This is a genomic window from Sphingomonas carotinifaciens (assembly GCF_009789535.1).
Taxonomy (GTDB): domain Bacteria; phylum Pseudomonadota; class Alphaproteobacteria; order Sphingomonadales; family Sphingomonadaceae; genus Sphingomonas; species Sphingomonas carotinifaciens.
Genome location: NZ_WSUT01000007.1, coordinates 1 through 115,343, shown reverse-complemented (window position 1 = coordinate 115,343; position 115,343 = coordinate 1). Strand labels below are relative to the sequence as shown.

Here is a 115,343-nt window from a genome sequence, read left to right as displayed (position 1 = left end):
GATCAGGGTAGCCTCTCAGCCGCGAAGCCGCCGCTGTACGTCGTAAATGACACCAGCCCGTGGGCGAACGGCATCTACGCTCGCGCTGCTCTTGCTGCGGGCGGACGATCACTGGATGTGCTGCCAGGCGGCAAGCTCAAGCTCGCTCGCATTCGCTCAACTACCATCGCCGGAGTGAGCGTCACCGTCTATCGGCTAGACGGGGTCGATCTAAGACCCAGCTACGTGATGCTGGACAAGACCGGGCGATTGTTCGCGGCTTTCGGAGACGCAAGTGTCACCATCCGCGCCGGGCTGGAGACGCGCGCTGCGGACCTCATGAAGCTCGCCGCCTCACTTGAAAGCGATCGCGTGCGGGCGATCAGTGCCAAAGTAGCGCACCGTTATGACGGCCCAATCCGCATCCGCAACGTCCACATCTTCGATCCAGTCACAGGCAGACGCGGCCCGCTTTCGACGATCGTCGTTATGCGCGACGCGATCAGCGCGGTCCTTCCTGGCGACGGTGGGCCTGTGCCCGACGGAGAGACGGCTATCGAGGGCGATGGCGGCACGGTCTATCCGGGACTGCACGACATGCACTCCCATACCACGATCGACTCCGGGCTATTCTACCTCGCGGCCGGTGTCACGACGACCCGCGACATGGGTAATAACAACGCATTTCTGCAAGCGTTGCTGCCTGCGGTTGAGGACGGGGCAATATCCAGCCCGCGCATCGTTCCCACCGGCTTCATCGAAGGACGGAGCCCCTATTCGGCGCGTAACGGCTTTGTCGTGGCTACGCTGGACGAAGGTCTGAAGGCCGTCCGCTGGTATGCCGATCGCAACTACTTTCAAATAAAACTCTACAATTCGATGAACCCCGATCTTGTGAAGCCGCTGGCGGAGGAAGCGAAGCGGCTGGGAATGGGCGTAACCGGTCATGTTCCCGCGTTCGATTCACCTGATCGGGTAATTCGCGACGGATACAACACGATCGCACATATCAACCAATTGATGCTCGGTTGGGTGCTCGACGAGAGCAAAGAGGACACTCGCACCCCCCTGCGGCTTACTGCGATGACGCGAACGCCCGCCTTAGACCTGTCGAGCGGGCCGGTGCGAAATACCATAGCGCTGATGAAGGCGAACACCGTTTCGCTTGATACCACCGCCGTCACCTTGGAACGACTGATGCTCAGTCGTGCCAGACAGGTCGAGACTGCCGACATCGACAATCTTGATCATTTGCCGATTGGCTATCAGCGCTATCGTAAACGCACGTTCGTGCCACTAAGAAATGCCGGCGACGACCAAGCCTATCACGCAGCGTTCGATAAGATGCTCGACGTGATGCGGCTGCTGCACCGCAACGGCATCCAGCTCCTGCCCGGAACGGATGATACGACGGGGTTCACGCTTCAACGTGAGGTCGAGCTTTACACGATGGCGGGCATGACGCCCGCGGAGGCACTCAAGGCAGCCACGCTGGACTGCGAAACCTATCTGGGTCGCGCGGACAGGGGCGGCACGATCGCGAGGGGCAAACTGGCCGACTTGGTGCTGGTCGCGGGCGACCCGAGCAGCAATATCAACGCGATCAAGCGACCCAAGATGGTGATGCGGGGCGGCACCGTCTACCTGCCGTCTGAAATCTATGAATCCCTTGGCATTCGGCCATTCGCCTCACCGCCCACGATCGTGCCGGCACGTCCCGATCTTACAAATGGCGGGGTCGGCGGGTCAACCGGCGCCCTCTTCGGTTGGCCAAGGGATGACCATGACGATTGAGTAGGCGCGCAGACAATCCTGAATTCGACATTTTGGTGAGGACAGACATGGCAACGGGTGAGGCCACGCTGAAACGAGACGTAGGCGTGATCGGAGTAGTGACCTTCGGCGCCGGAACTGCCATCGGTGTCTCAATCTTCTCTGTCCTTCAGCCTGCCGCTCAGGTTGCTGGATCAGGATTGCTGGTAGCAATGGTTTTTGCCGCGCTACCTATGCTCCTCTTCGCAATCGCCTATTCTTATCTTGCTTCTGCAGTGCCGGTATCCGGTGCCTCATACGAATGGCCCAGGCGTTTTCTCCATCCGTTCGCCGGCTTTGCAATCGTGTGGATGCGTATCCTAGCGAACGTCAGCGCCTTGGTCGTTCTGGGCCAAGTTCTGGCAAACTATTTGTCGATGGTCGTGCAGGTACCAGCCAAGCCGATGATGTTTGTCGCGTTGACGGGCATCTTTTCGCTAAACCTGTTTGGGGTTGGTGTAAGCGCGAAGCTCCAGTCGCTGCTGATGGTTTTGCTGCTTGCGGTTCTTGCCCTCTTCGTAGCGAGCGGCGCGACCGTGGCCAGCGCTTCGATGATCGGGCCCGTCACAGCAAGCGGCGGGGCAGCTATCGCCGCCTGTGTCCCTCTGATGATCAGCCTTTTCCTTGGTATCGAGGCAGCGGTCGAGATAGGCGATGAAGTCCGAAATCCCCGTCGCACAATCCCGCTTGGTATCGCTGGCGCCATCGCGCTCACTGTCTTGGTTTATGGCTCGGTAGCTGCCACCGCGCTCGGCGTGGTGGGGCCGGAAGAGCTGGCAGCAAGCAAAGCACCCCTGCTCGATGCAGCCGCGGTACCGCTCGGACACCTCGCCGTGCCGCTCATTGTAGGAGCGGCGGCGATATCAATCCTCAAGACGATGAACGCCATCGCGCTCGTTTTCTCTCGCAGCCTGTTCGCAATGGCGCGGACCGACATATTGCCTGCGCGCCTAGCGGCAGTGCACGCACGCTTTCACACTCCTTATCTAGCGGTCGTGCTGGCCTACGGCCTGGCCGTTTTGGGCCTGCTGCTGCCGTCGAGCTTGGTGTTTCTCCTGCTCGCGGTGAATATTCCGACCATGCTGAAATATGCGGCCTGCTCTCTGTCCGCCGTCCGCGTTGCGAGCCGTCATCCTGAGCTTCACAGCGACACGCCGACCTTCACTCCCCGCACCATCCGCATCGTCGGCACGTCGGGGACGATCGCGGCGCTCATCATCATGGTCGCGGGCGTCGGTGCCGACGTGCGTCCCTACGGTCTGGTTGCTGCGTGGCTGGGAGTCGGTGTCCTTTACTGGCTGGTGAGGAACGCAGCTCTCAATAAGCGGGCCTCTCGCCGCGACGGAAGATAGTCCCGAGGCAGGCGTACCACAACCGTGATCGCATAAACTTTTCGCCCCGGTCACGATCTTCGCAATACTCTTCTTGCGCCAAGGTCGTACTCAATCCGTCATCAACGGAGATGGGCGAACTCCCGGTAACGCCAGGGGTTCGCAAATTCACCGATAGAACAACTGATCATATTCGTGGCCGAGCGCGGCAGGAAGGGGATTATGATGAGGACCTTGTACATACTTGCACTCTCGACTGCTCTTTCGACCGCAATCGTCCAAGAGTCCAAGGCACAATCCACCTCTGATCTGCCAGCGACGGATCAACAGACCGGAGTCGATGGGACGGAAGGCGTAGCCGATATCATCGTCACCGCCCAGAAGCGTAACGAACGATTGATCGATGTTCCGCTCTCGGTAACCCAGATCGACTCCGACGTTCTCGTAAGTCAGAACCTGACAACTATCCGCGAGTTTTTCACGCGGATCCCCGGCCTTCAATATACTGGCGGCGCTGGTCAGACTACGCTGGCGATCCGCGGGGTCAGCGCGGACGTCGGCGGTAATCCGACGGTTGGCATCACCATCGATGACGTTCCATTCCCTGTCGGCGGCCAGATCGCGCCCGACCTCGATCCTGCCATCCTCAAGAACGTCGCCGTTCTGCGTGGTCCGCAAGGGACACTCTACGGAGCGAGCAGCCTCGGCGGTCTGCTGAAGTTCGAAACCGTGACGCCAGATCCGAATAAATTCTCCGGTCGTATCGAGGCTGGTTCAGAGGTCGTTCTGGATGGCGGATCGGGTTATTCAACGCGCGGTGCATTGAACATCCCCGTCATCGAAGATCGTGTTGGCATCAGTCTGAGCGGTTTCTATCGCAGGGCACCCGGCTATCTGGATTATACCGCCCTTCAGTCGGGTCCGCAGAATGCCGCGAACACGAACCGAAGCTACGGCGGGCGAGCGGCGCTGTTCATCAAGCCGGTCGACGGTCTATCGATCAATCTATCGTTTCTTGATCAGGAACTTCGCGGTCAGGGCGGCACTACAATCGGGCTGAACGGAGACTTCCGGCCGTTAGTTGGGTCCGCTACAAACAACTTCAGTCGGACGCTTCCAATCTACAGTACTCGCGTGCGCCTCTACACCGGGCGCATCGATGCGGACCTCGGTTTCGGTACATTGTCATCGATCACCGGCTATACACAAAGCCGCTACTCGTTGAACAACGACCTCACCTTCATATTTGCGCCCGTGCTTGGCGTCATTCAGCGCGTTTTCGGCTTGCCCATTGCCGGTGATCGAGCGGATCTCACCCAGTTTTCGAACACGAATCGATTTTCACAGGAGGTTCGACTGGCTTCAAACCCCGGCCAGAAGCTGGAGTGGCTCGTCGGCGCCTTCTACAACTACGACAAGGCTCTCTCGAACCAAACGCTTCTCGCCATCAACCCTACGACGAACGCCGTTGACGCCACTGTTTTCGACACGCCGTCACCATATCGGTTCCGCGAGATCGCGGGCTTCGCCGACGCTACTTACAATTTCACGGACAAACTGAGCCTTCAAGGCGGACTACGCTACGCTGACAATCGGCAGCGTTCGATCCAGACAGCCACGGGTCCTCTTGCCCTCCTGCAGGGCGCCGAGGATTCCGATGTCCGATCGAGCGACAGCAGTTGGACGTGGTTGTTGTCGCCGCAATACAAAATCAACGCCAATCTCAATCTCTATGGGCGTGTGGCGACCGGGTATCGCCCCGGAGGCCCAAACTCAGGGCTGACCCCGAACAATCTGACCTATGAGCCCGACAGAACGACGAATTATGAAATCGGCCTGAAAGGGAGCGTACTCGACCGAAAGCTCGTGTTTTCAGCTTCCGGCTTCTGGATCGACTGGCGAAACATCCAGCTGCTCTCGATCGATGCCGATACGCAGGTCGCATTCACCGACAATGGCGGGAGGGCGCGTAGCCGAGGCGCAGAAGTCGAGGTCAGCTACAACGCTTGGAAGGGCGGAGTGCTTGCCGCAAATGGTGCATACATCGACGCGGCGCTGCGCGATGCCCTTGTTGGTCAGACCATCGGCCTGGCAGGCGACCGCCTCCCTCTATCCTCAAGGTGGTCGGGCAACCTTTCGTTCGACCAATCCTTCGTACTCACTCCGGAGTTGAACGCGAACCTAGGGACGACGTTGAGTTACGTCGGGCCGCATTTCGCTGAGTTCCCAGCAGAAGGAGACCCGCGTGGCTACTCGCGGGGCTATGCGACGCTCGATCTCCGCGCCGGAATCGAGTCGCACGGCATCTCCTTCTCCCTGTATGCGAGGAATATCACGGACTCGAAGGGCATCATCTCGGTTTCGACAAGCGGGAACCCCTATACTGGCAGCATCGTGCAGCCGAGGTCGGTCGGCGGGTTGATATCGTTCAACTTCTGACCCCGGCCATATCGACGGCTTGACCCTCGATCTAAGCGATCGGTCAGCCAAACCCCTCGGGCACGGAGACGTCGCTCGAGGGGATCGTCGCCCGCCTATTCAAGGTCGCGGGCGACCCCTGACTGTTACGCAGAAGCAGGAAGAACCAGGCGCCGTGATTGACGAGCAGGTCCCGATGAATGAGACTTACGCGCAATGGGTGCGTGGCGTGATCGGGCGGAAGCGCAGCCACGCTCGAACGATTCCACTTTTCGACAGCTCCGTTCCAGAGCCTGCCAATCTGCTACAGCAGACCATCGAGGACGGCTTTCGTCGCCCGGTGACGTCGCGATATACGAGCGCGTTCAACGGCGGCAATCCGTTCGTCCTTGAACTATTGGCCACACGCTACGAGTTGCCGCGCGAGCAAATTATTTGCACCACGGGCGCCACGGGTGCCCTCTCCCTCATCTGTCGAGGATTGCTGTCGAAGGCCGATCACGTAATAGTCGAAACGCCGGGCTTCGACTTGTTCAGCGAGTTGGCACGCTCGGCCGGTGCCCATGTGTCCTACTTTCGTCGAGCTGCTGAGCAAGGTTTCGCTGCCAACGTCGAGGCAATCGCACAACAAATCACGCCAGATACGAAGCTGATCATGCTATCGAATCTGCATAACCCGTCAGGTGCGACATTAAGTACCGAAGAGCTGAATGCGCTTGTCGAACTGGCAGAGCGACACGGCATCCTGGTTGCTGTCGACGAAGTCTATAGCGACTATGCGGCTCCACTGGTTTCGTCAAAAGCCGCGGTCGGCTATTCGCCCAACTTCATCAGCATCAACAGCCTTACTAAAATTTTCGGCTTGAGCACGCTGCGATGCGGTTGGCTGGTCGCAGCGCCCGCAGTGATCGAGCCGCTTCGCGATCTTAGCGAGCGGCAGGATTTCGGAATTTCCAACCTTGCGCATGCCGTGGCCGCGCTCGTCCTGGAGCGAGCGGCGCAATTTCGGGCGGTGGGTGACGCGATATTGAGGCCTGCGCGCGAAGAGATGGTTCGCCGCTTCGACACATGGCGCTCGCGGGGATTGATTGCTGGCGAACTCCCCGAGTTCGGGTGCATCTGTTTTCCCAAACTAATCGGGGTGCGCAACACCCGCGCGTTCTCAGAAGCGCTGCTCGCCAAGTCGAATGTTATCGTCGCCCCTGGAGAATTCTTCGGCGAGGCAGGTCACGTGCGGCTCGGCTTCGGACGCCCCCTGCCGGAGTTGGTAGCGGGTTTGGACGCGCTCGAGGAGGCATTGGTCGAGCAAGGCCACCGTCGTCCCTTGGGAATCGTTGGATAGGATGGCGACTGCTCGGCCAAGCGTCGGCCGCTCCAGTCCAATTGGCGGTAGGGCTCAGCGCAACGATGAAGGCAGATAGCTGGCTTGCATGGCGACATGATAGCGACGTCAGTCTCGCCAATATGATCTGACGATCCGGGGCAATTGCGGCCTTACGTTGGCAACGCGGTCGTATATTTGGTCATGTCCAGAGCAAAATGAGAGGAGCCGCCAGCAACTGATGGATGGCCGAGAAGTGTTTGCATGAGAAAGGTATTGTAGGCCGCAACGTCGGCCACGACGACACGAAGCAGATAGTCCCAGTCTCCCGACATCGAAAAACACTCGACTACCTCTGGCTGCGACAGCACGAACCGTTCAAAACTCTGTCTAGAATCGGCGGCGTGGCTGCGCATTCGGATGTTACAGAGGACGTTTACACCTCTCCCGACTGCGGTCGGATCGACGAGTCTAACCGTGCGCGTGAAGACCCCCGCGGCCTCGAGCGCCTTCACACGGCGCCAGCACGACGCTGACGACGCGCCGACTCGCTCTGCGAGGTCAGCGTGGCTTAGCGTAGCATCGTTTTGAAGTAAGGCGACGATCCGCCGGTCAATCGCATCCATATGAAACCACCAGTTCGGCTTTGCGCGTCTATGCGAAATTCCAATTCGCTAACTAAGGTTTTTGGGCTGAAAAAGATAGGCATTCACCGAAACTTTCCGCGATCCTGCGCTGCATGGCTGAAGACAATCTTACCCGCCCCGACCACGCCGCTGCCGACTGGACGATCCCACAGGCTTGGAATCGTTACACGTCCGAAGAACATGCGACGTGGGACACATTGTTCGACCGGCAGGTACGACTTCTGCCCGGGCGAGTGACGCACGAGTTCATGGAGGGGCTCGACGTCCTGCGCATGTCCCGGTCCGGAATTCCAAACTTTGAGGAACTGTCCGAGCGGCTGATGCGTCGAACCGGTTGGCAGGTGGTTGCGGTGCCCGGGCTGGTACCCGACGATGTCTTCTTCGATCATCTCGCCAATCGGCGTTTCGTGGCAGGCAACTTTATCCGTAGACCGGAGCAGCTCGATTATCTTCAGGAGCCGGATGTCTTCCACGACGTTTTTGGGCACGTACCCTTGCTCGCCCATCCGGTGTTTGCCGACTACATGCAAGCCTACGGGCAAGGTGGTCAGCGTGCGGCGGCGTTGGGCGCGATCGACAAGCTCGCCCGCCTTTACTGGTATACGGTCGAATTCGGGCTGATCCGGTCGGGCGAAGGTCTGAAACTCTACGGAGCCGGCATCGTGTCGTCTTTCACGGAGTCGGCCTTCGCGACGGACGATCCGTCGCCCAATCGTCTCGGCTTCGACCTCAGGCGTCTGATGCGGACGAAATACCGGATCGACGACTTTCAACAGAACTACTTCGTGATCGACAGCTTCGAGCAGCTGCTCGACCAGACGCTCAACACCGATTTCGGTCCGCTTTACGCCGAACTGGCAGAAGAACCAGATATCGAGATCGAGGCGATCCTGCCGAGTGACGTCGTCTTCACGCGAGGTACGCAGGCCTATGCCCGCGAGAAGGTGGTAGCGTGAGCGAGCTTCTCGCCCCATCGCGGGCGCTATTCTGCAGTCTCGACCGACAGCCGCCTGACCTTCTGCTGGCGGTAATCGGTATGCACCGGGCCGATCCACGCCCGCACAAGATCGACGTTGGGGTCGGCGTCTACCGTGACGAAACCGGTGAAACGCCGGTCATGCGTGCGGTCAAGGCTGCCGAGACGCGTTTGCTCGCCGAGCAGCGTACCAAGAGCTATCTCGGGGCTGAGGGCGACCAAGGGTTCACGGACAGGCTGGCTGACGTCGCGCTCGGGCAGCCCTTGGCGACGGATACCCGTATTACCGGTGTCCAGACGCCTGGCGGTACGGGGGCGCTGCGTCTCGCTGCCGAACTCCTCGCGCGTGCTGGCGCAACCTTCGTCTGGGTCGGTGCCCCGACCTGGCCGAACCACGGGCCAATCTTTCGCGAAGCGGGATTGGTCGTTCGGACACATGCCTACTTCGACACGGCGCAGTCGCGGATCGACTTCGCGGCGTTCGTCGACAGCCTCGCCGAGGCTCGGTTTGGAGACGTCGTCCTGCTGCATGGCTGTTGTCACAATCCCACTGGCACCGCTTTCTCTCCTGGCGAGTGGGATGAGCTAACGCAGTTGTTCTTAGCGCGCGGCCTTATCCCGCTGATCGACCTTGCCTATCAGGGGCTTGGCCTGGGGCTCGACGAAGATGCAGCAGGCATGCGAGCGATGCTCGCGGCCGTGCCCGAAGCGCTGGTCGCCTATAGCTGTGATAAGAACTTCGCGTTGTATCGCGAGCGTGTCGGCGCTTTGTGGGTGCAGGCGGCAACGCCGGCCGCGGCGGTGCCGATCCGTGAGACGCTCCTCGTGCTTGCCCGGAGCTTGTGGTCGATGCCTCCCGATCACGGTGCGGCGACGGTTCGCCTCATTCTGGACGATCCCGCCTTGAAGGCGGAATGGCGTGCGGAGCTCACATCTATGTGCGCTCGCATTAATGGTCTGCGCTCCGCACTCGGTGCCTCTCACCCCGCGCTCGCGCCAATAGCGGATCAGCAGGGCCTGTTCGCTCTGCTACCGATTGACGAAAATGCGGTCAGCCAGCTTCGCGAACGTCACGCCATCTACATGCCGGCATCAGGCCGGATCAACATCGCCGGGCTGCAACTGGAGACGATTGAATCGTTCGCCGCGGCGCTCTCCCCCTATCTTCCCCGCTACTGAAAGGCCCTTCCATGACTGCTTCCGCCAATCCACTGGGTCTCGACGGCTTCGAGTTTTGTGAATTCACTTCACCAGATCCCGCGGCGCTTGCTCGTCAATTCGAACAGATGGGCTTCGTTGCTACGCACATCCATCCGGTTCGAGACGTGATCCGCTACAAGCAGGGACGCATCAATCTTCTGCTGAATCGGGACGCAGAGGGACAGGCCGCAGAGTTTCGTGCCGCGCACGGTCCGTCGGCCAGCGGCATGGCGTTTCGCGTAAACGATCCAGCCAGCGCGTACGCGCACGCCCTCTCCGAAGGCGCGAAGGCAGTCGATGCGTCAGTTGGTACGCTTGGCGAAGGCAGCTATGCAATCGAAGGGATTGGCGGGAGCTATCTCTACCTCGTTAAGGCCGGCGAGGACCTATACGGCGACTGGGAAGAGATCGAGGGTTGGCGCGAGGAGGAGGCCGAAAATAACGTTGGGCTCGACTTGCTCGATCACCTCACTCATAACGTCAAGCGCGGCGAAATGCGCACTTGGTCAAGCTTCTACGCAAATTTGTTCGGCTTCCAGGAACAAAAGTACTTCGACATCAAGGGTAAGGCTACCGGGCTGTTCAGCCAGGCTATGATTGCACCCGATGGCGCCATCCGGATCCCGCTGAACGAGAGCCAGGATGAAAACAGTCAGATCGAAGAGTTCATCCGCGAGTATCAGGGCGAGGGTATTCAGCACCTCGCGCTGACAACCGAAGACATCTACACAACTGTCGAAATGTTGCGCGCGCGGGGCGTGCGTCTGCAAGACACGATCGAGACGTATTACGAACTGGTCGACAAGCGTGTGCCGGGGCATGGCGAGGATCTGGCGCGGCTGAAGCAGAACCGTATTCTTATCGACGGCGATGTGAAGGACGAAGGCATTCTTCTTCAAATCTTCACCGAAAACATGGTCGGTCCGATCTTCTTCGAGATCATTCAGCGCAAGGGCAACCAAGGATTCGGGAACGGCAACTTTCAAGCACTATTCGAGTCGATCGAACTCGACCAGATCCGCCGTGGTGTGATCTCGGTGGATGCCTGAAACACGCGGTTCGCATGTTGATAAGGTTGCAAAATGAGGATTCGATGAGGGCACAGCATCCGGACCACGTCGAGGAAGCGGGCGGCCACACGGGCGCCCGCTATATACCCGGCTTCGGCAACCACGTATCGACCGAGGCTGTAAGGGACGCGCTTCCGGTGGGCCGCAACTCGCCCCAGCGCGTGCCTTTCGGCCTGTACGCGGAACAGCTCTCGGGCAGCGCGTTCACCGCGCCGCGCGCTGAGAACCGACGTTCGTGGTTGTATCGGCTGCGTCCAACGGCGCAGCACCCGGCATTTACCCGCTATTATGGCGCACCACGTCTTGCGAGCGCGCCATTCGCTGCGGCACCCGATCCCAATCGCCTGCGCTGGGATCCCTTGCCTTGGCCGGACACACCGACCGACTGGATTGATAGCCTCGTTTCTTACGGCGGCACCGGCAACGTGGCCGACCAAGTCGGCGTTGGCATTCACTGCTACGCCGCCAATATGGACATGCAGCGCGCATTCTTCTCGGCAGACGGCGAACTTCTGATCGTGCCGCAGGAAGGCGCGCTTCTGATTGATACGGAACTCGGTCGCCTCGAGGTCGCACCGCTCCAGATTGCATTGATCCCGCGCGGCGTGCGCTTTCGCGTGATGCTGCAGGACGGTCGTGCGCGCGGCTATGTCTGCGAGAACTACGGCGCGCTTTTTCGCTTGCCTGATCTCGGCCCCATCGGCGCCAACGGTCTGGCAAATTCGCGCGATTTCGAGGCGCCAGTCGCGTGGTTCGAGGATGATGCCGAACCCTGCACGGTGATCCAAAAGTTTCAGGGCGGGCTATGGGAAACCACGCTCGATCATTCCCCGTTCGATGTGGTCGCATGGCACGGCAATCTGGCACCTTATCGCTACGACCTGAAGCGCTTCAACACCATCAACACGGTCAGCTTTGATCATCCGGACCCGTCGATCTTCACAGTGCTGACATCACCGAGTGACACGCCTGGCACCGCAAACTGCGATTTCGTTATTTTTCCTCCGCGCTGGATGGTCGCGGAACAGACCTTTCGGCCGCCTTGGTTTCATCGCAACGTGATGAGCGAATTCATGGGCCTCATCGCCGGTCAGTATGATGCCAAGGAGGGGGGCGGCTTTGTCCCCGGAGGAGCTTCGCTTCACAACCAGATGAACGGTCACGGACCCGACAAGGCCACTTACGATCGCGCGGTCGCGGCCGACCTGGTTCCGCACAGGATCGACGACACGATGGCGTTCATGTTCGAAACGCGGCACGTCATTCGTTTGGCCGAATGCGGAGTGGAGGGGCCGGCGCGACAGCTCGACTACGACGACGTGTGGAGCGACTTCGCCAAGGCGGAGATCGCTAGGTGATACCCACAGTCGACGAGACGCACGATCCAGCGCGCACTTGCTGGGTCCCGGGAGCCAACGGCCATTCGGACTTCCCCATCCAGAACCTCCCGCTTGGCATCTTCTCGACGGCCGGCACCGACCCACATGGCGGCATTGCGATCGGCGATCATGTGCTGGATCTTTGCGCGCTTGCTGATGCTGGACTACTGAATGGGCCGGGACTGGACGCCGCAAAGGCCGCCGCAGCGCCTACGCTGAATGCCCTGTTGGCGCTTGGGTGTGGTCCACGAGCAGCCCTGCGGACCCAGGTTTCGGCGCTGCTATCGGATGCTGTCAACCAGCCGGTAGTGAGCCCGCTGCTTCGACGCATTTCCGATTGTACGATGCACGTACCCACGCGCATTGGTGACTACACGGACTTCTATGTCGGCATTCATCATGCGACGAACGTGGGTAAGGTTTTCCGGCCGGATAACCCGTTGCTGCCCAATTATAAGTATGTTCCAATTGGCTACCACGGACGGGCGTCCTCCGTCCGTCCGTCTGGTGCCCAAGTCGTTCGCCCCGCGGCTCAAATCAAATCGACCGATATGCCGGCGCCCGTCCTCGCACCAACGCGGCGACTCGATTATGAGTTGGAACTGGGCGTGTGGATCGGGTCGGGCAACACGCTGGGAACGCCTATACCGATCGACCGCGCTGCGGAGCATATCGCGGGCCTTTCGTTGTTGAACGACTGGTCTGCCCGCGACGTGCAAGCTTGGGAATATCAACCGCTAGGGCCGTTCCTGGCCAAGAATTTCTTGACCACCATTTCGCCTTGGATCGTGACTGCCGAAGCGCTCGCACCCTTCCGAACACGGCAATCATCTCGTCCGGATGGTGATCCTTCTCCCTTGCCCTATCTCTTTGATCCGGCAGATCAGGAACGGGGCGCGCTGTCGCTCACCTTGGAGGTGGCGCTCGCTTCCGCACGAATGAAAGCCGACGGGGTCCCACCATTCCGCCTCAGCCGCGGTCCGGCCTCAAGCATGTACTGGACGATCGCGCAGATGGTTGCACACCACACGGTGGGTGGGTGCGACCTCAATCCCGGTGACCTTCTTGGTACTGGTACCATTTCGGCTGCCACACCCGACGGGTTCGGTAGCCTTCTCGAACTCACCCGCAATGGCACCCTCCCGATCGAACTGCCAAACGGTGAGCAGCGCACGTTCCTTGAGGACGGCGACACACTGTCGCTTTCGGGTCGTCTTGAAGCCGATGGTTTCGTGGCCATTGGCTTCGGATCGTGCGTCGGTACCGTCGTCCCAGCTAGAGCGGTATGACCCGGTTGCATGATTATTGGCGATCGGGCGCGTCTTACCGCGTCCGCATTGCGCTTAATGTTAAGGAAGTGCGCTACGAGCAGGTGCCGCACGATTTGCGCACCGGGGAGCAGCGTCGGCTCGACTATGCGGCGGCAAATCCCCAGAAGCTAGTGCCCGCCCTCCAGATCGACGACGGGTCAACCCTCACTCAAAGTCTCGCCATTCTGGAGTGGCTGGAGGAGCGCCACCCCTATCCGGCGTTGCTTCCATCGACGTCGGTGGATCGGGCGATCGTCCGTGCCATGGCCGGGCTGATCGTGAGCGACATCCATCCGCTAAATAATCTACGCGTTCTCGATGCATTGCGCGGCGACCTGAATGTCTCCGACGAACAGGTAGGACGTTGGATCGCGCGCTGGATGACAGAAGGGTTCGAGGCTCTGGAGGCACTGGTCTCACATCATGGAGGAGCCTTTGCGTTCGGCGATACCGTGACCTTTGCCGATTGTTGTATCGTGCCACAGCTCTATTCGGCGGAGCGGTTTGGAGTACCGCTGTCGGCTTTCCCGCGCTTGGTCGCCGTCGGCACGGCTGCTCGCGCGTTGCCATCGTTTGACGCAGCGCACCCGGATCGCCAGCCGGATGCGGATCGTCTGTGAGCAACGACGAACGCCTCGTAGCTACCCCCGCGAACATCTCGCTCGGGCCGCTGGACGTGATTGAGGATGGGAAGGCTCGAAACTTCGTTATTCAGATGAACGCCGGACGCTTCCACGGCTTCGTGGTGCGAAGGGGCGATTGCGCGTACGGTTATGTCGATCGGTGCCCGCACGCGGGGCTCCCGCTCGCTCAGAAGCTGGACGACTATATGACAGGCGATGGAGCTTTCGTCGCATGTAGCTGGCACGGTGCGTTGTTCCGGCCAGAAGACGGCTTGTGCGTGGGTGGCCCCTGCGCAGGCCAGCGACTTACAAGCTGGCCTGTCGCGGTCATCGCTGGCCAAATACTGACAATCTGAAGATGCTGAATCCGATGCATATCATCGTTACAGGGGCGGACGGGGCACTTGGCGCGGCCGTCATACATGGTCTTAACGAGGCGGGTCACCGTGTCGCCGCTTTGTGTGGTCGACTGCCGCTGTCGCCTGGCCTCGGATTCTTTGCTGCTGGTGATCTGGCCGACGAGGCCAATGCCCGGGTCGTGATCACCGCGGCTGCTGAATGGTTGGGACATGTCGACGGTTTCATCCACCTGGCCGGCGGCTTCCTTTGGTCGGAAACGGGTTCCGCCACGCTCGCCGATTGGCGCGCTATGTTCGATGCGAACGTTGCAACCGCAGTCGCTAGTGCGACGGTTGCGCTGCACCATCTCCAGGACGGTGGAGCGATCATCTTCGTTGGGGCGCATTCCTCCCAGCCAGCGAATGTCGGCTTTGGTCCTTACGGCGCTGCCAAGTCGGGTGTGGCGAGATTAACCGAGGCCTTGGCGGCAGAATCGCGGCCTCGCCGAATCCGCGTGAACGCCATTCTTCCAGCGATCATCGATACTCCGCGGAACCGTGCGGATATGCCGGACGCCGACCCTTCGACCTGGACAAAACCCGAAGCGATCGCCGATGTGGTCGCATTCCTGATCTCGCCAGCCGCACGTGCGATCACTGGGGCACTGCTCCCCGTCACCAACGCTGCGTAGAGGATGCCTGTGATGACCGCGCTTAACGACCGGGAGCTGACCGCTCACCTGAATTCGCTCCCGGCGTGGCGCCATGATGCTGAGCGCAAGGCGCTGCATCGTCGCCTGTCCTTCGCAACATTCGCCGACGCCTTGGCTGCGATGGTTCGGATCGGGATTGAAGCTGATAAGGCCGATCACCATCCAGAATGGACCAACGTCTACGACCGTCTCGACATCTGGCTCACCACCCACGATGTGAATGGCGTCACCGTGCGGGACATCGCCCTTGCGCGCGCAATCGACGCGATGTTTCCGGCCTAAAATCATCGCCACGGTTAGATGACACCGGTGCTGACAGGCGGCGGCCTCGGCTCGTTCGAAAGACACGGATTCAAGCCCAAGGGCCGTCGAACCCTCAAGGTATTGAGCGGCCCTAATCGATGTTCCAAACAAGGATCATCAAACTTCTGGTAGCGAATCACTCCGCCTTGCAGTGTCCATCCATGGAAGCGTCACTTTCCGCATCGACCCGGTCGCGCCGCAACGAACCCAATCCGAGCCTCGAGGAAGATGTACAGCCGCTGCATCGGGTCGCTTTGTTGAGCGAGCGCCAGCTCTGCTATCTCCGCCATGTCTATCAGCACCGAAGCTCGAAGGAGATCGCAGCGCTCACCGGCGTGAGCCCTCGCGCTGTCGATAAGCAACTGTTAAAGGCCAACAATCTTCTTGGCGCTGCAACTCGCGTTGATGCCGCTCGCATGGTTGCGGCCGTCGACGCGGGGGTAGAGCCTTTACCCCCTGCAACTATCCTACCTTCCGCCGATCAGGTCTTGCCGCTTCCACTGCCGATGCCGACGGCAGCGACGGCAGCGAACATGCTCACCTGGAAGCAGGCCGCGATCTGGACCGTGATCATCGCGATCGTGACCCCGATCGGCGTGACCGTCGCCGGCATGGTGATCCTGACGCTGTCGTTCCTGCTCGGTCTGAGAACAGGGTAGCGGCGCTGCGGCGCTCAAGGAGACAAAATGCAGGCACTCGAGAACACCAGCCGGATCGTCGCGGACGATCTGCGCAAGGCTGAACGGTCGATCAATCTCGCGGCGCGCGACACCACGCAGCTTCTTCTCACGATGCTCGATGCGACTGAGACGCACCAGATTTCGCCCGCATTTGCGCAGCGGAGTGTGAAGGCGACGGTTGCCGCGCTGTCGGCTCTGGTGGAAGGGCAGGATCAGATGGCGATGCGTGCTCACCCACTGGCAGTTAAAGTCGGACGTCAGCTCGGTCTGACAGAAACGAGTTGGGGTGAGAACGTGCCCAAGCCACCGATGGCGTCGATCGACGAGCGAGCGCCAGAGCCGGTGATTCGCTGACCGAGAATGGGGATGAGAGTCGAGATTTTGTTAGCCCTCGCATTCAATGCGGTCATGGCGGCTGTCTTAATCTTAGCTCTCATTCGCGGCGGCCGTCCCGAACGACTGGGCGTGCTGGTGAACATTGCCGGTTTCGCTCTCACCTCGGCCATGCGGCTGCTCTCGTCTGCCGTCGTATGGGCGCCAGGCCATGGTCAGACGTTACTCGTCGATCTTGGTGTTACCATAGGCTTCTTCTGGCTTGGAATTACGACGACCCGGTTTTGGCCGATCTGGGCGGCCGGCTTCGCGCTCGGCGATTTGTTTATGAGCCTTTTCGGAGCTTTGCTGCCGAAGGTGTCGATCTTTGCCTATCACACCGGAATGGGGATTTACGCCTATCTCGCCCTTGGTGCGCTGGCGCTCGGCACGCTGCGCCTCCCTCGCGACGCAGAGCCCTATCTGCGGAATGGATCGAGACAATCATGGATCCAGCACCATCGGACGACGACCTGATCGACGTCGTCGTTCGCCTTCCTCGCAAGGCCGTCGAGAACACCTTGCTTTCCGCGGCCGCCGCCACCGGAACGTTAGCCGACCAGCGCCTTGCGGAAGCGAAGACGCTGCTTGCCGGCCGACGCCGCCGCGGGAGCTGCTTCAAAGGAGTTCGCTTCTCGGATCCGAGCTGGGACATGATCCTCGAGCTCTATGTCGCTGAGCAGGAAGGAAGCACGATCGCGGTGTCACAGCTGTGCACACTGAGCGGCGGGTCGATGACCACCGCGTTGCGGCATATCGAGGACCTCGAAGCGCTCGGCCTCATCAATCGTGCGCCGGACCCGACGGACCGCCGCAAGGCGATCGTCACGATGCTGCCGCGTCTCCGATCCGCGATCGAGCAATGGCTCGATCTGCAGATCGCCGCCCTGCCCCCGCATCGGTAAGAGCCGGCGCGGGCGGGCGGTCTCGCCTATGGCGCGGCGAACGGACGTGCCCTGGTATGACGGGCATTATCAGCGGCTGGGATATGTGGCGCTGACCTGATAAACATCGAGCCATGATTCCGAGCTTTTCCTACTCGTCCCTCACCGAACGCGCGGCGCGCTGCACCTCGCGCTGGGTAGGTCCGCAAAAGCACGAACATCGCTCCAAGTTTGGCTCGAACTCGGCCGTCGCCCTCACGGAGGCGCCCTCCTTTCGTGCTTTCGAGGACCTCGCCGAGCGCACCTTCGTGCTTTCGCGGACCACGGGGTATGCCTCGTGACCGGCCCTACGCCGAGCCAGGGCGATCTGTTCGTCCTCGATAGCCCGCTGCTGACCGAAGTTCGCGGCGAGCATTCGCTAATGGCGTATCCGTTTTTCGCACTCGCTAAAAGCGGATGGAAGAAGTCGCTGATGTATAAGACCGATACCGTCTCGATCGAGATCGGTCCCGGACCACGCGGCGTCGCCACGATCTACGACAAGGAAATCCTACTCTATATCGCGAGCTTACTCGTCTCGAAGATGGATGCAGGCGAGCGGGTCGCCCAGGACTTCTACTTCACCGCGCATGACCTTTTCCGCGTTACCGGCGTAAACGGCTCGGCGAGGTCCTACACGCGACTGGCGGACGCTTTGGAGCGTCTGCAAGGTACGCAGATCAAGACAAATATCGAAGCAGGCGGCGAAGGGCAGACTGGTTTCTTTTCTTGGCTTTCTGAGGCGACGATCAAGTACACCAAGACGCGTGTTGGCGAGCCGCGCATGAAGGGGGTCCAGGTCCGGCTTTGCGACTGGCTGTACCGCGCTATTTTGAAGGACCGTCGCGTCCTCGAATACTCACCGGACTATTTCCAGCTCGGACCAGTTGAGCGACGGCTGTATGAAGTCGCTCGCTCCACCTGCATCGACGGTCCAGTCCAGGTCGACCTCGACGATCTACGCCTGCAGCTCGGTTATCAGAACTCGCTCAAGCATTTTCGGCACGTTCTTCGTGGAATTGCGGAAGCCGACTCGATCCCGGACTATAGCATCCTGCTCAATGAGCCGGATGTACCCGCCGCATCGGGGCCAAAGCGCCGGGTTGCGGCGCCGACACTTGTCACGCTTGTTCCCAAAAGCGCCAAGGCAATAGCTGAATAGGGCTTCGCGAATCGGGCTTGGCCCGATTCGGTAGGGTCCGGCAAAGCACGAAGAATTCGCGGCAGGACGTCATCTCGGCGTCCGTCAAAGCACGAATCAGCGTCCGTCAAAGCACGAATGCCTCGCGCGAAGGTCCGTCAAAGCACGAAATTTTTGCGGCTCCGGTCCGCCAAAGCACGAGTCATGACCGCTTCCGAGCAGTGCAGTGTGCTGGCATCGTCCCCTTGTGTTCTCCGCGATCGGCATCTGGTCCGTGCGGAGCGAGCAGAAAGGGTGGCCGTGAGCACATAAACGAATGCCCGGCACGAAGGCCGGGCACCCAGAAATCGCAACGTGGCAGCGTCGCCAAACGCTGACCGGTCACTCGTAGATCATCTGCGTAGCGATTTTCGAACCTCGGTTCAAGGGAGCGCGCTTCGCGCCACGCCTCTGTTTTGCCTGCTGACGGCCCTTCATCCGAGGGGACGAACGATGACCTATACCCAAACGGTATTCACCGGGGGCACGGGTGCCCGGCCGATTACGGCCTTCTCACGTCAGATCGCCCGCGCCCTCGAGGCCGGGCTCGCCGACGCGCCGGCCGAAGTCGAGCGGAAAGCGGTCTTCGCCATTATGAAGCGTGCAGCGCCGGCGCTCGGCATCGGCATTGGCGCTCTACAGACGCTCGAACACCTCATCAGCTTCACGCATGCGGACGACTGGAAGGCCGGTCGCACGCCGATCGCGTGGCCGAGCAATGTCACGCTCGCTGAAGCGGCCGGAAAGACGGTCAGCGCAATCAAGGCGCGTCTGCGTCAGCTCCGAGGCTTGGGGCTCATTCTCGCCCGTGATAGCGGGCATGGCCGGCGCACCGGTCGTCGGGACGAAACTGGCGCGATCTCGGTCGCCTTCGGCGTCGACCTCTCCCCCTTGCGCATCCGATACGAGGAATTCCGCGCGCTGGCGGACGCGTACACGGCTCAATCGCGCCTTTTCAAGGAAGGTCGGCAGGAAATCGCTCGCGTTCGCCGGATGGTCAGCCAGGCGCTTGCCCAAGCTGCCCATATGCGATTGACCGGACCGCACTGGTTCGCGCTGCAGGAGTTCCTCGACAGGGTCGCGGCGGCAGCTGGTCAGGCGCGAGCAAATCGCGATAGCGACGGCTTTATGGCTGCGATCGCCCAACTCAAACAGGTCGAGGAACAGGTCGGCAGCACAATCGACCAGTTCATGTTTCCAGAAGAAAATGAAGGGTCGGGGTCAAAAAATGAGCCCTTCATACATATGCAAACCAGCCCTCACCCCATCGAAGATGTACAGGCTGAGCGAGCTTGTAGTTCTGACCCGACAGGGCATGCCCTATCCTCGGCCGATCTCCCAGCGTCGCCGTCCAATAGCCAGTTCAAGGCCCGCCCCGCGGAGCTGATGGAGATGTTTCCGACGACCGCGATGTATGTCGGCGCTCGCAAACCGGCCTGGTCGGACATCCATCGTGCTGCGTCACGCCTGAGGCATGATCTTGGCATTCGCACCGGCACCTATGTCGATGCGCTCGAGAAACTCGGTCCCGATGCAGCCGCGATCGCAATGATGATCACCGCAGAGCGCCACTCGCGCTCTGAGATCCGGCTGACCCCGGGGGCGTACTTCGCCGGCATGGTCGGGAAGGCCAAGCGGGATGAGCTGGACCTCGCCAAGAGCCTGTGGGGCTTCCGGACCGAGCGCATGACGGCGCATTGAATTATCGCTTCTTTGTGTCCAATATCGTTCTGTGGTAAAGCCGGACTATGAAGTCTGATCGCTGGGCCTTGCGAGACGTCGCCACCCGCACCTGTGTGGGCAGTCGTTGAGGAGCCTCGCACTTCTGGGTGGCGCCGCGATAGTCTCGGCTGTTGTTATCTGGCACCGCCCCCTCGCTGGCGACGCGGGGCTCGAATGCAAGCAAGCGCCAGCCAGTCCGCTCTGCGCTGCGGTCGGGGGGCTGGCCAAGGCCGTTCATAGCCCGCCAGCGATCAGCGGCGCCGGGCGGCTGCCGCCACCCGAGGTTCCCGGCGCCATCGATCCCGCTGTCACTCAGGTCGACATTGATGCGACGATATGCCGCCCGGGTTATTCGCGTTCGAAGCGTCCAACTTACAGCATCACCGGGCCATTGAAGCGCCGGATGATGGCAGATCAGCATCCCGGCGAGCCGATGGCGGCCTATGAGCTCGACCATCTTGTTCCGATTTCGCTAGGCGGCGCGCCCCTGGATCACCGCAACCTCTGGCTTCAGCCGCGCGCTGGCCAGGCGAACGCCGCAGACAAGAACGTCCTGGCCTATGTGCTGTGGCGTCTTGTCTGCGAGCGTCGCGTGAAGCTCGACGATGCTCAAAGCGCCATCCGTCGCAACTGGATCGCTGCCTACCAGATCTACGCGACGCCCGAGAACGTCGCCCAATACCACTTTCGATCAAACCGAGAGCCATATCGCACACGGCCGTCGAGCGCGGATTTTGATTTAGACCTCAATCGGAGGAAATGACCATGCCGCAGAACATCGCCGAATTCCGAATTATCGGGCGCGTTGGAAAGGTCACTAAGCGCGAGAAGGTGAGTTATGTCAGTATCGCGGCAAACTACAATCGTCGCGATGGCGACGAGTGGAAACAGGAGACGCTTTGGAACAACGTGATCTGCTTCTCCAACCTCACCGGCCTTCTGGAAGCTGCTGGCAAAGGCGACCTGGTCCATGTCACCGGTCGTGTACGCGAGAGCCAGCATAACGAGGGCAATGAGCCGACGTACCGAACCGAGCTGATCGCCGACACCTTCTCCGTCCTCGCCAAGGGTAACGGCGCGGAGGCATGAGCGACGCGGACGACATCCAAGGTCGGTCTTGCACTCCGACGACGCGGCATCCAGCTCCGCGCGCGATGTTGAACCGGTTGATTGTCGCTCCCTACACAGCAGCACTCTCCCCTGCCGCCGCTCTTTATCCACCGCAGCATTCGAGTTGCGCCGGGAGGGGGACTGCAGGTTTATTTTCTCCTTTCGTTCCGATGCCGAATGACTCAGAATCGCCTCATGCCGATCCGACCCGAACATCGCTGGCTCTATCCAATCGACTGGCCGGAAATCAGCCGGATCGTTCGCTTTCAGCGTGCGGGAGGCCGATGCGAACATTGCAAGCGCCCCCACGGTCGCAAGGCTGTGCAACTCGCTGGTTCGGATGGCACATGGTGGGACCGGGATGCACAGCTTTGGCGCGACGGTCGTGGGCGCCGTTTGCGTCGCCAGCCCATGTTCGTAGCGCTCGACGCTGTTCGCGTTACGCGCAAACCCGTTTACCTAGCGACAGCCCATCTCAACCACGATCCGAGCTTCAGCGGGCCTCGCTGGCGCAATCTTGCTGCGCTTTGTCCTCGATGCCACATGATCCACGATGCGGCGGAACACCGTCGGCGCAGGTGGTGGAACGCATTCCGGCGACGCGCTCTCGGCGACCTGTTCACCGGTCGGTATTAGAACGACATCGGCCCGCGCCCGGTTGGGCCCGCCTGACGAGGCGCGGTCTCATCCGTTCTCCCCTTCACCAGCGCGGGTTGCTCGTCTCGGAGGCGAGGATGCCGTTGCGCCTTCGGTTTCAATCTACCGGAGCGTCTGGGCATGATCGGGTTTCAGCCAACATCCAGGATAGCTTCGATGCCGAGACTTCCCCTCGACGCTGAAATGCGCGCCAAGACGATCGTCGAGAAACTCGGTGGGGTCTGGCGAGGCTCTCGTGGGGAATGTCGCTGCCCCGCGCATGATGATGGTTCTCCAAGCCTGTCGGTCCGGCTCGGCGATACCGCTATTCTCTTCCACTGCTTTGCCGGCTGCAGCACGATCGAGGTCATGAAGGCTCTTCAGCGGCAGCGTCTTCACGATCGTGCATCTCTGGCGATGCCGCAAGGAAAGCCGAAGCGCGACATGAGCGCACTCGCCCTGCGCCTCTGGAAGGCCAGCGTACCGGTCGTCGGCACCTTGGCCGAAGACTATCTCCGAGCGCGCGGTATTTTCGGCCCCTACCCCCGCTCGCTGCGCTTCAATCCAGCAACGATCCTGGGGTCAGGCTCAAGCAAGCAAATCATGCCTGCGATGATCGCTGCAGTCGAAAGCGACGCGGGTGTGATCGCAGTTCAGCGCACGTTCCTTGATCCCGCGGATGTGTTGCGCAAGCCAATACTCAAGCCGAAAGTCTCGCTCGGCCTGCTTGGCACCGCCGCGATCCGCCTCGCGCCTGCTACGCATGAACTGGGCCTCGCCGAGGGTGTCGAGGATGCGATGTCAGCGATGGCGTGGTTCGGAACACCGACCTGGGCGCTGGGCGGTGTCGAGCGGCTCGCCTTCGTGGCGATCCCGGAGAAAGTGCGGCGGATCATCGTCTTCGCCGACCGCGGTCGTGCCGCCGAACGGCTCTTCGAGAAGGCGCGCGAGCATCTGAGCGCTGGCGGTCGTGAGCTTGTGCCACATGTGCCCGACGTGCACAAAGATTGGAACGATGCGTGGCGGGCACGGCTCGCAGCGTCATTATAGTTTTTCGCAAAGCCATCTTCGATCATCGGCATCACAGGGGGGCAACCTCATCGTAGCGCCCCGCCTTGCGTAGCTGGCGGACGATCCCGTTGAATGCAGCGGTCACTCCTTGGGCTCGGCCGATCTCATTCTCCTGGCCCGCTGCGTCCCAGTACAGCTCCAGCGGCCAGCGCTCCGGACAGTGGGGCAGCAGACACCTCAGCGCCAAGCGCACCTCGATCCCATCGATGCGCGTCTCCGCACAACGAGCCACGCCGGCGCGCAATATATGTACCGATAGCGCGATGACGACGCGCTGATGTCTGGGGAGCGCCGACACGGATCAATGGAAGTCATGCGATTTGAAGCGCATGACCTGCTCGGGATCCATTCCGTCCGCATGGGGCGGCCAGTAACAATCGCGACGCTCAGGCTTCCAACCGCCGCCCTTGTAGCCGTCGTCGCCGCGGTCCGGAGAGCCTGGATGCTGCGCCGCGTCGCCTCGACCGGTTCGATGCGGAAAGGACATGTCGCCGACGGTCGTTAACAGGTCGCCATGATCGATGATCCGGTCGCAGATGATGTGAATCACCTCGCCCTCTTTCTGCACACGACCCTTCAGGCCGACCATAGACGCGGACATCACGGTGCGACGTTGCGCTTCGAAACGATCGGGCCATAAAATACCATTCGCGATCCCGGTTTCGTCCTCGATGGTGATGAACAGCACGCCCTTTGCCGATCCCGGTTTCTGTCGAACCAGGATGATGCCGGCCACTTCGACGTGGCGGCCGTCACGGATCCCGGCGAGGTCGGCACAGCGTCGCACGCCCCGGCGCGTCAGTTCGTCACGGACGAACGAGAGCGGATGTGCGCGCAGCGATAGCTGAAGGTTGCGGTAGTCCTCGATCACCTCGCGGCCATCGGTGAGCGGCCGCAGCGCGACGTCCGGTTCGTTGCCTTCCGCGCTATGGGTGAGAGCCATTCGATCGGCCGCGGCGAAGAGCGGCAAAGGCGCTTCGCCCAATCCCCTTACCTTCCACAAGCCCTGGCGTCGATCGGCACCGAAGCCGTGAAAGGCGTCGCCGTCGGCCAGTTTCTCAATCGCGGCGCGTTGCGCGCCAGATCGACGCCACACGTCCTCGACGCTTTCATAGGGTGCGGTCGTGCGCGCTCCGACGATCTTTGCACCGTCAGCGTTCGACAGACCACGAATGACGCGCAAGCCGAGGCGGACGGCAAGGTAGCGTCCGCCCGTCGTCTCCAACGTGCAGTCCCAGCGGCTCGCGTTGACGCAGGGTGGCCGAACGTCGACGCCATGTTCCCTGGCATCGCGGACGATCTGGGCCGGCGCATAAAATCCCATCGGCTGCGCGTTCATGAGCGCCGCGCAGAACACGTCCGGGTGGTGGTGCTTGATCCACGATGAGGCATAGGAGATTTTGGCGAAGCTGGCGGCGTGGCTTTCCGGAAAGCCGTAGGAGCCGAACCCTTCGAGCTGCCTGAACGTGCGTTCGGCGAATTCGCGCGGATACCCCCTCGCGACCATTCCCTCGATCAGTTTCTCCGAAAAGTGCGAGACGCCTCCGGTAAACTTGAAGGTCGCCATCGCCCGCCGCAATGCATCGGCCTCTGCGGGCGTAAAGCCCGCGCCGACGATCGCCACCTTCATCGCCTGCTCCTGGAACAGGGGCACGCCAAGCGTCTTTTCGAGAACGGCGCGCAACTCCGGCCGCGGATATTCGGGGCGCTCAAGGCCTTCTCGTCGCCGCAGATACGGGTGGACCATGTCGCCCTGGATTGGTCCGGGCCGCACGATCGCGACCTGGATGACGAGATCGTAGAAGCGACGCGGCTTCATCCGCGGCAGCATCGACATCTGGGCGCGGCTCTCGATCTGGAATGTACCGAGGGTGTCGGCCTTCTGGATCATAGCATAGACGGCCGGGTCGTCGTCCTGCAGGTCGGCCAAGCCGATCCTGATCCCTTTGTCCTCTTCGAGCATGTTGAAGGCGCGGTTCATGCAACCGAGCATCCCCAAGCCCAGGACGTCGACCTTCATGAACTTCAGTGCATCGATGTCATCCTTGTCCCATTCGATGATCTGCCGGTCCGCCATCGCGGCCGGCTCGATCGGGACGAGGTCGTCGAGTCGATCGTGGGTGAGGACAAAGCCGCCGGGATGCTGGCTCATGTGGCGTGGTACCCCGATCAGCTTGCGGGCCAGCTCCAGCGTCAGGCGCAAGCGGCGATCACCGATGTCGAGGTTGAGTTCGTCGACCTGCTTCTCGCCCACGCCTTCCGCCGACCAGCCCCAGACGAGGCCCGCCAGCGACGCCGTCAGATCCTCGGGCAATCCAAGCGCCTTGCCGACATCACGCACCGCACCGCGCGCGCGGTAGCGCGTGACGACGGCGGTCAGCGCCGAGCGATCACGACCATAGGTCTCGTAAATCCACTGGATGATCTCTTCACGGCGCTCATGCTCGAAGTCGACGTCGATGTCGGGCGGCTCGCGGCGCTCGCCAGAGACGAAGCGTTCGAAGAGCAGCTCGTGCTTCACCGGGTCGATCGAAGTGACCCCCAGCACGAAGCAGACGCAGGAATTGGCGGCCGAGCCGCGGCCCTGGCACAGAATGCCACGCCGGCGAGCTTCGCGCACAATCGCATGAACCGTCAGGAAGTACGGCGCGTAGCCGAGGTCCGCGATAAGCCGCAACTCGTGCGCGATCTGATTTCGATATGCGTCCGGCACTTTGCCATCGAACATTCGATCGACCGCCTCGCCGGCAAGCTTCTCGAGCGCCTCCTGCGCCGACAAGCCTTCGATGACACGCTCATGCGGATACTGGTACGCCAGTTCACCGAGATCGAAGGTACACGCCCGGGCGATGTCGACGCTGGCTTGTAACGCGTCCGGATAGGCACGAAAGCGCCGTACCATCTCCTCGGGGGGCTTCAGCGCTCGATCGGCATTGACCTCACGCCGATAACCAAGCTCGTCGACAGTGCACTTCTCGCGCACCGCGGTAACGACATCCTGCAAAAGGCGAGCCTCGGGTGCGTGGTAGAGCACGTCGCCGGTCACGACGGCACGCACACCCATGCCACCCGCCTGCCGAGCCAGCGCTTCGATGCGAACCGCATCGCACGGACGGCGTTGCTGAAAGAGCGCCATGTAGCCGCGCCGCCCATAGACCGCTTTCAAATCGCGAAGCGCTGCCAGATTATCTTCGTTCGCCTCGTGCGACAGCAGAATGGCGACGACACCTTCCGACCATGGTTCGAGGTCGTTCCAATGGAGGAGACATGCCCCCTTCCCCGCCCGCCTCTTGCCGATGGTCAGCAGCCGCGTGATCCGCGACCATGCCGCCCGGTCGGTCGGATAGAGGAGCAGGCGCCGACCGCAGGACAGGTCAATGCGCGTGCCTGCGATCGAGCGTACGTTCGTCGCCTTCTGCGCCTCCCAGGCACGCACCACGCCCGCGACCGTACCGAGATCGCTGATCCCGAGCGCCGGATAGCCGAGCAACGCCGCTGCCGCGAACAGCTCCTCGGGTGACGATGCGCCCCGGAGCAGCGAGAAGTGCGTGAGAACCTGAAGCTCGACATAATGGGTCATGCAAAGACCCCGTGCAGCCACCAGCTGAGATCACCCGTGTCTTCCGCAAACCCGTCGCCACGGCGGAAAACCCAGTATCGGCCCCCTTCCTCATCCTCGACGCGATAATAGTCCCGAACGGCCCACATCTCTGCGTCACGCCGCCACCATTCGCCATGCACGCGCTCCGGGCCGTCGCCGGCGACGATCCGATGCACGCGTCCGCGCCACTCGAATCGCCGCGGAGGCTGGTCCGGCATGAGCGCTATGACGCGGTTCAAGGGCTCGGGCCGAGCAAACAGCCGAACGGGACGCGTCCACGCCGGCCAGCGGCCGGGAAGCACCATCGGGTCGGATCTGGTAACGGCCCGCTCAGGCACATGGCTCTCCAGCGGCCTCGCGCGAAAGACGGCGCGAGGGCCGATCCGCCCGGCGATAACGTCGACCAGACGCGCAGGATCGCGCATCAGCGCATCGCCAGCGAGCACCGCGCCGAGATCGACCGCGTCGAGCGGTTCTGTGTGAGGAGCTGCGAGCCAGAATTGCTCCACGCCCAAGCCGGGATCGATCCGCTCGATCCTGAGCTTTAACAATCTCAGCAGGTGAGGCACGTCGCGCGTGGGTCGAGCCGTGCCGATGCCTATGATTTGGTTGATCCCGTCAACCCGGAGCCCGGTGAGACGCAGCGACCGGGCGCCGACACCGCGTTCGCGTAGAAGGTTCGCGAGGTCGCGCAGCAGGTCGCTCATTACCTGTTCGATCGCCTCGGCCGTCCCAATCGGCTCAAGGAGTCGACGTTCGACCCTCGGCACCTCGTCATCTTCACGCGGGGTGATTGGCTCCGCGATCGCACCGAGTGCCTGATCGAGCCGCGTGATCGCGGGCAGACCAAGCCGACGCGCGAGTGGTCCGCGTGCCACCGGCAGTAGGTCCGCCACGGTTTCCAAACCGAAGCGGCGACAGGCGCTGATCGCACCAGGTGCGAGCCGCAGGGAAACGATCGGCAAGGGTGCAATCGCATTCGCGGTCGCGCCAGGCTCCGCGCGGCTCAGCGGATCGCGACCGAAGCGTGCGAGCGCATGCGCGGCTCCGGCAGTGTCCGCGACCGCGACCCGCGCTGTGAAACCTGCACGGCGACAAAAGGCGAGCAGGCGACGACAGAATATCTCCTCGCCGCCATGCAAGTGGGCGCAGCCCGTGAGGTCGATCCAGATACCATCCGACGGTGTCACCGCAGCGATCGGCGACCAACGCCGAAGCGCCAGCAGGGCCAAACGATCAAGCAGCGCCATATCGGCTGCAGGCTCGGCCGGACGGAAGTCGAGATCGGATACGAGCGCGCGGGCATGTGTCGCCGCCATGCCGCAATGGATGCCGAGGGCGCGCGCGCCATCACAGGCTGCGACAACCTCCTCCCGCCGTCCCGACTTGCCGATCAGCGCGAGGGGAGCATGCGCGGATGTCGCCTGCGGCGGAACACTTCGCCGGACAGCAGGCGCGGCTGCCGTATAGGGGTGGCGCGCCGCCTCCGATCGCCTGCCAAGCTCGCGCATCGGCGGCTGCGCATGGGTTGGCAACGCCGCGACCTGCGCTTCCACCGTCGCCCGGGACGGCAAGCCCTCCCGCGCCCAGCGCGCACCTGGACGCCATCCGCCGCCCCGAGGCACCGAACATGCTCCAGGATCGTCGTCGACAGGCAGTTCGAGGAGAGGCCGGTCAGGCCGCAGCGGAGCGGACCGTTCCAACCGCCTCAGCCGCTCGACGGCCAGGTGCGGCAGGAACAGCGAGACAACCCGTCTCATCGCTGCCCTCCACGATAAGGGAGAAGCTCTCGCCCCCACGCTGACGGACGCACTCCGCCGACCACCGCGGCCGTCCAACACCGGCAACAGCGAGACGCTCGGACGGCACGGCACCGATGCGCCACCGCGTCCAAGCGGCGGATGGCTCGGCGAACACCTCCTGGTTCAGGCTGCGCGCCCGCCGAAGGAGCAGGACCGGCATGTCGGCTTCAGCCGCTGCGAGCTGCAGCCGTCGTGTCGCGACCATCGACACCTTGCTTGCCTCCGCAACGATCGCACAGGGCGTTCCGTCGCGGACCGCATCCTCGACGACGGCGAGCAGCGCAGCGTCGTCGCGCGGTTGCGCGTAGATGACGCTCGCGGACGGCAAGCCGGCTTGCTCCAGCGCAGGCGCATAGAGATCGGTTCGACAGCTCGCCCAGAGAACGAGCCCGCCGGCTACGGATGCCTCACGCGCAGCAATGCCGACAAGGAAAAGGGTAGCTGCAGCATCATCGACCAGTGACGCGGCGCGCGGGCTCGCTTCATGCAGCGCCCCAGCGCGCAGCCCTCCCGCCCCCAGCCTGCCGTCGATCGCCCTGACGCCGAACGGCATGACGCGGAAATCCGTCATGGGCGCCGCGATGGTGCGCAGGTGTTCGATATCGGGTGTGGCGATGGTGAGGGCGGTGGACATACAGGCAAGACTCTACTCGTTCCCCTTATGTTCCGTAAAGATCGATCGTCGGTCAAGGTGATTCCGCAGCCCACTCAGAACCTTCCAGGCCGGCCCGACCGCTAGCTTGAGACACCGGAGCCTGCCGGTCAGGCAGAGGAGAGGGCGCCTTCGGCGGGCTGATCCGGTGATGAGCACCGGTCGAAAAAGGAGCCCTCCTCGATGTCTACCTCAGCCGCAGCCGCGAATCTCGACAGCCCCGAACTCGACTTTACCGAGCCCTCGATCACCGCCGCACGGGCGGTGGCCGCGACGATCGCCCGGAACGGCTCGCTTCAGCGTGATACGCTGCTGTGGGTCATGGAGCAGGCGTATGGTGGGTCGTCGGCCGATGGTCGCTGGTCGCTCCGCAATGCCTACGACATGCTCGAGCTCGCCGAGGTCCTGCACCTGCTGAAGGCCGACCTTCCCAAGGCGCCTGACGATTGCCTTGAGGCCTTGAACGAGCTGATCTCGAACCTGCCAACGCATACCGTCAGGAGCGAGGAACAGATCGAGCTCCAACAATTCTCGACCCCTGCCCCCATTGCCTATCTCGCCGTTCTTGCAGCGCGAATCGCGAGGACGGATTTGGTTCTCGAACCGTCCGCGGGCACAGGCCTTCTTGCCACCTTCGCCTTTCGCGCTGGCGCGAGGCTCGTCCTGAACGAGATCGATCCTCGACGTGCGGACCTGCTGACCGCTGCCTTCCCAGGCGTTGCCGTTACGCGGCACGATGCCGAACTGATCCACGACCTTTTGCCGCCCGCCGTTCGCCCGACGGCCGTCCTCATCAATCCGCCGTTCTCGCGCAGCATCGGCCGTCACGCCGACCCGCTTGCCGCGCTCCGCCATCTGCGCTCCGCCCTCCTGCGGATGGGCGCCGGTGGACGATGCGCCGCCATCCTGCCCGACCGGGTCGATACGTCGAGCCGCGCTTGGGCGAAAGCAACCGAGGGATGCACGCTGACCCTTCATCTCGAGCTACCGGCGAATGCCTATGCCAAGCATGGCACCAGCCAACCTGTGAAGCTCATGGTGCTGGAGAAGGTGCGTGGCGACCACGCCGAACTGGTCCGTTGCGCTTCTCTCGGCGACGCTCTCACCGCAATCGTCGTCCAAACGCAGCCGGCTGCTGCACCGGTCGTACCCGCTCCGACACTCCCGGTCCGTGCCGCCCCGCGCAACTCGCTACTTGGGGGGCTCGCCCTCAAGCCGCGCCTCAGCGCTCCTCTATCGAACGCCGCGGCATCGCAGGCAGCGCTAGACATCGGCTATACTGTCTTCGCCGATCCCTTACCGACCGGTGAAGCGGTGGGCGTTTATCTGCCTTATCGACCAAGCCGCATTGCGATTGCCTGCGCCGGTGCCCATCCGACCGCGCTCGTGGAGTCGATCGCAATGGGATCAATCACGGCGCCGCGGCCCTCCTACGTTCCCACCCTTTCGCAGGCGGTAGTCGAGACCAAGCTGCTGTCCGATGCGCAGCTCGAAACGCTCGTCTATTCCGGGGACGCCTTCGAGCGCGACCTGCCCGGTCGCTTCCGTCCCGCCGAGGAGGGCCTATCGCTCGCACCCGACCCGGAGGGTCGACCCTATCGGACCGGCTTCTTCCTGGGCGACGGGACCGGCGTCGGCAAAGGCCGCCAGATCGCCAGCATCATCCTCGATCAATGGCTGCGCGGTCGCCGCAAGCATATCTGGATTTCCAAAACGGAGACGCTTCTGGAGGATGCGCGTCGCGACTGGACCGCGATCGGCGGTCTCGCGCTCGACATCCAGCACCTCAATCAATGGAAGCTGGGCACGGCAATCGGCGCCGGTGAGGGCATTCTGTTCCTCACCTACGCGACGCTCCGCTCCAACCGCGGCGACAAAGGCACGCGGCTGCAACAGATCCTCGATTGGGTGGGTGACGACTACGCCGGCATGGTCGTATTCGACGAAGCGCACGAAATGGCCGGTGTCGCCGGCGGAGAAGGCCGCTTCGGTACGAAGGATGGATCCGATCAGGGCATCGCCGGCGTCCGTCTCCAGAACCTGCTCCCACGTGCCCGTGTTCTCTATGTCTCGGCGACCGGCGCGTCGGACGTCAACAACCTGGCTTATGCCACCCGCCTCGGCCTTTGGGGTCCGGGAACCGCCTTCGCCGATCGCCGCACGTTCGTGGACTCGCTACGCCGTGGCGGGATCGCGGCGATGGAACTTATCGCCCGTGATCTCAAGATGCAGGGCCTTTATGTTGCCCGCGCGCTGAGCTTTGCCGGTGTCGAGTACGATGTACTCGAACATTCGCTGACGCCCGACCAGATCGAGGTGTACGACGCCTATGCCGACGCCTGGGCGATCATCCACGCCAACCTGCGGGCGGCGCTCGACGCGACCCGTGTCACCGACAGCTTCTCGAAGGACACCTACAATAGTGGTGCCAAGGCGGCCGCGCTGTCGATCTTCGAATTGACCAAGCAACGGTTCTTCTGCCAGCTTCTGCTCGGCATGAAGCTTCCGGCACTGGTGCCGGCAATACGCGCCGACCTGGACCGCGGCGAGAGCGCCGTGATCCAGCTCGTTTCGACCTCCGAGGCGATGCTCGATCGAGCGCTCGCGGCATTAACGGCGGAGGACCGCGCAAACCTCGACATCGAATTGTCCCCGCGCGAATTCGTCATGTCCTATCTGACCGCTGCATTCCCGGTCCGGCAGATGAAAACCTTCGTCGACGACACGGGCAAGACCCGCTCGGAACCCATGTCCGACGCCGACGGTCGCCCTGTGCTGAGCCAAGAAGCACTCTCGATGCGCGAAACCCTGATCGAGCAGCTGTGTGCCCTGCCGGTCGTCGGCTCTGCCCTGGACCATATCATCGGCCATTTCGGCACCGATGCCGTCGCCGAAGTGACGGGGCGGAGCCGACGGATCATCCTCGACGCGCAAGGGCGCCAGCGGATCGAAAGCCGCTCTGCCCGAACCAATTTGGTCGAAACCGACGCATTCATGCGCGGCGCGAAGAAGATCCTGATCTTCTCGGACGCCGGAGGCACCGGTCGCAGCTATCACGCCAGTCTGACCGCCGAGAACAAGACCCGACGCAACCACTATCTCCTCGAGCCGGGCTGGCGTGCAGATGCCGCCATCCAGGGGCTGGGTCGTACGCACCGCACGCATCAGGCGAGCGCCCCGCTCTTCCGACCCGTCTCGACCGATTGCCGCGGCGAACGTCGCTTCATCTCGACCATCGCCCGCCGTCTCGACAGTCTGGGTGCGCTCACCCGCGGCCAGCGGCAGACGGGCGGACAGGGGCTGTTCGATCCGCGCGACAATCTGGAAAGCGACTATGCCAAGGAGTCGCTCGAGCAATGGTTTCGCCTGCTCGCCGACGGCAAGTTACGCTCGGTAACGCTGTCCGAGTTCCAGCGGCTCACCGGGCTCGAACTGGAAGGCGAAGGGGTTGGGCTGAAGGAGGATCTGCCGCCCATCCAGCGGTGGCTGAACCGCATCCTGGCGCTGCGGATCGCCCTCCAGAATGCAATCTTTGACGAATATCTCGGCTTGATCGAAGCACGTGTCGAGGCTGCTCGTGCGGCGGGAACGCTCGATGTGGGCGTCGAGAGCATCAACGCCGAGCGTATCACCATCCTCGATCGCACCGTCATCCGGCGCGACCAGACCAGCGGCGCCGAGACCGAGATCCTGCGCCTCGAAACCGAGGAGCGCTACAAGCCCGTCGCGCTTGAGCGGGCCTTGCGCATGCTGGGGGACGATGCGCGTCCGATCGTCAATCGTAAGTCCGGCAAGGCTGCGATCCGGTGCAACACCTATTCCCTCACCGACGATGATGGCGAGATCGTGCGCCGCTATGAACTGATCCGCCCGACCCGAACCGAGCGGATGCGCCAGGATCTTCTCGCCGAGACGATGTGGGAAGAGGCGAGCGAAGAGGAATGGGCCGCGCTTTGGAAGGCTGAGGCCGACGACATGGCTGGCAAGACCCGAACCAGCACGCTTTACCTGGTTACCGGGCTTCTGCTTCCGGTCTGGGACCGCCTTCCCGACGAGCACGTTCAGGTCTGGCGCCTCAACACCGACGACGGTCAGTCGCTTCTCGGGCGGATCGTGCCGGCACCGCTCGTCGCCAAGCTCGCAGACGCGTTCGGATGTGCGGCCACCATCACCGTCTCGGGCGCAGAGACGTCGCAGCACGTCATGACCAGCGGTGAGATGGCCGCCATCGGAGCATACCGCCTGAAGCGGAGCCTCGTCGCGGGGCAGCAACGCCTCGAACTGCTCGATTGGCCGCACACCCGGTTGGCGGAGCTGAAGGCGGCCGGGTGCTTCACCGAAATCATCCAGCACAAGACGCGCATGTTCGTGCCCGTCGCGACCGCTGCGGCGGTGATCGACCGCATCGCCGCCTGACAGCAACCGGGCTCTCTTCCCGCCCGACGGAGGGAGGGGAGGGAGCCTTCGGCTTGATGAGCTTGGATGAGCCGAGCTCGCGCAACCGTCGAGACGGCTGCGCTATCCCGAATGGAGTATGACCGATGATCCAGTCCGTGAAGGTCAAGAACCTGTCGCTATCGAAGGCCAATGTCCGTCGCCGCAACCGCGAGGCGGGCCTTGAGGAACTGGCGGAGAGCATCGCCAAGAACGGCCTCCTGCAGAACCTCGTCGTCTCGCCGCTCAAAAAGGCCGGCACCTTCACCGTCAAGGCGGGCGGTCGGCGCCTGCGCGCCATCCAGCTCCTGATCGAGCGCGAAGCGCTTCCTGCCGATCACGAGGTGCCAGTCCTCGTCCTGACCGGCGATGAGGCCGCCTCGGTGGGTGCGAGCCTCGCCGAGAACCGCCAGCGCGCGGTCATGAACCCCGCCGATGATTGCGAAGCATTCAAGACGCTGATCGACGAGTTCGGCATGACCGTCGAACAGGTCGCGATCCAGCAGGTCGTGTCGGTGCGCTTCGTCGAGCAGCGTCTGGCACTCGCCAATCTCGCTACCCCGATCTTCGAAGCACTGGGTGCAGGCGAGATCACGCTGGCGGTGGCCCAAGCCTATGCCGCCACACCCGATACCGATCGTCAGGCGCGCGTCTTCGAGCAGATGCAGCGGTCCTATTACGGCAAGGAGCCCGACAATATCCGCCGCGCCATTCTGAACGGCACGGTGAAGGGCAATGACGCAAAAGCGCGCTTCGTCGGTCGAGACGCGTATGTTGCGGCGGGTGGTCGCATCGAGGGTGACCTGTTCGCCACCGAGGTCGACGAGAATTGGGTGGACGTCGACCTGATCGAGAGCCTCGCCGTCCAGAAGCTGGAAGCGGCCGCAGCCGAGCTGGCGAAAACCGAAGGTCTGGCGTTCGTTACACCGATCGCGGCCACGCATGTGCCCTACGACCTTGAGCGCCAGCTTCACGAGTTCCACGCCCCGGCGCGCCCGCTCACCGAGGATGAGACGGCGCGCGTGGAACGGCTGTCGACCGAGAACGATGCTCTGGTCGATCAACTCGAGCAGGAGTTTTCAGAAGGCAGTGCCGAGGCGCAGGCAGCGGAGGCGCGTCTGACGGAGATCGAGCGGGAACTGGAAAACATCGACGATGCCCGGCACGACCTCGATCCGGCCGTCAAGGCGCAGGTCGGCACCTTCGTCTATATCGGCGGTGACGGCGAACCGCGTGTTCATACCCGCCTGTTCAGCCAAAAGCCGGTGGTCGATCCCCACGCCCCGCCCAAAGTAGCGGGCGGCAGTGACGGGTCCGGGGCCGATGGCGGGGGGGATTCCAGCGCGGGGCCGAAGCTCAGTGGCACGCTGATCGACGAGCTCGCCACGCAACGCCGGCAGATCCTCGTTGCCCACCTCGCGAGTGACCCGGCAATGGCGCTCGACCTGACCATCTTCCTGATGGCGCAGAACGTCGTCTTCGCAAACTGCCACATTTCGGACCATTCGACGCTGAAGTCGAGTGCGTCGGACTTCCCGATCTTCAGCTTTCGAGACGAGGGCTCGATGGCATCGCAGACATTCGATGATCAGCGGCAGAGGCTCGATACGACCTGGGCGGGCTATCAGACGATGTCGGAGCGGTTCGACGCCTTCCGGGCGCTGGACGAAGAGGTCCGGGGCAGCTGGGTCGCGTTTGCGATCGCCCGCACGCTGGAGCCGACCCTGAACGTAGGCGAGGGCTATCGCTGCAACGGCTTCCACGATCATCTTGGCCGCCTGCTGGGCATCCAGGTCGAACATTGGTGGCGCCCGACGGCCGAGAACTTCTTCGGCCGCGTCAAGAAGGACGTCATGCTCGATGCGCTGGAGGAAATCGGCGGGCCGATCCTGCGCGGTCGCTACAAGGACGCCAAGAAAGGCGATCTTGCCCGGACCTGCGCATCGCTGTGCAACGGCCAAGGCATCGTCGAGGCGGAGATCCGCGAGAAGGCGAGCGCGTGGCTGCCGGATGCGATGCGCTTCGACGCCGTCGAAAAGCCCGCTCGCTTGGCGCTGCATTCGACCTTCAGCGATGGTGCCGAGGACGACGATGATGATCTCGATCCCGTCACGGACGAGGAGATGGACGGCGACGATGGCACCGACCTTCGTGATGACGAGGGCGGCGAGGAATTGAGCCAGGCAGCCTGAGGCGGGCCCGCACAGTTCGAGGCGACTGGGGGCGGCACTCGTGGAGTGTCGCCCTCCTTTTCGTGACCCGCGGCAGCCCCCGAGAGGAGAGGATGCTCGCGCCGGTCCGCCTCGATGCGATCAGGAGAAAGACCGTGGCCACGACCAATGATAAACCATCGCCTGCCGACATCATCACCAACACCATCATCGACAAGCTGGAGGCCGGTGTCCGGCCGTGGGTCAAGCCGTGGCGGCCGGGCCTGGGCGGCCGACCGCTACGTGCCACCGGAGAACCGTACAGGGGCATCAATTGCTTCTGGCTCTGGCTGTGCGCTGAGGGGGCCGGTTACCATTCCAGGACCTGGATGACCTATCGCCAGGCGCAGGCGCTCGGAGGCCAGGTACGGGAGGGCGAGCGCTCGCAGATCGCCATCTTCTACAAATCGTACAGCAAGGCCGTGACATCGGCTGTGACCGGCGACACCAGCGATGAGATGCGCCGCGTCCTGCGGTCCTACGCCGTCTTCAATTGCGACCAGATCGACGGGCTTTCCCCTGACTTCTACCCTCCCCCCGCTAGCGCCGTGCCTGCTGCCGATCAGCTTCCGGCCCGTGCCCAGGCCTTCATCAACGCCCTGCCGGCAATTGTGCATATCCGCGGCGATCGTGCTTTCTACGATCGCACTGCCGATAGCATCACGATGCCGGCCATCGAACTGTTCGCGACCCGGGCCTACTGGGCCTCTACGCTCGCGCATGAGGCAGGCCACTGGAGCGGCCATCCCGATCGCCTTGATCGCCGCTTCGGCAAGAAGTTTGGCGACGACGCTTATGCATTCGAGGAACTGTGCGCGGAGATGACCTCCGCTCTGCTCGGTGCGGATCTCGGCCTGCCCACCGCGCACATGGACGATCATGCAGCCTATATCGGCTCGTGGCTGAAAGTTCTGCGCAAGGATTCGCGCGCGATCATGACTGCCGCTGCCAAAGCCGAGGCCGCCGCCGCGTATCTCCTGCGTGCGACCGGTCTCGCTGCCTCGGGCGATGTCGAGGATAGCGTTCGTGAAGCGGCATGAGCGCGGCGGTCGCCCGCCCCGACCTTGGCGCCTACCGGCGCTTCGTCGTGGCATTCAGCGGCGGCAAGGACAGCCTTGCCGCGCTTCTCCACCTACTCAACCTCGGCGTGCCCGCGCACGCGATCGAACTTCATCATCATGACGTCGATGGGGGCGGCCCCTCGCTCATGGATTGGCCCTGCACGCTTGGCTACGTCCGTGCGATCGCCGCACACTTCGGCACTGCGCTCTACGTATCGTGGCGTGAGGGCGGTTTCGCGCGCGAACTCGCGCGAACGGCTGAGCCGACCGCACCGGTGATGTTCGAGACACCGACGGGCATCGGAACTGCCGGGGGAAACGGGCCGCTCGGCACGCGCGGGCTCTTTCCGCAGACATCGCCGGATTTGCGCGTGCGCTGGTGTAGCCCCGCCCTGAAGATCGATGTCCTCGCCGCTGCAATCCGCAATCAGCCCCGCTTCCTTGAGGGTCGGTCGCTGGTCGTCACGGGCGAGCGCGCCGAGGAGAGCTCGACGCGCGCGCGCTACGCGCCGTTTGAGCGGCACCGCACCTCGACACTCACCCGCTCGGTCGATCACTGGCGGCCGGTCCACGACTGGAGCGAGCAGGAGGTGTGGGCTGCGGTCGAACGATCGGGCGTCCGCCCCCACCCGGCCTATGTGCTGGGCTGGGGTCGCCTCTCCTGCCGCACCTGCATCTTCGGGTCGCCTGACCAGTGGGCGACGGTGCGCCTCCTCTTCCCCGTCGCTTTCCAGCGGGTGCAAGCTCGAGAGGCGCTCAGCGGCAAGACCATCCACCGTGCGTTCGACGTGGCGGCGCTTGCCGATCGCGGCCGCCCCTTTGCCGCCGCGCTCGACCATCCTGATGCTTTAGCCCAGGCAGAGGATGAGATCTGGCGTTTGCCGATCGTCATGGCCCCCTGGAGGCTGCCGGCCGGCGCCTTCGGCGACACGGCAGGACCACCCTAGCCGCGCGTCACCTTCGGGTAAGAGACGTGGTCTTTTTCGGACGGCGTGGCCGGATGACCGGCTGATCAGCGAACATCAATCACCGTCGCATTCGTGAGGAGTGACACCATGGCAGACAGGGTTTCGACGTCGGTCACCATCGGCGGTCGCATTGCACAAGCGAGACTGCTCGACCTCGTGGCGCTTATCGAGGCGGAGGGTTTGTCGAAGGACTGGGATGGGGAGCCGTTCGACCTTTCCCAACTGAGCGCGGGCGAACCCCTCACCGTAATGGCGCACGAGGTGGCGTGAGGCAGGTTCGACGACATCGAGCAATTTTGCCTCGACGTTGCCGTCCCCTTCGTGCGGTCAAGCGGATCCTGTGCCGGCCAGTGGGGGGCGGAGCGCGTCGTCTATACGGGCTCCGGCGAGCCTATGCGCTATCCATGCTGCGAGGATGACTATGTCATGATCGGCCGGGACCATGTCGAGCGCCTCGGCACGATCGACGCCGTCCTCGCCTATTTCGAGGCTGCCGACTTCGAGGTTCCGCCCCTCGATATAGAATAGCGCCTATCGCTCGGCACCGTAGAGGAGAGGGAGCCTTCGGCCTGCTTGGACGCGCAGTGGCGTCTGAGGAGGTCAGATCATGTTCTACGACACAACTTACCGCCACGATCAGGCGCTTGCGCCCGCGGGACTGGAGACGCTGCCCGCCGCGCTCCACGCATTGAACGCAGCGGTCGACGACTGCCGACGTGCCGGGAAGCCGATCGCGCGTGACGCGGCCGTTCTCCTGTTGGTTCGGAACCTTGCCGGCGTGGCAGATCGCATCCCTTCCTCCAGCGCGGAGCTGCGCCTCGCGTGCGGTGCCGATCGCGCTGCTGTTCTTTCGGTACCGGCCTTGCTCGACATCGCCGGTCACAGTGTCGGCGGAGACTATATCGCCAAGCGGACATTCCACTGTCAGGCCCGTCGCGCGCTCGCCAGCCTCGCCGCGGCGATCGGTCTCGACGTGGCGCTGGCCCGGATCGGCAGCGCGCTCGGCACCGATGATGAGGATGGCACGACCGAATTGCGGCATCCCGACATCGGGATCCGGGTCAGGCCGCGAAGCTTCCTGCCCGCCAGCGAGATCAGCTTCAATCGGTGCCGTCGTGGCGAACCGGCGAGCAAGATCCACCTAGCGCCGATTGCAGAACTGCTCGACGCCCCCGCATTCGCCCGACGCCTCGCCATGACGATCGGACTGCCTGGCGTGGCCCTCCAGGCCGCTGCCTGACCTCCCCTCCCTGCTGAATGATCACCGGCCTTTACCGGTGTGAGGAGTGTTCCATGCCCGAGTTCATCATCACCCCGGTCTTTCGGGTCGAGGAGCTTGCCTCTTCGGCGCGCGAAACCGCGCTTGCCTGGGGCCGTCAGCACGCCGTCCCGGACGACTGGTACGAATGTGTCATCGACGACTTTGCAACGGTCTGCAGCATCATCGGCGTTGACCTCGCGATGCGACCGGTGCGCCTGTTTGGCGGCGGTACGCGCCAGGAACCGCGCGTGCTCTTCTCCGGCTTTTCGAGCCAGGGTGACGGCGCGAGCTTCGAGGGAAGCTATCGCTATGCCAAGCGGTCCACCGCGGAGATCCGCGCTCACGCGCCGACCGACAACGACCTGCACCGTGTCGCGGACACGCTCGCGACGATCCAACGGCGCAACATCTACCAGCTGGAGGCGCTCATCCGGCAGCAAGGTCGCTATTGTCACGAATATACGATGACGATCACCGTCGAGCGCGCGAGCCCCACCGGGCAGACCCCGACCGTCACCGCCGAGGACCAAGTTATCGAGGCTATTCGAGACCTTGCTCGCTGGCTCTACCGTCGGCTCGAAAGCGAGTACGACCATCTGACGTCGGACGCCGAGATCGACGCCGCCCTCCGCGCGAATGACCATACCTTCACCGAGGCTGGAGTACGGTTTCCATGAGCCGGGCGCCCGTCATCGCCGCCTGGGGCGCCGGCGTCGATTCGACTGCGATGATCGTCGAGATGGCAGCGCGCGGCGATCCGATCGACATGGTGCTGTTCGCCGATCCCGGGTCGGAGAAACGTGGCACCTATGCCTTCATCCCCATGTTCCGGGCATGGATGGCGGACCGCGGCATCGTCTCAGAAATCGTCCGCTACCAGCCCCGCAACTTCAAGCACTGGCCGCCATACGCGACCATTGCGGAGAACATGCTCACCAATGCGACGCTGCCCTCGGTGGTCTTCAATCGTGGGTCGTGCTCGCAAAAATGGAAAGCGAGTGCCCAGGACGCCTGGACGGACGATTGGGAGCCTGCACAGCGGTGCTGGGACGCCGGTGACCGGGTCGTGAAGCTGATCGGCTACGACGCTTCTCCGCGCGATACGCAGCGTTACCGCCATGCGGTCGGTTGTGAGGATCCCCGGTTCATCTATCGCTATCCCCTGCGTGAGTGGAACTGGGATCGCGCGCGTTGCGAGCAGCGGATCGCCGCCGCGGGGCTGCCCATACCTCCCAAGTCGAGCTGCTTCTTCTGCGGGAGCATCAAGCCCGACGAGGTGATCGAGCTCGCCGTCGACGAATTGCGGGTCATCGTTCTCATGGAGGCGCGCGCCAAGCCCCGGCTTCGCAACGTCGATGGCTTATGGCGACGGCCGGTGCTCGGCCGCCGCGGGGCGATCCCGCGACCCGGCACCATCACCGAATTCATCCGGGAACGCGGCCTCCTGCCGCCGGACGAGATTGATCGCATCGTGTCGGAAGCGCCAACCGATCTGATCGCGTTTCAGGCGGCCCAGGCCGCTCTTCCCCTGGAATCACGGACGTCGATCGGCAGCTGGCTTCACGACTTCAACCGCGCTGCGGATGCCCTTCGTCCCATTCGCTCCGATTCCTGATCCGTTCGCCAATCGCCGCTGTCGTCGACCGTAGCGATGCCGCGCGCCGCGTGACGACAGCCGCCCCCTTCAGTTACATCTAGGCTCAATCGACTTGCGGTCGTTCCATCTCGGCTGCGGCATCGAGGATCATGCCGCTCCAGTTGGCTAGGATCAGGCCGACCGCCGGATCATGGTGTTCGGTCACGCTCGCGAACTGGCCGAGTAACGATCCCAGCTCCGCGAGCGGAAGAAGGTCGTCGCGCGCCAGAACCGTGCCGACGACGGCTAATGCGCCACCGATCGCCCGAACCAAAATTGGATCGGGCCCGATCGTCGGGCAATCCGCGTCCCTGCCCGACTGCGCGTCTGGGACCGCGCCGATACACGCCAGTGCCGCGTTCAAATGCGTAGCCGCCGGCATCACGCCCGCGTCCGCCAGCACCAGAAGTGCTTCTTCGATGCGCAATCGTGCAAGAGCGAGCTTGGTCGCCGCCTCGGCGGTAGTGGCACGCCCGCCTCCGAAATTTGCGTCCCTCAACGCCTTCTCCGCCCCTCAATGACGAGCGCGATCGGTCTCCGCTAGGACGAAGCCCCTCTGCTCAGACACGTGGCGATGAAAACCGCAGCGCGAACGACGCCCCGCGGGCGAGCTGCATGGCGGACGCGAATGCTCCCCATGCGGCCTTCCCCTGAGCCTCACACTCGAGGTTTCCACGCCCCGACCCGCGTCTCCGCAGGCTCCCTCAGGTTAAAGTAGATCATCCTGCTGTGCCAGCATCGTGTGTCGGCACTCACTTCCGGCCAGGATGAAGCGGGATCCTCTCGCGTCCTGTCTCGCCTCGGCTCCGTCAGCCACGGACGTATTCGCCAGTCAGCCGCACTGACCCTACCTCCGTCTCCCTTACGCCACCCAAGCGGGTCAGGTCGCGAGACACAAACGGGACATTCGCCCGAAAAGGGCGAGCGGCACCACCGTCATCGGCAAATCACCGGAGACGATGATGTTTTTTGACCAGACCAGTATGATGACGGGGGCATCTCGAACAGTGGCGCGCGCAGCGAATTGCCCCGCGATGAGCTGGGCGGCGCCAGGCACGTGCGGAGAGTTCGTTCAAGGCCGCCTCGACGGGATCGACTACCTCATCAACAGCCCGATCGATCGCTTTTCGACAGCAACCGTTCGCTCCGCAAGGCGACCTGGCATTCGCGCTGCCAATCCCGATCGTCACAGCAAAGTCGCGCAGCTGTTGACGATGATGGGCGCTCCCGAGGCGGAATGCGACGGGATGGAAATCGAGCTGAACAGCGACCTGCCTGCCGGCAAGGGCATGGCGTCCAGCACCGCAGATCTCGTCGCCGCAATGGGAGCGGCCATGCATCATCTGGGCACAACGGCGCTCGTCCCAGATGTGTGCCGATCGCTTATCGCGATCGAGCCATCGGATTGCACGCACATCCCGGGGGTTGCGCATGTCGGCCACCTGTGCGGCCGCGTGTTCCGTTGCTTTCTTCCCCCTTCCGGGTTGCGCGTCCTGATCCTGGATTGCGGTGGCTCCGTCGATACGGTCGCCTTCGACCGCGCGCGCGCGCACAAGGTCTATGCGCGGCATGAGCGCGAGGTGCGCGACGCGCTGTCGTTGGCAAGCCGCGGTCTTGTGACCGGCGACGTTCAGCAACTGGCCGACGCAGCGACTATGAGTGCGCGGCTCAGCCAGCAGATCCTCCCCAAACCGCCATTCGAGGAGGTCGAGCGGCTCGCCCGATCGGCAGGCGCTCTGGGTGTGAACTGCGCCCATAGCGGGTCCGTGCTCGGCATTCTCTACCGTCCCGGAGAAGTGAAGCCGTCGCTGCTCAGCGAACTCATCATTCGAGAACTCGGCGACGCGGTGTCGATCGTCGGTGACCACGCATTCATTTCCGGAGGTATCTATGTCCGCCGCCACTGAGCTTCTTTCGCGCTCGGCACACAATCCGTCGTTCTTCGCCGTTCGCGAAGCGGCTCCGGTCGATCGGCCGCTGCTAGACTTCTGCGTACCGGTCAACCTTCACTATCCCAAGGACAGGCTCCTCGCGGACGCCAGTTGTCGCCTAGACGAAATCACCAAATATTACCCCGACTATGCGGAGGTTCACCAGGAGCAGATCGCCCGGCTGACCGGCCTTCCCGCGAGTGCCATTGTCGTCGCGAACGGGTCAACTGAGATCATCACCGAACTGGTCCGGGCTGCCTCTGGACCGCTCGTCACCTGTGCCCCGACGTTCGGTCAATGGACGGATCTTCCGCGCGAGCATGGCAAGGCCTTCGATCTCTTGCTGCGTCGCCGCGAAAATGGCTTCCGCCTCGATCCGCGGGAGGTGATCCAGCACGTCCGTGAAATTCGCGCGAACACCCTAATTCTCAGCAACCCCAACAATCCGACCGGCGTGGCCATGCCGCTTCACGAAATCACGTTCATCGTCGAGGCGCTGGCAGATCTGTCGACGATCATCATCGACGAGTCCTTCATCGACTTCGCCGACGTCGAGAGCGCAAGCAGCCTGGCGCTGGATCACCCGAATTTGATCGTGGTCAAGAGCATGGGCAAGACACTCGGCTTGCATGGCGTCAGGCTCGGCTATGCCGTCGCCTCCGAGCGCACCGCGGCGAAGCTCCGCCGGCAGATGCCCTTCTGGAATATCAACGGTCTGGCCGCCTTCGTGCTCTCATGGGTGGCGGCTCGGCCACAGGCCCTCATCGAGAGCCTGGAGGCGACCGCCGCCGATCGCGTGGCGATGGAGGCCTCGCTCAGGACGCTCCCGATGCTCCAGGTTTATCCGTCTGCCGCGAACTTCCTCTTTGTGGAACTCGAAGACGGCGTGTGCGGTGCCAAGCTGCGCGAGCGCCTTTTGACCGAGCACGGCATCTTCATCCGCGACTGCGGGAACAAGGTCGGCTCCTCGAGCCGCTATCTTCGCCTCGCCGTCGCGCCTGCCGCCGCTGTCGAAAGGCTGAGAGACGCGCTGAGCGTCGAACTCGCCTCCTGACGGGCGACGAAAGTTGGCGAACACGATGGATCCGGCCCATGTGCAAGGCGGGTGCGGTCAAGGCTCCGGCCTGTCCGACCGCTTGAACATCCTCATCACGGAAGGGGAGGATCGCCTTCGCATGGTGCTGGCGGATCATCTCGGCCGGCAGGGATATGGCTGCGCTCAGGCAGCGCGCCTGGCTTCGATGCGGGAGCTTCTTGCGTCGCATGCCTTCGACCTGATCGTCCTGGACCTGATGATGCCGGGAGAAGACTCGTTGGCCGCCCTGCGCGACCTGCAGCAAGTGGGCGCGCCGCCCGTCATCGCCTTGTCCGCGGGCGGTGCCGATGTCGATGGAATCATCGCCTTGGAGATCGGGGCGGAAGACTTCATGCAAAAGCCGCTCAATCCCCGTGAACTGGTCGCGCGGATCCGTACCGTTCTGCGCCGGTGCGAGCGACAGGGTCCATCCGCGCGCGTCCGACGCTTCCTGGACGCGGAACGCGAGCTCTATCGATTCGCCGGATGGATATTGGATGCAACGACGCGAACGCTGTTCGATCCGAACGGCCTGATCGTAAGCCTGTCGGATGGCGAGTTCAGGATGCTGCATACCTTTGTTCAACGACCGCATCGGGTGCTGTCGCGCAACCAGCTTCTGGACTTCGCGCTAGGGGTGAACAGGGAGCATTTCGACCGAGCTGTCGATGTGCAGATCAGTCGCCTGCGGCGCAAGTTGTCGGGAAGGGTCGGGAGTCTGGAACTCATCCGCACCGTCCGCAACGAGGGCTATATCTTCACCCCAGAGGTGACCCGGTAACCCCTTTGGTGTGAGAGGGGCCAGCGCTTTCGCCAAGTCTTACAAGGGCAAAAGCGTACCGTACGGCGATTGTTGCAGTGTTTGACACATAGATGAATATAAAGAGTTGTAAGGCTGGGGAAACGGCCAAAGGGATGGAGGATCATATGCGCCTTCTAAAGACAACCGCTTCGCACCTCATTCTCGCGTCTTTCCTCGCTCTGACCAGTTGCGGCGACGGTTCGAGCTCCGGCTCGGTTACGACACCGACGCCCACGCCGACGCCCACCCCCACGCCGACCCCGACTCCTACGCCGACCCCAACGCCGACCCCCACCCCCACCTCGAGCGCGAACGGCGTGGGTACCGGCGTCAGCCAAGGCACGGGCACGGCGGCCGTCGTCGCCGCGGCCAACACGTTCCTAGGGACGCTCAACAGCACGCAGACAACCGAGACCAGCACGGCCGGGACGACCAGCACGGTCCGCTTCACGTTTACCCGCGCGAATGCCATCCAGTGGACCAATCTGCCCGGTAACCGCCAAGGGCTGCGGCTGAATACGTCGACGCTGACGACCGCTCAGCTCACCGCCGCCGAGAATCTCATGGCGACCGCGCTCAGCGCCTCGGGGAAGCTGACGCAAGACGAGATCCGCCGCGCGGACGACGTGCTGAACGCCAATGGCTATGGTTCGGGGCTCTACTCGATTGCGATCCTCGGAACGCCGTCGACGACCTCGCCGTGGATGCTGCAGATCGCCGGCCACCATCTGGCGTACAACATCACCTACAACGGGACCTATGTCTCCGGTTCGCCGGCCTTCATCGGCGTCGAGCCACCGAACTGGGTCGTCACCTCGTCCGGCTCGGTGCTCGTGAACGGATCCATCACCGCCTCCACGAGCGGCACCCAGCATGCGCCGGTGGAGACCCAGCGCGTAGCTGCCTACAATCTCGCCCAAGCGCTGCAGGCCAGCAGCACCTTCGCGTCCGGCGCGCTGCTGAGCGGCACGTATAACGACGTCGTCGCGGGCGCGAACGGCAACTCGGACAGCAACTTCGGCTCGCTCGCCTATCCGACCACCGGGCGGGGACTTCTGTACAGCAGCCTCGACACGTCCACCCAGGCGCTCGTGCGCGCCATGATCGAGGCCTATGTCAACACGCAGCCATCGGATCGCGCGAGCACGCTGCTAGGCGTGTACGAAAGCAGCAGCCAGCTCGCCTCGACCTATGTGGGCTATGCCAAGGGTCAGGGCGGGACCGCGGACTTCGGCCCCTTCCCGTCCGGCACCTCCAGCCAGCGATCCTACATCCGCGTGGATGGCCCGCGCGTCTGGATCGAATTCGTCGTGCAGCAAGGCGTCCTGTATAGCAGCCAGGTCCACTACCACAGCATCTGGCGCGATAAGGTGGCCGATTATGGCGGCCAGTTCGGCAACGGCTCGAGCAACTTCAGCGGTACATGATCTCTCGTCACGTTCGCTGGCTGGCAGCGCTGATGCTCCTGATCTCGGGAGCGGCAGCGCTTGCCCACGCATTGCCGGGTACCGCAGCCTTGCTCGACTTCCGTCGCGACGATGTCGGCCTCGAACTCGACATGCCGCTCGACCAGTTCGAGCTCGGGTTCAAGCGCCCCATCATGGACAAGCCGAATGAGACGGTGGAGCGCTATCGACGCGAACTCCCGGCCTATCTGCTCGAACATGTCAAACCGGTCGCCCCGGACGGTCGTCCGTGGCAGGTTCGCGTCGACACGCTCAAGATCGATCAAAGTCTCGACCAGGGTCACGCAGACCTGATCGCCCACCTAACTCTGACCCCTCCCCCCGGCGCGCCGGTTCGCCGCTTCCGCTTCAACTATTCCGTCATCAATCACGAGGTGATGACGCACACGGTGTTGGTGTTCGCCCGTTCGGACTGGGCCAACGGCGTTTTCGGCGGTGAGCCACAGCTGCTCGGAACGATCCGTTTCATCACGACCGGGATCGACGTCGATCGCAAGCAGGGATCGTTCTGGACCGGTTTCGTCGCCGTCTTGCGACTGGGTATGGCCCATATTGCCGATGGCACCGACCACCTGCTCTTCCTCCTCGCCCTTCTTCTGCCTGCACCGCTGATTCGTGAGGGTGGCAGGCGTTGGGGCAGCTATATCGGCACCCGGCGCACGCTGATCCGCCTTGCCAAGCTCGTCACGGCGTTCACGCTCGGCCATTCGCTCACGCTGATCGTCGGAGCGTTCGGCAATGTGAGGATCCCGACGACGCCGGTCGAAGTCGCGATCGCACTCTCCATCTTCGTGTCCGCGCTTCATGCCTGGCGCCCGCTCTTGCACGGCCGCGAAGCCTGGGTGGCGGCCGGATTTGGCTTGGTGCACGGCCTCGCGTTCAGCCAGGTGATCGCGGGCGGCGGGCTCGACGGGTGGAACAAGGCGGCCGCGGTGCTCGGCTTCAACCTCGGGATCGAGGTCGTGCAGCTCCTCGTCGTTGCGGCCGTCGTGCCGTGGTTGATGCTGCTCGCATGGTCGGGCCGCTACACGCCCTTCCGTATCGCGGGTGCCATCTTTGCCGCGACCGCGTCGCTCGGTTGGGCAATCGAGCGACTAACAGGATCGCCCAATCCGGTGTCCGCCGCATTGGAGGGACTGAGCGGTGTTGCGCCGTGGCTGGTGGTCGCGCTCGCGCTTGCAGCCATCCTCATCTTCGCCAGAGCGAGGGCCGAGAGAAGCGGCGAGCCGTCGGCGTGAGGTGCATGAAGGCGGCGATCGCCGGGATCTCATTGTGCGTGATCCCGGCTGAGGCCCTTGCTCAACAAACGACCGCTTCTGAGAAGCCGGACGCGCCCGACAGTGAAATCGTCGTCTATGGTCGCGCGCTGCCCCAGATCGGAACTGCGACCAGCGGTTCCGAGGGAACCGTCGGCTATGATGATTTCGCCAACCGGCCCGTCTCGCGGGTCGGCGAGCTGGCAGAAAACGTTCCGGGTCTGATTGCGACCCAACATTCGGGCACCGGCAAGGCGAACCAGTATTTTCTTCGGGGCTTCAACCTCGACCACGGCACCGATCTCGCCGGTTTCGTTGACGGCGTACCGATCAACATGCGCAGTCATGGTCACGGCCAAGGCTATCTCGACCTCAACTTCCTGATCCCCGAGCTGGTCGAACGGATCGACTATGGCAAGGGGCCGTATGCGGCCGAGGCCGGTGACTTCTCTGCGGCAGGGACCGTCCGCTTCAAGACCGCCGACGCGCTTGCGCGACCGATCGCGGAAGCGACTGTCGGGAGCTATGGCTATGCCCGGGTGCTGGCCGCGGGTAGCGGTGCGATCGGCAACACTACGCTTCTTCTCGCGCTTGACGGCACCCTCAGTAATGGGCCCTGGGTGCTCGACGAAGACCTCCGCAAGATCAATGCGCTTGCGAAGCTCAGCCACGGCAGCGACACTGCCGGTTGGAGTATCAAGCTCGACGCCTATCACGCGACGTGGACATCGACCGACCAGGTTCCGCTGCGGGCGATCGAAAGCGGCGCGATCTCTCGCTTCGGTTTTATCGATCCGACGTTGGGCGGGCGGACGACACGGTTCGATGCAGTCGGCGAATGGCGCGCGGGCGGGACACGAGCGACCGCCTTCGCGACCTATTACGACTTCGGCCTTACCTCAAACTTCACCTATTACCTGAACGATCCCGTCAACGGCGACCAATTCCAGCAGGCCGACCGGCGCGGCATCTTCGGCGGTTCACTGCAGCACGCGTTCGCGCAAGGCGAAGTGCTCGGTCGTCCGACTACATTCAGGCTAGGTGCCGACCTCCGGTATGACCTGATCGGGCGGGTCGGGCTCTACACCAGCACGCAAGGGCGTCGGACTGGCAGCATCCGCCAGGACCGGGTCGACGAGGGCAGTGCGAACCTTTGGGGCGACATGGAAACGCACCTTGCGCCGTCGTTGCGCCTGCACCTTGGTGCGAACCTCGCCATGTACGGCTACGACGTGCGGTCAGACCTCGCTGCCAACAGCGGATCGGGATCGGACGCCTTGCTCGCACCCAAAGCGTCGCTCGCGTGGCGGGTGATGCCCACGCTCGAACTCTATGCGAACTACGGGGAGAGCTATCACTCCAACGACGCGCGCGGTGCGACGGTGACAGTCGACCCGGCGACCGGTGTCGCGGCCGATCGCGTCCCACTCCTTGTCCGTGCGCGTGGTCAGGAGCTTGGCGCGCGACTGGAGACCCGATCGATCACGGCGACGCTCGTTGCCTATCATCTGACGCTCGCCTCCGAGCTGGTTTTCGTCGGGGACGCCGGTTCGACCGAACCCAACGCGGCATCGCGACGCTACGGTGCCGAGGCGACCTTGTTCTGGCGCGCGTCGCCGACGCTGGTGCTCGACGCGCAGGGGGCGCTCACCAATGCCCGTTTCCGCGGCGTTGCCGCCGGGGAAGATCGCATTCCAAACGCGGTTGGAGAGGTGCTGTCTGGTGGCGCGACCTGGACGCCGACCGGGCCGTTGAGCATCACTGCCAGGGTGCGTCATTTCGGCTCCGCGCCGCTGATCGAAGACAATAGCGCGCGATCGAGGCCAACCACCCTCGTCAACGCCGGCGCCTATTACACGATTGGAAAAGCGCGGCTCGGCATCGACGTCCTGAACCTCTTTGACAGTCGTGACGCTGACATCACCTATTTCTACGCGTCGCGCCTGCCGGGCGAGCCAGCGGAGGGCGTCGACGACTATCACCTACACCCGGTCGAACCCCGCCAGGTGCGCGCATCGATCCGGTACAGCTTTTGAGCGAGGGGCCGGTGGAACTGACCTGCTACGTGCATCCGAGCTGGGCACCGCGGCTGAGGCCGGCAACGCCGAAGCGCGATTGGATGGATGCCACGCCGGAAAGCTTCGCCTATCGCTGTCTACCGCTGGCGATCGCGAACGCGCATGGCTGGGAGATCGGCTCACCGTGCGGCTTTCGTGCGCGCTGGAACGGGGGAAAGGGCGCGGATGCGGTCGAGCTCCAGTTCGATACCGACGCCAGCGCGCATCACCGTCCGGTCTCGTTGTTCGGTGCCGGCACGATCACCTTCCACGTCGAGGGGCTTTTTCGAACCTCGCCGGGCTGGAATCTCTGGGTCGGCGGTCCCCCGAACGCCGCCAAACATGGCCTCGCGCCGCTTGCCGGGGTCATCGAAACGGATTGGTCGCCCTACACCTTCACGATGAACTGGCGCTTCACACGCGCGCGTGAGTGGGTGCGCTTCGAGGAAGATGAGCCGTTCTGCTTCCTGTTCCCGGTGCAGCGCGGCGTCCTCGACGAGGTTCGGCCGGTGATCCGGCCTCTCGCTGACGCGCCCGAGCTCGACTCAGCGTTCTCGCAGTGGAGCGCTTCGCGAGACGCCTTCCAGGAACATGTCCGTCGCACCCAGCCCACCGCGCCGGCGGACAAGTGGCAGAAGCTATATTATCGTGGCGTCGATCCGAATGGCGAACCAGGTGCAGCGGATCACGAGTCCAAGCTGCGGCTTTCCTCATTCGCGAGCCAAGACACGGTGCCGCGCTGCCCGGTTCGTGGCAAAGCGGCGAAGCCGATGCCGGCTAGCCCTCTTCTTGCCGAGAGGAAGCCTGCGCCTCGCATGCCGCTTTATGCTGGTCCGGCGCTGGATGCCGACGTGATGGCGATGACCCTTCGCAACATCGGCTTCGAAGCGTCGCGCGCCGCCCCTCCGCAGCAGACCCTCCCCGGCCTTCCGACCCGCTTGCTCGTCTCCCAGCACGCCACGATGCCCATGGGGCCCGCCGCCACACAGGCGGGGATGCGGTCGACCGCTCGGCAGGCATGGCTGGCGCGTGTTGATGAGCGACAAAGGGCGTTGAGCCCGGCGCCACGATCGATCCCGCGCCTCTCCGCGCCGTCGCCAGAGGCATTCCTCGACCTCTTCTATGCGACCGGTCGTCCCGTCGTTCTTGAGGGGCTGGCCGCGTCATGGCCTGCAGCCCGGGACTGGACGTCGCAGCGGCTCGCGGAGCGGATCGGCAACACGCCGATAACCTTCCAGGGCGGTCGGAATGCCGCGAGCGACTTCGAGCTTGCCAAGGATCGGCATACACAAATGATGCCGTTCGATCGCTATATCGCCGAGGTCACCAGCGGAGATGGAGGCAATGACGCCTACATCACCGCCTATAACAGCGAGGCGAACCAGAAGGCCTTCGCTCCCTTGCAGCGCGACGTCGGATGGATCCCCTATCTTACCGGCCGACCGGGCATGTTGTGGATCGGACCGGCCGGCACATTCACGCCCCTCCATCACGATCTCACCAACAACCTGCTGGTGCAGATCGTGGGCACCAAGCGGCTGCATCTCCTGCCGCCCGGCGAAACCGACAAACTCGCCAATACCCGACACGTGTTCAGCGACGTGCATGACATCGAGGACCCGGCAGCAATCCGCCGCTTTCCGATGGCGGCCTCCGCGCAGAGGATGGTCGTGGATCTGGCGCCAGGCGATGCTCTCTTCATCCCCGTGGGGTGGTGGCACCAGGTCCGGTCGCTCTCCTTCAGTGTCATGCTGACCTACACCGATTTCGTCTGGCCGAACGACGCCTACAGCGACTTTCCCGTCAACGCAGAGGCGTAGGTCATCGGGGTATCGATCGGGGGCAAGATGGATGAACGGCTGATCGTTGAGCTGACAGAGCAAATCCGCGAAACGCAGATCGAGACGCTCGTCGTCATGGACGCACTTGCGCTGTTGATCGCGAGGCTCACGACGGTCGGCGTTATCGACCAGGAGTTCCTCGGTGACATGGTCGTGTGTGCCGAGGGGATCGATGAGGGGCGGTGTCGTCGCCTGGATGAGCAGGCCCCTGCCGCACTGGCGAACGAGCTGACGAGCATCAGAACGGCGGTCGCCGAACGACGCGCGACGTTCATGGCGATGGTCGAGCAGTTCACGGCAAACTACGTGGACGGTCGACAGCCGTAACCACCGGCCCTCCCTCCGACTGTCTCCGAACCCGTCAAACGCGCCGAGCGCCGGCACGACCGCGTCCACGATACTTGCGATTAGAACCCGATCCTCAGGCCAAGCGAGCCGACGACATAATTGCCGGATTGGGCCCCGAAAGTCCGGTTGAGAGCACCGTCCAGCCACAGCCGGGGCGCAACGCGGATGGCTGCCGAGGATCCTAAGATGAACCAGCCATCGGCCACGCTCACCGTCGTTGCGCTGACCCCCGGCCCGCCGCCTGCCGATAGGGCGGTTGCACCGTTGCTCGTCTGAACACGGCTGATCGACAGGCCGGCAAGATGCTGGTTCGAACCTCCGAGATATCGATCCAGCCTGAGCGTTGCGCTACCCGTCCAGGCTCGCTCGTCCGTTTCATAGTCCAGCGGCCCCTGCATCGAGATCGTTGAACGCAGTGCTCTGCTGGCGCTGTACTGGATAGCCGCGCTCGGGGTCAGGTAGAGACGGCGGCTGAGGGCGACGAAGCGGCCGCCGCTCACGGCAGCGCCGTAGATGCCGCTGCTATCGCCAACCTGACTCTCGCGCGTCCCGAGATTCGTCGTCACGCCGCCATATTTCTGCCGACCGATCGAGCCGTACGCATCGACGAACCAACTGCCGAAGGTGCCGCCGACACCAGCGGACACGATGGTATATCGAGAGGGGAGCACCGCATCGATCTGGCGGAGCGCGCTTCGGAACTCTGTGGCCGCAACGCGAACATAGCCACGTCCGAGCCGCCGGCTGAGGCCGCCTACGAAGAACGGCCTGGTGGCGTCACCGTCGCGATCGATCACCCCGGCGCTGACCGTCGCGATCCAGTCTGGCTGAGATGGCGGGTCCTGATCAGGCGCTTGCGACGATCGCACCCCAGCTTCGGTCGTACTCTCGCCTTCGTTTTCCACGGTTTGCGCACCCGCGGCCCCTGGATACCCGAAAAACGCCGTTACCAGCGCCGCACAGACATAGGACAGCCGATGTAGAACCAACGTCACGCGGCCCGGCGATCGTCGGTGAAAGCGAGTGGCAGAGTCACGCGAGCCGTGAAGCCATCGGCCGAACGAAACAGCGCAACGTCACCGCCATGGGCCCGTGCGATCGAGCGACACACGGCCAGGCCGAGACCACTGCCCTCCCGACCGGAGGTCCGCGCCGCCTCGCTACGATAAAAGGGTTCGAAAATCCGCTCGAGCTCGCTGTCGGGAACCCCGGGGCCGTTATCGATGATGTCGGCGATGGCGATATCATTCTCAACCGTCAGCGCCACACGGGTGTGCCCTCCCCCGTACTTCATTGCGTTGGTCAGCAAGTTGTCGAGCACGCGGCGCATCCCCAAAGGATCGATGTCGACGATCGCGCTTTCAAGTCGACCTGTTTCCACGTCTCCCAACATCGTCGCGTCTTCGATCACGTCATCGACCAATTCGGCGAAGTCCCGGCGTTCCCTCGCGTTGGGGATGGACGCGTCCCGCATGAACGCGATCACGGAAGAAATCATCTCCTCCATTTCCGCCACCTCCTCGCGCAATCCCTCCTGCTGATCGTCGGGCACATCCTCGATTCGGAATCGAAGCCGAGTGAGCGGCGTCCGCAGGTCATGGCTGATCGCCCCGATCATGGCGGTCCGATCGTCGACAAAGCTGCGAAGACGGCTCTGCATCTGGTTGAAGGCATGCGCTGCTCGACCGATCTCGGCGGGTCCGTCAAGGGGCAGAACCGCCGCGCCTGGGTCGCGCCCCAGTACATCCGCTGCATAGGCGAAATCGTTGAGCGGCCCAACGATGCGTCGTGCGAACAGCCATGCGATCGGCGCGACCGCGAGCAGCGACAGCAAGAACCATAGCGCGACGCGTCGCTGCCAGGCGTTCGGGAAGCCTTCGGCCCGCGGACTGACGACCACCCAACGACCATCCGGTCTCCGAACACCGGCGATGAAATCGCCCTCCACGAAAGGCGACGGTGCAAGCCCGAAGAACCCCGTCGATGGTCGAACAATGGGCACCGGCGTGCCGATCGGCGCAGGTGCCGGCGCCACGACCGGCGCAGCGTCGGTCGTCGGGCTTGCGGCCTCCTCCGGCAGCGAGATCGCTGGGGTCGCGGGAATCGGCACCGTCCGGTTCGGAAGCAAGGCCTCAGGGGCTACCAGCGCCTCGCTGAGAGACCTTGACGTCGGCGTCCGTGTCGCCGTCGGTGCGCTTTGCGGGACCGGCAGGTCGCCGCGACGACCCTGCGTGACGTCCGGCACTAGCGGCAGTTGTGGAGGCAAGCCGCCAATCGCACCGGGCGACTGTGGACCGTTCAATCCGGTCGGCGGCCCTGCCTGCGAGGGGACCGTAGGCAACGCCGACTGAGGCGGGGGACCTGCGGAGGCCCCTTGCGCGGTGCTGGGAGCGGGGCTCGACGCCGAGGGCATTGACAGCGGCTGCCGGTCGATCTGAGGCTGCCTGGGGACTTGTGGGAGCGGCACTTGGCTTTGCGGACGCCCCGCCGGCGGGAGCGACTGCGGAAAACCGCCGCCAGGAAGACCGGAACCGGGGAAGCCGCCCCCAGGCGGCCCTCCCCCGGGGAAGCCGCCTCCGGGCGGACCTCCGGGGCCAACCTGCAGCAAGGCAGCGGGCGTCATCACTGCGCGCGTCTCGAAGAGTACGGCCGGAACAAGCGTCGCCTCCTGCATCGCCGCCGCTGCTAGCGCCGCCGGAGGCGCGATCGGCTCCGCCGCCGCACCTCTCTGGCGCTCGGCGTCATCAGGCAGGCGGTCGGGCGCCGAGACCGGCTCCACCGCGCCTCCGACCGGCAATTGCGTATAGAAGCCGAGGGCAACGTCGGCCACCGGCCGGCGCAGAAGACCGGCCAGCTTGTCACGCGAGCTTTCCGAGACGAACCAACCCTGCGTAGAAAGATCAGGTGGACCGGACTGTACCACCCTGTCGAACCGGTCGCCCGCCTGATCTTCGTTTCGCAGCGCGGCCGCGATATCGGCGAGGGCATATTCGCGTGGCGGGGCTGGCGGCAGGACAAGTGTCAACAGCAAGGTCACCAGCTGCGCAGCAATCAGCGCGCCGACGACCAAGCCGATGAACCGGACGATCAGCGGCGGGCCGGAGAACCTCCCCAGCCTACGATCGCGCCGTCCTGCCTGTTCCGTCACTGCCACGATGCAATGCTATCAATGGTCAGCCGGCGCTTCCAGTCGTGGCGGAGCTGCTTCTGCGTCCGCCATCTCACGCCGGAAAGCCTTCAGACCCTTGCCCAGATCGCCCATGCTGCTCGCGATACGGCCGCCGCCGAACAACAAGGTCATTGCCGCGACGACGACAACCCAATGCACCATGCTCATCGAACCCATCTCTTTTCTCCTCTCGTCCCTACTTGCTTGCAGTTGTGTCTCAAAGATTGCTCGTCGGCGTCACCGCGGCGATTCCCCGCCGGCCATCCTGCCGATCGAGCTGGACGACCACATCGATCACCGACTTGGCGTAGGCGAGCGTATCCATCCGACTAAGACCGAGACCGGCCTGCATCACCATCAAGGCGAGCTGGTCCAGCGCACCCGCCGGGCTGTTGGCATGGATCGTGGAGAATGAGCCGGGGTGGCCGGTGTTGATCGCGCGCAGGAAGCTTACCGCCTCCACGCCGCGAAGCTCGCCCAACACGATCCGATCGGGGCGCAACCGCAACGCTGCCTGCAGCAGGTCGTCCGTGGTGACACGCGCTTCCCCCGTCTCTCCCTTGACCGCGAGCAGACCGATGCCGTTCCCGCCCGCCAAGCGGATCTCGGGCGTATCCTCGACGATCACAATCCGTTGCTCCGGCGACACCTCACGCAGCAGCGCGTTGAGAAATGTCGTCTTGCCCGATGAGGTGCCGCCACTGATCAGGATGGTGCGACGCGCGGCGACGCACGCGCGGAGATATCCGATCGGATCCTCTGCCGCATCCGCTTCCGGTGGGACAGCCTGAGCCGCGCCGTCCCGCGGCCGTGCATAGGCGTCCAGCGTCGTTTCGACGAGCCGATGTCGCCGCATCGCCATTGCCCAGTGCCCCCGGGTGGCGGGCGGCCCGGCGAACTGAACGCGGGTGCCGTCCGGCAACGTCGCCGCAAGAAGCGGTCGCTCGCGGTTGATCCCCTGGTGGCTGACGCGCGCGACCTGCTCGGCAAGACGGCGGATCGCCTGGTCGTCGATCGCCGGCACCTTTTCGCGACGCATGGTCCCGCCTGCCTCGATCCACACCAACCCCGGCTCGTTGACGAGGATCTCGGTAACCGTGTCATCGGCGAACCAAGAGGCGAACGGCGCCAGATAGGCGGCGAGGTAGACATCGGTCGTGCCACGCAGCGGGACGACATCGCCCCCGATCGCCGGGTCAGGGAGGCGCAGATGTGCGGTCGACGTCATGGCTGGACACTCCCGCCAACGGTTGAGAAATCGAGATCACGCGCCGTGAACACACGGATCGGTTGGCCCTGCCGGATGCGAATAGTGGGCGGTATCTGGGCATCCCGCTGCGCCGCCACGGAGGCGGCGCTCGTGCCACCGGACAGCACCAGCGACGTCCCGCTACTCGCCAGCGCGCCGATGCCACCGACGACCGACAGCAATGTCGCAGCGCCGAAGCGCTTCATGAAATGGCTGTTCACCTCTCCGGTCAGGCCGGAGGCACCCGAATATTCGACGCCGGGCGACGCCAGCTGGACGGTCACGCCGTCGGGACGGATCAGCCGGGTCCACATGACATAGGCGCGGGTCTGTCCGGCCGCGAGGCCGCTCTTGTACTGGCCGATCAGCCGCGACGACCGCGGGACCAGAACACGGCTTCCATCGAAGGAGCGGACATCCGAACTGACGACTGCACGGGCATAGCCCGGAAGATCGCTATCGATCGCGGTCTCGAGCACCGCAGGGATCAAGGTGCCCTGAGTGACGGTGTTGGCGGGATCGACGATGCGGGTGGCGCTGGCCTGGTCGGCCCCACCATCCGCCATCCGCGTGGCGAACGACTCATTGTCGGAGAGCGGCTGCGGCGCGGTGATCTTGGTGGGACTGGGGGGAGCGACCGCCGTTGGTGCCGACGCGCCCACTTCGGGCGCGCCCGAGGTATCCCACACCATCACCGGTGAATGCGCGGCATCGACGCCGCTCCGCGCGGCCGTCGCGGGTTGGGTTGCCTGCGCAATCGCCGTTTCCTGTGCAGCGGTCGGTGGAGCAATGGGCACCGCCGGTGCTGCCGGCTGAATAGGGACCGCCGCCTTGATCGGAGCCGGCGCCTTGGCAACGGGCGCCGCCGGATGCGGTGTCGTGCCGCTCATCGACCAGAGGGTGAGCCCTCCGAGCAGCAAGGCGCCGGCTGCCCCTGCGGCGAGTCCCGCACGATCGCGGCGCGCGACGCGCGTCGCGACGATCGGAAAGCCGTTGTTGCTGGCAGCGACTAGGGCGCCTTCGTCCATCGAGCGGCGCGGATCCTCCAATCCAGCGAACGGAACCAGGCCGGTGGAGCGCGTCAGGGTGTTGGTGCTCATATCAACGTTCCGCCGTCTGGGTCTGTGGGTTGATCGGGCTGGTCGATCTCGCCGGCGTGGGTGCCGCGAGAGTGAGGGCTGATTTGCCCGAGCGCAGGACGACCCGGGTCGGCACACCCTCCACGACGATATAGTCGCCACGAACGGCGAAGTTGGTCGGCCCCTCCGTGCCGTCAGGGCCGATGGTCAGTACCGCCGGCACCGGCCGGTCTTGCGGCCAGGAGAGATAGAGGGAGTTTCCGTCGTCGAAGCTGCGTTCGGGCATCAGTGCCTTGTCGCCCTTTGCGGCCCAGCCGAAGTGGAGCTGCAGGGGCGTCGCCGGGACAGGCGGCGTTGCAGCCACCTGGACTGCTTCCTTGGGCTCGGGGGCCGGAGGCGCTGGTGGCGGTGCAGGATAGGTGAACCGCAGCAGATAGGTCGAGGGCGCGCGCGGCGAGGCGACCAGTTCGAACAGGTAGGTATGCCGGTCGGTAATGACCGTCATGTTGGTCCGCGCCGATATGGCGACCGGCTTGATGAACAAGACGTTGGCGCGCTTGTTGGGCGTCACCTGCCAGCGGCTCGAGTCTCCGATCGCGACATTCTCGATCCGCTCTCCTTCGCCGAAGGCGATCGTTGATTGAAGGTTGGCACGGCCTTCGAAGCGAACCACGCGTCCCTCGTCATAGAATTTCGTAGCGATCCGTGGGTCGGATGCCAGGGCGGGAACCGATGCGCTGGCCGCCAGCGCGAGCAGGATCGTCTTCATGCGTGTCTTCCTCTTCAAATGGCACGCTGCCTCGTGATCGGTGCTTTGGTTTGTCCGGATGTTTTGTCCCGGGCATTGCCGGTCGGCGGAAATGTTGTGTCCGGCACGGCGCTCTTGCGGACATGAGGAAGCGCCCTGGCCGCCAGCATGACCAGAGCGCTTCTCCACGCGTTCGATCCTCCATCGTCAGCGGGGGCGGGATGCCCCGGCTATCGATCGTCCCAAGGCCGATGCTCGCGGCGCCGCACTCGTCATTGGACGCAAGGCAACGACATTGCTCGCGGGCGCCACCGGCGCGACAACCACGCGTTCGGAGGCGCGCCCGGCAGATCCGACTCCCGCTGCGGAGATCACGCCCTGCGCGGTCGGCGCGGACGCGATCGCCGCCGTCAGAGCACGCACCCGTTCATCTTGGCCAGGGTGCGAGGCACTTTGAGCGGAGGGCATGAAGATGCTCGAGGACGGTGCGGGGGTCGCGATCGAGGGGGCTGCTCGATCGGCATCCCGCTCCTCGCCCGCACCGGCCAGACGCCATCCCGCAACGAGTTGTCCGGCCACCTTCAGAACCATCGTCATCAAGGCGCAATAGACCGCAGCGCCGAGAAAGACGGCCGCCGCCTGCTGCATGGTCGGCTCGGATCCGAGATTCTCCGCCACCGGCGTGAGAATGATGATCGCTCCCCCGCCGATCAGGACCGAGAACAAGGGAACGACAGCGAACAGAACGGCGGCCTTGACCCAGCCCTCGAACAAGCCCCGCGTGCCGCGGAAGATTGCCAGGACGAGGAAGATCGGTCCGAGCGCCAGCAGAGCGGCGAGCGCGATCCTGGCGGTGATGAGCACGCCGGCCGTTCCCAACAGCAGCAACATGGTCGAAAGCCACAGGAGGTCGGCGGGTTGCCATCCTTTCGCGTCCTGCGCTTGCGCCTTTTGCGCGGCTTGCGCCGCCTCTGCGACCGCGCCGAACAGGCGATCGAGGCGATCCCCGAACAATGCCGTCGCTGATCCGTGTGTCCCAAGCAACAAACCAGCGACCTGATCGGGAGCGCCGACCAGAAGGTTCCAGACGACGCTCTGATACGCGGTCCAGGACGTCGCGAATGTCAGCACCGCGCCCAGCGTCAGCATCCGCGGCGTCAGTCCGGAGAGGCCGATCCGCGCCCGCCCGGTAAGGAGACCGACCGCCATCCAGGCCACGTAGAGCGTGAGCAGGATGGTCAGTGCCGGCAGCAATCCGCCATTCGCGCCGAAAAGGCGGTCGAACGCGTGCGCGGTTCCCTGCGCCGTCTGGCAGTCGATCACGCGCAGGGCGGACCCGATGCCGTCGGGCCCATCCGCCCCGAAAGACCCACAACCGTTCATTCTGCTGCCTCCATATACCACGGGGCCTCATGCTCGGGAGGACCGCCGGGCCATGCTGCACCGGTGAGCCGCGGATACCAGGCGGCCGGATCATCACCGGCATCGGCCCTGATGGCATCGAGCTTCCTGACCGTCGCTTCCCGACCGGACAGGACCATCAGCATCTCGCCGGTGCCCGTGAGGTCGAGCCGCACCACAACCGAATGGTTGGCATGCCGGACGAGAAAGCATCGGCTTTCCGCCGGCAACGCGCGGATGAGCGCCAGCTCATGCTCCGACAGATTGAAGCCCGTGCAGTAATCTTCCGCCTTCGCCTTTGCGTTGGGCATGAAGATCATGGTCGCGGTCTGTTCGACGATTGCCGACGCGATGCTGCTGCCAAGAGCATCCCCGGCCGACTGCGTTGCGAAACCGACGAGCGCGTTGCGTTTGCGCAAGGTCTTCAACCAGTCGCGGATACGCGAGGCGAAGACCGGATCGTCGAGCGCCTTCCAGCCTTCATCGATCAGGATCGTGGTCGGCGATCCGTCCAACCGCTCGTCGATGCGATGGAACAGGTACATCATGGCGGGCGTCCGCAGCCGCGGATTGTCGAGCAGCTGGGTCATGTCGAAGCCCAGCGTGCGTGCATCGAGATCGAGCCGGTCCGAGGCATTGTCGAACAGCCAGGCGTGCTCGCCGGAGCCGATCCAGGGCTGCAACCGATGCACGAGATCGCCGGCTTCGGGACGTCGCGCGCCGCCCAGCAGTTCGCCGAGGTAGCGCAGACGCCGAAATGCGACATCGTGATCATAGGCCGCCGCGACCGCTGCCGCGATCGTCGCCAGCTCTTCCGGACCTTCGGCGTTCAGCAGCACGGCGAGCCAGTCGCGCAGGAAGGCCTGGTTGGCGGGCGTTCCCGGCAGCGCGAGCGGGTTCATGCCGGTCGGCTCACCGGGGACGAGCCGGGCATAGTGGCCGCCGATCGCGCGCAGGAAGATCTCGGCGCCCCGATCCTTGTCGAAAAAGACGAGCCGCGGCCCGAAGCGCTGTGCCTGTGCCGCGAGGAAGTTCAGCGCCACCGTCTTTCCCGACCCCGACGGGCCGATCACCGTGAAATTGCCGAGGTCGCCTTCGTGGAAGTTGAAGAAATAGGGCGTGGCGCTGGTGGTCTCGAGGACGCTGACCGCGTCGCCCCAATGATTGTCGCTCGCGCGACCTTGGGGGAAACCGTGAAGCGAGAGGAAACCCGCGGCATTGGCCGTCGAGATCAGCGAGCGGCGAACGACGTAGGTTTCGTTGCCCGGAAACTGCCCCCAGAAGCTCGGCTCCAAGCCGACATCCTCGCGAACCGCGATCGTTCCCATATCCGCCAGCGCGGCCCCGGCTTGCGCCGCCGCGTGCTCCAGGTCCGGCAGCGTGTCGGCGCGAACCAGAAGGGAGAGGTGATGATCGCCGAAGCCGATCTGTCCGGCGCCCAGGCCATCGCGTGCCGTCATCATCTCGGCCCGTTCAGCCGCCGCTTCGGTGTCGGCTGATTTCAGCCGGCGCAGCGCGAGGTCGATCCGCTCGCGTGCGACCTGGCGGTCGGCCGGCGCGAAGCTTTCGGTCAGCACCAGTTCGTTGGGCAGACGTAGCAGATTGTCGACCAGCCCCGCGCGCGTGGCATCGGGGTATTCCTTGATCGACACCATGGCCGAGAACCGGCGGTCGCCAGCGCCCCTCGTCTCGATCGCGTCGAGGCCGAAGCTCACCCGGGTATAGGGGAGATATCGCCCGCAATCGACGTCTCCTGCCGGCGCCAGCACCGGACGGCTTTCCCCGTTGTAGAGCGCCGACAGGAGTTCCAACGGCTCGGAGCAGCGACCACCCGCGCCGTCATAACCGCCGAGCACCCGGGCGCCATACCCTGACAGTCCGGCGACGAGGGCCGTGATGGCGGTGTCGAGTTCACGGATCGTGCCGGGCTCTGGGTCGCCCTGGCCGTTGATGCGGCGACTCAGCTTCTCCGCCCAGCCCGTCTTGCCGCGTGCCGGGCGGCGCAGGATCGTGAGATACTGGTCGTTGACATAGAGGCGGCGTGAGGCGCGGATCGCATTCCAGCGTCGATCGAGTTCGCGCGAAAACGGATCATCTCCCGCCTCTGCGAGCGTCGCCTCGACCCGGCGCCGGACGACGTGATGATAGACGATGAACCGCGCATCGAGTGCGCTGCGCAACATCGTCTCGCGCACGGCCAGCAGATGGTCGAGCTGCTCCGAATCCTCCGTTTCGAACCCGATGCCCGGCACGGCGATCGTCCGCATCACGGCGCCGTCGCGCAACGCCAGGGTCTGCTCGTCGACAAGGCGGCCATAAGGCAGGCGGTCGCCCGCCTTTGCCTCGCGTGGTCCCCAAGCTGCCGGTCCCATCCACTTACGCATGACGTTCTGTCCTTCAGGGTTCGTAGGAGTTGCAGCCCCAGCGCTTCCAGTTGCGCACACGGGGCGTGCGGCTGACCTTGGTCAGCCACAGGTCGAAGACACGCGGCTCGCGCAGGCAGGCGAAATACCCGATGCCGTGCACGACGAGCGCGATCGGCAGCGACAGGAAGCTGCCGGTCACCAGGAAGGCCTCGGTCGTGACCGCCATGTTGACGATGAAGAACGAGAAGGTGACCCCGCCGAACATCTGCGGTCGCGTGAGCGCTCGAAAGACCGGTACGCGCTTGAGGCTGGCCACCGGTCAGCCCGCGATGCTTGCGGTGGACTGGATGCCGGCGACGATCGCTGCCGAGCCGAAGAGCACGAAGCAGCCGATGATGACCGTTCCGCCGAACTTCCAGTTCAGCCGGCCGGTCAGCATCATGAAGCCGACCATTGCGACCGCGATCACGGCAACGGCGGTCGCGACATGTCCGAGGAGCGTCCCCTGCAGCCAGCCGAGCGCCGCGACGATCGGGCCTGAACCCTGGGGATCGCCTCCGACCGACTGTGCGAACGCCGACGAGGGGGCAACTGCCAGGAGGGCAGCGGTAGTGGCGATCAGATACTTCTTCATTTCACTTCTCCAAAGGAGTGGACAAACGGTTCAGGATCGCAGCGACGTACGCGCGCGTCTCGGCGATTGCGGGGATGCCGCCGGCGCGAATGACGCGGCCCGGACCAGCATTGTAAGCGGCCAACGCCCGCTCGACGTCACCGCCGAAGCGATCGAGCTGCTGGCGAAGGTAGCGGGCGCCGCCTTCGATGGCCGCGACAGGGTCGCGCGGATCGACGCCCAGAGCACGGGCCGTGCCGGGCATCAGCTGCGTCAGCCCGCGCGCGCCGACGGGCGACACCGCGGTCGGCCGCCAGCGGCTCTCGCGCCAGATCAGCGCCTCCAGCAGTGCCGGACTGATGTCCTGATCCGCCGAGACGCGGGCAATGGTTCCGGCAAAGGCCGCCGGGACCGGCCGCGCCGACACATCGGTCATTGCCGCGTCGATCGGGGCGGCAGGCGTCGCCTCTCCGTCGTCCCACGTCACATAACCGGTGCCGCTCCGGGTCGAGATCGCGCCGTTCTCATCGACCTGCATCACCTGCGCGTTGGCATGGGCGGCGCCAAGGACGGCTGCCGTCGCGGCAAAGCTCGCGGCGGCAATGAAAAAGGGGTTCTTGGTGTCAATCTTCATGTCGATCACTCCGATGAGGCTGTGATCGACCCGGCGCTTTGCCCCGGAATGTCCCGTTATTTTCCAGACAGCCGATTCATCGATCGGCGGTGCAGACACATACCGGACAAATGCCCGAAAGCCCGGGCTGGCAATTGGCGGCCATGCTTGCCAATGTAATCCACATGGACCTCGCCACTCGCATTCTCATCGTCGATGACGACGAAGGCATTCGAAAGCTCATTTCGTCGTTCCTTGAGAAGAACGGTTTCCTGACGACCGTCGCCAGCGATCCGGTGGAGATGCGGGCCGCAATGGCCAAGCAACGCCCGGACCTCATCGTGCTGGACGTCATGATGCCGGGTGAAGATGGCCTGACGGCATTACGGGGTCTGCAAGCCGCCGGTGCGCCGCCAGTCATCATGCTCTCTGCGGTCGGTAGTGACATCGACCGGATCATCGGGCTGGAGATCGGCGCCGAGGATTATCTGGCGAAGCCGTGCAATCCTCGGGAACTGCTGGCACGGATCCGTACCGTGCTGCGTCGAAGAGAGCATGCGGTCGCGCCGAGGGACGCCAGCCCGCTCAAGGTCGTTGCCGAACCGATCGGTGAAGGTCGCCCGATGTTGCGGTTCAGCGACTGGTCGCTCGATGCCGAGGGCTTCACGCTGTACGCACCCGATGGTGAGACGATCGCGCTGACCGAGGGCGAGTTCCAGATCATGCGTGCCCTGGTCGAGCATCCGCGCCGCGTTCTGACCCGCGATCAGCTCATCGAATATGCCAGGGGCGGTGACAGCGACAGCTTCGATCGTGCTGTCGATGTTCAGGTGAGTCGGATCCGCCGGAAGATCGCGACGAAGGATGGTGCGGACCTGATCCGAACGGTCCGCAACGAAGGCTATATGTTCACCGCGTCGGTGGTGCGCCGCTAGGCAACCCGGACGTCACGGCATCCAGCGCCCCCCCCCGTCGGCGCTGGAAGAACCGCGGGATTACGCCGAGGCGTTGATGAGGCTGCCCCTCACGTCCGTGCCGCTCGACCCGGCTGCGGCATAGGTGGTCGAGCCCAATGAAGAGCGAAGCTTCTCGATCAGATCGACCAAAGCGTTCAGCTGGTCGTCCACGCCCGCCGACGAAGTCGCCGTCGTGGCGCTGGTGTCGCTGCCGGACCCCATGTCGAACGACGGCGGAGGCGGTGGTGGCGGTCCCTGCATTCCGCGCGATTGTCGAACACCGCTCATGCCGCCGACGCTGCTGCCGTCCTGCCCCGCGCCGCTTCCCTCATTTTCGCCGCCGCGCGATCCACCTGGGGGGGGTCCGCCCGGTGCAAACATCTGCTGCAAGGTCGCGGCCTGATCGCTTGACAGTGTTCCGGCCGAAACCTGCTCCTCGATCAGCGACTGCATCTTGCTGCGCATGTCGATCCGCCCCGTCGTGGCGTTGGCGGTCGCCGTCGTGGACGCCGCGAGCGAACTGTCGATGCTGTCGAGAGCGGTCTTGAAGGCGGATTGATCCGTGGAGGTGATGCGGCCGCTTTGCACGGCGCTGCTGATCCGCATGTCCATCATCTGGCGACCGGCATTGGTCGCGGCTGCTATGCTTGTCATCTCGGTCTCCTGCCCGATCTCGGGCGACCCTTGATCGTGCGCAGAAGTTCCGAGAAGATTAAGTTTCAGTATATTTCGTTGTATTGCAACGGCTGTAACAAGTCCAGAGACAGGTTCAGCGTGCTCGAAACCAATTGCGGTAAAAAGATGATATCGACTCAAGTGCTTCGACCGGGATCGGTATCATCAGTTGAAGCCTTCGATTTGTCTAGCGAGCGATGCCGATCACAGCTGCCGCTGTGTAGCCGGCGCTCGTGCTACCGGCGAAGGTCGGTGTCTGCTGAGCGATCTGCGCGGTCGTATTGTCGCCGAACACGTTATCCGTCGATAGCTTGACACCTTTGAAGATGCTCGCGCTCGTGGGGTAGGTCGTCGTATCGGCATAGACCGCCGAACAGATCGCCGACGGCATCGCGAGCTGCGACGTCAGTACCGCGTAACGGCCGCTCGTGGCCGCTGCGAGGCCCGAAAATACCTCGAAGTGCATGTGCGGCCAGCGACCATCGTAGCAGGCAGGGAAGATGGTCGTGAACGTGACCTGTCCATTGGCATCGGTCACCTGCACGCCGCGCAGGTAACTCTCCGCTGGTGCGGAATAGAGCGAGTAACGCCCCTGGCGGTCGGCGTGCCAGAGATACACCGCATAGCCGCTGAGCGGCGCACAGGTCGCGTTGACGTTCACGACCGTCAGGGTGATCCTTACCAGGACCCCGCCGGCGACGGCTGTCGAGCTGATGAAGCTCGACCGAATGTCCGAACGAACGATCCCGCTCGTGGTCAACACGTTGCTGGTCGATCCACTCGAGGTGTTGGTCCCGTCGCCCGGATACGGGCCCGCAGTTTCGGTCGGATCGACGAGACAGCCGGCGGAACTCGTGGCGGTGGGGGTCGGTGTGGATGTCGGGGCCGGCGTTGCGGTCGGCGTGGGCGTCGAGCGTCCGCCGCCGCCAACCGTAATCACCCCGCCGGGGGTCACCGATCCGCGGCTCATTTGAGCCGCCGCCGAGCCCGCAACAATAGCCGCGCCGCCAACAGAAGCGAGCCAGGCCAATGCCCTGCGCCGCTCCACGATCTTCTCGCCGATGACCTGCAGGTCATGCGACAGGCCGCGGTCATGATCGTCGTCGTGATGGTCCATGATCATCTCCTTGTCTGCGTCCAGCCGCATCACTGGGGCAGTGGGAAGGTGATGGGGCAATCGATTGTCTGAGCTATGTCTCTGACATTGCCCGCCGCAGCCCGCACGCGGTTACATTGTTGCGAAAGCAGAAAAACCCCGGCTGGGACGAGCCCAGCCGGGGCAGCTCGGCGACAGGGGGGCGCCGGGCTTGGGGGAGCCCCGTCCGATCGGGAGGCAGGACGGGGCAGCACGGCAACGGGAGGCACCGTGCTTCACTTGGCCCGGCCGGCGGGGAGACCGGCCGGGCAACGCGGCGACAGGGGGAAAACGCCGCGTATGGGGGCAAGGGGTTAGCGAGCGATCCCGATGACGGCCGCGGCGGTATAGCCGGCCGCCACGCTGCCACTGAAGGTCGGCGTCTGCTGCGCGATTTGCGCGGCGGTGTTGTCGCCGAACACATTGTCCGTCGAGAGCGACAGACGGCTGAAGATGGAAGCCGCGGTCGGGTACAGGCTCGTGTTTGCGAAGACCGTGTTACAGATCGCGGCCGGCATGCACATCTGCGACGTCAGGATCGCATACCGTCCCGACAGGGCGTTGGAGAGCGAGGAGAAAACCTCGAAGTGGAAGTGCGGCCAGCGCCCGTCATAGGCGGGTGGGAAGTACGTCGTGAACGTCACCTGCCCATTGGCATCCGTCACCTGGACACCGCGCAGATAGCTTTCGGCGGCTGCGGTGTAGAGCGAATAATGCCCCTGCCGGTCGGCATGCCATAGATAGACGGCATAGCCCGCGAGTGGCGCGCAGGTGGCATTGACGTTGACCACGGTGAGCGTGAGCGTCACCAGCACGCCGCCGGCGTCGGTCGTCGATGTGATGAAGCTCTTGCGAATGTCCGACCGGACGATGCCGCTGGAGGTCAGCACATTCGAGGTCGAGCCAGACGCGGTATTCGTGCCGTCGCCGGGATACGGGCCGGCCGTCTCGGACGGATCCGCGACACAGCCAGTCGTCGTCGCCGTTGGTGTCGGGGTAGCGGTGGCCGTTGGCGTCGGCGTGGCGGTCGGGGTCGGCGTTGCGGTTGTCGTGGTGGTCGTCGCTGCCGCACTGCTCGTCGTCGAACTGGACGAACTGCCCGAACCCCCGCCGCACCCGGCGACCAAGGCCGCCGTACCGGCGCCGGCGAACCATTGCAGCGCACGACGGCGGCCGAGCTGCGCATTCAGTCGGGGAAGATCCTCGGCCATGCCGTGGCCGTGGTCGCTGTGATCGTCATGCCGGTGGGTCATCATAGCCTCTCTGTGATCCGTGGCATTTGATCTGGACGGGGCTGTTGTCCGCTGTTTGTCCCGACACCAGAAATGTTGTGTCTGCTGACCGGCCGCGCTTCGCGCCTTATGCGTGCGGGTAAGGGACTCGAGCGACGCCAGGCGGGCATTATCAGGCTGTACTCGCGCGAACGGCTCGCACCATGGCGCGGCGTGATGCTACGTGTCTTGCCATTGTTCCGAAGGAGCAGCCTGCCGATGACCGAATCGCGATCCGTCGACGTCAACACCGCCTCCGCCGATGAACTCGATGCCCTGCCGGGTCCGCGTGGGCATGGTCCCGAGATCGTCCGCTACCGCGATGAGCGCGGCGGCTTCACCGACCTTCGCCAGCTGGAGGAAGTTCCTGGCCTGGCGGGAAAGGTCGATGGGATCAACGCAGCGCTTACCATCGGCGATCGCTGACCAATTGCGGCGTGGCCTGGATCGGCCTTTGGCCGATCCTGATCGTCATCATGGGGCGATTGTAGAGCAGCTCTCCGCCGCCGTTACGTGTGAGGCTGCCCAAGCGCGAACACGTGCGCGGCCCTTCTCAGGACCGCGCACGTGCCGGTCAGCCGCGATCCCGCCTGATCAGCGGTCGAAGCATTCCCTCAAGCTTGTCATTGCCGGCCCGCGTGCGACCGAGCTGCTCCTCGAGCTCACGCTCGTAAGCGGTCAGGTCCATCACCGAGCGGCGGTCGTGCAGCATCGTCGCAAATCGACGGACCCGACGAAGCTCGCGATCGAGCACGACATTTGCCGGCAACGCGTCTCGGGGCGATATCGGAGCGGAGGTGATCTGCACGGCTTGGTCTCACAATCGGTAGGGTTAACCCCTCGTCCCCGATTGTTTCCCGCGAATGGCTCTTTGTTTCATGCGGCCAATCTGTGTGTCGGCAGCCGTCATCAAAACGACGTCTGCGTGCGATCGGCGGCACCAGCCCTATTGGGAGAAGCGTACCGCCTGCCGCTCGCGCCCGCGGTCTCATTTCTTCGGGCTAACGACACGTTGACGCTGTTCGGCAAGGCGGCACGCATCGAACGTGCCTGCCGCCGCACCGGGCTTTTCAATATTCACTTGCGCGAAAGGCCGGGCTCCGGAGGCGGGCCACCCGGACCATGCTCCTCCGGACCTCGTGGACCCGGACCGCCCGGGCCCGGGCGGTCGAAACCGCCGGGGCCGCGGCGAAGCCGCATCACCGCCTCGAAGATCTGCTTCTGGCGCTGATCGAGCTGCGCAAAGAAGGCGCGGGCGGCACCGATGCGCTGGCGCGCCTCGGCTGCGTGTCTTGTATCCCGCTCCGCCATCCGATCGAGCTCCTGCTCGAAGCTCGGCGGTGTGTTCGGTAGAGCCGGTCGCTCCCCCGCCCGCCGCTCGGGGCGAGCGGGCGGGCCGGACGCCGCCAGAAACGCGTCCAGGGCCGGCCGCTGGTCCTGCCGCAAGCCGAGTACCAACGCGAGATCATCGGCTTCGCGCCGCTGCCGCGCCGCATGGTCGGGACCAGCGCCGCGTCCTTGGGGCACCGGCCCGGCCTGCTGCGCCACGGCCGGCAGCGCCAGCCCCATGAGCATGATCATGACGACCTTGTTCTTCACCGCTTACACCCCTCTTGCCTCGATTGTCGCTCGGTGCGGGAAGATTGCCGGCCAAGATCTCGCCAATGTTTCAGCGGCCGAAATGTGCGATGTGTGTCCCTTGGAACACATTCACCCGATGAAGTCGGGGCCGAGCGCCGTTCCTACCGATCGCCTCAGCCACGATCGCGACCGCCCTCCCCTCTCTGGACGTGATTACAACCTCAGACGATCAGCTCTCGATCGCCATTGTGACATCGCGTGACATAATTCAGCTGGTCGGATGCGTTAGGTGTATGGACGATGACGATGATCGGCCCATATGCACTTGCAGTCGATGACGATCCGATCATCCTGATCGGGCTTTCCGCCGCTCTCGAAGATGCGGGATATACGACGATCGCCGTCAGCACCGGCGATGCGGCGCTGGCGATCCTTGCCGAACATTCCCATCGGCTCGTTTTACTTGTTTCCGACGTCGATATGCCCGGTGCTATCAATGGATTCGCCTTGGCGCATCACGTCGCCGAGCATCATGCCTGGATCAGGATCGTCGTCGCGAGCGGCCGTTCCCATCCCGTGTCCGGAGAGCTGCCGCTGGCGGCGACCTTCATGTCGAAGCCTTTCACCAGGCAGATGTTGATCGATCGCGTTGGCAGCGGGTCTCCGCTTGCCGCAATGACCTTCCCGGCCGGAAGCGTGGTCTGGGAGACGGTGAAGCAACACGACGGGCCATCTGGCCCTGAGCCGCTTTGCTGACGTCCTCACCGGCGACCAGCCGCTTTCGCATTCTCGCCCGGCGGAGCCGCTGAACGATGGCGCCGCGCAAGGCTCGGCCGACGCCATATTCGGCATTGTCGCCAGCCAAGCGCAAGCAGGTCCGGCGGCCTGTGACGGTCTCGGTGGCCCTTCATCAGCGCGATCGTCGCCGACGTCGATTTCGCACCTTCTGCAGCGGACGGGCGGTCGGCGAAGTCTGTCCTTTTCTAGCGTGCCGGCGACGAGGACAGCACTTCCCGGCACACTGATCCCGCGGGTCGGTTGCGAAGAGCACGAAGGTATCCGGACGGGCAACGCGACCGTCCGCATCGGCAGTGCGGGTGAGCCGAGAACGTCGATCCGGTGCGCCTCTGGCGCCTGAAGCCGATCGAGCGCTGTGGCGGGCGTGTCGTATGCTTCATCCTCTGTCATAAGCGCCGGGTCGCCCTCCCCGCCAGAAGGATGCGGCACATGGGGCCCCGCGACCGGCTCGCAACCCGCGAAAACCGGGCCGTGTTGCCGCGTACCGCGGCTGCCCGCACCACCCCGGATTTTCGCAGGTTTCCCTCCGCGATGCGTCGGTGCGCGCCGGTCTCCTGCGGCGCCCCAGGAGGTGCGCATCCGGCGGAAAGGCCGCCGGCTCTTCCAGTGAAAGGCTGTCGCCATGACCACCTCTCTCGCCGCAGCGCTCGCCGCTCTCGAACTTGGCCATCTCGAACCCAAGGCAGACGAACTGACCGGTATGGCTCCGCCCCCGGCCGAGGCGCTCGATCAGACAACCACCGCCATCTGGAGCGACCTGTTCGCGACGCTCTTCAACACCTCGCTCGAGCGCGACATCGAGGAACTGGGCTGGGGGCTGGTGAACCTCTTCCACCGGGCCGCAGCGAAGAAAAACGCCACCATCGATCGCCTCACCGACGAGATCCGCGTGCTGATCGCAGAGCAGGACGGCTCCGAGATCAATACCACCGCGCTCGAAGAGAAGATCCACCTCGCCAAGAAGATCGAGGAGGCCGCCGGATGCTACGAGCACATGCGCGATACCGCAGCCGGGCACTATATGCGCGAAACCGGCCGGTCGTGGGTGCCCGCGACGGGAAACCGCATTTCACTCGGCGTCACCGCCGCGATCGTCGACGGACAGGCTTTCCTCCGCGCGCGCCGCGAACGCATCCGCGACGCCAACACGGCAACAGGAACGCCCGTCGTCTTCGCCGGCGGTCGCCTGACCTTCGTGTCCGATGCCGATATGAAGACGTTCGGCGACAACCTGCTTCGGACCCTCAACGCCGTCCGCGAGCGGGTCGGCGACATGTATCTCGTGCATGGCGGCGACATGAAGGGCATCGAGCGTCTCGCTGCCTCCTGGGCCGAACAACATGGCATTCAGCAGGTCCGCTTTGGCCTCGACCGGAAGCTGGGTGATCGTGCCGGGTTCCGTCGCAACGAACAGATGCTGTCGCTCCGGCCGCGTTATCTCATCGCCTTTCAAGGCAACGGCGTCACCGAACGTCTCGTCATCGATGCGAAGAAGGCCGGTGTTCGCGTCGTCGACCGTCGTGGTCCCCTCGGCACCCCACCGGCTGCGCTTGGGGAGCAGCGCGAGCGGCCTGCATCCTGAGGCGCTTCACGGGACCATCGACACAACGATGGTCCCGGCAGTGCCGCCGGCAGACCTTCGGTCCTACGATCCTGGATGCCGGCGAGGATTAGCCGTTCGTCAGACCGCTTTCTTGCTCTCCCGCTCAGCCCCACGAGTTTGGTCTTTTAGCACGCGGTCGGACGCTAGTTCACTGTTGGCGCACGCGTCAGCTTTCACTCCAGGTCGGGGCGAGGCCGAAACTTCGTCCGGCCTTCAACCTGGCGCCGCGTCGCCCGACCGGACCGGAAGGGCAGTCGTGTGCTTGATCTCCGACAAGGCGACCGTCGAATTGATCTCCTGCACGCCCGGCAGCATCGACAGCCGATGGAAGAACAGCCGTTCGTACGATTCGATATCGTCCGCCACGATGCGCAGCATGAAATCCACCGGTCCCATCAGGACATAGCATTCCAGAATCTCTGGGATGTCGCGGATCGCGGCGGTGAATTCGTCCAGATTGGCGCGCCCATGGGCGCTCAGTTTCACCTGAGCGAACACCTGTGCCTTCAAGCCAATCTTGGCGCGATCCACCAGCGCCACGCGTCGCTTGATAATCCCTTCGCGTTCCAGCCGGTCGATCCGTCGCCAGCAGGGTGACGCCGATAAGCCCACGGCCTCGGCGATCGCCGCTGTCGACAAGGTCGCATCATCTTGCAGGAGTGCAAGAATATGTCTCTCCCACTTATCGAGCGCAACTGACACAAATCACCTTTTGAAGCCCAACGGCAGGTGAAATTACCCTCTTAATGCCGTGGTGCAAGGAGAATGAGATCAGCCTTGCCTCGGGCGAAATGCTAGATCGTCACCGAACAGGAAGAGCCGATCATCATGTACGCACAACACGATACTGACCCGTCGACGCCCGAAGAGGTGGTGCCATTCCGCGATCCGAAAACCGGCGTACGCGGGGCGATCGTTCTGCATTCGACGGCGCTGGGCCCCGCCGCGGGCGGATGCCGCATTGCCTCCTATGTCGATGATGCCGCGATGATGGAGGACGGATTGCGGCTCGCCCATGGAATGACCCTGAAGAACGCGTTGGCTGAGCTGCCCATGGGGGGCGGCAAGGCGGTACTTCGGCTGCCGTCCGGCGACTTTGACAGGGAGGCGCTGTTCCGCGCGGTGGGCCGCGCCGTGAACGACCTTGGCGGTCGCTACGTCACGGCGGAGGATGCCGGTACGACCGTCGCGGACATGACCGTGGTCGCCGGGGAAACACGCTATGTCGCCGGACTTGCCGCGCACCCCGAACGCCCCGGCGGCGACCCGTCGCCTTGGACGGCACGCGGCGTGCTGGCGGCGATGCGCGTCGCGGTTCGACATCGCCTTGGCGCCGATCTGTCAGACGTGACCGTCGCGGTGCAGGGGCTGGGCCACGTCGGCTTCCATCTCTGCCAGTTGCTGCACGAAGCCGGCACCCGCCTGCTGGTTGCTGAACCGCGCAGCGACGTTGCGGCCCGTGCCGCGACGCGCTTCGGCGCAATGGTGATGAGCAGCCAGGCGCTGTTGACCGCCCGCGCGGACGTGTTGGCCCCGTGCGCGATGGGCGCTGTGCTGGACTTTCCCACGGTGCAGGCCTTGGCCGCCAAAGTGGTGTGCGGGGCAGCGAACAACCAGCTCTTCGGCGAGCGGCAGGACGACCAGCTTGCCGGACGCGGCATCCTTTATGCCCCCGATTTCCTCGTCAATGCCGGCGGGATCATCAACGTCGCCGGGGAGTATCTTGGATGGACTGTCGAAGAGGTTGAGACGCGCGTGAAGCGGATCGGCGAACGGTTCGCGGACATATTGGCTCGGGCCAGTGCCGACCAGGCAACGCCTTTGCAGATCGCGCGCTCGGTTGCTCTCGATCGTATCGCGCGCAATCGGGTCGCCGCAGCGTGAATGCGTGACATGGACAAGATCGACCAAGTGAGTGCCTTCACCTTCTCCGTCCGGATGGTCTCCAGCATCCAGGTCGTCAGTCGGGTCATCGAACTGTTTGCGCTCCGAGATGATCCCCTGCACGCGCTGACGCTTTCGACCGATGGGCGCGGCCAGATCCTGACCATCACGGTGCCGTCGCTCACACCGGCGCGTGCAGACGTTGTCGCTTGGAAGATGCGCAACATCGTCGGTGTCGAGGCGGTGGCCGTAGCAGCGGACGACACCAATTATACGGGCACGGTGCGCGACCAGCAGGTCCTCGACGTTCCGTAAGGTCATTGGAACGCCGAGATGACGCGCGTCGATCAGCCGCAGGGGCCACACAGTAGGATTAGATGGAGCGGGCGCATTTGGTAGGCACCCGATCGAAGCATCGCTTTGCGCTTGGCTGGTAGAAGTATCGGCGAAAACACGACGGTTGGCCGGTATTGGAATCGATCGACCATCGTCACGTATTCATGAAGCGGGATGGACCGCGCCTCGTCGGTGGCCATCAGGTCGGCAAGGCTGAGGAGGGCCTGACCGCGATGATTGCAGCGGCGCTTCAAGATGACGCAGAGCTCAGCCAGCAGGCAGGCTAGGGTCAGGCCTCTGTGCCTTTCCTTCTTCACTGATCAAACGCTTTGACCCCCGGCCGTGTCGTCGCCAAATATTGCGTATGGCTCAGGGCTGATGAGGTCTGCCTGCAGTGGGCTGGGTTCCGTCCCGCGGGCCTTCGAAGGGAACACCGTGACCGATACTGTGAATGCAATCGTGCTCGCCACCGAACTGACCGCGGCCTGGCTCTCGAACCCGAATACGCGGGCTGATGCGGACGCCGTGCCCGCATTTCTGACGTCGATCCACGCCTCGCTCGCAACGCTTGCCAGCGGCGAGCCGCAACAGGGCGTTGCCGCGCCCGAACCCGCTGAGCACGTCCCTGCGGTCACCGTGCGCAAATCACTCGCCTCGCCGGACCGCATCATCTCGATGATCGACGGCAAGCCGTACCGCATGTTGCGCCGGCATCTGTCGACACATGGTCTGACCCCGGACGAATACCGGTCGCGCTACAAGCTCAAGGCCGACTACCCGATGGTCGCGCCTGCCTACAGCGAGGCGCGGCGCGATATGGCCAAAAAGATCGGCCTCGGCCGCAAACCCAAGGCGGCTGCCGCGGTGGAGCCGGCTGCGGCCCCTGCCCCGACGCGCAAGCCGCGCCGCGCGAAGGGGGCTGCCCCCGCCGATTGATCGACGGCCTGATGGACTGGCGCGTCGGCAGAAGGTGCCCTCCTGCCGACCTCCGCCAGTCACTGCCAGGCACCTGCCGTGGCGCGGTGGGAACAGCTTGCGCGAGCATCCCGCAGAGTATCGGACCCTGGGGCCCGGGCGGTCACCGGGGGCCGTCGAACCCGTCTAAGCCGACAGTCCGTCATCCACGTTCGTTGGCGTCCCCGCTCATGGGACTCGCCCAGTGGTGGCAAGCGCCGCGTTTTTCGATCTGTACAGCGCGCCATGCTCCTGGCGTCCGGGTGCCGGGGGGCGACCGCGATCCCCCTTCCAGGCAACTCGACACAACGACCAAGCGACGCCGGCGTCGGTGGACGGTGCCGATCGATCCCGAAGCCGGCAGCTCCTCACCCTGGACCTAGGAATTTCGCGGCGTTGCGGACAAGGTAACGCGCCAGACAGTAATCGATGCCGGCCCGGTGAACGGGAGGGCGGCACCATCATCGCGGCAAGGTCGGTTCTCATCCTCGTGGCTCCGTCTCTCCGCCCAGGGGGGCCCATCCCCTCTCTTTCCTGAACGACCTAAGCCGGCCGTCCAACGGCTCCAACCCGCGTGTCTTCGGACCGTGTTGCCGCTTCGCGGCTGCCCGCACCACTCCTCGTCACGGGGTTCCCCTTCGCGTCTTCGCGCTCTCGGTGGAGCCGCTGTCCTGGCCGTCTTCGACGGTGTTCAGCCGAGGGGACGAACCCCCGGCGGACAAAAGGAACCTCGACATGCAGAACCTCGTCATCCTCGCCGGCAACGTTGGCGCCACCCCCGAGACCCGCACCACCCAGGGCGGCACCAAGATCACCAGCTTCAGCCTCGCAACCTCGCGGCCCAAGCGCGACAGCGAAGGCAAGGTCCTCAAGGAAGGCGGTCGCCGGATCGAGGAAACCGAATGGCACCGGATCACCTGCTTCAACGGCGTCGCCAAGACGGTCGCCGAATATGTCGAGAAGGGCCAGAAGGTGATGGTACGCGGTCGCATCCACTACACCCGCTGGACCGATCAGGAGAACATCGAGCGCTACGGTGTCGAGATCATCGCCGACGAGGTGACCTTCCTCTCCTACGGCAAGTCCCGCCAGCAGCAGCAGGGCAGCACCCAGGACAATGAGGATGACGACATTCCCTTCTGAACGGGGCCGACGGCCCGGGAGCTTCGGCTCCCGGGGCTTTCGCTGTATCCGGTGCGCCGTTCGACCTCGCGTGAACCCGCTACGCCATCCACGCCGCGGTCTACCTTTTTACGTTCTCGCGCGTTATATCGACAGGGACGGCCGACACGCGGTCGCCGGGAGATGAAACCATGCTGGTCACAAACGTCAGGCAGCAGCGCAGGATCGGTCGCGCGGCCGCCGCTGCGGGTGGCTATTTCCAGCTGGCACGCCGCCTCTCGCAGGCGCAGGCCAATAGCGGCGGCCGTGAATCCTCCGCCCCCGAAGCCCCCCGGGCGGGCAACGAGGGCGCCGCCACCCAGCGCTGAGCGTAGGCGTTGAGCCTTACCTTCTCCCTTCTCACCGCCCTGCTTTGGCTGCTCCCGGGCATCACCGGGCTCATATTCTGGAACAATCTCGGCCGGCGTCACGGCGTCCGACGCCCAGACCAGCCGCTCACCGCCCTGAATAGCCTAGCGCTCGCCGGCGGCATCAGTCTGGCAGCCCATCTCATCGGCGCGATCGCGTGCGACGGGCTCATCGCCGTCCTCGCCGAACAGGGACACGCCGGGCTCGTCTCGCCCTACCGGGTGGTCGCAGGATTGATGGTCCGGCCAACCTCAGGCCCCAATGCGCGTGAACTGGGCCCGGGCGAGCCGCTTGGCCTGATCGAGTTCGCGCTGATCCTCATCTTCCTGTCCTATCTCGTCGCCGTCATGATCCGCCACAAAGGGCTCGCGCTGAAGCTTGACGGACTTGATAGTCACACCCAGGGATGGGCGTTCCAGCATATCATCGATCCCACCAACCATGGCTATTTCCAGCTAGCCTATGTCCTGACCGATGCCGTCGAGGACGGGCGCGGCCTTGGTTATGCCGGGGGTATCGCCGATATCCGCCTGTCGGACGACGGCGAGATCAAGGCGCTGACCCTGTCGGAGCCGAACCGCTTCATCTACACGATCGGCGGCAAGCCGAAGGACAAAAGCCATATCAGCCTGCCGCGCAGCTGGGGTTCGATGATGCGGCGCGAGGATACCAGTGGATCGGCAGCGGCGGGATTGATGGTCGAGGAGGCGAAGCCCGTCGGGGGTGCGATCTACCTCCCGGCCGCCCGCATCCGTAACCTCCTCGTGTTGAACTATCCCGAGCAGGCGCTGACCGCGGTTATTCCCGAGGTCGCCTCTGACGCTCAGCCCCAGCCCCCTGCCCCGGCAGAAAACAGGGCCTGCGCCCTTGTCCGGCGCGTTGCGTCCTGGTTGCTCAGCTGATGCGCTTCGACCCGGCCTTCATCGCAGCGCTGCCCCAGGATTTTCGCTTCATCCTCGTCGGCGTCGGCTTCCTGCTGCTGCCCCATCTTGTCGCGGGACTGTTCTGGTCGGCGATCCTGCGCCTCAAGCTGGCGGTACCGGCCGGGATCGTCGGTCTCGTCGCTGCGCAAGGGGCGGCCGTCACCATGACGAGCCGCTTCGGTTGGTTCGGCGGCACGACCGGCATGGGTCGGATCGCCCTCTGCCTCTTGCTCTGGCTGATCCTGACGCTGGTCATTCTGAACATACTCGCCGCGATCGTCACGCGCCTCGCTCCCCCGTTGCAGGTGGATGGCGATCTGATCCCTCCCGCACCTTTCTGGCCGACCGGACTGCTCGACTGGGTATTGCGTCAGGAGGAAGCGGTGAAGAGTGCGACCTATGTCCCGCCGAGCTCACTGCCACCGCGCGAGGGTTTCGACTGACCGGCGTGATGCCGTGGTCGTCCATAACATGTGGCCGGTGATGCCGCTGCTCCTCTGCGCCTGACGCCTCGATATCGGCTTGATCACCGAACGCCGCGGACGTGTCGGTTACGAAAGTGGGAAGCAGAGCGTTTCCGACGTCTCCCGGCTACCGCCGGGACCGCCGCTCTATTCCGCTGAACGCTCCACCGAGCCCCTGGCGGGTCTCGGCCCATGCGGGTGACGATCGACTGACGATGATTGCCTGCGATGCGCAGCAGTTCTGCCGTCACCGGTAGCAGCGTTCGGCCGAAGTCGACACCACACCGATCGGTCGGCGCGTAGCGCCGGCATCGTCATCGTCCTGGCGCGGAGCGGGGGCGTGGCAGGGCAGCACAATCGCATCACCGGCGTGGTCGATGTCGGGGGAGAGCCAGCGCCGACGCCACGACCCTCCCGTCCGCCGGGCTTCACCCCGCTCTTGGAGGCGCAATCCTTGGGCCGGCGCGGGGCCTTGGTCAATCAACCCGTGAAGGGTCCGGGCGCTTCGCTACGGCTTTTTGCGCGTGCCGCACAAAAAGTGATCGCGGCCCCGCGCCGTCCTGTCGGGCGCCTGTCGAGCGGGGATGAACCCCATCGGCTTCACAGGAGCCTCGGACATGTTCACCGATATCTGGATCGCCCGCAAATCCGCTCTCAGCCTCGCCCGCAACCTGATGGTCGCTACCATGGTCATCGCAATCGGCACCCAATACGCCGTCATTACCGCAGAAGATCACGACAGCTCGCTCGTCATCGTCAACGAATACGACCCGTTCGCCTGACATCCTCCGGGGGCCGCCAGGCCCCCTCCCCTTTTCCTCGGTTGCACGAGAAGGGTTCGGGCGGGCATCGATCCCGCCCGAACCCGAGGCGCGGCTCCACCATCGGGTATTCGCAGCCCGTGGTGCGGGCCGACTTACCGGCACCCCTCCGAGAGGCTATAGCGCGAGCATGGCGCATGAGCTCGACGATATCACCGCGCAAACGGAGTGCCCGGTCTGTGGTCGGGAACTGACCGTCTCCTACAAGACCCTTCGCCTCGAGCGCGTGATCGAATGCCAGGGCTGTGGCGAGACGATCCGACCGATCGACGACACGCCCATCGCGCGCATCCAGAAGCTGATCGACGACGTCGGCGACTAAACCGTCAGGCGTCAGATCAGGGCGCCGGACACCTCGTGGAAAGGCTGTACGCGGTAGAGGTCGAGCGGCTCAGCTGTCAGCAAATCGTCGACCGGCGCTTCGAGATCCAGCCAGCGCGCCCAAGTATCCCGCCGCAGCACGACCGGCGCGCGGTGATGAAGGTCACTGAGCGCCCCAGGCGGTTGCGTCACCATCGTGAAGCTCTCGACCTCTCCCGCATCCTCCGTCCTGGCTCGGTCCCACAGGCCGGCAAAGCAGATCGGCTCGCCGCCTCGTGGACTGACGTAGAATTTGGGCTTCGGCTTGCCCTCACCCTTCCATTCGACCCAGCCCTCGGCCGCAATCAGGCAGCGTCGGCGCTTGAAGGCGTCACGGAACGAGGGCGCTGTCTTCACCCCTTCGGCACGCGCATTGAACGTCGCGGCCTTCCACGCGCCGATCGGTCCCGTGTGAAAGAACGGGACCAGCCCCCAGCGCATCCACGCGAGCTCGACCCCATCGTCGCGTGATCGCAGAATAATGGCGCGGTTGGTCGGGCGGATCTCCGACTGCGGCTCAAGATTGGGCGCTTGATGACGCTCCGGGAAGCGAACCGAAATCCGCGTCTCGTGAAACTCCTCGCAAATCTGATCGAAGCCCTTTATCCGGCGATAGTTGGTGCACATCCGCGCCCGCCCCGTCAGCCAAGTGCGGTGCGTGCCGGGGGCAGCGTCTCGAAGCTCGCGATCAGCGCCGGGTCCCGCAGCAGCAGGGTCCAGGCACCGCCATAGGTTCGCGACGCGAGATAGAATGTCGAGCCGGAACAGCCGACCATCCGGCACCGCTCCAGCTTGTCGATCAGCGAATAGCCCGGGCCGTGGCGGGCGACGAGATCAGCCACATCGACGCGAAGCAGCGTGCCGCAGGTCGCGCAGCGCGACCGTACCAGGGCCTGCATGCGATGCATCTCGCCGGCGCTGTCCATCCAACGCGGCCACAATGCGATGATATCGGCGCCCGTTTCCATCGGCAGAAGATAGCGTTCGCTCGTCGCGTCCGTCCAGCATCATGGTGGCGATCGTCAGCGTCTCCCCGCCCCTCCCCTCTCGTCCGATCACCGGGACTTACGAAGGCTTCCAACGTCCTCGCCGGGTCGCGACCCGGCGCAAGCCCGCTCACGCGGGCTTCTCCACTGGCGTTGCGACCCTGGCGGGTGCGCCAGCCCCCTGTGACCCGGCGGTCCTGTCGCCTGTCGAAAGGCCCCGATCGGCGGGGTTTCGCGGCCAAGGAGACCTGCCATGTCGGACCAGACACCAATGCCCGCCCAGCCGGCCGGCGGCCAGCGCAAGATCGCACGGCTCAATGACGAACTTCGCGCCAACATCACCCAACCCGGCGCCAACCGTGTCATGATGACCAGCGGTATCGCCGACCTGATCGGCGACGTCGCGGTCTTTCGCAACTTTCGCAAGCGCGCGGAGCTGCTCCGCACGATCGCGGCCTATGACACCTTCACCCCCGCGAACGATCCCTATGGCGAGCACGATCTCGGCACCTTCGTGTTCGAGGGCGCCGCCTGCATGTGGAAGATCGACTATTACGATGCCGACCTGTCCGCGGGCTCGGAGGATCCCAGCAATCCGCAGGTGACGGTGCGCGTGCTGACGATCATGCGGGCCGACGAGCGTTGACCCGCCTGCCCCGGCGCTCACCCGCCGGGGCGCTTCGGACGCAAGCGAGCGACGCTCGCGGTACGGCAGCTTCCCGGTACGGGCGGCTGTCTCACCCTCAGCGTAAACGTTGAAATCTGTCGTCGACGTCTATCCAGCGTGACGGTCGGTCGACGCCGGCGTCAAGGATGCGCGGTGCCCCCAATTTTCCCGGGCTCGGCGCTGCGCTTCGAGTCCCGCGAAAATCGGCACCCCCACGCCCCGCTGACGCGGCCGCTTCGCGGTCCTGTGACCCCGACGCCGCCCGACCGTCCGGCCGTGCCCGTCTTCAAACGGACAGACGGAGGTTCCCATGCTCGACAAGCCCGCACGCATCCAGGCCTGGCTCGCGGATCTGGCGATGATCGCGATCGAAATCGAGGTGATCGTCCCCCCTCCCCTGCCCCGCGCGCCCAAGCGAGCCCGCAAGCGCAAGCCACTTTGGGAGGAGTGAGCGACGACGGTGCGGCTCCCGCCGCGGATGGATGATGCGGCGGGATGGCTGCTTGCGCGGATGACCCTGCTGTCGGTACAAGGAAGACACTCGCGGAGACGCGGGTCGGGGCGTGGAAACCCCGAAGAGTGAGAGCCGGTTCGATACAACCGGGTGGCGGACGCGTATGTCCAGGCCACCCGGCTAAAGGCGTTCGCGCCAAGCTCACTCTTGGTTTCCAACACCCGGTTCCGAAGCGACGGCGTGCTCTGCGGGGCACGCCGCCGGCTTCCCGTCGGCGCTGCGATCCGCGACGAGGCCGGCTTCAGGGCCGGACGATCGGCCTTATCGCTCCGTGCGCGCCGCCGGACGCGATCGCACCGCGACGTGACAGTGGCGATCTGCACGTCGGTGTCATAAATCCTGTCGCGAAAGGTCGAAAAACATCTTTTGACCCCAACAGGATGACGCCGGCCATGCGGCAACAACCCGATGAGGCGCTTGCCACCGCTTTCGAGACCTTGTTGTCCGACGAGGACAAGGACGAGAACGACATTCAAGCCTTCCTCGAGGAGCATACCGAGTTCCTCGACACCAGCGCGTGGCTGCTGAACCACCGCCTGCACATGAACTGCATCATCGCGAAGTTTCCGATCGGCGTACGCACCGCCGACTTTGCCTATCTCACGAAATCATCCGATCGCTGGATCCTCGTCCTCGTGGAGATCGAGCGCGCGGACAAGCCGCTCTTCACCACCAGCAGCAAACATGTCGGCTATTCGAGCGCCTTCAACGAGGCGGTTGCGCAGACGGCGGTCTGGCAGGACTATTGGGTGCAGCATCAGGCCGAGCTGCGCGAGCGGCTACGGCCAATCCTCGTCCCGCCCGGCATGGCATCGAACCGGATTGACCTTCGCCGTGTCCTCATTATCGGCCGCTCGGGCACGAAGGATTTCAACCAGGCGCAACGCGATCGGATCGCCGGCTTGGAGGAAGACAACAAGATCAAGATCCTCACGTACGACTCACTGCTACGCAGCTACCGCGCTGGCCGGGCCAGCAAGAAATGCCTCCTCTCGACGCGCTCGACCGGCTACGCGATCAAGCGCTTGGACGCATTGCCGATCCTCCTCTTCTCCTATGTTCTGCCCGAACATCTGACCGTGCCGGCGCCGATCGAGGCCGAGCTCGTGAGCGAGGGCTATCAGATGGACGCGTGGCGCAACAATCACCTGCTGCGGTTCAACGAGAAGTGGGCGACGAAGCCGACCGAGGACGAAGCTGGCGATGTTCACCCGGCCATTCTGCGTATGCTCGAGGCGGTCGACGAGAAGGCCCCTTCCAAGCCGGCGAAGTGACGATGAGCAGTCTTCGCTCTATCGACCTCAGTCTCGTCGACGAAATTTTTCGGGGCGGCGAGCGGGGGTACATTCTCGACTTTTCCAATCGCACATTCAGCGACTTCTTCGTTCGCGAACTCGATATCGACATCGATGCACCGCAATATGCCGTTGACGGCATCTCGAAGGGCAAGCGATTGCGCTGCTTTCTCGGGCAGGTGGACGATGGCACCGCCGCACGTACGCTTCGGGTCCTCTGGGAGCACCGAGAGGCATTGCGCAGCGCCGACACGGCCGATCCGATGCCGCGCGCCGCCGGCCAGATCGCGGCGCTCATCGCGCGACTGCAAGGGTCAGCGCTCCCTGCTCCAGTCAATGTCGTCGCCGCACCGATCCTCGACGCGATCGACTTTGCCCGCCTGCGCGATCGGCTTGTCAGCATCCGGGACACCGAACCGCACCAGCGTGGCTTTGCGTTCGAGCGTTTCCTCACGGAGATGTTCGATGCATTCCGGCTCAATCCGCGCGAACCGTTCCGGCTTGCAGGCGAACAGATCGACGGCAGCTTCGAGCATGGCGGCGAGATCTACCTCGTCGAAGCCAAATGGTTGAACCGTCGCATCAGCCAAGCCGAGCTCCACACCTTCGAAGGCAAGATCGGTCAGAAGGCGGCATGGGCGCGCGGGCTGTTCGTCAGTTTCGGCGGCTTCACCAAGGAAGGCCTCCAAGCCTTTGGCCGCGGCAAGCGGACGATCGCACTCGAAGGACGCGATCTCTATGAGGCGCTCGACCGCGGGATCGGGATCGATCACGTGATCGCCGCCAAGGCGCGCCACGCCGCAGAGACCGGCGCGGTCTTCGCCCCCCTGGCGGACCTCTTCCCGTGACCGAAGTCTGCCAGACCACCGATCTGTCCGCGCTCGCCGCCTGGCTGCGCCCGACGGGCCGCCACCAGCGTCTGGTTGGCCTGATCGACAAAGCGGCAGCCGCCGGCACCATCCGTCAGGACCTGCTGGAGGCGGAGCGGTGCCTCGCCGAGATCGACCGGCACCAGGCGGCGCGAGAAAATCGTGAGGAGGCCTTAAGCGAACGCGAGGTGACCGTTACCGGGGCGCTCTTCTCGCATGCGGTGGTACTCTACGCACGGGCGACGTTCACGTCGTCGAAACAGCGGAAAGGCATCCTTGCTGACGACTATCTGACGCCGGAACTGCGGGCCGCGCACCGTACGATCAAGACGCTGCGCAACAGTGACATCGCGCACTACGGGCGCGGCGAGCATCTATCCGATGGCCCTCTGGTCCGCGAGGCGGTGCTCTTCACCTTCTGGCGGGGTGACGAGCGGGTGCGCGAGCAGATGAACGTGCTTTCCACCCGGGCAGCGCACAAGATCGGCGTCCAGCGTCAGCTGCGTGACCTGCTACGCGCGCAACTCGACCGCTTGGCCGCATGTGAACAGGACATTCTCAACGCCGTGCGCGACGAACTCGAACGCGCCGTGCGCTCGGACGATCGGCTCGGCCATGCCCTGCCCCGCTTCCCGTTCGACGCCTACGCCTTTTGCGCGACGGCCGACGCGGCGTTCCGCCTTGCGATGGGATTGCAGCAGGGCGTCATCGATGAACATAGTTACGCGGCGGATGTGCCGTCGCCATAGATCGGCCGATCGCGGTTGACCCGCGGCATGCTGATTCGGCGTATCACCCGGTACCGACAGGACATTTTCGTCCGGTAGCCCTGAATCTCGCTTAATCGGCTTACGGTTTGTCCGGTTACCTACGTCCTTATTAAGAGCGGACATCAGCGTCTCGTCCGAGGAGACACCTGCGTCTCTTGCCGACGAGACAAAAGTGTCCGGTCGCTACGCCTTGTCACCGATGCGTCGAAGGCACATTTGCAGCCTACGGAGACGACGAATGAGTGACAAGAGCGAAGAAGAAAATGATCTGCCCGTCGCGGATTGCCAGCCGAAGGCACCCCGCAAGTCGGGCGCTGCCGCCAATAAATGGGGCGCCAAGGTGATCGCGCTCGGCTTCTGTATGCTGCCCTCGCTGCTGCTGCGTGCCCAGCGGCGCCTCGGCCTTAGCCCGACCCAGCTCGCCGTATTGATCCAGCTGGCCGACTTTTGGTGGGATGCCGGGCGCAAGCCGTTTCCCAAGAAAGCCGACCTCGCCTTGCGGCTGAATCTCAGCGAGCGGCAGGTCCAGCGCTACATCGCCGAGCTTGAAGAGGCCGGGTTCGTGCGTCGGATCGAGCGCCGTGCGTCGCATCGCGGCAAGATCTCCAACGAGTATGATCTGCAGGGCCTGGTCGACAAGCTGGCGGAGATCGAGCCCGATTTCAGCGATGCCGCGCAGGAAGCACGCGCCAAGCGACAGGCCGTTTCCCGGCCCGGGATGCGACGCCGCCGACCCGCGCCGACAGCGGCCGAAGCGGAGGCCTGAGTGACCAAAGGCCTCAACAAGAAGGTATTGTGCTTCATCGACGAGTCAGGAACGGCCGGCAGCGGTCCGTTTCAGCTCGGCGCATTGTTCGTGCTTGCCCGTGAAGCCGGACGTTTGGACAAGGCGTTCAGCGACCTGTTGCCCCCCGACGCGAACGAGGTCCACGCCGTGAAGATGGCGAATGGCTATCTCCAAGGCCTGCTCGATCGGCTTCGGGCAGGTGCCGATCTCGACCGGGTCGTGCTGATCAACCAGCACTTCCAGGGTCGGCCGGGCCCTCCCCCCTTGGTGTACGCGCAGGCGGTCGTCGAGACGGTGAAGATTGGCATGAAGCGTTTTCGGACCGTCCTTGGGCGTGACAGCGTCGGCAACGTCGATGTCATCACCGACGTCAATCAGCATAACGATCATCCCGACTTCGATGCCGAGATGGAGCGGGCGCGGAACGACGACGGTCGGTTCCGCGGCGTCAACCGCGTTGTACGACTGGACTCCGGCGCGTCCCGGCTGTTGCAGCTTGCCGACGTCGTTGCGTACGCCCGTCGTTGGGTCGTCGAGGGCGAGATGAACGCGCAAGGGCTGCGCGAAAAGTACGGCATCGATCTGCTGTGATACGAAAAGAGCCGCCCCGAAGGGCGGCTCAGAAACGTGTCAGGGAGAATGGTGGCCGGCAACCAGGGTTTGAGACCCTGGGTAGCCACAGCGCTCATCCAACACGGGGCCGGAGTAAGTCGCCTTGCAGGTCTCCCTGCCCGCTCCATGTACGCGCTCGCCATGCCGGATACAAGTACCAGTGGTCACGCGTGTCCCGTACGGGGAGCCGGCGCCACAAGTACCCATCAGACGTTAACGACCGGTACCGTCCGTCGAGACGACGATCGCCCTCCCCTATTCAAGATTGGCTGGACAAGGGCCGCGCATCAACGACACGCCAGTGCGATGGCCATAACCGCCCTAACGCCATGCCAATAGGTCGGCGTTTGCGGCGATCGCGCAGCATCTGCGTGAGGACAAGACCTGGCAGCACATCATTGATCTGAACGGCTGCGGTCGGACGCTGCTGGCGAGCATCGCCTGTCGAATCAAGGCCGAGGCGGCCGCAGGTTAGATGCCGGACCCCCTCCCCTGCCTGACAGCGGTTCCGCGATCCGTCGTGCGTGAGCCTGCGCCCGCGGTGAGCATGTGAACATGTGCGAGATGGGGGCGCACGTTGCATCCTTCCGGCGCGAGAGCCAGTGCTGGTACGTCGGCGTCGATGCGTTTGAACCGAAAATCCGTTGAAGTGCCGTTGTGACCAAGTTCACCGTGTGAACATGTGCCCATCGCCCGCATGTGGACCCTGGGCCGCTGCGCGCAAGTGACCATGTGCACGCGACGAGCATGCGGACGGCGCAGCCATGTGCTCACTGTGAGCGTGTGCCCGGCGCAGCTATGTGCGTGTCCTTTGATGCGTGCTGCCGGCCCGCCCCAACTTCAGGAAGTCAGGTCGTAGCACAGATTGGTCTGCCGACGATGGGTCTCGCTTCGAGGCGGCGATCGAATGCCGCAGTGAACAAGTGCGCATCGTGCACGTCGCGTCGCCGTGCACACGTCTACGCGGTGCACATGCCCACGATGTAAACACGTCCTCACTGTCGCCAGATTATCCAAGGTGCGCATGTTCACGCCGTGAACACGCGGACACGGCCCGCGATGCTACAATGTTCACAACGTTCACAATGGTCACAATGTCACAATGTTCACAATGGTCACAATGGTCACAATGTTTACAATGTTTACAATGTGCACGACGTGCACATGGCATCGGCGCGGTCAGGCAAAGCGTTTGGGCACCGTACATATCGGGAGGGCAGGGGATCGCTGGCTTGACCGGTCGCCGGCGCTCCTTCGGTGCAGGCTCGTTCATGACGGCGCGCCTGATGAGGGCGCGCACTGGCCCATCGGGCGCGACGCTCCGGCATCGAAACCGACCACATGCGCGCGAGATGAACATGTGAACATGTGCGCAGGATCAACATGTGCGTGTTGGATACTTGTGTCCGACCGTCACCCATGGCACACAATTCACATGCCGCCGAGGTGCACAACGTGCGCTAATCTCGTCGTTTGCCAAGCGGCGTAGGGAGATTCTTGATGCCGGTTATCACCATGCTGTCCCCGAAGGGTGGGGTCGGCAAAACCACGACAGCGCTGATCCTCGCGACCGAGCTTGCCTCGAAAGGATCGAGCGTCGTGATGATCGATGCCGATCCGAACTTTCCCCTGGCGCGCTGGGCGGGGAAGGAAGGTAAGCCCAGCAACATCGAAGTCATCCAGGAAATCGACGAGGATGAAATCATCTCGACGATCGATCAGGCGCGCAAGCGCGCCGATTACGTGATCGTCGATCTGGAAGGAAAGGCAAGCGCACGCGCAACCAACGCGTTGCTGATGTCACACCTGGCGCTTGTCCCGATCCAGGGGTCCGAACTCGACGCCGTAGAAGCGGCGCGCGCGTTCAAGATCGTCCGCAACGCCGGCACCGCCCGTGACCGACCGCTCCCGGTCGCAGCCGTTCTCACACGAACGCCAGCCTCGACCCGGCTGTGGCCGCGCGATCTCAAGGCAGTCGTCAGCAACCTCGAGGGCGCCGGTATCCCGCTCATCGCAACGGCGCTCGCCGAACGCGGTGCGTTTCGCGGTCTCTTCAGCATGGGGGGCACGCTCGACGACATGACTGCCGCTGACGTGGGATCGCTCGACAGCGCTCGCCAGAACGCCGCCGCCTTCGCCTACGATGTCGTTTCGCTGCTCGCAGAAGGACTGTCCGCATGACCGAGAAGCCGACTGCTCCGTCCCGTCGGTCAATCACGAGCTTCGCGGACGACGACGACATTCCGGTACCGACACCGGAGCAGCGCGCGGCTGCCAAGAGCGCAGGGGAGGGCCTCGGCTTCCGATCGGAGAAGCCGACGCCGGCCGCGCCGAAGCGTCCCGCGCGCAAGGTCCGCGAGGCGAAGTATACCGACGCGATCCACGTGCGATCGCTGCCCGAAGACCGGGAGCGTTTCGAGGACTTCGTCTGGCGCAATCGCCTGTCGCGCGGCGAAGCGATGACGCGTTTGCTCGACTATGCTTTGGCCGAAGAGAAGCGTCGCGCGGCCGCGGGCGACTGACCGCAAAAGGGCAGGGGAGGGGGGCGAGCCTGATGCGTTCGGGGCCGCCCTGTACGCGCGATCGCCCCCTCTTTGCGCAGCCGTTCACCGACAGAAGTCAGCGCTGACCCGCGCTGCGCCCGAAGCGCACTTGCGAAGTTTCGTGTCAGCATACCCGTTCGCTGGTGGACGGGTAATGCGCTCATCGCCCCCCGATACGATCGGGGATGACGCCGCTCCGACCCGACCGTCCGGGCCGCTATCTGGCCAAATGGGGGACATGATCCGATGGATCAACGGCGCGTCGCGAACCGCGCTTTTTGCCTGTCTCGTGCAGCAGAAATTGTCGGTTGGTCCCAACAAGCCGAGCATGTCGCCACGCCCTACCGATCGGGGGAGAGGGGCGGCGTCCTCGCGCGGTCGCCGGCAGAGGCCAGTACATCGACCACGATCCCGAACGGCTGCACACGACCCGTTTGGCGCGCTCTGGTGTCCGTTCCTCCCCTCAATCCGACGTGCGATCAAAGCGCCGACTTGGAAGGCGGTGCATCCTAATGCCTGACCGATCCGGATCGCACGCGATAGGCTTAGTACCACGCCCGCTGTGCGACGTCGGCGGATACGAGACAGCTTGTGATAGCGCTGGCCGGAGCGCGCCGATAAGGCGATCGGGAAAGTGGATCACACCGAGATCGATGCGAGATGCGCTGCAACGGACTTGCCGCCATGTGTGGCAAGCGCCCTTGCAATCGAGCGGGCATCGGCCTTGTCGATCGCAGAGATCTTGACCCGTTCCAGTGCTGCAAGAAGCACGGGCCGGCCGGCGTCACGCGCGGCTTCTTGCGCTATACGGGCCTGTTCGTCGACACGCGCGAGCTCGGCCAGCAGCGCCTCACGACGGGCAGTGATGGTCGCCAGATCGTCGGTCTTGGCTTTCGCACGAGGCATAATGTGTCTCCCAATCTATCCACCGCAGACTTGTACGAACGTGAGTCCTGCTAACAAGAGTTGCCGGGAGATAACCGCGACCCCCGGCCGGCATGCATCTTATTCGCGCGCGAAAAACCCGCAAGGGAGAAGCAATGCCCGCAGACATTAGCGAGATAGGTTCGTATCCAAAGCAGAAAACGCTGTCCTCCTGACTGCCTACCACTCCGCGCATGGAGTGAATTCACTCCATCTATTGAGTTTTAGAGTGAGGAAAGAGTGTCTACTAGGGATGGCAGGATACGCCATCTGGCACCAATGTAATACATTGGCTTCGATGGCACCGCTGCACGGGGCTTGAGAAGCGATGGTCAGCCTTCGCCTGGACGACGAATTGGTAGCGGAGCTCGACCGCGTCGCAGCCGCTCACGGGCAGACGCGTAGCGCCTGGATGGCGCGTGCTCTGGCACGCGCGGTCCTCGCGCCGGGTAACGACAATCTGCCGACGCCCGGAGTGGGGCGGCGCGGCTCCCCCGATGATCACGTCCGCGTGACCATCCGGCTCCTTCGCAGCGAGATCGAGGCGATCGATGAGGTCGGTGCGCCGCTTGGCCTTTCTCGAAACGAATGGATCAAGCGGGCGATACGCTGGCAGCTGTGGGATAGGGCGGCGAGCTTGCGGTTGTGCCCGGTGACAAAGGACGAGATCGGAAAGGTTCGGAAGCAGATTCTGTTCATCGGCAGGAACATCAACCAGGCAGTGCACGCGATGAATGCCGCCAACCAGCCCGAGAGCAGCCTCGACATCGCACGCATCGCCGAACCGTTCATCGATACGTGTGGAGAGTTGAAGGGGCTCCTGCACACCACTCGGCGGGCCTTGTCGCGCTATGTCGGCGGAGAGGTCGCGTACTGGACCGGCGCATTCGGGGAGCCACGCGGATGAGCTTCAACCTTTCTCCCGGAATGCTCGACACGATGGCGGGCATCTTCTCTCCATCGAAGCGACACTCTGCTGCGGGCGGGGGAGGGGGTGGTCGAGAGCGCGACCATGGCGGCACGTTACTGGGCTTCGCAGTGGCCTCGATGTTCCCGAAGCCCGCGTCGCAGGGGGGTGGCCATCGATCGCACAACAGGGTCAAGCAGGCCTTCGGCGGTGGATCGCAGGCAGCTATCAGCCGCCGTGCCATCTCCACGTTGGATCGCACCGCCAGGCGAGTACCCGAAGTCATGGTCCGAATTACCGGGCGCCAGCATGGCGCCGGACATGTACTCGCGAATTTCGCCTATATCAGCCGGCTCGGACACGGCGCCGACAGGGAAGTTGCGCTCTACACCAGCGAGGGCGACGTCGTTCGGGACGGGAACACCATGCAGGATCTCGCCCATGATTGGCAGGAATGGGAGATGGCGGACGACGCACGCCGCAAGGGCGCAACGTCACTTTCGATGATCCTGTCGATGCCGTCCGGTACCGATCCCGAGCGGCTGAAGGCCGCGGCGCTCGACTTCGCCCGGGAAGAATTTGCGAACCGATCGTGGGTTGCATCCCTCCACGTCGACCGGGATCACCCGCATGTTCACGTCACTTTCGCTCGCCGCGATCACGACGGGCGGCGCTTCCATCCGACACGCGACGACCTGTTTCGGTATCGCCAACGCTTCGCTCAGAAGCTTCGCGACCGCGGCATCGAGGCGAACGCGACGCCATCTAAAGCCAGGGGGGTCGACAGCGCCCATGAACCGATGGCGGCCCGAAAGATCCGCGAGACGGGACGAGTTCCGAGGCTCGACGAGAGCAGGAAGACGCGCGTTCGACAGCTCGCACCTGCGGACGCGTCAAATCCACTACGCGCGACGCGTGCCACGCGCCAAGCCTCCGTTCGCGCTGCCTATGAGCAGTCGATAGCCGTACTCCGAACGTCGCCGTCGATCGTCAACCAAACGGTTGCAACCAGCCTTCAGCGGTTCGTGGAAGTGATGACGGTTCCTGAACCATATTATCGACGGACAACGGGAACGCGCGATCAGGCGCCCGCGGAGGGGCGGCGCCCACTCTCCGTCCCGTCTGGCGAGAGGGCTCACATCGACAATCCGATCGCGGCAGCGCTGGTGCGTTCACAGGCGATGCGCGAGCGGATTGAAACTCGCCGCGCCGCGCATCTGGCTGATAGTGAGCCGGCAGGTCCTAGTGACCATCGTCCAGCATCGTCGCCTGCTCGAACCCGTCCGCCCACGTCACCCCAACCCATCGATCCGGCGTCGCCCGTTCGAGAGCCGGACAGGATCGATCAAGTCATGCGGGAGCTCAAAGAGCGCGAACGCACGCGGGCCGCACGCCTGCGCGATCGCGACCTGAATCCTGAAAAGGGAGGGCCCAAGCGGTGATGGGCGCCGATGGGAATGATTGCCTCGCGGCTATCCTCGACGCGCTGACCCTGATGCAGGGGCAGGTCGAGGAGCTGTCCGAGCAAGCCAGGCAAATTCGGGACAGCCAAGAGACCATCATATCCCGGCTCGACAGCATGAGCCCGAGGGAACGCGTCGGTGATACCCCCTCTCAACTCGAGAGCATCATCGGGGAACTCTGCGACAGCTCCAAGCGGACAGGGGAGGGGCTTGCGCGCGTCGCTGAGGTCGCTGGATGGGCGCACGCAGCCGCCGTCGGCAATACAGCTCCGTTACCCGTCGATGTCCTCGCTGATCCGCTCCTGGAGCGCTACGTTTTGGGTCAGCCGGCGGACCGGACCTCCACAATTCGTGCTTTGGCAGACTGGAATGAAGCGGTGCGCGACGTTCAATCCAGATCACTGATTGAGATCCTGCGAGACCAATATCGGCCATCGCCAACTGATAGCCGCGAGGACCGAGTGCTGCGATACAAACTCGCCGCGATCTCACGTGATGAATTGGCCGCAAGGGGCGTAGATCCGCCTCCGTCCCCCACTTCCACCTTCGCGGAAGATCGCTCCGAGGCAGCGCAACGTGCGCGCTCGGCCGCGCTGCGACGGTTGTGGGTGGAAGGGGAGGGGGCTGCCCTCTTGGCGGAACCCGAACTTGCCGGGGCCTTGGACATCGTCGCTGCAGCACGTCGCGAGTCGACGAACATGCCGGAAGCAGAAATGTCGATTGGTATCGCCGAGTTGCATCGCGCCATTGCAAACTGCTTGGAAATGGGAGAGCGGCCCATCCTTAAAAGAGGCGATCACATTGGGTCGCCGAAAAGGTATAATGATCGAGTACGCTAAGCGTTTGAGCGATGGACATGAAATTTACGAGTTTTGGTGGAAAGCGGCCTTTCCGCTTTGGGGCAGTCGGCTGCGTGAGCTGCCGTTCGTTCAGGGGTGGGGCAGGGGGCCTCAACCGCCCGTCGATGGGTGGAAAGCGGACTGACCGATTTCGGACGTGATCTTGACGAAGCGGACGCCCCGGTATGCTAGGTGTTCAGTCCCGGCATCTGGTGGATCGGGTTGACGATGAACCGGTCTGGCTCTGACGTCCAGATCTTGGCGATGTATTCGTAGGGTGTGAGGCCGCTGAGCGTCTTGAGCCGGCGGGCAAAGTTGTAGGCGGCCATGAAGTCGGCGAGGTGCGTCCGCAACTGGTCATGGCTCTCGTAGTGAAAGCGTTTGACGGTCGCCTCCTTGATGGTGCGGTTCATCCGTTCGACCTGACCGTTGGTCCACGGGTGGTTCGGCTTCGTGAGCCGGTGCTCGATGTCGTTCGCCTCACAGATCATGTCGAAGCGCATCTGGCGTGACCAGGCGGTGTTTCGGTTGCGCGGCTGCTCGGCGAACTGGATGCCGTTATCGGTCAGGATCGTGTGGATGCGGTAGGGCACGACTTTCAACAGGTGCTCGAGGAACTCCCACGCGGTTCGCCTGTCGGCCTTGTCGACCAGTTGGGTGACCGCAAACTTGCTGGTGCGGTCGATACCGACGAACAGATACAGCTTGCCTTCGGCGGTCTGCACCTCAGCAATATCAATATGGAAGAAGCCGATTGGGTAGCGCTTGAAGCGCTGCCGCTTTGGCTTGTCGCCCTCGATGTCCGGCAGGCGCGAGATGCCGTGTCGCTGTAGGCACCGATGCAGCGCTGACCGGGTCAGATGCGGAATCGATGGCTGCAGAGCGTAGAGGCAGTCGTCGAGCGGCAGCAGCGTATGACGGCGGAACGCCACAACCATCGCCTCTTCCGCCTCGGAAAGGGTGGTTGAATGAGGGGCCTTCGGCCCGGTCTTCAGATCCTCGACCGTCGCCCTCTTACGCCACTTCGCCACCGTCTTCGGGTTGATCCCCAGCTCCCGGCTCAACGTCGCGAGCGAAGCTCGACAAGCTGTATTGCTGCTCGGACGGCGTGCGTGGTCGTGGCGCACCCATGGCGTACCTGTCCCATACGGCTTCCTTCCATTCCAACGAAAGGATCGCACCATCAAACCGTGGGATCAAACACCTAGCGGGGCGAACACCCGCTGACTGGTGGTGCCGGCGGGTCCGCTTCGGGGCAACGGACTGCATAACCGGACATTCGGTCGGCAGTAGGTCCGATCGTCGGGCAGCAGGCAATATCGGGAGCGTTTTGGTAGTGCGGATTGCAGTATGCATACTGTCATCCGCCCAACGAAAAACAGTTTTGCCGCAGACTAAATCGCTCCGTCAATTGAGATGTGAAATGTATCGTTCCGCCGAACGCAGTACTATCGCTTTCGCTCCGGCCTCAATATTCTGGTAGGTAAAGGCGCCGTACATTCGATCGAAATCGAGCCTTTCGACGCGATCGGCAATACCGTCGACCGTCACAGCGGACAGGGGCAGCATGTTAGGATAGCTCCACATGAACGAGACCGCATCGCCCCCGGGCGTAATCTGTAGAATGTCGCCCACCAGCAGTGTTTTATCCGCCCTATTCAATTGCAGAACCGTGCCGCCGGGAAAGTGGCCGCCCAGGCGAACCAGCCGAACCCCGTCGGCCAGTTCCAGCGTCTCGCCTTCCCAGAACCGCAGGTGCGGACTTGGCCGCATCACCCATTCGCGGTCGGCGGCATGCAGGAAGACTGGCGCGCCGAACGCCGCCGACCAATCCTGCATCGTGGTGTAGTAATGCGGGTGGGACACGGCTATCGCGTGCAGGCCGCCCAGCGCGGTCACCAGCCGGATCGTCGCGCTGTCGAGGTTGGCGATACAGTCCCACAGAATGTTGCCGGCCGGGGTCGTCAACAAAAACGCGCGCTGCCCAATGGCGAAGCGCGGCGTCGTTTCGATGCTGAGCAGGCCGGGGCGATGTTCGCGCCACCGGTTGTTGTGTTGGGCGGCGATCTGCTCCCGATAGGTCCATTTCTGCCCGGACCGCGGGACATACTGGCGTTCGTCGGTGCAGATCGCGCAGTGGATGGGCTGTGCCGCCCCGCTCTCGTACGAGGTGCCGCAGGTTGCGCAGATATGGATCATGGCCGTCTCCTCTGTCACCTCTGACGATCTACCGATCAAACAGCCGTCCTGGCAGGCGGCGCACCAACAGCGCTAGAGCCACCAGGTCGAGCGCAACGATACCGGACGCCGCGAGGAACGCATCCGGCATCGATTCCGCTGCGGTATCGGGTGCGATCATGAAATAGACGGTCGCGATCAACGCGGTGCCGAGCGCGCCGCCGATCTGCTGCACGGTCTTGTGCATCGCGCCAGCTACCCCAGCATGGTTGCGATCGACGCGGGCAAGAGTGATCGGTCCCAGTGGTCCGCCCAGGCTGCCCATGCCGATCCCAGCGATCAGCAGCAGTGCACCGATCGCCGCCGGGGACAGCGCGAGCCAGACCGCCATCGCGGTGGCGACGCAGCCAGCCGCCATTACGACCGCGCCGACGATCGGCACACGCCGCCCGTGTCGGGGCAGTGCCTTTCGCCCGATCTGGCTGATACCGGCCATGACGCCTAGGCCGAAGGGAATATGCAACAACGCGACGTCGATTGGGGCGTAGCCTAGACCACGCTGCAACGTCAGGCTGAACGTCAGCAGAAAACCGCCTGAGGCGATCGCGAACCCCATGGTCGCGCTCAGCCCGATGCGGAAGCTGCGATCGGCGAACAATGCGGGTTCGATCAGCGCCGAGCCGAGAAGCGTCCGCCGCCGACATTCGTAGCGCCAGAACGCCCACCATAACGCGATGCTGGCAAGGCCCAGCGCGGAGGTCCACCACGGCCACCCCGCCGCGCGCCCCTCGATCAGTGGCAACAGCAACGTGCCCAATGCGGCGAACAGCAGCAGCGACCCCGGCACGTCCAGGCGCAGGGCGTGGCCCGAACGGCCCGACGGCAGCAAGGTCAGGCCGGCGATCAGCGCCAATATGCCGAAGGGCAAGTTGATGAGGAACACGCTGCGCCAGCCCAGCCCCAACGGGCTCCATTCGATCAGCAATCCGCCGAGGACCGGCCCGCCGATCGCCGCCAGCCCGCCGATGACGCCGAATGCCGCCAGTCGCCCGATGCGCTCGGTCGGTGAATAGAGTTGCTGAATCAACGCCACCCCTTGCGGCGCCATGATCGCGGCGGCAGCGCCCTGCGCCAGCCGCGACACGGACAACGCGCGCCCGTCAGCGGCAAGACCGCAGGCGAGCGAGGCGAGCGTGAAGCCGACCACACCGCTCACGAACATGCGCCGATAGCCGAACAGGTCGCCGAGCCGCCCCCCGACGATCAGCAGGACGGCAAAGGTCAGGAAATAGCCCGACACCACCCACTGCATCGCCCGGTCGGAAGCGCCGAGCGCCGACTGGATCGCGGGCAAGGCCGTGTTGACGATCGTCGAATCTACCACGTCCATGACGAACGCGACCAGGATCGTCGCGAACGCCAGACTGCGCTGCCGATCGCTTAACCGGTCCGATACTGCTGCTGATGCCACGTCGCCGATCCTTACTTGACAGGGTTGCAGGTCAAGACGATACCGCGTATCAGAATGCAAGTTCTAATTAAGCCGGCATACCGGTCGATGGATATGGGAGAGGATTCGGATGAGCGCCGACACAGGACAGATGCGCGTACGTAGCCCTGGCTTTGGCCAGGGGCTGACCGTCATCATCGCCGGCTTCCTGCCGATCCTTGCCATCGTATCGCTGTTTCCGGCGGTCCCGTCGATCATCGATCATTTCGCTGCTGAACCGACCGCTGCATGGAAGGTGCCGGCGATGGTGTCGGCGCCGGGGTTGACCATCGCGATCTTCGCGTTGTTCGCCGGTATCCTGGTCGACAAGTTTGGGCGTCGCAAATTGCTGCTGGCGTCGACGCTGCTGTTCGGCGTGTTCGGAACGGCGCCGTTCTTCTTGGATGATCTGAACGCGATCTATGGGTCGCGGCTGCTGCTGGGCATTGCCGAAGCGGCGATCCTGACGACGATGAACACGTTGATCGGGGACTATTGGGACGAAAAGGGTCGGCGAAACTGGCTGACGCTGCAGGGGCTGGCCGGACCGTTTCTTGCCAGCGGCGTCATCCTCGCGTCGGGGTTTCTGACGGGTCTACGCTGGAACGGCATCTTCTTGATCTACCTGATCGCTTTCCCGACGTTCATCGCCGCTGCCAAATTCCTGTACGAGCCGACCAGCGATGCCACCGCGCGCAAGATGCTGGGCATCGGTGCCGAACCGACGCGTACCCCGTTTCCGGCGGCATCGGTCGTGATCATCGGTACGGTCACGCTGTTCGCGTCGGCGCTCTATTATGTTTTCATCATAAATGGCGGCATGGCGTTCCGCGAGGTCGGTATCCAGTCGTCCCAGGAACTGAGCAAGCTGACCTTCATCCCCAGCCTGTTCGTCATGGTCGGATCCCTGATCTTCTGGGCCACCGGCCGGGCGCGGCCGGTCGTGCAGCTTGGTATCTTCCTGTCGCTGATCGGTGGCGGGCTGGCGATGATCGGGCTGGCCGCCGACTGGCGCTGGATGGTCGCTGGGCTGGTCGTGCAGCAGACCGGGGCGGGCATGGCCGTACCGACGCTGATCGCTTGGGCGCAGACCAAGCTGCCCTTCGAACATCGCGGGCGCGGCATGGGGGTGTGGACCGCCTGCTTCTTCTTCGGACAATTTTCCAGCCCGTTCCTAGTGTCGTTGTTCCGCGTCCAGACGGGCGCGATGCAGGGAGCGTTCCTCATCATGGGCGCGGCCGGGGCCGTCGGCGCGGTCGCGGCCTTCCTTCTTGCGGTGACGCGGCGTGGCGGGGGCAACCCGGCCCGGCCGGCGGTCGCCTGATCCACCCCAATTGCAGGACGATGGTCATGACGATCAAACGAGGCGTCAGCCTCTACAGCTATCAGAACGAAACCTTTCTTGGCAAAATGACACTGGAGGACTGCATCCGCACCAGCGTCGAACTGGGCGCGCCCGGGATCGAGGTGATCGGTGAACAGACTTTCTGGGGCTGGCCCGAAGCGGGCGTGGCGGACGAGAAGATCGCCGAATGGCACCAGCTGATCGCCAAATACGGCGCGGTGCCGGTCGCCCACGACTTCATGCTCGATTACAAGCGGTACAAGGGCCGCGAGATGCCGTTCGACGAACAGGTCGCGAGCATTCGCAAGGACATTGATTTTGGCGCCCGCCTTGGCGTGAAATATCTCCGCGCACTGGTGTCGATCGCCCCCGACGTGCTCGTCGCGGCGGCACCCTATGCCGAGGAGAAGGGCGTCAAGCTGCTGATCGAGGTGCACGCCCCGCTGCATTTCGACCACCCGTGGATTGTCCGCCATGCCGAGGCCTTCGAAAAATCGGGTAGCGATGCGCTCGGCTTCCTGCCCGACATGGGCATGTTCCTTGCCGCCTTTCCCCCGGTGTGGAAGGAGCGTTTCATCCGCAATGGTGTGCCGCAGCACATCGCCGACTATATCGTGAAGGCGTATGAGGACCGGGTCCTGAGCGAATACGTCATCTTGAACGTGCGCGAGATGGGGGGCACCGGGCCGGCCCTGGCCATGGCCGAAACGCTGCGCCACAATGCCGCCTACGAGCCGAAGCGGATGCTCGACTACATGCACCGCATCCACCACATTCACGGCAAATTCTATCAAATGAACACCGATCTGGTCGAACCGTCGATCGACTATGCCAAGATCGTGCATGTGCTGAAGCAGGGCGGCTATGACGGCTATATCTGTTCCGAATACGAAGGAAATCGCTGGATCGAGGATGCGCACGAGGTCGACTCGGTCGAACAGGTCCGCCGTCATCAGGAAATGCTGAAAGCGCTGATCGACGGTCCCGCCACCAATGCCATCGCCGCCTGAAGGACCCCCAGATGTTCGACAATAAGATAATCGTGGACGACAGCCTGAAGGCCACTGACGATGGCTTCAGTATCGAGGCGCGGCTGCCCTATTATCGCGGCCTCGGCCTCTCGATGATCGAAAATGTCGCGGTCAGCGTCGATGGCGAGGCGGTGCCGCGCGAGGATATCAGCGTGACCTTGCGCGGCCGGACCTGGACGCTCGACCAGATGGAGAGCGAGTATGGCGACCGCTGGAACTTCGGCGAAAAGGCCGTGGTCGTGGTGAAGCGCAGCGGTGGCCTGACGCCCGGCGACCACCATATCGAACTGGCCGAAACGATGCGAATTTCCTACCTGCCGTTCGTGCCGACGACCAAGGACGCGAAGACGCTGACGCTGCGCTGACGGGTCTCGGTTCGGAGAAAAAGGGGGCGGTGTCCGACGGGACACCGCCCCCTTTTTGGTTCCGGTACGAAAAGCATTGATCCGCGCACATCTTTGTCACCCCGGACTTGTTCGGAAGTCCACCATGCCGCGTTCGGTGTCGCTGGAGCTTCTTCCGCATCGCTCGCCGAGCAGTGAACCCTGGAACATGTCCAGGGTGACGGCAGAAGGGGGCGTCCGAGCGGGGCACCGCCCTTATACCGCCGCTCTCGCTCAGCCGGGCCGCACGATCGCCGGATAGCGTGCGATCACCGCCATCTGCGCGACCAGGCATGCGACGATCGGTGCGTAATACAACCAGCGCAGGCCGGACACGACCTCGGCGCCGCCCTTGCCCGGCGCATAGCCAATGCTGGCGAGGCCGAACGCCACCAGCGCACCGCCGACCGCCATGCCGATCTTGGTCGACAGGCTGATGCCCGAGGACAACAGTCCCTCGTTGCGGGTGCCGGTCAGCTGTTCGTGATATTCGATCGCCTCGGCTGCCATGGCGAAGATCGCGGTCATGGTGATGCTCAGCAGCACCGATCCCAGCAGGTAGAGCGTCAGGAAACCGGCGGTGGATCCTTCGACCAGCGGCAACGCGGCGAACAGCGGCAACGCCGCCAGCAGCGCGATTAGATTGCCGCGACGCATGCCCAGGTGCTTGAAATAGGGCGGGGCGATGACCGATCCGATCAGCAGCGTGCCTGATACCGCGGGCAGCAGGATCGAGATCATCCACGGTTTGCCGAGTACGTTGATCGCAAAGAATGGCGTGATCGCGAGCACGGCGCCGAAGCGGACGAAATTGAGCAGCGCGAACAGGAACACCGTGTTCCACGCCCGGTTGGCCAACATCGCGCGTACCTGCGGCCAGATCGCCTGTCGGCTCGGCGGTTCGACGGCATGGACTTGTTCGGGGCAGCGCAACAGGTTGAGCGTCGTCAGCGTGGTGACGAGGCCGAACAGCCCGCCAACGATCAGGAACCCGAGCCGCTGATCGCCACCACCCAATGCCCCTACCAGCGGCATGGTCGCCGCCGTCGCGACGATGACCGAGATCGCGGTGCCGGCGGCGCGCAAGCTGCCGAGCGTCAGTCGTTCCCCATTGCGGTTGGTCATCATCGGCAGCAGCGCGCCGTAGGGAATGTTGATCGCCGAAAACAGGATGCCGAGCGCGGCGAAGGTCGCGATCGCCCAGAGAAGCCGGCCATTTTCGCCCAGCGGCGGCATCCAGAAGGTCGCGGCGCACAACAGCCCGAACGGGACCGCACCCCATTTGAACCACGGCCGTGCGCGCCCACTGTGCCCACGTGTCCGGTCGACCAGTATCCCAATTACCGGATCGATCGCCGCATCGGCCAGTCGGGATACCAGCAGCAGCGTGCCGACTGCGGCCGCGGGCAACAGTGCGACATCGGTGTAGAAGAACAGCAGGAACGCGCCCACCATGTTCCACGACAGACCGAACCCGAAGTCGCCTAACCCATAAGCAAGCTTCGCCGACCCCCGGAGCGGCGGCAACTCGGCGGGAAGCGTGTCCCGTACCCCCACCATGACGTCAGACCCCCGGCGCGTTGCGGTGGCGGTCGGCAACGAACGGCCTTTCGATACAGGCGGCACGGTACATGGTCATTCACTCCGGGCGGCGCCGCTCCTGCGGCACCTGGCGGGATGTGCCCGCTAGCAGACTGGAATCAGAGCGCGCCTTCCTTCAGCATCGACACTGCCGTGGCACAGGCGCGCGCGGTCAGCGCCATGTAGGTCAGCGACGGGTTCTGGCAGGCCGAGGACGACATCTGTGCGCCGTCGGTGACGAACAGGTTGGCGACGTCATGCGCCTGGCTCCATTTGTTCAGCACGCTGGTTCGCGGATCATGCCCCATCCGCGCGCCGCCCATCTCATGGATCGCGGAGCCGCCGGGGCTGGGCTGGTCGAGACCCATGATGACATGGCCGCCGGCGGCGGTCAGCATAGCCGCAGCCTCCGCCTTGGCATCGGCCAGCGCGGCGCGTTCCTCGGCACCATGCTCGAACGCGATGCGCAGCGCGGACAGACCGATCGAGTCCTTCACGGTCGGGTCGAGCGTGATGCGGTTGGTCGCCCGCGGGATCGAATCGGCAAAGGCGACCAGCACCATCCGCCACGGACCCGGCTCGCGCAGCCCGTCCTTATAGTCGGTGCCGATGCCGGCATCGCGCTTGCCCCGCGTCCAGGCCGCACGGAACGCCCCACCCTGATAGGAAAAGCCGCGCGAATGCCCCTTGCCGTCGATCGTGTCGAGGTTGCGGAAGCGGGGTATGACCACGCCGGTCGGGCGATTGCCGAAATAGGTGTGCCCCTCGAACCCCGGCATGATCGCGATGCCGGCGACGGTCTGCGCATGGTCCATGATATGGGTGCCGAGCACGCCGCTCGAATTGCCGAGACCGTTCGGGTTGGCTTCGGTCGCCGATCGCAGCAGCACGCCGACGCTGTTGAACGAGCCCGCATTCAGGAACATGATCCGCGCCTTGGCGCGCTTGCGCTCGCCGCTCTTAGTATCGATGAAGCGGACGCCGGTCGCGCGGCCGGTGGCGGGATCATGCTCGATCGCCTCGACCGCGGTATCGGTGACGAGCGTCAGGTTGCCGGTCTTCTGCGCGGCCGGAAGCGTCGCGCTCTGCGTCGAGAAATAGGCTCCATAGGAACAACCGCGCGGACAGATCGACCGGTACTGGCATGCCGCGCGGCCCTGATCGGGCTTGGCCTCGGTCAGGTTCGCGTTGCGCCCGATCGTCAGCCGCCGCCCGGGCCAGCGTTCCGCAATCACCGACCGCATGTGCTCTTCGACCGGGTTCAGCGCCATCGGCGGCAGGAAGCGGCCGTCGGGGAGTTGTGGCAGCCCCTCTGCCATGCCCGCCACGCCGACGAACTCCTCGACCTTGTCGTACCAGGGAGCGATATCGACATAGCGGATCGGCCAGTCGGTGCCGTGCCCGTCGCGGCGATTGGCGTCGAAGTCATAATCCGACCAGCGATAGCATTGCCGCCCCCAGGACAGCGATCGTCCGCCCAGCCCATGGCTGCGCCACCAGTTGAACTGGGTATCGCCCTCGGTCGTGTACGGATTTTTGCGATCGTTGACGAACCGGTCCTGGGTGAATTCGGTGAAGTGGCGGTTCTTGCGCTGGACCGCATAGTCGGTCTCGTACAGCGCGGCGTCGCCCAGCCCCCGAAACTCCAAATCCCACGGTGCCTTGGTCTCGTTCACATAGCCCGCGCCATGCTCGATCATGGGGCCGCGTTCGAGCATCAGGACCTTCAGCCCGGCCTCGGTCAGCTCCTTGGCCGCCCAACCGCCGGTAATTCCCGACCCGACCACGATCGCATCGAACATCGTATCGCTCATCAGCTGAACTCCACCGCGGTCCAGTCGCTAGACCATGCGCGACTGCCGGGAACAAAGGGGAGGTCCGGTTCCCATTTTCCGGGGACCAGCTCATATTGCAGCTCGCGCGAGCCGCCGGTTTCGGAGGTGTAATAGGCGGTCAGGATCAGCGCCTTCAGCTTCTTCCACGGTGATTCGGTGGCATCCCGATCGGTCGGCGCAAAGGCTTCGGCATCGACGGCGCCCAGCGCCGCCTGCCGCCGCGCCGGTGCGGCGCGCAGGAAATCGCCCTGCGACCGCGTGTCGAGCTGCCATTCGAGCCAATCGAGATAATCGAGCGTCCCGTCACCCCGCAGATGCCGCGCAACCGTTGCCGGCAGCGCCGCGCCGGCCGCGGGCGCGCGCGTCCCGTCGAGGCCATGGGCAAGCGCGAGGATGACGAAATCATGCGCGCCGATATCGCCGGCCCCGGGCGTGGCGGTGCGCGGGATCACCACTTGCGCCGCTTCGCGCAATATCGCGCGTTGCCGGTCGGTCACCGCTTCGCCGGTGTCGGTCATCCGCACCGCCGCGACCGGGATCCCGACCACCAGTGCGAACAGCGCAGCCCCGACCAGAGTGTCGCGCCGGGTCCAGCCCTTCTCGGCCATGACGCCCTCATCCTTATTTACGCGCCGGCTAATGCGGCACTTATCAGAATTGTTATTCTGATTTGAACGTGGATGGGGGGCGTTGTCAAGCGGGCTGGCGGTTTCCCTTCGGCGCGGTCGCCAGATAGGCCGCGAGCATGTCGCCGAGGTCATTCTTCAACTGATTCCAGTCGCCTTCACCGGCGGCGTCGAGCGACGAACCGAACCCCAGATAGCGGGCGATCGCGGCATAGACGATGCGGAACCCGGCATCGGCGGCATGGCGCGGATTGGGGTGGCGTATCTCCCGTTCGCAGGTCAGCAACGCGTCGATCACCGCTTCGCTGGTCCGCGAATAGCTGCGCTTGCCGATCGATGCGATGACGGGATCGCCGCTCGCCCGCAGCATCAGCGGGCGCATCACCTCGGCATAGCGGCGCAGTACGTCGGCAATCGACTGGACCAGATCATGGACCTTGTCGATCAAGTCGCCGCCACGTTCCTGCACTCCCGCGATCGCCGCCAGCATGTCGGTATCGACTCGCTCCAGCACGCGCAGCTGCACGACATGGACCAGATCGTCCTTGCTATCGAACCGGCAGTAGATCGATCCGATCGAAACCTTCCCGTGCTTCGCCACCTCGTTCAGCGTGAATTCGTCGGAACCCCGCTGCGTCATCAGTTCCTCGGCGGTGGCCAGCATTCGCTCGAAGCTGGCCTTGCTGCGGCCCTGCTGCGGCACGCGCGCCTTCGCCATGATCGTTTCGATATCCATCGGCACCCCATTGACAGCCCCCGGATCGGAAGCATATCAGAATAGCAGTTCTAATTTCAGTTTAGTCCTCTCGGCAACGGGCGGCAACCGCGCACCGGGATAACCGGGCGCGAAAAGGGAGAGGTCGGATGCGTTTCTCGGTGTTCCTCAATGCACGTTCGATGGCGCCGGAGCAGGACCGCGCGCTCATCCACAACCTGACCAACCATGCCGAACGCGCTGCGGCGCTGGGCTTCGATGCCTTGTTCCTGCCGGACCATCATTTCAACGGATATATGCCGATCGCCAGCGACAGTTACATGTTCGCATCGTATTTGGCGGCCAAGTTCCCACACATGCATTTCGGCTTTTCGGTGACGTCGGTGCCGCTGCATCACCCGGTACGCTTCGTCGAACGGATCAACATCCTCGACCAGTTGACCGACGGCAAGCTGCTGGTCGGCGTCGGTTCGGGTACCACGCCCGAGGAGATGATCGGCTTCGGCGTAGACTATCGCGATGCCGGCGCGATCTCGGAAAAGAACTTGGCGCTCGCCGAGCAGCTCTGGGCCAAGACGATGAACGACCCGGCGGTCGAGATCGACAATGGTCCGCATCAGGGCCGCGTCCTGCAACGCATCGCGCCCGCCCCGTACAGCGAGGGGCATGCCCGGCTGATGCCGGTGGCGATGAAGGAATCGAGCGCACGACGTGCCGCCGAAAATGCTTGGCCGGCCTTCATCCCGGCTTTCACCCCGCCCAAGATCGGCGGGACCGAACCGATGACCCATGTTGCCAAATTCTTCGGCATCTATCGCACGATGCTGGAGGAGGCGGGGCATAGCGCCGACAAGATCGCCCGCGCGCTCGACTGGACGACGCACACCTATCAGCTCGTCCATGTCGCCGACAGCGACGAACAGGCCCGCGACGAGATGATGGCGATCCTGCGCGCGTATCAGGACGCGATCGAACGCGAGGCGGCATTCAATGCCCGCGCCGAATCCACCGACGCCAACAAGAAGACCGACCGGACGCCCAACGCGCTGACCGAAGACTGGATCGGGACATGGTGCCTGTACGGCTCGCCCGAAACGGTGGTTGAACATCTCAAGCCCTACGAGGAACTGGGCATCGGCAACATCCTGTGCGGCACGACCACCGGGCCGTTGACCGATGAACGGCTGCGGCTGGGCGACCAGACGCTCCGGCTGCTGTCGGAAAAGGTCATGCCCGCGTTCCGGAAGGCTTGAGGCGATGGCACGACACATCGTTGGAATCGGTGGCACCTTCCGCCCGCGATCGTCGAGCGAAATGCTCGTGCGGGCGGTGCTGACCGATTGCGAAGGGCTGGGCGCGCGGACGACGATGTTCGACGGCCCGGCACTCGCCGCATTGCCGCACTTCAATCCCGAACGGCCCGAGCGAACTTCTGAGCAGGCGGCATTCGTCGCCGCGCTGCGTGAGGCCGACGGGTTGGTGATCGGCACGCCCGGTTATCACGGTGGCGTGTCGGGTGTGGTCAAGAACGCGATCGACCTATTGGAGGATCTGCGCAGCGACGAACGCGTCTATTTCGACGGGATGCCGGTCGGGCTGATCGTATCGGCGGCGGGATGGCAGGCGGGCGGCGTCACGCTGGCTGCGCTACGCGGCATCGTCCATGCGATGCGGGGCTGGCCGACGCCGGCGGGCATCGCGATCAATTCGATCGCGCAAAAGCCGTTCGGCAGCGAAGGCGAACTGGCCGATACCGCCATCGCCGGACAGATTGCCGTCATGGCGCGTCAAATCATGGCATTCCGTCTGGAGCCGATCGCGTGACCGCGCTGGCCATTGCTGAACAGGCCAGCTTGACCGCCGGTGCATCGATGTGGCGCACCGTCGCCATTCCCGCCGCCGACATTCCTTCGCTGCATCTGAGCGACGGACCGATGGGTATCGCCAGCGGGCGCGTGGACGAACGCGATGTCGCCCGGTTGTCGCCTTGCGCCACCGCACTGGGGGCAAGCTTCGACCTGTCGCTGATCGAGCGGGTCGGGGCGTTGGTCGGCGGGGAGGCGGTGCGTTGCGGCGTCGACATGGTGCTCGCCCCCAACGTCAATCTGGCGCGCAGCCCGCTCGCCGGACGCGCGTTCGAATATTTTTCCGAAGACCCGCTGCTGACCGGTTTGGCCGGTGCGGCCTGGACGCGCGGACTGCAATCGACCGGGACCGGTGCCTGCGTGAAGCATCTGGTCTGCAACGACAGCGAAACCGATCGCGACCGGATGAATGCGATGGTCGGCGAACGCGCGCTGCGCGAAATCTACCTGTTACCTTTCGAACTGTGCGCGGCAGCAGGGGCGGGAGCGATGCTGACCGCCTATAACCGGGTCAACGGTAGCTGGTGCGCCGAACACGATCATATCTCGACAATCGTGAAGCAGGAATGGGGTTTTGATGGCCCGTTCATCAGCGACTGGTTCGGCACCCATTCGACCGCGGGCAGCCTGAACGGCGGCCTCGACTTAGAAATGCCGGGGCCGGCCCGGTTCGTCGGTGCGAAGGCGGTCGGCGCGGTCGAACGTGGCGAAGTATCCGCCGACCGGCTCGCGGACGCCGCCGATCGCGTGGCAAAAGCAGCCCGGCGCTGGTCGGGTGCCAAGACGCCGCCGATCGAGGATGCCGACGCCCTGCTGGTCGAGGCGGCGGCGGCCGGCATGGTCCTGCTGCGCAACGAAGGCGATTTGTTACCGCTGGTACCGGGACGACATGCCCGCATCGCGGTGATCGGCCCCAATGCCGCCTCGCCCTGCTATCAGGGTGGCACCTTTGCCAAGATCGCGCTGTCGCCCGATGCGGCGCGCCCGCTCGATGCGATTCGTGCGCGTTATGGCGATGCGACAATCGTCTATGAACCGGGTGTCGATCCGCAACCGCGCCTGCCATCGATGCCGGTCGCGCCGCTAGGTGGCACCGATCGCGGCATGACCGTCGACTATTTCGCCGACACCGACCTGACCGGCGATCCGATCTTTACCGAGGTCCGCGACACCAATTCGCTGGTGTGGTTCGTCGGCGTCCATGACGAAGGGGTGTTCGATCGGCCTGCCGGCGTGCGTGCCAGCGGCTGGTTCACCGCTGCGGCGGACGGTGCGCATTGTTTCTATGTTGGCGCGACCGGCGCGGTGAGGATGCGGGTCGATGGCCGCGTCGTCCACGACCATGCCGAACGCATGGCGGCGTCCGACGTCATGGGGTCGCTGAAGCGCGGCGATGCGGACAGTGTTGAGGTGCAACTGGTTGCTGGCCAGCGGGTGCTGGTCGAGGTCGAGTTCACCTATGACGGCGCGCGGGTGCATGGTCTGTGGTACGGCATCCGTACTCCCGACAGCGCGGCGGCGATGCTCGCACGTGCGGTCGATGCAGCAAAATCCGCCGACGCGGTGATCCTGATGGTCGGCGAAACCTCCGATTCGAGCGTCGAGAGTAAGGACCGCGCCGATACCGCGCTGGCGGCGGATCAGGTCGCGCTGATCGAGGCGGTCTGTGCCGCCAATCCGCATGTCGCGATCGTCGCCAATATCGGCCATGCCTTCGACGCAAGCTGGGGCGGACGCGCATCGGCGCTGCTCTCCGCCTGGTATCCGGGCGAGGGATATGGCCCGGCGCTGGCGGCCGTCCTGGCGGGCGACACCGAACCGGGCGGACGGTTGCCCGTAACGCTCGCACGCAGCGAAGGCGACTATCCGGCATTGGCGTTGCAGCCCGATGCGGCGGGCGACCTGCGGTACGACGACGACGTGCTGGTCGGCTATCGCGGACTGGTCTCGCGCGAATGCATGCCGCTCTACGCCTTCGGCGCGGGGCAGGGCTATGGCCGGTTCGAATGGATCGATGCGGTTGCCGATGGCGCAGACGTGCTGCTCACCCTGCGCAACGTCGGGACGCGGGCGGCCAGCGAGGTCGTGCAACTCTATCGCCACGATCCCGAATTCGCGCTGGTCGGTTTTGCGAAGGTCCGTTTGGCCGCCGGGGAAACCGCCGTGGTTCGTGTCGTGCCCGAACCACGCATGTTCCGCATCTGGCAGGGCGATCGCTGGCGGCGTCCCGACCCGAAGGCCCGTGTTTCGGTCGGTCCGGCGAGCGACCGGCTGCTGTTTTCGATGGAGATCGCCTTATGAGTAGGTTCGTCACCTCCGCCATCGTTGCGACAGCGCTGATCGCCGCTGCGGTGCCGGCGCGTCCGCGCGCATCGGAAACCGAGCGCAATCGCGCGATCGTGACGGCCTTTGCCGAACAATTCTACGGTCATCGCGATGTCGCGGGGGCGTTCGCGAAGTTCGTGGTGCCGGACTATATCCAGCACAATCCCGGCCTGCCCGACGGGCGGGAAGCTGCGGTCGCGGCGCTCGCGCCCAAATTTGCGATGCCCGGCGCGCGGTTCGACGTGAAGCGGATCATCGTCGATGGCGACCTCGCGGTGATCCACCTGCACGGGCGTACCGACCCGAACAATGCGGGCGGGGCAGTGGCCGATATCTACCGGCTCAAGGACGGCAAGATCGTTGAGCATTGGGACGTGATCCAGCCGATCCCGGCCAAGGCCGCCAACCCGCATCCGATGTTCTGACGATCGACGAAAATTAATCGACGCGAACGTCGATTCAGTCGCTTGACTTACCGGTTAAATAGAATAGCAATTCTAGTTCTGAACGAGGGGCGGATACGCCTCCGATATCATGGAGAGGGGACCGTATGACGACGATCCGCCGCATCGCCAGCATGGCGCTTGCTAGCACCGCCCTCGGGATGACCGTCCCGGCATGGGGGCAGACCGCCGAACCGACCGGGGCTACGCCGCCGACCAGCGCCAATGAAACGACAACGCCGCAGACCGGCGATGATCAGTTGGCCGATATCGTCGTGACCGCGACGAAGATTACGACCCGGTTGCAGGATACGCCGATCGCGATCCGTGCGGTCAGCGGCGCCGACCTGACCAAGGCAGCGGTCACCGACGTCAGCGGGCTGCAGCGCCTCGCCCCCGATCTCGGCATCACGCCCGACTCGGTCTTCACCAAGATCGCGATCCGCGGTGTTTCCAGCCAGGATATTTCGGAAAGCGCCGACCCGGCGCTGACCGTCTCGATCGACGGCGAATATGTGAATCGCCCGGTTGCGCTGAATGCGAACTTCTTCGATCTCGAACGGATCGAAGTGCTGCGCGGGCCGCAGGGTACGCTGTTCGGCCGCAACTCGACCGCCGGCGCGCTCAACATCGTCGCGGCCAAGCCGGTGCTCGGCAGCTTCGAAGGGTCGGCGACCGCCGGCTATGGCAACTACAACGCGATCTACGCGACCGGCGCCGTCAACGTTCCGCTCGGCAACGATGTTGCGATCCGCATCGCCGGGCTGCACAACGAACATGACGGCTATGTCGACAACGGCTCGCTGGCGGGCAAGGGTGACGATGCCAATGTCGATGCGGTGCGCGGCAGCATCCTGTTCGCTCCGGGTGCGCTCGAAGTGTATCTGGCGGGCGAATATGTCGATGTGAACCAGACGGGGCCGGTGCAATATGGCTTGGCGGTCAATACGGCGACGCCCGGCCTCACCGAGTTGCCGGCATCGGTCGCACCGCCCGCGACCTACCCGACGCTGGCGCAGCGACTGGTCCCGAGCTTCGTCGACCTGCCCCCGAACTTCGATCCCGCCAGCTTCCCCTTAGGCCGTCGCGGTAACTTCAAGAGCCAGCAATATGCGGTGCGCGGGCGCGTCGCCTATGATTTCGGGCCGGCGACGCTGACCTATATCGGCGGCTATCGCCACGTCGACAACCAGGTCATCCTGCCGCAGAACGGGTTCCTGCCCGAACAGTTCACCTTCTACAACGACCGCTACGACACCCGCACCCACAGCCATGAAGTCCGGCTGAACGGCGGCGCGCAGGGCAGCTTCGTCTGGCAGGTCGGCGGTTTCTACTTCCACGAAAACCAGATCATCGCGCGCGGTCTGTATCTGCCGCTCGCCAGTGCCTTCGCCAACTTCTTCTACCGTCCCTACGTGAAGTCGGAATCCAAGTCCGCCTTCGCCCAAGCAACCTATTGGCTGGTGCCCGATACGCTCAGCTTCACCGGCGGTGTGCGCTACACCGATGACAAGAAGAACGCCGAATATATCAACTACGGCTTCTTCCGCACCCAGAACATGGTTCGTCCGCCCTCGGACGGCAGCGGTGCCGGTGCCGTTCGCGCCTTCCCGAACTATGCCGAGGACAAGGTCACGTGGACGGCGGGTGTCGAGTACAAGCCGGCACGCGACAACCTGCTGTATGCGAAGGTCAGCACCGGGTTCAAAAGCGGCGGTTTCGACCTGGTCGGCGCGTTCAATGCCGAAAATCTGACGGCCTATGAAATCGGATCGAAAAACCGGTTCCTGAACAACACGCTCGAATTCAACGCATCGGCTTTCTATTATGATTATTCGGACCAGCAGGTGCAGGTCTATATCGACACCACGGTCGGCGCGCGGACGTTCAACGCGGGCAAGAGCCGGGTCTGGGGTATCGAAACCGACACCACCATCAAGCTGTCGCCGCGCGACCGGTTGAGCCTGATCGTCAACTATATTGATGCCCAGTTGCAGGAATTCGCCGGGATCCCGGCACCGACGCTGGCCAATCCGCCGGCAAACGTCCCGCGGCTGACGCTCGATCTGGCCGGCAACACCGCGCCGCAAGCCCCGAAGTGGACGATCGGCATCAACTATAACAAGTCGATCGACCTTGGCGGCGGCTATGAACTGGTCGCCAACGGATTCAGCCGGTTCAAGTCGGAATATTATCTGACGGCGTTCAATTATCGCGGCGACCGGGTCGAGGCATTCACCACGACCGATCTCAGCCTCGAACTGAACCTGCCGGGCGATATGCTCAGCATCCAAGGCTATGTCCGCAACGTCGAGAACAACCGGGTGAAGACCTATGCCGGCTTCACCGGCGGCGGCATCAACATCTACAACTGGAACTTCGGTCAGCCGCGCACCTACGGCGTGCAGGGCACCTTCCGCTTCTGATCCCCAACTGGGCCGGTGTCGCGAGCGCCGGCCCGTTTTCTGCTTCATGATGGAGACGAACATGGCCCGCGTGTCCGAAATCCGCTTCGTCGGCTATGCCGTTCCCGACCTGGCGGCCGAGCGCCGCTTCTATGCCGATGTCTGGGGCCTGACCGAAGTCCCCGCCGACGACGGCATGGCCTATTTCGCCGCCGAGGGCACCGACGAGAAGTATGTCGTCCGCTTGCGCGAGGACGCGACGCAGCGGATCGACGTCATCGGTTGGGCCGCCGAAACGCGCACCGATGTCGATGCGCTGTTCGAACAGGTCAAGGCCAATGACGGCAAGATCATCAGCGAGCCGCACGACCTCGACACGCTGGGCGGCGGCTATGGCTTCCGCTTCTTCGATCCCAACGGCTTCACGCTCCAGATTTCGGCCGATGTCGAGCGCGGCACCAAGCGCGAACTGGCCAAGGGCGAGGCGATCCCAGTCAAGATCAGCCATGTCGTCATGCACTCGCCCGACCACAAGGCGCTGGTCGCATGGTATGAAAAGGCGCTGGGCTTCCGCGTATCGGACTGGCTGGGCGACTTCATGTGCTTCCTGCGCTGCAACAGCTGGCACCACCGGCTGGCGTTCCTGCCGGGGCCGCCGTGCTTCAACCATGTCGCCTATGACGTGCTGACGATGGACGACATGATGCGCGGCGTCGGCCGGCTGAAGCGCAACGATGTCGACATCAAATGGGGGCCGGGCCGCCACACGGCAGGCAACAATACCTTCAGCTACTTCACCACGCCCAACAACAATGTCGTCGAATATACGTCCGAGCTGGAGGAGGTCGATGACGACCATCACCAGCATCAGGTCCATGTGCCCAAGCCGGACACGATGGACCAGTGGGGCAGCGGCTTCGGCGGACCCCAGACCATGCCCAAGCCATCGCCCGATGCCGGGCTGTGGCAGGCGGCGGTGGCGTAAGCACGATGGCGCTGTACGAACCCTTCCCGAACTACATCTGGAACCTGTCGGTCGCGATCGCGATGGAGAGCGGCGCACAGCTCGGTGAGATCATCGACATGTGCCAACCGCTCAAGGACGCGGCGGCCAAGGGTGCCGATGCCGGCACGCCGCGGTTCATGGCGGCATGGGCGGCGATGGGGGACAAGCTGATCGACCTCGCCGCCGAAGACGAGGCCAACGGGCGTGCCTTTTCGGCGTCGAACAAGCTGGAGCGGGCATCGCTCTACCTGTTCACCGCCGAGCGGATGCAGGGGCACGGTGCGCCGGGCCGCAAGGAAACCTATGCGCGCGCTCGGGAAGCGTTCGACCGGTCGACGGTGCTCGGGCAGCTGAACCGCGAGCGGGTCGAGATACCGCTGGCGACCGGCACGATGCCGGCACTCTACACCCGCGCACCGGGCGAGGGCGCCAAGCCCGTCGTCGTGTTCTGCAACGGGCTCGACAGCTGCAAGGAACTGCTGTTCTGGACGCGACTGCCGCACGAACTGGCGCGGCGCGGCATCTCGACGCTGTGCGTCGACCAGCCAGGGTCGGGCGAGGCGCTGCGGTTGCAGGACCTGCCCGTCGATCCGCACAGCGAACATTGGGCATCAAAGGCGGTCGACTGGCTCGAGCATCAGCCCGATGTCGACCCGGCTCGCATCGGCATGACCGGCATATCGTTGGGCGGTCATTTCGCACCACGCGCCGTCGCCTATGAACCGCGCTTCGCGAGCGGCGCAGTATGGGGCGCGAACCATAACTGGCGCGAGGTGCAGGACAAGCGCATGGCGCGCGAGGGCGAGAACCCGGTCCCGCATTACTGGAAGCACGCCCACTGGGCGTTCGGTGCCAACGGCCAAGACGACTTTCTGGCGAAGTCCGAGACGATGAACCTCAACGGTCACATGGACCGGATCATGGTTCCGTTCCTCGTCACCCACGGTGCCAACGACCGCCAGATCGGCGTCGCCTATGCCGACGACCTCTACGACCAACTCGTCAACTCGCCGCGCCGTGAAAAGATGATCTTCACCGCGCGCGAAGGCGGTGTCGAGCATGTCGGCGCCGACAACATGGCCTATGGCCGCGACCTGATCGCCGACTGGTTCGCCGAAACGCTGGGCGGGCACGCCGCATGACCCGCCGCATCCTCGACCTGTCGATCGCACTCGATCCAGACGTCGTCACCGACCCACCGTTCATGCGCCCGACCATCATCCGGCAAACCCATGCCGAGACGGTGGCGGAGGCGGCGATGTTCTTTCCCGGCATCACCGCCGACAACATGGCCGGGGGCGCAGGCTTCGCTGCCTCCGAGACGCTGACGCTCTCGACGCACAACGGAACGCACCTCGACGCGCCGTGGCATTATCATCCTACCATGGATGGCGGAAAGCCGGCGTTGACGATCGATGAGGTACCGCTCGACTGGTGCCTGCAACCCGGCGTGAAGCTCGACTTCCGGCACCTGCCCGATGGCCATGTCGTGACTGCGGCCGAGGTCGAGGCCGAACTGGCGCGGATCGGTCACACGTTGCGCCCGCTCGACATCGTGCTGGTCAACACGGCCGCCGGCGCAGCGCTCGGGCGGCCTGACTTTCTCGGCAAGGGTTGCGGCATGGGCTATGACGCGACCATGTACCTGACGTCGCGCGGCGTGCGGGTCACCGGCACCGATGCATGGAGCTGGGACGCACCGTTCAGCCATACCGCCGCGAAGGTCGCGGAGACCGGCGACTATTCGCTGGTATGGGAAGGGCACAAGGCCGGGCGTGACATCGGCTATTGCCACATGGAGAAGCTGACCAATCTCGACGCCTTGCCCGCGACCGGTTTCACCGTGTCGTGCCTGCCGGTCAAGGTGAAGCGCGGATCGGCGGGCTGGTGTCGCGCTGTCGCCATTTTTGAGGACGACCAGTGAGGCTCGCAACCAGGGCCAACGGTAGGCGTGACGGTGCGCTGATCGTCGTTTCGGGCGACGGCACCCGCTATCTGCCGACCGACGGGACGATGCAGTCGGCGCTCGACCAATGGCACCGCTGCGAGCAGGTGCTACGCGCGCTGGCCGTGCGCCTCGATGCGGGACAGGGCGAGCCGCTCGACCCGGAGACCCTGCTTGCTCCGCTGCCGCGTGCGTGGCAATGGCTCGACGGTTCGGCCTTTGCGACCCATGGCGAGCTGATGCAGCAGGCGTTCCGGCTGCCGCCGATCGAGACCGACCGGCCACTGATGTATCAGGGCATGTCGCACCGCTTTCTGTCGGGACACGCGGATGTCGCCTTGCCGAGCGAGGCGGACGGCATCGATTTCGAAGGCGAGTTCGCGATCGTCACCGACGATGTGCCCATGGGGTGCAGCGCGGACGACGCGCTGGGGCACATCCACCTGATCCTGCTGCTCAACGACTGGTCGCTGCGCGCGATCGCGCCGATCGAAATGAAGACCGGCTTCGGCTGGGTGCAGGCCAAGCCCGCCTGCTCGGTTGCGCCGTTTGCCGTCACTCCCGACGAGTTGGGCGACGCGTGGCGGGATGGCCGTGTCTGCCTGCCTCTGAGCGTGGAAGTGAACGGTACATGGTTCGGCAGCCCGCTAGGCGATGCGATGGCATATGGTTTCCACGAGCTGATTGCCCATGCCGCGCGCACCCGCGACCTGCCGGCGGGCACGATCATCGGGTCGGGCACGGTGTCCAACGCGAACCATGCGGAGGTCGGATCGACCTGCCTGTCCGAACGCCGTGCGATCGAGATGATCGAGCATGGCAGTCCGCAGACCCCGTTCCTGCGCTTTGGCGATCGGGTCGCGATGCATGCGGGCGATCGCTTCGGGCGGCTCGATCAGCAGGTGGTGCGAGGGTGACGATGGACCACGCCTTCCTTTCGAGCCCCGAGGAGATCATCGACGAGGCGCGCAACGGGCGGATGTTCATCCTCGTCGACGACGAGGACCGGGAGAACGAGGGCGACCTCGTCATCCCTGCGCAGATGGCGACGCCCGATGCGATCAACTTCATGGCCCGGCACGGACGCGGGCTGATCTGCCTCGCGATGACGAAGGCGCGGACGCAGCAGCTCGGCCTCGACCTGATGGCGCGCAACAACGGCACGCGGCACGAAACTGCCTTCACCGTCTCGATCGAAGCGCGCGAGGGGGTGACGACCGGTATCTCTGCCGCCGACCGCGCCCGCACCATTGCGGTGGCGATCGATGCGTCGAAGGAAGCATCGGAGATCGTGACGCCGGGCCACGTCTTCCCGCTGGTCGCGCGCGAAGGCGGCGTGCTGGTGCGTGCCGGCCATACCGAGGCGGCGGTGGACGTGTCGCGGCTCGCCGGCCTCAACCCCTCGGGCGTGATCTGCGAGATCATGAACGAGGACGGGACGATGGCGCGGATGGACGACCTCGTCGCCTTCGCGCAATTGCATGGCCTCAAGATCGGCACGATCCGCGACCTGATCGCCTATCGCCGCCGCCACGATCATCTGGTCGAGAAGCGTGCCGAGACCGTGTTCGAGAGCGAATGGGGCGGCGAGTGGCGCGCCATGTCGTTCTGGAACAAGGCGACGGGCAGCGAGCAGGTCGCGCTGGTCAAGGGGCTGATCGATCCGAGCAAGCCGACGCTGGTGCGGATGCATGCGCTCTCCCCGTTCGCCGACCTGTTCGGCGAAGGCGGCGACCGCGGCGGACTGCTCAAGCAATCGATGCGGATCATCGGTGAGGAAGGGGCAGGCGTCGTCGTCGTCATCAACCGTCCGCGCCCCGACGGCCTGACGCTCGCGATCCATGCCCGCAGCGGTGCGCCGGTGCCCGATATGGAGGAACTGCGCGACTATGGCGTCGGCGCGATGATCCTAAACGAACTGGGCGTCGAGGACATGGTGCTGCTCACCAACACCCATCACACGCTCGTCGGCCTCAATGGCTACGGCCTCAGGATCGTCGGCGAACGGCCGCTTCGGGAGGCCGCGTAACGAATTTCAACCTAACGCCACAAGGACGGATGATCCCGGGGCGGTCATTACGGGAGTAGGACGATGCGAACGAAGGATCAGAACGGCGCGCGCCAGTTCGATGACGCACGCTGTGCGGCGATGGCGATCAGTGCGCTTACCGCGCTCGTCGGATCATTCTGGATGGCCGGCATCCTGTTCTGATGTGCCAGCTATAGCGGCGGCCGCGCTATGGCGGCGCTTTCGCCACGAGGTTGCGACCACTTGGCCCGCGCCGGACGGGTTGGATATTTTCATATCCACAACCACCCATATCCCGCGGTCCGTGGCGGGCACGGCTCCGGTGCGTTTCATTCGTCGGTGCTGCCCTGTTTCGGCGACACTACGGGCAACCGATTGGCCAGGTCCTCGCCCAAGCGGTTCCACCTGTTCGAAGCCTATGTCCACACGGGCAACGGCATCGGGCCGATATGATTCACCGTGAGCGCGCAAGCGGCATTTTCCCGCCGCTGAACTTGATTATTGCACCGAACATTGTACGAACCACCGAACAAAATAGCGGGCACGGACTCGCCAGGCATACGGGTGCGGTGCGCACCACGGGGCCGTAGAATGGGAGAAGGTCCTATGTCTGCGGTATATGCACTATCCACCTGCATCGAATGGCAGTTCGTCGAAGCGGGCGACCTCGCCCAGCGGCTGCGTGCTGCGAAGGACGCAGGTTTCGACCTCGCCGAATTCCACCTGTGGCGCGACAAGCCGATCGAGGCGATGGCGGCGGTCCTGGACGAAACCGGCATGCGGCTGACCAGCCTGTGCGTCGATCCGCGCCGCTCGATCGTCGACCCGGCCGAGCGCGATGCGATGGTCACGGCGGTGCGCGAGACAATCGCGGCGACGGCCATCCTCGGCAAGCCGAACCTGATCGTAGCATCGGGTTTCC

General features: G+C 64.1%; 109 protein-coding genes and 1 pseudogene (1 of these 110 running past the window's edge). 78 read left to right on the top strand and 32 right to left on the bottom strand.

Translation table 11 applies throughout. The annotated features are described in order from the left end of the window. The 4 genes from GQR91_RS18695 to GQR91_RS18680 all read left to right on the top strand — a co-directional run. Positions 1 to 1,773, top strand: partial view of an amidohydrolase family protein gene (locus GQR91_RS18695; RefSeq protein WP_218570839.1) — the 3' portion only. It extends 312 nt beyond the left edge of the window; 1,773 of the gene's 2,085 nt are visible here — the last part of the coding sequence; its start codon lies beyond the left edge, outside the window; it ends in the stop codon at positions 1,771 to 1,773. A gap of 47 nt (positions 1,774 to 1,820) precedes the next feature. Beyond that, a complete protein-coding gene (locus GQR91_RS18690; protein ID WP_149683138.1) occupies positions 1,821 to 3,143 on the top strand; it encodes an APC family permease in 1,323 nt (440 codons plus the stop codon). 201 nt (positions 3,144 to 3,344) lie between these two features. After that, positions 3,345 to 5,561, top strand: coding sequence for a TonB-dependent receptor (locus tag GQR91_RS18685; protein WP_149683137.1), 2,217 nt, complete (start codon positions 3,345 to 3,347; stop codon positions 5,559 to 5,561). A gap of 154 nt (positions 5,562 to 5,715) precedes the next feature. After that, complete coding sequence (locus GQR91_RS18680) at positions 5,716 to 6,882, top strand: pyridoxal phosphate-dependent aminotransferase (protein WP_235904126.1); 1,167 nt, start codon at positions 5,716 to 5,718, stop codon at positions 6,880 to 6,882. A 152-nt stretch (positions 6,883 to 7,034) separates the two neighbouring features. Here the strand turns inward: GQR91_RS18680 and GQR91_RS18675 are convergent, their stop codons facing one another. Further along, complete coding sequence (locus GQR91_RS18675) at positions 7,035 to 7,487, bottom strand: Lrp/AsnC family transcriptional regulator (RefSeq protein ID WP_149683136.1); 453 nt, start codon at positions 7,485 to 7,487, stop codon at positions 7,035 to 7,037. A 113-nt stretch (positions 7,488 to 7,600) separates the two neighbouring features. Here GQR91_RS18675 and phhA point away from each other — a divergent pair, with 113 nt between their 5' ends. The 18 genes from phhA to GQR91_RS18585 all read left to right on the top strand — a co-directional run bounded on the left by phhA (position 7,601) and on the right by GQR91_RS18585 (position 23,093). Beyond that, a complete protein-coding gene (phhA, locus tag GQR91_RS18670; RefSeq protein ID WP_149683135.1) occupies positions 7,601 to 8,464 on the top strand; it encodes a phenylalanine 4-monooxygenase in 864 nt (287 codons plus the stop codon). Then, positions 8,461 to 9,663 carry an aromatic amino acid transaminase gene (locus tag GQR91_RS18665; RefSeq protein WP_149683134.1) on the top strand — a complete coding sequence of 401 codons (1,203 nt, stop codon included), beginning with the start codon at positions 8,461 to 8,463 and terminating at the stop codon, positions 9,661 to 9,663. The genes phhA and GQR91_RS18665 overlap by 4 nt, the downstream gene beginning before the upstream one ends. 11 nt (positions 9,664 to 9,674) lie before the next feature. Next, a complete protein-coding gene (hppD, locus tag GQR91_RS18660) occupies positions 9,675 to 10,733 on the top strand; it encodes a 4-hydroxyphenylpyruvate dioxygenase (RefSeq protein ID WP_149683133.1) in 1,059 nt (352 codons plus the stop codon). 44 nt (positions 10,734 to 10,777) lie between these two features. Then, positions 10,778 to 12,112: a homogentisate 1,2-dioxygenase gene (hmgA, locus tag GQR91_RS18655; RefSeq protein ID WP_149683132.1), complete on the top strand. Its 1,335-nt coding sequence runs from the start codon at positions 10,778 to 10,780 to the stop codon at positions 12,110 to 12,112. After that, a complete protein-coding gene (fahA, locus tag GQR91_RS18650; RefSeq protein WP_149683188.1) occupies positions 12,112 to 13,422 on the top strand; it encodes a fumarylacetoacetase in 1,311 nt (436 codons plus the stop codon). The genes hmgA and fahA overlap by 1 nt, the downstream gene beginning before the upstream one ends. After that, the gene (gene maiA / locus GQR91_RS18645) at positions 13,419 to 14,063 is read left to right on the top strand and encodes a maleylacetoacetate isomerase (protein ID WP_149683131.1); all 645 of its coding nucleotides are present in this window, start codon (positions 13,419 to 13,421) and stop codon (positions 14,061 to 14,063) included. Before fahA ends, maiA begins: the two co-directional genes overlap by 4 nt. Then, entirely contained in the window at positions 14,060 to 14,422 is a 363-nt protein-coding gene (locus GQR91_RS18640; RefSeq protein ID WP_235904125.1) for a Rieske (2Fe-2S) protein, read from the top strand. The genes maiA and GQR91_RS18640 overlap by 4 nt, the downstream gene beginning before the upstream one ends. A 2-nt stretch (positions 14,423 to 14,424) precedes the next feature. Next, positions 14,425 to 15,096 carry an SDR family oxidoreductase gene (locus GQR91_RS18635; RefSeq protein ID WP_149683130.1) on the top strand — a complete coding sequence of 224 codons (672 nt, stop codon included), beginning with the start codon at positions 14,425 to 14,427 and terminating at the stop codon, positions 15,094 to 15,096. Positions 15,097 to 15,108: 12 nt separating this feature from the next. After that, complete coding sequence (locus tag GQR91_RS18630) at positions 15,109 to 15,399, top strand: 4a-hydroxytetrahydrobiopterin dehydratase (protein ID WP_149683129.1); 291 nt, start codon at positions 15,109 to 15,111, stop codon at positions 15,397 to 15,399. Positions 15,400 to 15,581: 182 nt separating this feature from the next. Beyond that, positions 15,582 to 16,079, top strand: a complete 498-nt coding sequence (locus tag GQR91_RS18625) for a sigma factor-like helix-turn-helix DNA-binding protein (protein ID WP_149683128.1) — start codon at positions 15,582 to 15,584, stop codon at positions 16,077 to 16,079. A gap of 27 nt (positions 16,080 to 16,106) precedes the next feature. Further along, positions 16,107 to 16,454: a hypothetical protein gene (locus GQR91_RS18620; protein WP_149683127.1), complete on the top strand. Its 348-nt coding sequence runs from the start codon at positions 16,107 to 16,109 to the stop codon at positions 16,452 to 16,454. A 12-nt stretch (positions 16,455 to 16,466) separates the two neighbouring features. Continuing rightward, the gene (locus GQR91_RS18615; RefSeq protein WP_149683126.1) at positions 16,467 to 16,949 is read left to right on the top strand and encodes a hypothetical protein; all 483 of its coding nucleotides are present in this window, start codon (positions 16,467 to 16,469) and stop codon (positions 16,947 to 16,949) included. Continuing rightward, a complete protein-coding gene (locus GQR91_RS18610) occupies positions 16,919 to 17,377 on the top strand; it encodes a helix-turn-helix domain-containing protein (protein ID WP_149683125.1) in 459 nt (152 codons plus the stop codon). The genes GQR91_RS18615 and GQR91_RS18610 overlap by 31 nt, the downstream gene beginning before the upstream one ends. Positions 17,378 to 17,693: 316 nt before the next feature. Further along, positions 17,694 to 18,557: a replication initiator protein A gene (locus GQR91_RS18605; protein WP_235904123.1), complete on the top strand. Its 864-nt coding sequence runs from the start codon at positions 17,694 to 17,696 to the stop codon at positions 18,555 to 18,557. A 471-nt stretch (positions 18,558 to 19,028) separates the two neighbouring features. Continuing rightward, entirely contained in the window at positions 19,029 to 20,276 is a 1,248-nt protein-coding gene (repC, locus tag GQR91_RS18600) for a plasmid replication protein RepC (protein ID WP_149683124.1), read from the top strand. Positions 20,277 to 20,700: 424 nt separating this feature from the next. Then, a complete protein-coding gene (locus GQR91_RS18595) occupies positions 20,701 to 21,060 on the top strand; it encodes a hypothetical protein (protein WP_249042677.1) in 360 nt (119 codons plus the stop codon). 2 nt (positions 21,061 to 21,062) lie between these two features. Beyond that, on the top strand, positions 21,063 to 21,386 hold the full coding sequence (locus GQR91_RS18590) for a single-stranded DNA-binding protein (RefSeq protein ID WP_149683123.1): 324 nt from the start codon (positions 21,063 to 21,065) through the stop codon (positions 21,384 to 21,386). 834 nt (positions 21,387 to 22,220) lie between these two features. Then, on the top strand, positions 22,221 to 23,093 hold the full coding sequence (locus GQR91_RS18585) for a DUF7146 domain-containing protein (RefSeq protein ID WP_149683121.1): 873 nt from the start codon (positions 22,221 to 22,223) through the stop codon (positions 23,091 to 23,093). 322 nt (positions 23,094 to 23,415) lie between these two features. Here GQR91_RS18585 and GQR91_RS18580 read toward each other — a convergent pair whose 3' ends face one another. From GQR91_RS18580 to GQR91_RS18570, 3 genes are all read right to left on the bottom strand, one after another. Next, complete coding sequence (locus GQR91_RS18580) at positions 23,416 to 26,694, bottom strand: error-prone DNA polymerase (RefSeq protein WP_149683119.1); 3,279 nt, start codon at positions 26,692 to 26,694, stop codon at positions 23,416 to 23,418. Next, positions 26,691 to 28,271 (bottom strand): Y-family DNA polymerase, encoded by a 1,581-nt coding sequence (locus tag GQR91_RS18575; RefSeq protein WP_235904121.1) that lies wholly within the window; start codon positions 28,269 to 28,271, stop codon positions 26,691 to 26,693. Before GQR91_RS18575 ends, GQR91_RS18580 begins: the two co-directional genes overlap by 4 nt. A 118-nt stretch (positions 28,272 to 28,389) precedes the next feature. Then, a complete protein-coding gene (locus GQR91_RS18570) occupies positions 28,390 to 29,151 on the bottom strand; it encodes an ImuA family protein (protein ID WP_174236658.1) in 762 nt (253 codons plus the stop codon). Positions 29,152 to 29,352: 201 nt separating this feature from the next. Here GQR91_RS18570 and GQR91_RS18565 point away from each other — a divergent pair, with 201 nt between their 5' ends. The 8 genes from GQR91_RS18565 (at position 29,353) to GQR91_RS18530 (ending at position 40,718) form a co-directional block, all read left to right on the top strand. After that, positions 29,353 to 33,585 (top strand): strawberry notch-like NTP hydrolase domain-containing protein, encoded by a 4,233-nt coding sequence (locus GQR91_RS18565; RefSeq protein ID WP_149683118.1) that lies wholly within the window; start codon positions 29,353 to 29,355, stop codon positions 33,583 to 33,585. Between the two features lie 125 nt (positions 33,586 to 33,710). Further along, entirely contained in the window at positions 33,711 to 35,795 is a 2,085-nt protein-coding gene (locus GQR91_RS18560) for a ParB/RepB/Spo0J family partition protein (protein WP_149683117.1), read from the top strand. 134 nt (positions 35,796 to 35,929) lie between these two features. Then, a complete protein-coding gene (locus GQR91_RS18555; RefSeq protein WP_149683183.1) occupies positions 35,930 to 36,853 on the top strand; it encodes an ArdC family protein in 924 nt (307 codons plus the stop codon). Then, positions 36,850 to 37,821, top strand: a complete 972-nt coding sequence (locus tag GQR91_RS18550) for a phosphoadenosine phosphosulfate reductase domain-containing protein (protein WP_149683116.1) — start codon at positions 36,850 to 36,852, stop codon at positions 37,819 to 37,821. The genes GQR91_RS18555 and GQR91_RS18550 overlap by 4 nt, the downstream gene beginning before the upstream one ends. 108 nt (positions 37,822 to 37,929) lie before the next feature. After that, positions 37,930 to 38,112, top strand: coding sequence for a hypothetical protein (locus GQR91_RS18545; protein WP_149683115.1), 183 nt, complete (start codon positions 37,930 to 37,932; stop codon positions 38,110 to 38,112). Between the two features lie 337 nt (positions 38,113 to 38,449). Beyond that, positions 38,450 to 39,082 carry a hypothetical protein gene (locus GQR91_RS18540; protein WP_149683114.1) on the top strand — a complete coding sequence of 211 codons (633 nt, stop codon included), beginning with the start codon at positions 38,450 to 38,452 and terminating at the stop codon, positions 39,080 to 39,082. 53 nt (positions 39,083 to 39,135) lie between these two features. After that, positions 39,136 to 39,780, top strand: a complete 645-nt coding sequence (locus GQR91_RS18535) for an antitoxin of toxin-antitoxin stability system (protein ID WP_149683113.1) — start codon at positions 39,136 to 39,138, stop codon at positions 39,778 to 39,780. Continuing rightward, on the top strand, positions 39,777 to 40,718 hold the full coding sequence (locus GQR91_RS18530) for a hypothetical protein (protein WP_149683112.1): 942 nt from the start codon (positions 39,777 to 39,779) through the stop codon (positions 40,716 to 40,718). The genes GQR91_RS18535 and GQR91_RS18530 overlap by 4 nt, the downstream gene beginning before the upstream one ends. Before the next feature lie 85 nt (positions 40,719 to 40,803). On the opposite strand, the gene GQR91_RS18525 is transcribed toward GQR91_RS18530, so the two are convergent. Next, a complete protein-coding gene (locus GQR91_RS18525; protein WP_149683111.1) occupies positions 40,804 to 41,238 on the bottom strand; it encodes a hypothetical protein in 435 nt (144 codons plus the stop codon). A gap of 460 nt (positions 41,239 to 41,698) precedes the next feature. Between GQR91_RS18525 and GQR91_RS18520 the strand changes: the two genes are divergently transcribed. The 8 genes from GQR91_RS18520 to GQR91_RS18480 all read left to right on the top strand — a co-directional run bounded on the left by GQR91_RS18520 (position 41,699) and on the right by GQR91_RS18480 (position 51,494). Further along, positions 41,699 to 42,646, top strand: coding sequence for a GHMP family kinase ATP-binding protein (locus tag GQR91_RS18520; protein WP_149683110.1), 948 nt, complete (start codon positions 41,699 to 41,701; stop codon positions 42,644 to 42,646). Continuing rightward, complete coding sequence (locus GQR91_RS18515; RefSeq protein ID WP_149683109.1) at positions 42,630 to 43,724, top strand: pyridoxal phosphate-dependent aminotransferase; 1,095 nt, start codon at positions 42,630 to 42,632, stop codon at positions 43,722 to 43,724. Before GQR91_RS18520 ends, GQR91_RS18515 begins: the two co-directional genes overlap by 17 nt. 13 nt (positions 43,725 to 43,737) lie before the next feature. Continuing rightward, positions 43,738 to 44,526 carry a response regulator gene (locus tag GQR91_RS18510; RefSeq protein WP_235904120.1) on the top strand — a complete coding sequence of 263 codons (789 nt, stop codon included), beginning with the start codon at positions 43,738 to 43,740 and terminating at the stop codon, positions 44,524 to 44,526. A 338-nt stretch (positions 44,527 to 44,864) separates the two neighbouring features. Beyond that, the gene (locus GQR91_RS18505; RefSeq protein ID WP_149683107.1) at positions 44,865 to 45,974 is read left to right on the top strand and encodes a DUF3500 domain-containing protein; all 1,110 of its coding nucleotides are present in this window, start codon (positions 44,865 to 44,867) and stop codon (positions 45,972 to 45,974) included. A 32-nt stretch (positions 45,975 to 46,006) separates the two neighbouring features. Continuing rightward, entirely contained in the window at positions 46,007 to 47,251 is a 1,245-nt protein-coding gene (locus GQR91_RS18500; RefSeq protein WP_160146832.1) for a HupE/UreJ family protein, read from the top strand. A 5-nt stretch (positions 47,252 to 47,256) separates the two neighbouring features. Continuing rightward, on the top strand, positions 47,257 to 49,305 hold the full coding sequence (locus GQR91_RS18495; protein WP_149683105.1) for a TonB-dependent receptor: 2,049 nt from the start codon (positions 47,257 to 47,259) through the stop codon (positions 49,303 to 49,305). An 11-nt stretch (positions 49,306 to 49,316) separates the two neighbouring features. Next, positions 49,317 to 51,146 (top strand): DUF6065 family protein, encoded by a 1,830-nt coding sequence (locus tag GQR91_RS19700; protein WP_235904119.1) that lies wholly within the window; start codon positions 49,317 to 49,319, stop codon positions 51,144 to 51,146. 27 nt (positions 51,147 to 51,173) lie between these two features. Next, positions 51,174 to 51,494, top strand: a complete 321-nt coding sequence (locus GQR91_RS18480; RefSeq protein WP_149683104.1) for a hypothetical protein — start codon at positions 51,174 to 51,176, stop codon at positions 51,492 to 51,494. Positions 51,495 to 51,574: 80 nt separating this feature from the next. Here the strand turns inward: GQR91_RS18480 and GQR91_RS18475 are convergent, their stop codons facing one another. The 11 genes from GQR91_RS18475 to GQR91_RS18425 form a co-directional block, all read right to left on the bottom strand. Beyond that, a complete protein-coding gene (locus GQR91_RS18475; RefSeq protein ID WP_149683103.1) occupies positions 51,575 to 52,510 on the bottom strand; it encodes a hypothetical protein in 936 nt (311 codons plus the stop codon). Continuing rightward, a complete protein-coding gene (locus GQR91_RS18470) occupies positions 52,507 to 54,669 on the bottom strand; it encodes an ATP-binding protein (protein ID WP_268878321.1) in 2,163 nt (720 codons plus the stop codon). Before GQR91_RS18470 ends, GQR91_RS18475 begins: the two co-directional genes overlap by 4 nt. A 12-nt stretch (positions 54,670 to 54,681) precedes the next feature. Continuing rightward, the gene (locus GQR91_RS18465; protein WP_149683102.1) at positions 54,682 to 54,861 is read right to left on the bottom strand and encodes a twin-arginine translocase TatA/TatE family subunit; all 180 of its coding nucleotides are present in this window, start codon (positions 54,859 to 54,861) and stop codon (positions 54,682 to 54,684) included. A 40-nt stretch (positions 54,862 to 54,901) separates the two neighbouring features. Continuing rightward, on the bottom strand, positions 54,902 to 55,912 hold the full coding sequence (gene virB11 / locus GQR91_RS18460; RefSeq protein ID WP_149683101.1) for a P-type DNA transfer ATPase VirB11: 1,011 nt from the start codon (positions 55,910 to 55,912) through the stop codon (positions 54,902 to 54,904). Next, the gene (locus tag GQR91_RS18455) at positions 55,909 to 57,033 is read right to left on the bottom strand and encodes a TrbI/VirB10 family protein (protein ID WP_235904118.1); all 1,125 of its coding nucleotides are present in this window, start codon (positions 57,031 to 57,033) and stop codon (positions 55,909 to 55,911) included. The genes virB11 and GQR91_RS18455 overlap by 4 nt, the downstream gene beginning before the upstream one ends. A gap of 1 nt (position 57,034) precedes the next feature. After that, positions 57,035 to 57,781 (bottom strand): TrbG/VirB9 family P-type conjugative transfer protein, encoded by a 747-nt coding sequence (locus GQR91_RS18450; RefSeq protein WP_149683100.1) that lies wholly within the window; start codon positions 57,779 to 57,781, stop codon positions 57,035 to 57,037. A 186-nt stretch (positions 57,782 to 57,967) separates the two neighbouring features. Then, a complete protein-coding gene (locus GQR91_RS18445; RefSeq protein ID WP_149683099.1) occupies positions 57,968 to 59,143 on the bottom strand; it encodes a TrbL/VirB6 family protein in 1,176 nt (391 codons plus the stop codon). Then, entirely contained in the window at positions 59,140 to 61,545 is a 2,406-nt protein-coding gene (locus tag GQR91_RS18440) for a VirB4 family type IV secretion/conjugal transfer ATPase (protein ID WP_149683098.1), read from the bottom strand. The genes GQR91_RS18445 and GQR91_RS18440 overlap by 4 nt, the downstream gene beginning before the upstream one ends. Before the next feature lie 13 nt (positions 61,546 to 61,558). Beyond that, entirely contained in the window at positions 61,559 to 61,843 is a 285-nt protein-coding gene (locus GQR91_RS18435) for a VirB3 family type IV secretion system protein (RefSeq protein WP_149683097.1), read from the bottom strand. Positions 61,844 to 61,846: 3 nt separating this feature from the next. After that, entirely contained in the window at positions 61,847 to 62,161 is a 315-nt protein-coding gene (locus tag GQR91_RS18430) for a TrbC/VirB2 family protein (RefSeq protein WP_149683096.1), read from the bottom strand. A 1-nt stretch (position 62,162) separates the two neighbouring features. Beyond that, positions 62,163 to 62,774, bottom strand: a complete 612-nt coding sequence (locus tag GQR91_RS18425) for a lytic transglycosylase domain-containing protein (protein ID WP_149683178.1) — start codon at positions 62,772 to 62,774, stop codon at positions 62,163 to 62,165. 164 nt (positions 62,775 to 62,938) lie between these two features. Here GQR91_RS18425 and GQR91_RS18420 point away from each other — a divergent pair, with 164 nt between their 5' ends. Further along, the gene (locus GQR91_RS18420) at positions 62,939 to 63,688 is read left to right on the top strand and encodes a response regulator (RefSeq protein ID WP_174236661.1); all 750 of its coding nucleotides are present in this window, start codon (positions 62,939 to 62,941) and stop codon (positions 63,686 to 63,688) included. A 60-nt stretch (positions 63,689 to 63,748) separates the two neighbouring features. Here the strand turns inward: GQR91_RS18420 and GQR91_RS18415 are convergent, their stop codons facing one another. The 3 genes from GQR91_RS18415 to GQR91_RS18405 all read right to left on the bottom strand — a co-directional run bounded on the left by GQR91_RS18415 (position 63,749) and on the right by GQR91_RS18405 (position 66,775). Beyond that, complete coding sequence (locus GQR91_RS18415) at positions 63,749 to 64,324, bottom strand: hypothetical protein (RefSeq protein ID WP_149683095.1); 576 nt, start codon at positions 64,322 to 64,324, stop codon at positions 63,749 to 63,751. A 247-nt stretch (positions 64,325 to 64,571) separates the two neighbouring features. Next, positions 64,572 to 65,501 (bottom strand): dioxygenase family protein, encoded by a 930-nt coding sequence (locus tag GQR91_RS18410; protein ID WP_311732279.1) that lies wholly within the window; start codon positions 65,499 to 65,501, stop codon positions 64,572 to 64,574. A gap of 332 nt (positions 65,502 to 65,833) precedes the next feature. Beyond that, entirely contained in the window at positions 65,834 to 66,775 is a 942-nt protein-coding gene (locus GQR91_RS18405) for a dioxygenase family protein (protein ID WP_149683094.1), read from the bottom strand. Positions 66,776 to 67,009: 234 nt separating this feature from the next. Here GQR91_RS18405 and GQR91_RS18400 point away from each other — a divergent pair, with 234 nt between their 5' ends. Next, positions 67,010 to 67,216 carry a helix-hairpin-helix domain-containing protein gene (locus GQR91_RS18400; RefSeq protein WP_149683093.1) on the top strand — a complete coding sequence of 69 codons (207 nt, stop codon included), beginning with the start codon at positions 67,010 to 67,012 and terminating at the stop codon, positions 67,214 to 67,216. 148 nt (positions 67,217 to 67,364) lie between these two features. Here the strand turns inward: GQR91_RS18400 and GQR91_RS18395 are convergent, their stop codons facing one another. Beyond that, a complete protein-coding gene (locus tag GQR91_RS18395) occupies positions 67,365 to 67,598 on the bottom strand; it encodes a hypothetical protein (RefSeq protein ID WP_149683092.1) in 234 nt (77 codons plus the stop codon). Positions 67,599 to 67,867: 269 nt separating this feature from the next. Further along, positions 67,868 to 68,389: a hypothetical protein gene (locus GQR91_RS18390; RefSeq protein WP_160146828.1), complete on the bottom strand. Its 522-nt coding sequence runs from the start codon at positions 68,387 to 68,389 to the stop codon at positions 67,868 to 67,870. A 282-nt stretch (positions 68,390 to 68,671) separates the two neighbouring features. Between GQR91_RS18390 and GQR91_RS18385 the strand changes: the two genes are divergently transcribed. Next, positions 68,672 to 69,127, top strand: a complete 456-nt coding sequence (locus GQR91_RS18385) for a response regulator transcription factor (RefSeq protein ID WP_149683089.1) — start codon at positions 68,672 to 68,674, stop codon at positions 69,125 to 69,127. Between the two features lie 664 nt (positions 69,128 to 69,791). After that, entirely contained in the window at positions 69,792 to 70,751 is a 960-nt protein-coding gene (locus tag GQR91_RS18380; RefSeq protein ID WP_149683088.1) for a DUF2493 domain-containing protein, read from the top strand. Between the two features lie 234 nt (positions 70,752 to 70,985). On the opposite strand, the gene GQR91_RS18375 is transcribed toward GQR91_RS18380, so the two are convergent. Continuing rightward, positions 70,986 to 71,474 carry an Lrp/AsnC family transcriptional regulator gene (locus GQR91_RS18375; RefSeq protein ID WP_149683087.1) on the bottom strand — a complete coding sequence of 163 codons (489 nt, stop codon included), beginning with the start codon at positions 71,472 to 71,474 and terminating at the stop codon, positions 70,986 to 70,988. 126 nt (positions 71,475 to 71,600) lie between these two features. Between GQR91_RS18375 and GQR91_RS18370 the strand changes: the two genes are divergently transcribed. From GQR91_RS18370 to GQR91_RS18330, 10 genes are all read left to right on the top strand, one after another. Then, on the top strand, positions 71,601 to 72,656 hold the full coding sequence (locus GQR91_RS18370; RefSeq protein WP_149683086.1) for a Glu/Leu/Phe/Val family dehydrogenase: 1,056 nt from the start codon (positions 71,601 to 71,603) through the stop codon (positions 72,654 to 72,656). A 9-nt stretch (positions 72,657 to 72,665) separates the two neighbouring features. Then, a complete protein-coding gene (locus tag GQR91_RS18365) occupies positions 72,666 to 72,971 on the top strand; it encodes a hypothetical protein (protein WP_149683085.1) in 306 nt (101 codons plus the stop codon). A gap of 155 nt (positions 72,972 to 73,126) precedes the next feature. Beyond that, entirely contained in the window at positions 73,127 to 73,279 is a 153-nt protein-coding gene (locus tag GQR91_RS18360) for a hypothetical protein (protein WP_160146827.1), read from the top strand. Between the two features lie 148 nt (positions 73,280 to 73,427). Then, positions 73,428 to 73,928 (top strand): Ros/MucR family transcriptional regulator, encoded by a 501-nt coding sequence (locus GQR91_RS18355; RefSeq protein ID WP_235904116.1) that lies wholly within the window; start codon positions 73,428 to 73,430, stop codon positions 73,926 to 73,928. Positions 73,929 to 74,681: 753 nt separating this feature from the next. Continuing rightward, the gene (locus tag GQR91_RS18350; protein ID WP_149683083.1) at positions 74,682 to 75,089 is read left to right on the top strand and encodes a single-stranded DNA-binding protein; all 408 of its coding nucleotides are present in this window, start codon (positions 74,682 to 74,684) and stop codon (positions 75,087 to 75,089) included. A 170-nt stretch (positions 75,090 to 75,259) separates the two neighbouring features. Further along, positions 75,260 to 75,436: a hypothetical protein gene (locus GQR91_RS18345; RefSeq protein WP_160146826.1), complete on the top strand. Its 177-nt coding sequence runs from the start codon at positions 75,260 to 75,262 to the stop codon at positions 75,434 to 75,436. A gap of 9 nt (positions 75,437 to 75,445) precedes the next feature. Continuing rightward, complete coding sequence (locus tag GQR91_RS18340) at positions 75,446 to 76,378, top strand: hypothetical protein (protein WP_149683082.1); 933 nt, start codon at positions 75,446 to 75,448, stop codon at positions 76,376 to 76,378. Further along, a complete protein-coding gene (locus GQR91_RS18335; protein ID WP_149683081.1) occupies positions 76,378 to 76,842 on the top strand; it encodes a hypothetical protein in 465 nt (154 codons plus the stop codon). Before GQR91_RS18340 ends, GQR91_RS18335 begins: the two co-directional genes overlap by 1 nt. 638 nt (positions 76,843 to 77,480) lie before the next feature. Beyond that, a complete protein-coding gene (locus tag GQR91_RS19200; protein ID WP_162853777.1) occupies positions 77,481 to 77,645 on the top strand; it encodes a hypothetical protein in 165 nt (54 codons plus the stop codon). A gap of 169 nt (positions 77,646 to 77,814) precedes the next feature. Then, the gene (locus GQR91_RS18330; protein WP_149683080.1) at positions 77,815 to 78,006 is read left to right on the top strand and encodes a hypothetical protein; all 192 of its coding nucleotides are present in this window, start codon (positions 77,815 to 77,817) and stop codon (positions 78,004 to 78,006) included. A gap of 11 nt (positions 78,007 to 78,017) precedes the next feature. Here the strand turns inward: GQR91_RS18330 and GQR91_RS18325 are convergent, their stop codons facing one another. Beyond that, on the bottom strand, positions 78,018 to 78,671 hold the full coding sequence (locus tag GQR91_RS18325) for an SOS response-associated peptidase (RefSeq protein ID WP_149683079.1): 654 nt from the start codon (positions 78,669 to 78,671) through the stop codon (positions 78,018 to 78,020). A gap of 14 nt (positions 78,672 to 78,685) precedes the next feature. After that, the gene (locus tag GQR91_RS18320; protein ID WP_249042674.1) at positions 78,686 to 78,943 is read right to left on the bottom strand and encodes a hypothetical protein; all 258 of its coding nucleotides are present in this window, start codon (positions 78,941 to 78,943) and stop codon (positions 78,686 to 78,688) included. Positions 78,944 to 79,283: 340 nt separating this feature from the next. Here GQR91_RS18320 and GQR91_RS18315 point away from each other — a divergent pair, with 340 nt between their 5' ends. From GQR91_RS18315 to GQR91_RS18275, 9 genes are all read left to right on the top strand, one after another. Then, positions 79,284 to 79,676: a DUF3768 domain-containing protein gene (locus GQR91_RS18315; RefSeq protein ID WP_235904114.1), complete on the top strand. Its 393-nt coding sequence runs from the start codon at positions 79,284 to 79,286 to the stop codon at positions 79,674 to 79,676. A gap of 331 nt (positions 79,677 to 80,007) precedes the next feature. After that, positions 80,008 to 80,148 carry a hypothetical protein gene (locus GQR91_RS18310; protein WP_160146825.1) on the top strand — a complete coding sequence of 47 codons (141 nt, stop codon included), beginning with the start codon at positions 80,008 to 80,010 and terminating at the stop codon, positions 80,146 to 80,148. A gap of 455 nt (positions 80,149 to 80,603) precedes the next feature. Continuing rightward, a complete protein-coding gene (locus tag GQR91_RS18305) occupies positions 80,604 to 81,485 on the top strand; it encodes a Shedu immune nuclease family protein (RefSeq protein WP_164727772.1) in 882 nt (293 codons plus the stop codon). Then, the gene (locus GQR91_RS18300; protein ID WP_235904113.1) at positions 81,380 to 82,354 is read left to right on the top strand and encodes a restriction endonuclease; all 975 of its coding nucleotides are present in this window, start codon (positions 81,380 to 81,382) and stop codon (positions 82,352 to 82,354) included. Before GQR91_RS18305 ends, GQR91_RS18300 begins: the two co-directional genes overlap by 106 nt. After that, a complete protein-coding gene (locus tag GQR91_RS18295) occupies positions 82,351 to 83,124 on the top strand; it encodes a hypothetical protein (protein WP_149683076.1) in 774 nt (257 codons plus the stop codon). The genes GQR91_RS18300 and GQR91_RS18295 overlap by 4 nt, the downstream gene beginning before the upstream one ends. A 259-nt stretch (positions 83,125 to 83,383) precedes the next feature. Continuing rightward, positions 83,384 to 83,911 (top strand): helix-turn-helix domain-containing protein, encoded by a 528-nt coding sequence (locus GQR91_RS18290; RefSeq protein WP_149683075.1) that lies wholly within the window; start codon positions 83,384 to 83,386, stop codon positions 83,909 to 83,911. Further along, a complete protein-coding gene (locus GQR91_RS18285) occupies positions 83,912 to 84,523 on the top strand; it encodes a DUF3800 domain-containing protein (RefSeq protein ID WP_149683074.1) in 612 nt (203 codons plus the stop codon). A 1,521-nt stretch (positions 84,524 to 86,044) separates the two neighbouring features. After that, positions 86,045 to 86,725, top strand: a complete 681-nt coding sequence (locus tag GQR91_RS18280; RefSeq protein ID WP_149683073.1) for a ParA family protein — start codon at positions 86,045 to 86,047, stop codon at positions 86,723 to 86,725. Continuing rightward, positions 86,722 to 87,066 (top strand): hypothetical protein, encoded by a 345-nt coding sequence (locus GQR91_RS18275; protein WP_149683072.1) that lies wholly within the window; start codon positions 86,722 to 86,724, stop codon positions 87,064 to 87,066. Before GQR91_RS18280 ends, GQR91_RS18275 begins: the two co-directional genes overlap by 4 nt. 660 nt (positions 87,067 to 87,726) lie before the next feature. On the opposite strand, the gene GQR91_RS18270 is transcribed toward GQR91_RS18275, so the two are convergent. Next, complete coding sequence (locus GQR91_RS18270) at positions 87,727 to 87,993, bottom strand: hypothetical protein (protein WP_149683071.1); 267 nt, start codon at positions 87,991 to 87,993, stop codon at positions 87,727 to 87,729. Between the two features lie 346 nt (positions 87,994 to 88,339). On the opposite strand from GQR91_RS18270, the gene GQR91_RS18265 reads away from it, so the two are divergent. From GQR91_RS18265 to GQR91_RS18255, 3 genes are read left to right on the top strand one after another with little or no spacing between them, the layout of a single operon-like run. Next, positions 88,340 to 88,918: a ribbon-helix-helix protein, CopG family gene (locus GQR91_RS18265; RefSeq protein WP_149683070.1), complete on the top strand. Its 579-nt coding sequence runs from the start codon at positions 88,340 to 88,342 to the stop codon at positions 88,916 to 88,918. Beyond that, on the top strand, positions 88,915 to 90,360 hold the full coding sequence (locus GQR91_RS18260; RefSeq protein WP_235904112.1) for a relaxase/mobilization nuclease domain-containing protein: 1,446 nt from the start codon (positions 88,915 to 88,917) through the stop codon (positions 90,358 to 90,360). Before GQR91_RS18265 ends, GQR91_RS18260 begins: the two co-directional genes overlap by 4 nt. Then, entirely contained in the window at positions 90,357 to 91,220 is an 864-nt protein-coding gene (locus GQR91_RS18255) for a hypothetical protein (RefSeq protein WP_149683069.1), read from the top strand. Before GQR91_RS18260 ends, GQR91_RS18255 begins: the two co-directional genes overlap by 4 nt. Before the next feature lie 188 nt (positions 91,221 to 91,408). On the opposite strand, the pseudogene GQR91_RS18250 reads toward GQR91_RS18255, so the two are convergent. From GQR91_RS18250 to GQR91_RS18240, 3 genes and pseudogenes are all read right to left on the bottom strand, one after another. Further along, positions 91,409 to 92,367 (bottom strand): annotated as a pseudogene (locus tag GQR91_RS18250) (IS481 family transposase). 260 nt (positions 92,368 to 92,627) lie between these two features. After that, entirely contained in the window at positions 92,628 to 93,419 is a 792-nt protein-coding gene (locus tag GQR91_RS18245) for an MBL fold metallo-hydrolase (protein WP_149683066.1), read from the bottom strand. Positions 93,420 to 93,447: 28 nt separating this feature from the next. Further along, positions 93,448 to 94,869 carry an MFS transporter gene (locus GQR91_RS18240; RefSeq protein WP_149683065.1) on the bottom strand — a complete coding sequence of 474 codons (1,422 nt, stop codon included), beginning with the start codon at positions 94,867 to 94,869 and terminating at the stop codon, positions 93,448 to 93,450. 109 nt (positions 94,870 to 94,978) lie between these two features. Here GQR91_RS18240 and GQR91_RS18235 point away from each other — a divergent pair, with 109 nt between their 5' ends. The 3 genes from GQR91_RS18235 to GQR91_RS18225 are packed head-to-tail and all read left to right on the top strand — an operon-like array spanning position 94,979 to position 97,628. Next, entirely contained in the window at positions 94,979 to 96,211 is a 1,233-nt protein-coding gene (locus GQR91_RS18235) for an MFS transporter (RefSeq protein ID WP_235904111.1), read from the top strand. 20 nt (positions 96,212 to 96,231) lie between these two features. Beyond that, positions 96,232 to 97,242: a sugar phosphate isomerase/epimerase family protein gene (locus GQR91_RS18230; protein ID WP_149683064.1), complete on the top strand. Its 1,011-nt coding sequence runs from the start codon at positions 96,232 to 96,234 to the stop codon at positions 97,240 to 97,242. An 11-nt stretch (positions 97,243 to 97,253) separates the two neighbouring features. Next, positions 97,254 to 97,628, top strand: coding sequence for a C-glycoside deglycosidase beta subunit domain-containing protein (locus tag GQR91_RS18225; protein WP_149683063.1), 375 nt, complete (start codon positions 97,254 to 97,256; stop codon positions 97,626 to 97,628). Between the two features lie 252 nt (positions 97,629 to 97,880). Here the strand turns inward: GQR91_RS18225 and GQR91_RS18220 are convergent, their stop codons facing one another. The 4 genes from GQR91_RS18220 to GQR91_RS18205 all read right to left on the bottom strand — a co-directional run bounded on the left by GQR91_RS18220 (position 97,881) and on the right by GQR91_RS18205 (position 102,424). Then, a complete protein-coding gene (locus GQR91_RS18220) occupies positions 97,881 to 99,206 on the bottom strand; it encodes an MFS transporter (protein WP_149683062.1) in 1,326 nt (441 codons plus the stop codon). Positions 99,207 to 99,346: 140 nt separating this feature from the next. After that, entirely contained in the window at positions 99,347 to 101,041 is a 1,695-nt protein-coding gene (locus GQR91_RS18215; RefSeq protein WP_149683061.1) for a GMC oxidoreductase, read from the bottom strand. Next, a complete protein-coding gene (locus GQR91_RS18210; RefSeq protein WP_149683060.1) occupies positions 101,041 to 101,670 on the bottom strand; it encodes a gluconate 2-dehydrogenase subunit 3 family protein in 630 nt (209 codons plus the stop codon). Before GQR91_RS18210 ends, GQR91_RS18215 begins: the two co-directional genes overlap by 1 nt. Before the next feature lie 85 nt (positions 101,671 to 101,755). Continuing rightward, positions 101,756 to 102,424: a TetR/AcrR family transcriptional regulator gene (locus GQR91_RS18205; RefSeq protein WP_149683059.1), complete on the bottom strand. Its 669-nt coding sequence runs from the start codon at positions 102,422 to 102,424 to the stop codon at positions 101,756 to 101,758. Between the two features lie 128 nt (positions 102,425 to 102,552). Here GQR91_RS18205 and GQR91_RS18200 point away from each other — a divergent pair, with 128 nt between their 5' ends. The 11 genes from GQR91_RS18200 to GQR91_RS18150 all read left to right on the top strand — a co-directional run. Then, positions 102,553 to 103,656 carry an LLM class flavin-dependent oxidoreductase gene (locus tag GQR91_RS18200; protein ID WP_149683058.1) on the top strand — a complete coding sequence of 368 codons (1,104 nt, stop codon included), beginning with the start codon at positions 102,553 to 102,555 and terminating at the stop codon, positions 103,654 to 103,656. A gap of 4 nt (positions 103,657 to 103,660) precedes the next feature. Then, a complete protein-coding gene (locus tag GQR91_RS18195; RefSeq protein WP_149683057.1) occupies positions 103,661 to 104,227 on the top strand; it encodes an NADPH-dependent FMN reductase in 567 nt (188 codons plus the stop codon). Beyond that, on the top strand, positions 104,224 to 106,569 hold the full coding sequence (locus tag GQR91_RS18190) for a beta-glucosidase (RefSeq protein ID WP_149683056.1): 2,346 nt from the start codon (positions 104,224 to 104,226) through the stop codon (positions 106,567 to 106,569). Before GQR91_RS18195 ends, GQR91_RS18190 begins: the two co-directional genes overlap by 4 nt. After that, entirely contained in the window at positions 106,566 to 107,018 is a 453-nt protein-coding gene (locus GQR91_RS18185) for a nuclear transport factor 2 family protein (RefSeq protein ID WP_149683055.1), read from the top strand. The genes GQR91_RS18190 and GQR91_RS18185 overlap by 4 nt, the downstream gene beginning before the upstream one ends. 125 nt (positions 107,019 to 107,143) lie before the next feature. After that, positions 107,144 to 109,462, top strand: coding sequence for a TonB-dependent receptor (locus GQR91_RS18180; RefSeq protein ID WP_149683054.1), 2,319 nt, complete (start codon positions 107,144 to 107,146; stop codon positions 109,460 to 109,462). 61 nt (positions 109,463 to 109,523) lie between these two features. Further along, the gene (locus tag GQR91_RS18175) at positions 109,524 to 110,426 is read left to right on the top strand and encodes a VOC family protein (RefSeq protein WP_149683053.1); all 903 of its coding nucleotides are present in this window, start codon (positions 109,524 to 109,526) and stop codon (positions 110,424 to 110,426) included. A 5-nt stretch (positions 110,427 to 110,431) separates the two neighbouring features. After that, entirely contained in the window at positions 110,432 to 111,589 is a 1,158-nt protein-coding gene (locus GQR91_RS18170) for an alpha/beta hydrolase family protein (RefSeq protein WP_149683052.1), read from the top strand. Continuing rightward, the gene (locus GQR91_RS18165; protein ID WP_149683051.1) at positions 111,586 to 112,371 is read left to right on the top strand and encodes a cyclase family protein; all 786 of its coding nucleotides are present in this window, start codon (positions 111,586 to 111,588) and stop codon (positions 112,369 to 112,371) included. Before GQR91_RS18170 ends, GQR91_RS18165 begins: the two co-directional genes overlap by 4 nt. Continuing rightward, positions 112,368 to 113,309 (top strand): fumarylacetoacetate hydrolase family protein, encoded by a 942-nt coding sequence (locus GQR91_RS18160; protein ID WP_149683050.1) that lies wholly within the window; start codon positions 112,368 to 112,370, stop codon positions 113,307 to 113,309. The genes GQR91_RS18165 and GQR91_RS18160 overlap by 4 nt, the downstream gene beginning before the upstream one ends. A 2-nt stretch (positions 113,310 to 113,311) precedes the next feature. Then, positions 113,312 to 114,421: a 3,4-dihydroxy-2-butanone-4-phosphate synthase gene (ribB, locus tag GQR91_RS18155; RefSeq protein ID WP_149683049.1), complete on the top strand. Its 1,110-nt coding sequence runs from the start codon at positions 113,312 to 113,314 to the stop codon at positions 114,419 to 114,421. A 606-nt stretch (positions 114,422 to 115,027) separates the two neighbouring features. Continuing rightward, positions 115,028 to 115,343, top strand: a 316-nt coding sequence (locus GQR91_RS18150) for a sugar phosphate isomerase/epimerase family protein (RefSeq protein ID WP_164727771.1), incomplete at its 3' end; no start/stop codon positions are given.

Excerpts from the sequence above, each read along its gene's own strand:
- GQR91_RS18275 (WP_149683072.1), top strand. The coding sequence starts at position 86,722 with ATGACCGAGAAGCCGACTGCTCCGTCCCGTCGGTCAATCACGAGCTTC.
- GQR91_RS18565 (WP_149683118.1), top strand. The coding sequence starts at position 29,353 with ATGTCTACCTCAGCCGCAGCCGCGAATCTCGACAGCCCCGAACTCGAC.
- GQR91_RS18455 (WP_235904118.1), bottom strand. The coding sequence starts at position 57,033 with ATGAGCACCAACACCCTGACGCGCTCCACCGGCCTGGTTCCGTTCGCT.
- GQR91_RS18500 (WP_160146832.1), top strand. The coding sequence starts at position 46,007 with ATGCTCCTGATCTCGGGAGCGGCAGCGCTTGCCCACGCATTGCCGGGT.
- GQR91_RS18350 (WP_149683083.1), top strand. The coding sequence starts at position 74,682 with ATGCAGAACCTCGTCATCCTCGCCGGCAACGTTGGCGCCACCCCCGAG.
- GQR91_RS18345 (WP_160146826.1), top strand. The coding sequence starts at position 75,260 with ATGCTGGTCACAAACGTCAGGCAGCAGCGCAGGATCGGTCGCGCGGCC.
- GQR91_RS18440 (WP_149683098.1), bottom strand. The coding sequence starts at position 61,545 with ATGCGTAAGTGGATGGGACCGGCAGCTTGGGGACCACGCGAGGCAAAG.
- GQR91_RS18245 (WP_149683066.1), bottom strand. The coding sequence starts at position 93,419 with ATGATCCATATCTGCGCAACCTGCGGCACCTCGTACGAGAGCGGGGCG.
- GQR91_RS18615 (WP_149683126.1), top strand. The coding sequence starts at position 16,467 with ATGAGAGTCGAGATTTTGTTAGCCCTCGCATTCAATGCGGTCATGGCG.
- GQR91_RS18545 (WP_149683115.1), top strand. The coding sequence starts at position 37,930 with ATGGCAGACAGGGTTTCGACGTCGGTCACCATCGGCGGTCGCATTGCA.
- GQR91_RS18370 (WP_149683086.1), top strand. The coding sequence starts at position 71,601 with ATGTACGCACAACACGATACTGACCCGTCGACGCCCGAAGAGGTGGTG.
- GQR91_RS18625 (WP_149683128.1), top strand. The coding sequence starts at position 15,582 with ATGGAAGCGTCACTTTCCGCATCGACCCGGTCGCGCCGCAACGAACCC.
- GQR91_RS18185 (WP_149683055.1), top strand. The coding sequence starts at position 106,566 with ATGAGTAGGTTCGTCACCTCCGCCATCGTTGCGACAGCGCTGATCGCC.
- GQR91_RS18200 (WP_149683058.1), top strand. The coding sequence starts at position 102,553 with ATGCGTTTCTCGGTGTTCCTCAATGCACGTTCGATGGCGCCGGAGCAG.
- GQR91_RS18590 (WP_149683123.1), top strand. The coding sequence starts at position 21,063 with ATGCCGCAGAACATCGCCGAATTCCGAATTATCGGGCGCGTTGGAAAG.
- GQR91_RS18325 (WP_149683079.1), bottom strand. The coding sequence starts at position 78,671 with ATGTGCACCAACTATCGCCGGATAAAGGGCTTCGATCAGATTTGCGAG.
- GQR91_RS18585 (WP_149683121.1), top strand. The coding sequence starts at position 22,221 with ATGCCGAGACTTCCCCTCGACGCTGAAATGCGCGCCAAGACGATCGTC.
- GQR91_RS18195 (WP_149683057.1), top strand. The coding sequence starts at position 103,661 with ATGGCACGACACATCGTTGGAATCGGTGGCACCTTCCGCCCGCGATCG.
- GQR91_RS18380 (WP_149683088.1), top strand. The coding sequence starts at position 69,792 with ATGACCACCTCTCTCGCCGCAGCGCTCGCCGCTCTCGAACTTGGCCAT.
- GQR91_RS18495 (WP_149683105.1), top strand. The coding sequence starts at position 47,257 with ATGAAGGCGGCGATCGCCGGGATCTCATTGTGCGTGATCCCGGCTGAG.
- GQR91_RS18635 (WP_149683130.1), top strand. The coding sequence starts at position 14,425 with ATGCTGAATCCGATGCATATCATCGTTACAGGGGCGGACGGGGCACTT.
- GQR91_RS18415 (WP_149683095.1), bottom strand. The coding sequence starts at position 64,324 with ATGATGGACATGCGGATCAGCAGCGCCGTGCAAAGCGGCCGCATCACC.
- GQR91_RS18225 (WP_149683063.1), top strand. The coding sequence starts at position 97,254 with ATGTTCGACAATAAGATAATCGTGGACGACAGCCTGAAGGCCACTGAC.
- GQR91_RS18235 (WP_235904111.1), top strand. The coding sequence starts at position 94,979 with ATGAGCGCCGACACAGGACAGATGCGCGTACGTAGCCCTGGCTTTGGC.
- GQR91_RS18305 (WP_164727772.1), top strand. The coding sequence starts at position 80,604 with ATGCGGCAACAACCCGATGAGGCGCTTGCCACCGCTTTCGAGACCTTG.
- GQR91_RS18165 (WP_149683051.1), top strand. The coding sequence starts at position 111,586 with ATGACCCGCCGCATCCTCGACCTGTCGATCGCACTCGATCCAGACGTC.
- GQR91_RS18180 (WP_149683054.1), top strand. The coding sequence starts at position 107,144 with ATGACGACGATCCGCCGCATCGCCAGCATGGCGCTTGCTAGCACCGCC.
- GQR91_RS18620 (WP_149683127.1), top strand. The coding sequence starts at position 16,107 with ATGCAGGCACTCGAGAACACCAGCCGGATCGTCGCGGACGATCTGCGC.
- GQR91_RS18330 (WP_149683080.1), top strand. The coding sequence starts at position 77,815 with ATGGCGCATGAGCTCGACGATATCACCGCGCAAACGGAGTGCCCGGTC.
- GQR91_RS18310 (WP_160146825.1), top strand. The coding sequence starts at position 80,008 with ATGCTCGACAAGCCCGCACGCATCCAGGCCTGGCTCGCGGATCTGGCG.
- GQR91_RS18675 (WP_149683136.1), bottom strand. The coding sequence starts at position 7,487 with ATGGATGCGATTGACCGGCGGATCGTCGCCTTACTTCAAAACGATGCT.
- GQR91_RS18530 (WP_149683112.1), top strand. The coding sequence starts at position 39,777 with ATGAGCCGGGCGCCCGTCATCGCCGCCTGGGGCGCCGGCGTCGATTCG.
- GQR91_RS18170 (WP_149683052.1), top strand. The coding sequence starts at position 110,432 with ATGGCGCTGTACGAACCCTTCCCGAACTACATCTGGAACCTGTCGGTC.
- GQR91_RS18560 (WP_149683117.1), top strand. The coding sequence starts at position 33,711 with ATGATCCAGTCCGTGAAGGTCAAGAACCTGTCGCTATCGAAGGCCAAT.
- GQR91_RS18630 (WP_149683129.1), top strand. The coding sequence starts at position 15,109 with ATGACCGCGCTTAACGACCGGGAGCTGACCGCTCACCTGAATTCGCTC.
- GQR91_RS18280 (WP_149683073.1), top strand. The coding sequence starts at position 86,045 with ATGCCGGTTATCACCATGCTGTCCCCGAAGGGTGGGGTCGGCAAAACC.
- GQR91_RS18290 (WP_149683075.1), top strand. The coding sequence starts at position 83,384 with ATGAGTGACAAGAGCGAAGAAGAAAATGATCTGCCCGTCGCGGATTGC.
- GQR91_RS18420 (WP_174236661.1), top strand. The coding sequence starts at position 62,939 with ATGGACCTCGCCACTCGCATTCTCATCGTCGATGACGACGAAGGCATT.
- GQR91_RS18450 (WP_149683100.1), bottom strand. The coding sequence starts at position 57,781 with ATGAAGACGATCCTGCTCGCGCTGGCGGCCAGCGCATCGGTTCCCGCC.
- GQR91_RS18535 (WP_149683113.1), top strand. The coding sequence starts at position 39,136 with ATGCCCGAGTTCATCATCACCCCGGTCTTTCGGGTCGAGGAGCTTGCC.
- GQR91_RS18445 (WP_149683099.1), bottom strand. The coding sequence starts at position 59,143 with ATGAACGGTTGTGGGTCTTTCGGGGCGGATGGGCCCGACGGCATCGGG.
- GQR91_RS19200 (WP_162853777.1), top strand. The coding sequence starts at position 77,481 with ATGTTCACCGATATCTGGATCGCCCGCAAATCCGCTCTCAGCCTCGCC.
- GQR91_RS18410 (WP_311732279.1), bottom strand. The coding sequence starts at position 65,501 with ATGGACCATCACGACGACGATCATGACCGCGGCCTGTCGCATGACCTG.
- maiA (WP_149683131.1), top strand. The coding sequence starts at position 13,419 with ATGACCCGGTTGCATGATTATTGGCGATCGGGCGCGTCTTACCGCGTC.
- GQR91_RS18405 (WP_149683094.1), bottom strand. The coding sequence starts at position 66,775 with ATGATGACCCACCGGCATGACGATCACAGCGACCACGGCCACGGCATG.
- virB11 (WP_149683101.1), bottom strand. The coding sequence starts at position 55,912 with ATGACGTCGACCGCACATCTGCGCCTCCCTGACCCGGCGATCGGGGGC.
- GQR91_RS18425 (WP_149683178.1), bottom strand. The coding sequence starts at position 62,774 with ATGAAGATTGACACCAAGAACCCCTTTTTCATTGCCGCCGCGAGCTTT.
- GQR91_RS18570 (WP_174236658.1), bottom strand. The coding sequence starts at position 29,151 with ATGTCCACCGCCCTCACCATCGCCACACCCGATATCGAACACCTGCGC.
- ribB (WP_149683049.1), top strand. The coding sequence starts at position 113,312 with ATGGACCACGCCTTCCTTTCGAGCCCCGAGGAGATCATCGACGAGGCG.
- GQR91_RS18480 (WP_149683104.1), top strand. The coding sequence starts at position 51,174 with ATGGATGAACGGCTGATCGTTGAGCTGACAGAGCAAATCCGCGAAACG.
- GQR91_RS18315 (WP_235904114.1), top strand. The coding sequence starts at position 79,284 with ATGTCGGACCAGACACCAATGCCCGCCCAGCCGGCCGGCGGCCAGCGC.
- GQR91_RS18685 (WP_149683137.1), top strand. The coding sequence starts at position 3,345 with ATGATGAGGACCTTGTACATACTTGCACTCTCGACTGCTCTTTCGACC.
- GQR91_RS18595 (WP_249042677.1), top strand. The coding sequence starts at position 20,701 with ATGATGGCAGATCAGCATCCCGGCGAGCCGATGGCGGCCTATGAGCTC.
- GQR91_RS18690 (WP_149683138.1), top strand. The coding sequence starts at position 1,821 with ATGGCAACGGGTGAGGCCACGCTGAAACGAGACGTAGGCGTGATCGGA.
- GQR91_RS18540 (WP_149683114.1), top strand. The coding sequence starts at position 38,450 with ATGTTCTACGACACAACTTACCGCCACGATCAGGCGCTTGCGCCCGCG.
- GQR91_RS18465 (WP_149683102.1), bottom strand. The coding sequence starts at position 54,861 with ATGGGTTCGATGAGCATGGTGCATTGGGTTGTCGTCGTCGCGGCAATG.
- GQR91_RS18550 (WP_149683116.1), top strand. The coding sequence starts at position 36,850 with ATGAGCGCGGCGGTCGCCCGCCCCGACCTTGGCGCCTACCGGCGCTTC.
- GQR91_RS18520 (WP_149683110.1), top strand. The coding sequence starts at position 41,699 with ATGATGTTTTTTGACCAGACCAGTATGATGACGGGGGCATCTCGAACA.
- GQR91_RS18430 (WP_149683096.1), bottom strand. The coding sequence starts at position 62,161 with ATGAAGAAGTATCTGATCGCCACTACCGCTGCCCTCCTGGCAGTTGCC.
- GQR91_RS18175 (WP_149683053.1), top strand. The coding sequence starts at position 109,524 with ATGGCCCGCGTGTCCGAAATCCGCTTCGTCGGCTATGCCGTTCCCGAC.
- GQR91_RS18515 (WP_149683109.1), top strand. The coding sequence starts at position 42,630 with ATGTCCGCCGCCACTGAGCTTCTTTCGCGCTCGGCACACAATCCGTCG.
- GQR91_RS18270 (WP_149683071.1), bottom strand. The coding sequence starts at position 87,993 with ATGCCTCGTGCGAAAGCCAAGACCGACGATCTGGCGACCATCACTGCC.
- phhA (WP_149683135.1), top strand. The coding sequence starts at position 7,601 with ATGGCTGAAGACAATCTTACCCGCCCCGACCACGCCGCTGCCGACTGG.
- GQR91_RS18385 (WP_149683089.1), top strand. The coding sequence starts at position 68,672 with ATGACGATGATCGGCCCATATGCACTTGCAGTCGATGACGATCCGATC.
- GQR91_RS18610 (WP_149683125.1), top strand. The coding sequence starts at position 16,919 with ATGGATCCAGCACCATCGGACGACGACCTGATCGACGTCGTCGTTCGC.
- GQR91_RS18220 (WP_149683062.1), bottom strand. The coding sequence starts at position 99,206 with ATGGTGGGGGTACGGGACACGCTTCCCGCCGAGTTGCCGCCGCTCCGG.
- GQR91_RS18320 (WP_249042674.1), bottom strand. The coding sequence starts at position 78,943 with ATGCAGGCCCTGGTACGGTCGCGCTGCGCGACCTGCGGCACGCTGCTT.
- repC (WP_149683124.1), top strand. The coding sequence starts at position 19,029 with ATGACCTATACCCAAACGGTATTCACCGGGGGCACGGGTGCCCGGCCG.
- GQR91_RS18580 (WP_149683119.1), bottom strand. The coding sequence starts at position 26,694 with ATGACCCATTATGTCGAGCTTCAGGTTCTCACGCACTTCTCGCTGCTC.
- GQR91_RS18230 (WP_149683064.1), top strand. The coding sequence starts at position 96,232 with ATGGTCATGACGATCAAACGAGGCGTCAGCCTCTACAGCTATCAGAAC.
- hppD (WP_149683133.1), top strand. The coding sequence starts at position 9,675 with ATGACTGCTTCCGCCAATCCACTGGGTCTCGACGGCTTCGAGTTTTGT.
- hmgA (WP_149683132.1), top strand. The coding sequence starts at position 10,778 with ATGAGGGCACAGCATCCGGACCACGTCGAGGAAGCGGGCGGCCACACG.
- GQR91_RS18400 (WP_149683093.1), top strand. The coding sequence starts at position 67,010 with ATGACCGAATCGCGATCCGTCGACGTCAACACCGCCTCCGCCGATGAA.
- GQR91_RS18365 (WP_149683085.1), top strand. The coding sequence starts at position 72,666 with ATGGACAAGATCGACCAAGTGAGTGCCTTCACCTTCTCCGTCCGGATG.
- GQR91_RS18210 (WP_149683060.1), bottom strand. The coding sequence starts at position 101,670 with ATGGCCGAGAAGGGCTGGACCCGGCGCGACACTCTGGTCGGGGCTGCG.
- GQR91_RS18205 (WP_149683059.1), bottom strand. The coding sequence starts at position 102,424 with ATGGATATCGAAACGATCATGGCGAAGGCGCGCGTGCCGCAGCAGGGC.
- GQR91_RS18215 (WP_149683061.1), bottom strand. The coding sequence starts at position 101,041 with ATGAGCGATACGATGTTCGATGCGATCGTGGTCGGGTCGGGAATTACC.
- GQR91_RS18335 (WP_149683081.1), top strand. The coding sequence starts at position 76,378 with ATGCGCTTCGACCCGGCCTTCATCGCAGCGCTGCCCCAGGATTTTCGC.
- GQR91_RS18265 (WP_149683070.1), top strand. The coding sequence starts at position 88,340 with ATGGTCAGCCTTCGCCTGGACGACGAATTGGTAGCGGAGCTCGACCGC.
- GQR91_RS18260 (WP_235904112.1), top strand. The coding sequence starts at position 88,915 with ATGAGCTTCAACCTTTCTCCCGGAATGCTCGACACGATGGCGGGCATC.